The 115,343-nt window shown below is 57.3% G+C and carries 100 protein-coding genes, 9 tRNA genes and 1 other RNA gene (2 of these 110 cut by a window edge); 32 read left to right on the top strand and 78 right to left on the bottom strand.

The genetic code is table 11. From position 1 onward, the window contains the following. Positions 1-1,069, top strand: partial view of an LssY C-terminal domain-containing protein gene (locus ACN08Y_RS06730; RefSeq protein WP_419099556.1) — the 3' portion only. The gene continues 338 nt to the left of window position 1, outside the view; the window shows 1,069 of its 1,407 coding nt (coding positions 339-1,407); its start codon lies off the left edge, out of view; it ends in the stop codon at positions 1,067-1,069. Between the two features lie 64 nt (positions 1,070-1,133). Here the strand turns inward: ACN08Y_RS06730 and ACN08Y_RS06725 are convergent, their stop codons facing one another. The 6 genes from ACN08Y_RS06725 to ACN08Y_RS06700 form a co-directional block, all read right to left on the bottom strand. Beyond that, the gene (locus tag ACN08Y_RS06725; protein ID WP_419099555.1) at positions 1,134-1,766 is read right to left on the bottom strand and encodes a DsbA family oxidoreductase; all 633 of its coding nucleotides are present in this window, start codon (positions 1,764-1,766) and stop codon (positions 1,134-1,136) included. A gap of 97 nt (positions 1,767-1,863) precedes the next feature. After that, entirely contained in the window at positions 1,864-3,150 is a 1,287-nt protein-coding gene (clpX, locus tag ACN08Y_RS06720; protein WP_419099554.1) for an ATP-dependent Clp protease ATP-binding subunit ClpX, read from the bottom strand. Between the two features lie 218 nt (positions 3,151-3,368). Next, positions 3,369-4,046: an ATP-dependent Clp protease proteolytic subunit gene (locus ACN08Y_RS06715; protein ID WP_419099553.1), complete on the bottom strand. Its 678-nt coding sequence runs from the start codon at positions 4,044-4,046 to the stop codon at positions 3,369-3,371. Between the two features lie 33 nt (positions 4,047-4,079). After that, positions 4,080-4,703 carry an ATP-dependent Clp protease proteolytic subunit gene (locus tag ACN08Y_RS06710; RefSeq protein ID WP_419099552.1) on the bottom strand — a complete coding sequence of 208 codons (624 nt, stop codon included), beginning with the start codon at positions 4,701-4,703 and terminating at the stop codon, positions 4,080-4,082. A 246-nt stretch (positions 4,704-4,949) separates the two neighbouring features. Next, entirely contained in the window at positions 4,950-6,248 is a 1,299-nt protein-coding gene (tig, locus tag ACN08Y_RS06705; RefSeq protein ID WP_419112184.1) for a trigger factor, read from the bottom strand. A gap of 116 nt (positions 6,249-6,364) precedes the next feature. Next, a tRNA-Pro gene (locus ACN08Y_RS06700) sits at positions 6,365-6,439 on the bottom strand. A gap of 167 nt (positions 6,440-6,606) precedes the next feature. Between ACN08Y_RS06700 and ACN08Y_RS06695 the strand changes: the two genes are divergently transcribed. Together ACN08Y_RS06695 and ACN08Y_RS06690 are read left to right on the top strand one after the other, a co-directional pair. Continuing rightward, a tRNA-Gly gene (locus ACN08Y_RS06695) sits at positions 6,607-6,677 on the top strand. 5 nt (positions 6,678-6,682) lie between these two features. Next, positions 6,683-6,756 (top strand) — tRNA-Gly (locus tag ACN08Y_RS06690). 77 nt (positions 6,757-6,833) lie between these two features. On the opposite strand, the gene ACN08Y_RS06685 is transcribed toward ACN08Y_RS06690, so the two are convergent. The 3 genes from ACN08Y_RS06685 to ACN08Y_RS06675 form a co-directional block, all read right to left on the bottom strand. After that, positions 6,834-7,559 (bottom strand): HAD family hydrolase, encoded by a 726-nt coding sequence (locus tag ACN08Y_RS06685; protein WP_419099550.1) that lies wholly within the window; start codon positions 7,557-7,559, stop codon positions 6,834-6,836. 257 nt (positions 7,560-7,816) lie between these two features. After that, entirely contained in the window at positions 7,817-8,695 is an 879-nt protein-coding gene (locus ACN08Y_RS06680; protein ID WP_419110338.1) for an Fpg/Nei family DNA glycosylase, read from the bottom strand. Positions 8,696-8,734: 39 nt separating this feature from the next. Continuing rightward, positions 8,735-9,226, bottom strand: a complete 492-nt coding sequence (locus tag ACN08Y_RS06675; protein WP_419099548.1) for a ribose-5-phosphate isomerase — start codon at positions 9,224-9,226, stop codon at positions 8,735-8,737. Positions 9,227-9,440: 214 nt separating this feature from the next. Between ACN08Y_RS06675 and pepN the strand changes: the two genes are divergently transcribed. Both pepN and ACN08Y_RS06665 read left to right on the top strand, forming a co-directional pair. After that, the gene (gene pepN / locus ACN08Y_RS06670) at positions 9,441-11,981 is read left to right on the top strand and encodes an aminopeptidase N (RefSeq protein WP_419112183.1); all 2,541 of its coding nucleotides are present in this window, start codon (positions 9,441-9,443) and stop codon (positions 11,979-11,981) included. 122 nt (positions 11,982-12,103) lie between these two features. Further along, the gene (locus tag ACN08Y_RS06665) at positions 12,104-12,568 is read left to right on the top strand and encodes a globin (protein ID WP_419112182.1); all 465 of its coding nucleotides are present in this window, start codon (positions 12,104-12,106) and stop codon (positions 12,566-12,568) included. Between the two features lie 26 nt (positions 12,569-12,594). On the opposite strand, the gene ACN08Y_RS06660 is transcribed toward ACN08Y_RS06665, so the two are convergent. After that, positions 12,595-13,284, bottom strand: coding sequence for a hypothetical protein (locus tag ACN08Y_RS06660; RefSeq protein WP_419104718.1), 690 nt, complete (start codon positions 13,282-13,284; stop codon positions 12,595-12,597). A 79-nt stretch (positions 13,285-13,363) separates the two neighbouring features. Here ACN08Y_RS06660 and ACN08Y_RS06655 point away from each other — a divergent pair, with 79 nt between their 5' ends. Next, positions 13,364-14,263, top strand: coding sequence for an acyl-CoA thioesterase (locus ACN08Y_RS06655; RefSeq protein WP_419110335.1), 900 nt, complete (start codon positions 13,364-13,366; stop codon positions 14,261-14,263). 132 nt (positions 14,264-14,395) lie between these two features. Here ACN08Y_RS06655 and ettA read toward each other — a convergent pair whose 3' ends face one another. Together ettA and ACN08Y_RS06645 are read right to left on the bottom strand one after the other, a co-directional pair. Next, entirely contained in the window at positions 14,396-16,075 is a 1,680-nt protein-coding gene (gene ettA / locus ACN08Y_RS06650) for an energy-dependent translational throttle protein EttA (RefSeq protein WP_419110334.1), read from the bottom strand. Between the two features lie 146 nt (positions 16,076-16,221). Continuing rightward, entirely contained in the window at positions 16,222-16,704 is a 483-nt protein-coding gene (locus ACN08Y_RS06645; protein WP_419099542.1) for a single-stranded DNA-binding protein, read from the bottom strand. Positions 16,705-17,190: 486 nt separating this feature from the next. Between ACN08Y_RS06645 and ACN08Y_RS06640 the strand changes: the two genes are divergently transcribed. Then, positions 17,191-17,263: transfer RNA gene (locus tag ACN08Y_RS06640), tRNA-Arg, on the top strand. Positions 17,264-17,352: 89 nt separating this feature from the next. Here the strand turns inward: ACN08Y_RS06640 and mptB are convergent. Then, on the bottom strand, positions 17,353-18,927 hold the full coding sequence (gene mptB / locus ACN08Y_RS06635) for a polyprenol phosphomannose-dependent alpha 1,6 mannosyltransferase MptB (protein WP_419112181.1): 1,575 nt from the start codon (positions 18,925-18,927) through the stop codon (positions 17,353-17,355). Positions 18,928-19,060: 133 nt separating this feature from the next. On the opposite strand from mptB, the gene orn reads away from it, so the two are divergent. From orn to def, 3 genes are all read left to right on the top strand, one after another. Next, entirely contained in the window at positions 19,061-19,687 is a 627-nt protein-coding gene (orn, locus tag ACN08Y_RS06630; RefSeq protein ID WP_419112180.1) for an oligoribonuclease, read from the top strand. Positions 19,688-19,857: 170 nt separating this feature from the next. Next, positions 19,858-19,930 (top strand) — tRNA-His (locus ACN08Y_RS06625). Positions 19,931-20,004: 74 nt separating this feature from the next. After that, positions 20,005-20,577 (top strand): peptide deformylase, encoded by a 573-nt coding sequence (gene def, locus ACN08Y_RS06620; RefSeq protein ID WP_419099539.1) that lies wholly within the window; start codon positions 20,005-20,007, stop codon positions 20,575-20,577. Positions 20,578-20,779: 202 nt separating this feature from the next. Here def and rnpB read toward each other — a convergent pair. Continuing rightward, positions 20,780-21,128: RNase P RNA component class A (rnpB, locus tag ACN08Y_RS06615), an RNA gene on the bottom strand. Positions 21,129-21,160: 32 nt separating this feature from the next. Between rnpB and ACN08Y_RS06610 the strand changes: the two genes are divergently transcribed. Continuing rightward, a complete protein-coding gene (locus ACN08Y_RS06610) occupies positions 21,161-21,928 on the top strand; it encodes a YaaA family protein (RefSeq protein WP_419112179.1) in 768 nt (255 codons plus the stop codon). Positions 21,929-22,030: 102 nt separating this feature from the next. Here ACN08Y_RS06610 and ACN08Y_RS06605 read toward each other — a convergent pair whose 3' ends face one another. Continuing rightward, a complete protein-coding gene (locus tag ACN08Y_RS06605; protein WP_419104712.1) occupies positions 22,031-22,930 on the bottom strand; it encodes a Nif3-like dinuclear metal center hexameric protein in 900 nt (299 codons plus the stop codon). A 67-nt stretch (positions 22,931-22,997) separates the two neighbouring features. Between ACN08Y_RS06605 and msrA the strand changes: the two genes are divergently transcribed. The 3 genes from msrA (at position 22,998) to epsC (ending at position 25,309) form a co-directional block, all read left to right on the top strand. Next, entirely contained in the window at positions 22,998-23,522 is a 525-nt protein-coding gene (gene msrA / locus ACN08Y_RS06600; protein WP_419099536.1) for a peptide-methionine (S)-S-oxide reductase MsrA, read from the top strand. Between the two features lie 65 nt (positions 23,523-23,587). Further along, positions 23,588-24,523, top strand: a complete 936-nt coding sequence (cysK, locus tag ACN08Y_RS06595; protein WP_419112178.1) for a cysteine synthase A — start codon at positions 23,588-23,590, stop codon at positions 24,521-24,523. A 201-nt stretch (positions 24,524-24,724) separates the two neighbouring features. Continuing rightward, positions 24,725-25,309, top strand: a complete 585-nt coding sequence (epsC, locus tag ACN08Y_RS06590) for a serine O-acetyltransferase EpsC (protein WP_419099534.1) — start codon at positions 24,725-24,727, stop codon at positions 25,307-25,309. A 159-nt stretch (positions 25,310-25,468) separates the two neighbouring features. Here epsC and gndA read toward each other — a convergent pair whose 3' ends face one another. From gndA to ACN08Y_RS06570, 4 genes are all read right to left on the bottom strand, one after another. Further along, positions 25,469-26,947: an NADP-dependent phosphogluconate dehydrogenase gene (gene gndA, locus ACN08Y_RS06585; protein ID WP_419099533.1), complete on the bottom strand. Its 1,479-nt coding sequence runs from the start codon at positions 26,945-26,947 to the stop codon at positions 25,469-25,471. Positions 26,948-27,057: 110 nt separating this feature from the next. Further along, positions 27,058-27,243 carry a hypothetical protein gene (locus ACN08Y_RS06580; RefSeq protein ID WP_419099532.1) on the bottom strand — a complete coding sequence of 62 codons (186 nt, stop codon included), beginning with the start codon at positions 27,241-27,243 and terminating at the stop codon, positions 27,058-27,060. Positions 27,244-27,360: 117 nt separating this feature from the next. Next, a tRNA-Val gene (locus tag ACN08Y_RS06575) sits at positions 27,361-27,436 on the bottom strand. Between the two features lie 248 nt (positions 27,437-27,684). Next, on the bottom strand, positions 27,685-28,101 hold the full coding sequence (locus ACN08Y_RS06570) for a DUF3052 domain-containing protein (RefSeq protein WP_419112177.1): 417 nt from the start codon (positions 28,099-28,101) through the stop codon (positions 27,685-27,687). Positions 28,102-28,469: 368 nt separating this feature from the next. Here ACN08Y_RS06570 and aceE point away from each other — a divergent pair, with 368 nt between their 5' ends. From aceE to fabF, 5 genes are all read left to right on the top strand, one after another. After that, entirely contained in the window at positions 28,470-31,211 is a 2,742-nt protein-coding gene (aceE, locus tag ACN08Y_RS06565; RefSeq protein WP_419099530.1) for a pyruvate dehydrogenase (acetyl-transferring), homodimeric type, read from the top strand. Between the two features lie 235 nt (positions 31,212-31,446). Continuing rightward, entirely contained in the window at positions 31,447-32,358 is a 912-nt protein-coding gene (locus ACN08Y_RS06560) for an ACP S-malonyltransferase (protein ID WP_419112176.1), read from the top strand. A gap of 20 nt (positions 32,359-32,378) precedes the next feature. Then, positions 32,379-33,404 carry a beta-ketoacyl-ACP synthase III gene (locus ACN08Y_RS06555; RefSeq protein WP_419104707.1) on the top strand — a complete coding sequence of 342 codons (1,026 nt, stop codon included), beginning with the start codon at positions 32,379-32,381 and terminating at the stop codon, positions 33,402-33,404. Positions 33,405-33,642: 238 nt separating this feature from the next. Further along, positions 33,643-33,882, top strand: coding sequence for an acyl carrier protein (locus ACN08Y_RS06550; protein ID WP_419099527.1), 240 nt, complete (start codon positions 33,643-33,645; stop codon positions 33,880-33,882). Between the two features lie 90 nt (positions 33,883-33,972). Then, on the top strand, positions 33,973-35,244 hold the full coding sequence (fabF, locus tag ACN08Y_RS06545) for a beta-ketoacyl-ACP synthase II (RefSeq protein WP_419112175.1): 1,272 nt from the start codon (positions 33,973-33,975) through the stop codon (positions 35,242-35,244). 123 nt (positions 35,245-35,367) lie between these two features. On the opposite strand, the gene ACN08Y_RS06540 is transcribed toward fabF, so the two are convergent. The 24 genes from ACN08Y_RS06540 to ftsY form a co-directional block, all read right to left on the bottom strand. Continuing rightward, on the bottom strand, positions 35,368-35,904 hold the full coding sequence (locus ACN08Y_RS06540; RefSeq protein ID WP_419104705.1) for a DUF3145 family protein: 537 nt from the start codon (positions 35,902-35,904) through the stop codon (positions 35,368-35,370). A gap of 84 nt (positions 35,905-35,988) precedes the next feature. Continuing rightward, the gene (locus ACN08Y_RS06535; RefSeq protein WP_419099524.1) at positions 35,989-37,002 is read right to left on the bottom strand and encodes a tyrosine recombinase XerC; all 1,014 of its coding nucleotides are present in this window, start codon (positions 37,000-37,002) and stop codon (positions 35,989-35,991) included. 42 nt (positions 37,003-37,044) lie between these two features. Then, a complete protein-coding gene (gene dprA, locus ACN08Y_RS06530) occupies positions 37,045-38,304 on the bottom strand; it encodes a DNA-processing protein DprA (RefSeq protein ID WP_419104703.1) in 1,260 nt (419 codons plus the stop codon). After that, on the bottom strand, positions 38,301-39,848 hold the full coding sequence (locus ACN08Y_RS06525) for a YifB family Mg chelatase-like AAA ATPase (protein ID WP_419104702.1): 1,548 nt from the start codon (positions 39,846-39,848) through the stop codon (positions 38,301-38,303). Before ACN08Y_RS06525 ends, dprA begins: the two co-directional genes overlap by 4 nt. Positions 39,849-39,850: 2 nt before the next feature. Then, positions 39,851-40,255: a YraN family protein gene (locus tag ACN08Y_RS06520; protein ID WP_419099521.1), complete on the bottom strand. Its 405-nt coding sequence runs from the start codon at positions 40,253-40,255 to the stop codon at positions 39,851-39,853. Positions 40,256-40,537: 282 nt separating this feature from the next. After that, positions 40,538-40,876, bottom strand: coding sequence for a DUF2469 family protein (locus tag ACN08Y_RS06515; protein ID WP_419099520.1), 339 nt, complete (start codon positions 40,874-40,876; stop codon positions 40,538-40,540). Further along, positions 40,873-41,655 carry a ribonuclease HII gene (locus ACN08Y_RS06510; RefSeq protein WP_419112174.1) on the bottom strand — a complete coding sequence of 261 codons (783 nt, stop codon included), beginning with the start codon at positions 41,653-41,655 and terminating at the stop codon, positions 40,873-40,875. The genes ACN08Y_RS06515 and ACN08Y_RS06510 overlap by 4 nt, the downstream gene beginning before the upstream one ends. A 4-nt stretch (positions 41,656-41,659) precedes the next feature. Next, positions 41,660-42,391 (bottom strand): signal peptidase I, encoded by a 732-nt coding sequence (gene lepB / locus ACN08Y_RS06505; protein ID WP_419104700.1) that lies wholly within the window; start codon positions 42,389-42,391, stop codon positions 41,660-41,662. Between the two features lie 113 nt (positions 42,392-42,504). After that, entirely contained in the window at positions 42,505-43,170 is a 666-nt protein-coding gene (gene lepB / locus ACN08Y_RS06500; RefSeq protein WP_419104699.1) for a signal peptidase I, read from the bottom strand. 24 nt (positions 43,171-43,194) lie between these two features. After that, the gene (rplS, locus tag ACN08Y_RS06495) at positions 43,195-43,542 is read right to left on the bottom strand and encodes a 50S ribosomal protein L19 (protein ID WP_419099516.1); all 348 of its coding nucleotides are present in this window, start codon (positions 43,540-43,542) and stop codon (positions 43,195-43,197) included. A 300-nt stretch (positions 43,543-43,842) separates the two neighbouring features. After that, the gene (trmD, locus tag ACN08Y_RS06490; protein ID WP_419112173.1) at positions 43,843-44,637 is read right to left on the bottom strand and encodes a tRNA (guanosine(37)-N1)-methyltransferase TrmD; all 795 of its coding nucleotides are present in this window, start codon (positions 44,635-44,637) and stop codon (positions 43,843-43,845) included. 3 nt (positions 44,638-44,640) lie between these two features. Then, positions 44,641-45,249: a ribosome maturation factor RimM gene (rimM, locus tag ACN08Y_RS06485; protein WP_419099514.1), complete on the bottom strand. Its 609-nt coding sequence runs from the start codon at positions 45,247-45,249 to the stop codon at positions 44,641-44,643. 144 nt (positions 45,250-45,393) lie between these two features. Then, entirely contained in the window at positions 45,394-45,636 is a 243-nt protein-coding gene (locus ACN08Y_RS06480) for an RNA-binding protein (RefSeq protein WP_419099511.1), read from the bottom strand. A 2-nt stretch (positions 45,637-45,638) separates the two neighbouring features. Next, a complete protein-coding gene (gene rpsP / locus ACN08Y_RS06475) occupies positions 45,639-46,067 on the bottom strand; it encodes a 30S ribosomal protein S16 (RefSeq protein ID WP_419104697.1) in 429 nt (142 codons plus the stop codon). 286 nt (positions 46,068-46,353) lie between these two features. Further along, positions 46,354-47,523 carry an ABC transporter permease gene (locus ACN08Y_RS06470; protein ID WP_419112172.1) on the bottom strand — a complete coding sequence of 390 codons (1,170 nt, stop codon included), beginning with the start codon at positions 47,521-47,523 and terminating at the stop codon, positions 46,354-46,356. Beyond that, complete coding sequence (locus ACN08Y_RS06465; RefSeq protein WP_419110690.1) at positions 47,520-48,425, bottom strand: ABC transporter ATP-binding protein; 906 nt, start codon at positions 48,423-48,425, stop codon at positions 47,520-47,522. The genes ACN08Y_RS06470 and ACN08Y_RS06465 overlap by 4 nt, the downstream gene beginning before the upstream one ends. Positions 48,426-48,570: 145 nt before the next feature. After that, complete coding sequence (locus tag ACN08Y_RS06460; protein WP_419104695.1) at positions 48,571-49,257, bottom strand: response regulator; 687 nt, start codon at positions 49,255-49,257, stop codon at positions 48,571-48,573. A gap of 2 nt (positions 49,258-49,259) precedes the next feature. Continuing rightward, positions 49,260-50,612, bottom strand: a complete 1,353-nt coding sequence (locus ACN08Y_RS06455; protein ID WP_419112171.1) for a sensor histidine kinase — start codon at positions 50,610-50,612, stop codon at positions 49,260-49,262. A 121-nt stretch (positions 50,613-50,733) separates the two neighbouring features. Beyond that, the gene (locus tag ACN08Y_RS06450) at positions 50,734-52,707 is read right to left on the bottom strand and encodes a hypothetical protein (protein ID WP_419112170.1); all 1,974 of its coding nucleotides are present in this window, start codon (positions 52,705-52,707) and stop codon (positions 50,734-50,736) included. A 60-nt stretch (positions 52,708-52,767) separates the two neighbouring features. Then, on the bottom strand, positions 52,768-53,256 hold the full coding sequence (locus ACN08Y_RS06445; RefSeq protein ID WP_419112169.1) for an NUDIX domain-containing protein: 489 nt from the start codon (positions 53,254-53,256) through the stop codon (positions 52,768-52,770). A gap of 226 nt (positions 53,257-53,482) precedes the next feature. Beyond that, positions 53,483-55,051 carry a signal recognition particle protein gene (gene ffh / locus ACN08Y_RS06440; protein WP_419099504.1) on the bottom strand — a complete coding sequence of 523 codons (1,569 nt, stop codon included), beginning with the start codon at positions 55,049-55,051 and terminating at the stop codon, positions 53,483-53,485. A gap of 275 nt (positions 55,052-55,326) precedes the next feature. Continuing rightward, on the bottom strand, positions 55,327-56,154 hold the full coding sequence (locus tag ACN08Y_RS06435; protein ID WP_419112168.1) for an exodeoxyribonuclease III: 828 nt from the start codon (positions 56,152-56,154) through the stop codon (positions 55,327-55,329). Between the two features lie 82 nt (positions 56,155-56,236). Next, positions 56,237-57,619, bottom strand: coding sequence for an aldehyde dehydrogenase family protein (locus ACN08Y_RS06430; RefSeq protein WP_419112167.1), 1,383 nt, complete (start codon positions 57,617-57,619; stop codon positions 56,237-56,239). 221 nt (positions 57,620-57,840) lie between these two features. Beyond that, a complete protein-coding gene (gene ftsY, locus ACN08Y_RS06425; protein WP_419112166.1) occupies positions 57,841-58,962 on the bottom strand; it encodes a signal recognition particle-docking protein FtsY in 1,122 nt (373 codons plus the stop codon). A gap of 114 nt (positions 58,963-59,076) precedes the next feature. On the opposite strand from ftsY, the gene ACN08Y_RS06420 reads away from it, so the two are divergent. After that, positions 59,077-60,441 carry an MFS transporter gene (locus ACN08Y_RS06420; protein ID WP_419112165.1) on the top strand — a complete coding sequence of 455 codons (1,365 nt, stop codon included), beginning with the start codon at positions 59,077-59,079 and terminating at the stop codon, positions 60,439-60,441. 66 nt (positions 60,442-60,507) lie between these two features. On the opposite strand, the gene smc is transcribed toward ACN08Y_RS06420, so the two are convergent. Beyond that, the gene (gene smc / locus ACN08Y_RS06415) at positions 60,508-64,005 is read right to left on the bottom strand and encodes a chromosome segregation protein SMC (RefSeq protein ID WP_419112164.1); all 3,498 of its coding nucleotides are present in this window, start codon (positions 64,003-64,005) and stop codon (positions 60,508-60,510) included. A gap of 203 nt (positions 64,006-64,208) precedes the next feature. Here smc and ACN08Y_RS06410 point away from each other — a divergent pair, with 203 nt between their 5' ends. The 3 genes from ACN08Y_RS06410 to ACN08Y_RS06400 all read left to right on the top strand — a co-directional run bounded on the left by ACN08Y_RS06410 (position 64,209) and on the right by ACN08Y_RS06400 (position 69,118). Next, a complete protein-coding gene (locus ACN08Y_RS06410) occupies positions 64,209-65,240 on the top strand; it encodes a 3-oxoacyl-ACP synthase III (RefSeq protein ID WP_419112163.1) in 1,032 nt (343 codons plus the stop codon). A gap of 105 nt (positions 65,241-65,345) precedes the next feature. Beyond that, the gene (locus tag ACN08Y_RS06405; RefSeq protein WP_419112162.1) at positions 65,346-68,063 is read left to right on the top strand and encodes an alpha/beta fold hydrolase; all 2,718 of its coding nucleotides are present in this window, start codon (positions 65,346-65,348) and stop codon (positions 68,061-68,063) included. Then, positions 68,057-69,118, top strand: a complete 1,062-nt coding sequence (locus tag ACN08Y_RS06400; protein WP_419112161.1) for an NAD-dependent epimerase/dehydratase family protein — start codon at positions 68,057-68,059, stop codon at positions 69,116-69,118. Before ACN08Y_RS06405 ends, ACN08Y_RS06400 begins: the two co-directional genes overlap by 7 nt. 119 nt (positions 69,119-69,237) lie before the next feature. Here the strand turns inward: ACN08Y_RS06400 and mutM are convergent, their stop codons facing one another. Further along, complete coding sequence (mutM, locus tag ACN08Y_RS06395; RefSeq protein WP_419112160.1) at positions 69,238-70,266, bottom strand: bifunctional DNA-formamidopyrimidine glycosylase/DNA-(apurinic or apyrimidinic site) lyase; 1,029 nt, start codon at positions 70,264-70,266, stop codon at positions 69,238-69,240. A 188-nt stretch (positions 70,267-70,454) separates the two neighbouring features. Here mutM and ACN08Y_RS06390 point away from each other — a divergent pair, with 188 nt between their 5' ends. Then, the gene (locus ACN08Y_RS06390; protein WP_419104684.1) at positions 70,455-71,960 is read left to right on the top strand and encodes an amino acid permease; all 1,506 of its coding nucleotides are present in this window, start codon (positions 70,455-70,457) and stop codon (positions 71,958-71,960) included. 135 nt (positions 71,961-72,095) lie between these two features. Here the strand turns inward: ACN08Y_RS06390 and rnc are convergent, their stop codons facing one another. The 4 genes from rnc to coaD form a co-directional block, all read right to left on the bottom strand. Then, positions 72,096-72,788 carry a ribonuclease III gene (rnc, locus tag ACN08Y_RS06385; protein ID WP_419099493.1) on the bottom strand — a complete coding sequence of 231 codons (693 nt, stop codon included), beginning with the start codon at positions 72,786-72,788 and terminating at the stop codon, positions 72,096-72,098. Between the two features lie 12 nt (positions 72,789-72,800). After that, positions 72,801-73,004 (bottom strand): 50S ribosomal protein L32, encoded by a 204-nt coding sequence (gene rpmF, locus ACN08Y_RS06380; protein ID WP_135011069.1) that lies wholly within the window; start codon positions 73,002-73,004, stop codon positions 72,801-72,803. A gap of 32 nt (positions 73,005-73,036) precedes the next feature. Then, positions 73,037-73,519: a YceD family protein gene (locus ACN08Y_RS06375; protein WP_419112159.1), complete on the bottom strand. Its 483-nt coding sequence runs from the start codon at positions 73,517-73,519 to the stop codon at positions 73,037-73,039. 187 nt (positions 73,520-73,706) lie between these two features. Then, complete coding sequence (coaD, locus tag ACN08Y_RS06370; protein WP_419099491.1) at positions 73,707-74,186, bottom strand: pantetheine-phosphate adenylyltransferase; 480 nt, start codon at positions 74,184-74,186, stop codon at positions 73,707-73,709. Between the two features lie 154 nt (positions 74,187-74,340). Between coaD and ACN08Y_RS06365 the strand changes: the two genes are divergently transcribed. Continuing rightward, a complete protein-coding gene (locus ACN08Y_RS06365; protein ID WP_419112158.1) occupies positions 74,341-75,546 on the top strand; it encodes an aminotransferase class I/II-fold pyridoxal phosphate-dependent enzyme in 1,206 nt (401 codons plus the stop codon). Here ACN08Y_RS06365 and ACN08Y_RS06360 read toward each other — a convergent pair whose 3' ends face one another. The 7 genes from ACN08Y_RS06360 to ACN08Y_RS06330 all read right to left on the bottom strand — a co-directional run bounded on the left by ACN08Y_RS06360 (position 75,547) and on the right by ACN08Y_RS06330 (position 83,602). Continuing rightward, the gene (locus ACN08Y_RS06360) at positions 75,547-76,158 is read right to left on the bottom strand and encodes an LURP-one-related/scramblase family protein (RefSeq protein WP_419099489.1); all 612 of its coding nucleotides are present in this window, start codon (positions 76,156-76,158) and stop codon (positions 75,547-75,549) included. Between the two features lie 48 nt (positions 76,159-76,206). Next, positions 76,207-76,800 carry a 16S rRNA (guanine(966)-N(2))-methyltransferase RsmD gene (gene rsmD, locus ACN08Y_RS06355; protein WP_419112157.1) on the bottom strand — a complete coding sequence of 198 codons (594 nt, stop codon included), beginning with the start codon at positions 76,798-76,800 and terminating at the stop codon, positions 76,207-76,209. A 131-nt stretch (positions 76,801-76,931) separates the two neighbouring features. Beyond that, entirely contained in the window at positions 76,932-77,570 is a 639-nt protein-coding gene (locus ACN08Y_RS06350) for a hypothetical protein (RefSeq protein WP_419112156.1), read from the bottom strand. Positions 77,571-77,709: 139 nt separating this feature from the next. Then, positions 77,710-80,445 (bottom strand): ATP-dependent DNA helicase RecG, encoded by a 2,736-nt coding sequence (locus tag ACN08Y_RS06345; RefSeq protein ID WP_419112155.1) that lies wholly within the window; start codon positions 80,443-80,445, stop codon positions 77,710-77,712. Further along, complete coding sequence (locus ACN08Y_RS06340) at positions 80,438-81,424, bottom strand: DAK2 domain-containing protein (RefSeq protein ID WP_419112154.1); 987 nt, start codon at positions 81,422-81,424, stop codon at positions 80,438-80,440. The genes ACN08Y_RS06345 and ACN08Y_RS06340 overlap by 8 nt, the downstream gene beginning before the upstream one ends. Next, positions 81,405-82,409 (bottom strand): thiamine-phosphate kinase, encoded by a 1,005-nt coding sequence (gene thiL / locus ACN08Y_RS06335; protein WP_419112153.1) that lies wholly within the window; start codon positions 82,407-82,409, stop codon positions 81,405-81,407. Before thiL ends, ACN08Y_RS06340 begins: the two co-directional genes overlap by 20 nt. Positions 82,410-82,453: 44 nt before the next feature. Next, a complete protein-coding gene (locus ACN08Y_RS06330; RefSeq protein ID WP_419112152.1) occupies positions 82,454-83,602 on the bottom strand; it encodes a hypothetical protein in 1,149 nt (382 codons plus the stop codon). Between the two features lie 159 nt (positions 83,603-83,761). On the opposite strand from ACN08Y_RS06330, the gene ACN08Y_RS06325 reads away from it, so the two are divergent. After that, the gene (locus ACN08Y_RS06325; protein WP_419112151.1) at positions 83,762-84,289 is read left to right on the top strand and encodes a DUF3515 domain-containing protein; all 528 of its coding nucleotides are present in this window, start codon (positions 83,762-83,764) and stop codon (positions 84,287-84,289) included. 100 nt (positions 84,290-84,389) lie between these two features. Here the strand turns inward: ACN08Y_RS06325 and ACN08Y_RS06320 are convergent, their stop codons facing one another. From ACN08Y_RS06320 to leuC, 6 genes are all read right to left on the bottom strand, one after another. Then, positions 84,390-85,544 (bottom strand): D-alanine--D-alanine ligase family protein, encoded by a 1,155-nt coding sequence (locus ACN08Y_RS06320; protein WP_419112189.1) that lies wholly within the window; start codon positions 85,542-85,544, stop codon positions 84,390-84,392. 16 nt (positions 85,545-85,560) lie between these two features. Further along, complete coding sequence (locus ACN08Y_RS06315) at positions 85,561-86,649, bottom strand: NAD(P)H-dependent glycerol-3-phosphate dehydrogenase (RefSeq protein WP_419112150.1); 1,089 nt, start codon at positions 86,647-86,649, stop codon at positions 85,561-85,563. A 32-nt stretch (positions 86,650-86,681) separates the two neighbouring features. Continuing rightward, a complete protein-coding gene (locus ACN08Y_RS06310) occupies positions 86,682-87,455 on the bottom strand; it encodes a lysophospholipid acyltransferase family protein (RefSeq protein ID WP_419110304.1) in 774 nt (257 codons plus the stop codon). Between the two features lie 2 nt (positions 87,456-87,457). Next, on the bottom strand, positions 87,458-88,780 hold the full coding sequence (gene murA, locus ACN08Y_RS06305; protein ID WP_419110303.1) for a UDP-N-acetylglucosamine 1-carboxyvinyltransferase: 1,323 nt from the start codon (positions 88,778-88,780) through the stop codon (positions 87,458-87,460). A 317-nt stretch (positions 88,781-89,097) separates the two neighbouring features. After that, positions 89,098-89,685, bottom strand: a complete 588-nt coding sequence (leuD, locus tag ACN08Y_RS06300; RefSeq protein WP_419099477.1) for a 3-isopropylmalate dehydratase small subunit — start codon at positions 89,683-89,685, stop codon at positions 89,098-89,100. A gap of 57 nt (positions 89,686-89,742) precedes the next feature. After that, on the bottom strand, positions 89,743-91,164 hold the full coding sequence (leuC, locus tag ACN08Y_RS06295) for a 3-isopropylmalate dehydratase large subunit (RefSeq protein ID WP_419112149.1): 1,422 nt from the start codon (positions 91,162-91,164) through the stop codon (positions 89,743-89,745). A 211-nt stretch (positions 91,165-91,375) separates the two neighbouring features. On the opposite strand from leuC, the gene ACN08Y_RS06290 reads away from it, so the two are divergent. After that, a complete protein-coding gene (locus ACN08Y_RS06290) occupies positions 91,376-92,092 on the top strand; it encodes an IclR family transcriptional regulator (protein ID WP_419099475.1) in 717 nt (238 codons plus the stop codon). Between the two features lie 74 nt (positions 92,093-92,166). Here the strand turns inward: ACN08Y_RS06290 and ACN08Y_RS06285 are convergent, their stop codons facing one another. From ACN08Y_RS06285 to thrC, 14 genes are all read right to left on the bottom strand, one after another. Beyond that, positions 92,167-93,894 (bottom strand): dynamin family protein, encoded by a 1,728-nt coding sequence (locus ACN08Y_RS06285; RefSeq protein WP_419112148.1) that lies wholly within the window; start codon positions 93,892-93,894, stop codon positions 92,167-92,169. Positions 93,895-93,898: 4 nt separating this feature from the next. Then, the gene (locus ACN08Y_RS06280; RefSeq protein ID WP_419112147.1) at positions 93,899-95,698 is read right to left on the bottom strand and encodes a GTPase; all 1,800 of its coding nucleotides are present in this window, start codon (positions 95,696-95,698) and stop codon (positions 93,899-93,901) included. Positions 95,699-95,843: 145 nt separating this feature from the next. Beyond that, a tRNA-Glu gene (locus tag ACN08Y_RS06275) sits at positions 95,844-95,916 on the bottom strand. Positions 95,917-96,095: 179 nt separating this feature from the next. After that, positions 96,096-96,168 (bottom strand) — tRNA-Glu (locus tag ACN08Y_RS06270). Between the two features lie 25 nt (positions 96,169-96,193). Next, positions 96,194-96,265: transfer RNA gene (locus ACN08Y_RS06265), tRNA-Gln, on the bottom strand. A gap of 276 nt (positions 96,266-96,541) precedes the next feature. Next, positions 96,542-98,059 (bottom strand): glutamate--tRNA ligase, encoded by a 1,518-nt coding sequence (gene gltX, locus ACN08Y_RS06260; protein ID WP_419112146.1) that lies wholly within the window; start codon positions 98,057-98,059, stop codon positions 96,542-96,544. 44 nt (positions 98,060-98,103) lie between these two features. Next, positions 98,104-98,880, bottom strand: a complete 777-nt coding sequence (locus tag ACN08Y_RS06255) for a fumarylacetoacetate hydrolase family protein (protein WP_419112145.1) — start codon at positions 98,878-98,880, stop codon at positions 98,104-98,106. 55 nt (positions 98,881-98,935) lie between these two features. Beyond that, positions 98,936-100,297 carry a pentapeptide repeat-containing protein gene (locus ACN08Y_RS06250; protein WP_419112144.1) on the bottom strand — a complete coding sequence of 454 codons (1,362 nt, stop codon included), beginning with the start codon at positions 100,295-100,297 and terminating at the stop codon, positions 98,936-98,938. 98 nt (positions 100,298-100,395) lie between these two features. Further along, a complete protein-coding gene (locus tag ACN08Y_RS06245) occupies positions 100,396-100,668 on the bottom strand; it encodes a type II toxin-antitoxin system RelB/DinJ family antitoxin (RefSeq protein ID WP_419112143.1) in 273 nt (90 codons plus the stop codon). Positions 100,669-101,119: 451 nt separating this feature from the next. Continuing rightward, positions 101,120-102,217: a branched-chain amino acid aminotransferase gene (locus tag ACN08Y_RS06240; protein WP_419112142.1), complete on the bottom strand. Its 1,098-nt coding sequence runs from the start codon at positions 102,215-102,217 to the stop codon at positions 101,120-101,122. Positions 102,218-102,480: 263 nt separating this feature from the next. Beyond that, positions 102,481-103,542, bottom strand: a complete 1,062-nt coding sequence (locus ACN08Y_RS06235; protein WP_419112141.1) for a 3-isopropylmalate dehydrogenase — start codon at positions 103,540-103,542, stop codon at positions 102,481-102,483. Positions 103,543-103,596: 54 nt separating this feature from the next. Next, entirely contained in the window at positions 103,597-104,043 is a 447-nt protein-coding gene (locus ACN08Y_RS06230; protein ID WP_419112140.1) for a hypothetical protein, read from the bottom strand. A 179-nt stretch (positions 104,044-104,222) separates the two neighbouring features. Next, positions 104,223-104,483 (bottom strand): type II toxin-antitoxin system RelB/DinJ family antitoxin, encoded by a 261-nt coding sequence (locus ACN08Y_RS06225; protein WP_419112139.1) that lies wholly within the window; start codon positions 104,481-104,483, stop codon positions 104,223-104,225. A 290-nt stretch (positions 104,484-104,773) separates the two neighbouring features. Beyond that, a complete protein-coding gene (gene thrC / locus ACN08Y_RS06220) occupies positions 104,774-106,201 on the bottom strand; it encodes a threonine synthase (RefSeq protein ID WP_419112138.1) in 1,428 nt (475 codons plus the stop codon). 123 nt (positions 106,202-106,324) lie between these two features. Here thrC and ACN08Y_RS06215 point away from each other — a divergent pair, with 123 nt between their 5' ends. The 4 genes from ACN08Y_RS06215 to ACN08Y_RS06200 all read left to right on the top strand — a co-directional run bounded on the left by ACN08Y_RS06215 (position 106,325) and on the right by ACN08Y_RS06200 (position 111,873). Beyond that, entirely contained in the window at positions 106,325-107,578 is a 1,254-nt protein-coding gene (locus ACN08Y_RS06215) for a sensor histidine kinase (protein ID WP_419112137.1), read from the top strand. A gap of 81 nt (positions 107,579-107,659) precedes the next feature. Next, positions 107,660-108,421, top strand: a complete 762-nt coding sequence (locus tag ACN08Y_RS06210) for a response regulator (protein WP_419112136.1) — start codon at positions 107,660-107,662, stop codon at positions 108,419-108,421. A gap of 118 nt (positions 108,422-108,539) precedes the next feature. Then, positions 108,540-109,292 carry an ABC transporter ATP-binding protein gene (locus ACN08Y_RS06205; protein ID WP_419099461.1) on the top strand — a complete coding sequence of 251 codons (753 nt, stop codon included), beginning with the start codon at positions 108,540-108,542 and terminating at the stop codon, positions 109,290-109,292. Position 109,293: 1 nt separating this feature from the next. After that, entirely contained in the window at positions 109,294-111,873 is a 2,580-nt protein-coding gene (locus ACN08Y_RS06200) for an FtsX-like permease family protein (RefSeq protein WP_419112135.1), read from the top strand. A gap of 146 nt (positions 111,874-112,019) precedes the next feature. Here ACN08Y_RS06200 and ACN08Y_RS06195 read toward each other — a convergent pair whose 3' ends face one another. Continuing rightward, a complete protein-coding gene (locus tag ACN08Y_RS06195) occupies positions 112,020-112,964 on the bottom strand; it encodes a hypothetical protein (RefSeq protein WP_419112134.1) in 945 nt (314 codons plus the stop codon). 115 nt (positions 112,965-113,079) lie between these two features. Between ACN08Y_RS06195 and ACN08Y_RS06190 the strand changes: the two genes are divergently transcribed. Next, on the top strand, positions 113,080-114,150 hold the full coding sequence (locus tag ACN08Y_RS06190) for a hypothetical protein (RefSeq protein ID WP_419112133.1): 1,071 nt from the start codon (positions 113,080-113,082) through the stop codon (positions 114,148-114,150). Positions 114,151-114,240: 90 nt separating this feature from the next. On the opposite strand, the gene metG is transcribed toward ACN08Y_RS06190, so the two are convergent. Beyond that, positions 114,241-115,343, bottom strand: partial view of a methionine--tRNA ligase gene (metG, locus tag ACN08Y_RS06185; protein WP_419112188.1) — the 3' portion only. 439 nt of this gene lie beyond the right edge of the window; the window shows 1,103 of its 1,542 coding nt (coding positions 440-1,542); the start codon falls outside the window, past its right edge — the gene reads right to left on this strand; it ends in the stop codon at positions 114,241-114,243.

Genomic DNA, 115,343 nt, shown 5'->3' with positions numbered 1-115,343 from the left:
TAACATAGGTATCAGAGGGGAAGAAGCAGATATCCACCGCGCCATGACCCAGGCAGGCTGGCATCAGGCAGAGCCTGTCACGTTAGCATCCTCCTGGCGTATTATTCGCAATACTCTCACGAGAACTCCCTACCCCACTGCACCGGTTTCCCCTCTCTATCTCTTTAACCGCAAAGAGGATTTCGCCTACCAGCAAGAGGTTGATGGGTCGCCCCAAAAACGACACCATGTACGTTTCTGGAAGGCCCCTCAGGGGTGGAAGCTGCCCGGCGGTGCCTCAGTTGATTGGCTAGCTGGCGCAACCTTCGATAGGGCCGTCGGACTTTCCCTTTTCACACTCCAAGTCACCCATAAGATTGATGCAGACACTGATAAGGAACGAGATTATGTAGTAGAAACTGTCGCCTACTGCAACCCCCAGACTCAGGTTGAGGTCATCAAGGATTTCTCTACCGGCTACCACTCCCGTAACGGTGGTGGGGATGATATCCTCACCGACGGTAACCTCCCCATCTTGGAACTTGCTCAGCTTCAGCCCTCACCAGCAGAAAACTCAGACCTTAGCCCAGAAAAGCTCAGAGGCCACCGGCCCGCCTGGGAACTGGTCCAAGAAGCACCGCCCAGCGTCTGGGTAGCTGCACTCTTTGTGGGCATTCTGGCGATGTTCCAGTTAGGTATTAACCTCTGGCAAATCTCTCGGGGCGATTTTTTGAGTTTGGAGAATAGCCTAACTGGGGATGAACTAGCCCATATCTCTAATGCTATGACTATAACCCAGTGGACTCTTAGCGGGTTGCTGATCCTCATTACTGTGACTCAGGTCTTCCTCTGTATCCAAGTAATTCGTGGCAGCCAGCGATCACGAAAAATAATCCTGGCACTTCTGAGTCTCTCATTCGTAGGTACAGCGCTCTCGGTCTCGGCTGGATCAGCCGAAGGCGGAAACCTCTATGCCGTCTTTATTATTATGGCAAGCCATGTTTTTGCCATGCTGGAGTTTACTTCTGATGGAGCGGTTAACTACACCTACAATGCCACCGCCAAAAACCAGGCTCGCGCACAAAAGTAGCTAGCAGGCATAAGCAAAGCCCCCGGAGCAGGTTCCCTTCAAGGGACCCTCCGGGGGCTTCACTCTAGTTCTCTGCTCTAGCTGCGAAGATGGGACCCACTGTTCTGGGTCGCTTAATTTCAAAGAAACCGGGGTAAGAGGCTAGTGCTACAGCCCCATCAAAGACCTTAGCGGCTTCTTCACCGGTGGGGGCAGGGCTCATGACCGGACCAAAGAAGGTCACGCCGTTAATGCTGATCAGCGGCACACCGATGTCATCGCCACCGGCGGCTTCGAGGCCCGCACGGGTTGAGTCGCGCATGAACTCATCGTATTCTTCAGTGAAAGCAGCCTGCGCAAGTTCAGAGGGCAGGCCAACAGTTTCCAGAGCCTTAGTAATGGCGTCAGCGTAGAGTTCACCGCCCTTGTTCTGCTGGTGGTGGATCTCCTCCCCCAGGGCCGTGTAGAGCGCATCAACCTCGGCCTGCGAGTACTTCTGAGCGACGGCAGTAACCACACGGGCCGGGCCCCAGGCCGTTTCCATGTGTGCCTGGTAGTCAGCAGGCAGGTCACGCCCCTCATTGAGAACAGACAGAGAGAAGGGATGCCAGGTGACCTCAACATCGCGCAGGCCCTGGACCTCTTTAATCCAACGGGAGGTCATCCAGCACCAGGGGCAGGTGGGGTCAAACCAAAAATCAACTTTGTTCTCAGCCACAGGGGCTCCTTTCAGAGAAAGCTGTGCTTTTGCACCGAAATACTGTCACCAGCAAAACACCCCGCTCCGGGATACTATTCCCGGAGCGGGGCTTTTCTTAAGCGCTCTTCTTTTCCACCGAATTATCAATGACGAGAATCGGGTCTTTATCGCCGGTGACAACATCGGCATCGATAATGACCGCCGATACGTCACTACGGCTGGGTACATCGAACATGACCGGTTGCAGAATAGACTCCATGATGGAACGTAAACCGCGAGCACCGGTGTCGCGTTCAACAGCCTGGCGGGCAATGGCGGCAATGGCGCCGTCCTCAAAAATCAGTTCAACACCGTCAAGGGCGAACATACGTTTGTACTGCTTGACCAGAGCGTTCTTGGGTTCGGTCAGAATCCGTTTGAGGTCGCTCTCGGTCAGCTTACCCAACGTAGCAAGCACTGGCAGGCGGCCAATGAACTCAGGGATCAGACCAAATTTCAGTAGGTCTTCGGGCATGAGCTTAGTGAGGATATCGCTCTCCTTGGCGGCCTGCTCAATCGAGGCACCAAAGCCAATACCCTTGCGGCCTACCCGCCCACCTACTATCTCTTCGATACCGGCAAAAGCGCCGGCCACGATAAAGAGGATATTGGAAGTGTTAATCTTGAGGAATTCCTGCTGAGGGTGCTTACGACCGCCCTGTGGAGGCACCGATGCATCCGTACCCTCAAGGATTTTAAGGAGTGCCTGTTGCACCCCCTCACCCGAAACGTCTCGAGTGATGGAAGGGTTATCTGCCTTACGGGAAATTTTATCGATTTCATCAATGTAGATGATGCCGCGCTGGGCTTTTTGAATGTCCCCATCGGCGGCCTGAATTAGCTTGAGCAGAATGTTCTCAACGTCTTCGCCCACATAACCAGCCTCGGTGAGTGAGGTCGCATCGGCAACCGCAAAAGGCACGTTGAGTTTTTTGGCCAGGGTCTGGGCCAGGTAAGTCTTGCCGGAACCTGTCGGGCCAACCAGCAGAATATTGGACTTAGCAATCTCAACGTCTTCACCGTCAGTAGCCAAAAGCTCCTTAGCCTCAAAAGCTGAGCTTTCTTGCGCCCGAATACGCTTGTAGTGGTTGTAGACCGCTACAGACAGGGCACGCTTAGCGGCCTCCTGCCCAATGACGTACTCCTGGAGGTGGTCAAAGATCTCACGGGGGTTGGGGAGTTCTTCAGCAGACCCTAGACCCTTGACCTCGGTCAGTTCCTCTTCAAGAATCTCGTTGCACAGCTCAATACATTCATCGCAGATGTAGATATTGGGGCCAGCAATCAGCTTACGAACCTGCCGCTGATTCTTGCCACAAAATGAACATTTGGGAAGAGTGGTGCTATCGCCTAGACGAGCCATACCCCTACCTTTCTTTGGGTTCCACTACATAATCTACCCTGAAAAATTAGCCAGCCCAATTGTGTGACGTTTAAGGAAAGATGACGAAACAATGACATCTGTGTTCTCACAGATATCACCCCGACTCGATAATCCATATAAAACGCCGCCATCGGCTCTCTACTCTCGTGGAGCAGAACCAAAGGCGGCGCCAATACCCAACGGTTTGGGGTATCTATCTAGTCGTGCTTCTCAGCAGTGTTGAATGCCGGCTTATTGGCCTTGCGTGACTCAAGCACCTGGTCGACGATGCCGTACTCCAGTGCCGCTTTAGCGGTCAGAATGTTGTCACGTTCAATCGACTTATCGACCTCTTCAAAGGTCTTACCGGCGTGCAGAGCAAGAGTCTGGGCAGTCCACTCACGCATGCGCATTACTTCGTTGGCGTGAATCTCAATGTCTGATGCCTGGCCGCCCTGCTGACCCGACAGCGCAGGCTGGTGAATCAGTACGCGGGCGTTGGGCAGGGCAAGACGCTTACCGGGGGTACCGGCTGCCAGCAAGACAGCGGCGGCTGATGCGGCCTGACCCAGGCAGACAGTCTGAATCTCGGGGCGGATGTACTGCATGGTGTCGTAGATTGCAGTCATCGCGGTGAAGGAGCCACCGGGTGAGTTGATGTAAAGAGTGATGTCACGGTCAGGATCCTGGGACTCAAGAACCAGGAGCTGGGCCATGATGTCATCGGCTGAGGCATCATCGACCTGAACGCCCAAGAAAATGATGCGGTCTTCAAAGAGCTTGGCGTAGGGGTCCTGGCGCTTGTAGCCGTAGGGGGTACGCTCTTCAAAGTTGGGGAGCACGTAGCGGTCGGTGGGCATACCGGCCGGGGCGGTAGATGAGGGGAGGTGAATCATTCGGTTTCTCCTAGAAAGTCTTGCGTGGCCGGTTTACTTGTCGGTGGCGCTGGTGGCCGGGCCAATTTTGTCCAGAATCTTGTCGAAGAAGCCGTAAGCCAGGCCTTCTTCTGCGGTGAACCAGTTATCACGGTCGTTATCGCGCAGGATGGTTTCTACGGTCTGGCCGGTGCGCTCTGCGGTGATTTCGCTCAGTCGCCTCTTCATATCCAAAATGAGCTGGGCCTGGGTGCGAATATCTGATGCGGTACCACCGATACCGCCGGAGGGCTGGTGCATAAGGATACGGGCATTAGGGGTGGCGTAGCGCTTGCCGGGTGCCCCTGCTGTGAGCAGGAACTGCCCCATTGAGGCGGCCATGCCGGTCACAACGGTGACAACGTCGTTGGGGATAAGCTGCATGGTGTCGTAGATAGCCATGCCTGCGGTTACAGAACCACCCGGTGAGTTGATGTAGAGGTAGATATCGGCCTCGGGGTCCTCAGCCGAGAGCAAAAGGAGCTGGGAGCAGATACGGTTGGCGTTGGAATCGCGTACTTCTGACCCCAGCCAGATAATGCGCTCTTTGAGTAGACGGTTATAGATATAGTCGTCCTGGCTCCCCATGGGTGTTTCCATGGCGGGGGCCTGGTGTGCTTCAGGAAGGGTGAAGGACATTGATTCCGCTCCTTGTGTCGGTGGCGGCGGCCGCAGACTGCGGGCACCAAAGAATTGCTTGACATTCAGGTTATCGCTTTTGGGCACTGGCGTGAGCACAAAAGAGCCTCAGTTCGCTGATGGCATGTTAGGGCAAACGGTCTCTTAGCCTGCCCAGCCCAGGGAAGGAGACAGAACAAAGGCCCCACCTAGCCTTAGCTGGGCGGGGCCTTGTACTAAAGCACCAAGGTCGGTGCAGGCTAGTACTTACTGCTGGCCATCATTGTCGTTAAGGAATGATGAGAGGTCAACAGCCTTACCGTCTGCGTCAACAACCTCAGCCTTAGCCAGAACAGCGGCCAGAGCCTTGGAGCGGCGAACTTCGCCAACGATCATGCCGGACTGGCCTGAGCCGTCAAGCATCTGAGCGAACTGGTTGGGGTCCATACCGTACTGCTGGCTCATGGTGATGATGTAGTCGATCAGCTCGGACTGCTCAACAGAAACTTCTTCCTTCTCGGCGATTGCGTCGAGAATGATTTCGTTCTTGAAGGCACGTTCGGTGTTCTCACGAACCTCAGCGCGGTGCTCTTCGTTGTCGTGGTCAGCTTCCTGGCTGGGGGTCTTGAAATGCTGCTCCAGCTGGTCTTCAATAACCTTCTCGGGAACGGGAACTTCTACCAGTTCAACCAGCGAGTCAAGAACCTTATCACGCGCTTCTGCGCCCTGCTCGGCAACCTTGGAGTCAGCGGCCTGCTTCTTCAGGTCTTCCTTGAGCTCTGCAATGGTATCGAATTCGGAGGCCAGCTGAGCGAAGTCGTCGTCTGCCTCGGGCAGTTCGCGTTCCTTAACAGCGGTGACAGAAACCTTGACGGTTGCCTCTTCACCAGCGTGCTCACCACCGGCAAGCTTGGTCACGAAGGTTGCATCTTCACCAGCAGACAGGCCAAGAACAGCTTCGTCCAAGCCCTCCAGCATGGTGCCGGAGCCTACCTGGTAGGACAGGTCGTTGGCAGCGTCAACTTCTTGGCCATCGATTTCAGCGGCGATGTTAATGGTCAGGAAGTCCTGGTCAGCGGCGGGGCGCTCAACAGCCTTGAGGGTACCGAAACGGCCACGCAGGGCATCGAGTGCCTTCTGCTCGTCTTCTTCAGTAACTTCTACGCTTGCAACCTCAACCTTGATGCCTGAGTAGTCAGGCAGTTCAATTTCGGGGCGAACGGTAACCTCTATAAGGAGCTTGAGGTCCGCTTCACGGTTGCCCTCTTCGGGCTTTGCAATGATGTCCAGTTCGGGCTGAGCCAGGGGTGTGAGCTCGTTCTCAGCCAGAGCCTGGGAGTAGTAGCTGTTCAGCGCTTCATTCAGAGCGTTCTCAACAACAAAGTCGAAGCCAGCACGCTGATCAATCAGAGCCTTAGGGGTCTTGCCCTTGCGGAAACCAGGAACTGAAATCTGGTTAGCCAGTGACTTGTAGGTGCGGTCAAGGTAGGTCTTGAACTCAGCGAAGGGAACCTCGACCTCGATTTTTGCGAGGGTCGGGTTGATCTTCTCGACGGCAGTCTTCACGTCCGTTGATCTCCTGATATCTTGAGGGAACCGCAACCCGGAACTAAATATGAGTGCGGCAAACTAATCGTTCTATAGAAAAACCCGCCGTTTCCGGCGGGCCGATCTATTTCACGTCGGGGTGACAGGATTCGAACCTGCGATCTCCTGCTCCCAAAGCAGGCGCGCTAGCCAAGCTACGCCACACCCCGTATTGCACGGAAGGCAACACCTAGTCTAGCGGGAACCCATCGTAAAATCTAACTGGCGACCGCATTACGCCTAGGGCGTGTTGCCGACTTTTCTAGCCTAGCCGATTTGACAAGCCCACCACAAACCGGGTTTACTAGAAATCGTCCACGAGGACGCCACCCCACACGGGGATGTAGCTTAATGGTAAAGCCTCAGTCTTCCAAACTGATTACGCGGGTTCGATTCCCGTCATCCCCTCTCCTGCGGCTGTAGCTCAATGGTAGAGCGCACGCTTCCCAAGCCTGATACGCGGGTTCGATTCCCGTCAGCCGCTCCAAAGAAAAGCGACCACCGGCAGGTGGTCGCTTTTTTCTGCCGTCCATTTTGCAGAGGGTGTTCTACGGTCTCAAGTTTCTAGTAGTGATCGATAAGTTCAGTCAGCGCCCTAACCCGCTCAATTCCGGGCGGAATCTGCTGGTGACGCCTGCTCCTGTTAACCCAAACCGCTCCTAGGCCGGCTCCTACCGGGGCTTGCACATCTGCCAAAAAATTATTGCCCACATGCACAGCAAAAGCCGGGTCGGTTTCAAGAGCGGCGCAGATGAGACGGAAAAAATCTTCTTTTGGCTTGCTGGTACCCAGGAGTTGTGATGTTAGCAGCGGCAGATCTGAAAGGCCTAAAGTATCTAGCTTGGCCTGTTCAACCGCCTGAGACCCGTTAGTTACGGCAACTACTTGAAGATGAGAACTATAAAGGTCGAGGCCACGCATGAAGCCCTCAACATCGTCAAAAGCAACCCAGGCCTGCCGACGGTGGGCCTCAAAACAGCCCAAGAAGCCCTCTGCCCGTTCTTGGGAATGGGCAGTGCCCGTCATGAGGTTAAGCATGCTGGCTATCCGCTGGTAGTAGTGCTGATCAAAGGCCTGCTCCCCTGCCAAATACAGCTGAAAATCTTCCCGCTGAATATCTGACCAGACGCGGTACAAAGCTTGCGACTCAGCAAAATCACCCCGAAAACCATACCTCTGAAGGGCCCGGTAAAACCCTAGAGATGTAGCGGTTTCACTATCAAGCAGGGTGCCCTCAATATCAACCAGCAGTAGTCGAGCTCGCCTCAACAAAGAACTCTTAAGGCTCACGCTACCCTCCCCAGCCTCTACTGCACTTTCCTACAGCATAAGCCTATCCCTGCTTGAGCGCCCTCTAAAAGAGCTCTTTTAGCCAGCTCAAAAGAACCGCGAAGCAACCCTACGCGTTCAACAGCCCACATGCCGACTTTAGGATTCTTCAACCTAATCGATAAATCCAGGGACATTAGGGTCGCCTATCGAGATTATGAGCTGACAGAGCCTACAGAGCACAAAACCCAGTAACTCAAAGAGTTTAGAGGACCTTCTCAACGCTGACAGCCGGGGCACCAATACAGTTTTCGCCCAGCAACTTCTTGCAATGCAATCGTGCTCCCGCACCGTAAACAAGCCTGCCCCTGGTGGTGATAGACGTAATTTGCGTGCTCAGGCCAGGCCTCATATTCAGAAACACCAGGGCGGTCAGCCGGCTCAGTTGTAATAATCCGGCCCACCCTGACACCAATTTCAAGCAGGTGCTTGTTATCGCCCCAGAGAGCCTCAAGTTCAGAGCTACTACATTCTTTTGCGGGGCGGAAAGGATCGATACCGCACCTGAACAGAGATTCAGCCCTAAAAATGTTGCCGACACCAGAGATAACTTTCTGGTCCATCAGGGCAACCCCGATAGGTCGGGAGGTCTTCCTCGCTCGGGCATAAAAGGCCTGCGGGTCAGCATCCGGGTTCAGAGGGTCCGGCCCCAGCTGAGAACGCACGCGGGCCACTTCGTCAGCCGTTAAAACCCGGCAAATGGTGGGTCCGACAAGGTCGGCCCACCCATGCTCAGAAACCAGGCGAGCGCGAGTGGTTGGCCGCGGTGCCGGCGGCTTGGCGCTGAGCTCTTGGGAGTGATCCTCCTGCTCACCAATCTTGCGCGGTGCCCCAATCGACGAGGCACCCGTGAATCGCTCGTCACCGCCAAAGGTAAATGCACCGTAGATACCCAGGTGTACGTTCAGGTAAAGGTCGTTGGAGAACTCTGCAAAGAGGTGTTTACCGTGGGCAAACGACCGGATCAGCCGGTGCCCATGCAGAAGCGCCGCTCCATCGGTGAAACGTCCCTGGGGGCTACTGACGGCAAGTTGCTGGTTGGCAAAAACGTCGGTGAGCTGGCGTGCAAGCCGGTGGATGGAGTGGCCTTCTGGCATGGGTTCCTTCTGAGGTTTTGGTCGCGGGGGTGGGTGATCCTAGTAAGTATCGATGTGTTTGCCGCTGATTGCCCCGGTGGTTTCGTATTCTGCCATTTGACCGATGCGGCGGGCGTGACGTTCTTCCTTGGTCCATTCGGTGCTCAGGAAAACCTTGATGATGTCCAGGGCCTCTTCCTTGCTGTGCTGACGGCCACCTACAGCTACAACCTGGGCATTATTATGTTCACGCGCGAGGGCGGCGGTTTCGTGGTTCCAGGCGAGCGCTGCCCTGATGCCCGCTACCTTATTGGCTGCCATCTGCTCGCCGTTACCGGAGCCGCCCAGAACAATCCCCAGGGAATCTAGCCCTGCCTCACGGTCAGCACGAACGGCAAGCGCAGCATTGATGCAGAAGCTGGGGTAGTCATCGAGGGCGTCGTACTCTGCTGGGCCGTGGTCGACCATCTCGTAGCCAGCTGCGGTGAGTTCCTGGATGAGGTAGTGGCTCAGGTCAAGGCCTGCATGGTCAGTAGCAATGTGGACGCGCACGGTGTCTCCTTAGGTCGTTGGCGGCAGGGGGAAGCTGGAAACCACACTAGATAGTTAGGTGAATCACGGGCTACCACATAGAATTATAGGCGTATGTGCTGCGTGACGACCAACCTGCAGCAGCAGGTTACCCGTGGCTGTTGGCAGGGCAAAGACCGCCCTTCTAGTACTGGAGCTATCCGGCTCTTCCCTTTCTACCACGATAAGGAACCCCATGCCTGGAATGAATTTGACCCGCGCCGAAGCTGAGCAGAGAGCATCTCTTATTCAGCGTGTAGATTCCTACACCATTGATCTTGACCTCACCCGGGGCGAGCGAGTGTTTGGTTCACGCACTGTTGTCCGTTTTGACGCTGTACCCGGGCAAGAGACCTTTATTGACGCGATTACCGATACTGTCCACAGTATTGTTCTCAACGGGGAAAACCTGCCGGTAGATTGCGCTGATGGCCTTCGGATTACTTTGCCCTCACTAGCCCAGAAGAACGAACTGGTGATTGAGGCCGATATGCTCTACACCAACACTGGTGAAGGCCTGCACCGCTTTGTTGACCCGGTAGATGGTGAGGTCTACCTCTACTCGCAGTTTGAGGTTCCGGATTCTCGCAGGGTTTACCCCGTTTTTGAACAGCCCGACCTCAAAGCTGAGTTCGAGTTCAGGGTCAAGGCGCCCGCCCACTGGGTTGTTGTCTCTAACCAGCCCGAGACATCTGTTGACGAGCAGGCAGACATTAAGGTGTGGAACTTCAAGCCCACTCCCCGCATTTCCTCCTACATCACCGCCATTATTGCTGGTCCCTACGCGGGTGTTTCCTCATCACTGACCAACAGCCAAGGCCGAGAGATTAAGCTGGGTTGCTACGCCCGTAAATCACTCATGGAATACCTGGACGCTGACGAGATCTTCCACATCACCCGCCAGGGCTTTGAGTTTTTTGAAGAACAGTTCAAGACTCCCTACCCCTTTGAAAAATATGACCAGCTCTTTGTGCCCGAGTTCAACGCCGGTGCCATGGAGAATGCCGGGGCGGTGACCTTCCTTGAAAGCTACATCTTCCGTTCCAAGGTCACCGAGGCAATTATTGAGCGCCGGGCCATTACCGTCCTGCACGAACTGGCCCACATGTGGTTTGGTGACCTGGTTACCATGAAGTGGTGGAACGACCTGTGGCTCAATGAGTCCTTCGCTGAGTTCATGTCTACCTTGGCTTTGGCCGAAAACACCAGTTTCGCCCCCGAAGCCTGGGCAACTTTCTCCGCGTCGGAAAAGACCTGGGCTTACAACCAGGACCAGCTCTCCTCGACCCACCCCATTGTGGCACCTATCCGCGACCTGCAAGATGTTCAGGTGAACTTTGACGGTATCACCTACGCTAAGGGCGCCTCTGTGCTCCGCCAGCTTGTTGCCTGGGTGGGCCAGGAGAACTTTATGGCCGCCCTCAAGGTCTACTTTGAGAAGCACGCCTACGGCAACACCGTGCTCGATGACCTACTTACCGAGCTTGAAGCAATCTCCGGGCGCGACCTGCGGGCCTGGAGCAAGCTCTGGCTAGAAACTGCCGGGGTCAATACTCTAAGCACCGAAGTTGAAGAAGCAGAGGACGGAACTCTGGCCCGCCTGGCTCTGCGCCAGACTTTTGCAGAGGGCTACGAAACCCTGCGCCCCCACCGCCTCATCCTTGGCTTCTACAGCATGAAAGATGGTGCGCTCACCCGCACCCACCGCCTAGAAATTGACGTTGACGGCGAGCTGACCGAGGTACCCGAGGCCGTCGGGCTGGCCCGCCCCGATCTCATTCTGGTCAATGATGAAGACCTGGCCTACGCCAAGATCCGCTTGGATGAGCGTTCCCGCGCTACCGCCGTAGCCCACCTGGGCGCTATTGATTCTTCAGTTGCTCGCGGGGTTGTCTGGGGCTCCCTCTGGGACACCGCCCGCGACGGCCAAATGCCTGCCCGTCAGTTCGTTGAATTGGTACTTAACAACATCGGGGCAGAAACTAACTCCACCGCTGTCCGTACCCAGCTCACCAACCTGGAAACTACCCTGCGGGCTTACCTCAACCCCGCTCACGCGGAGTCTGTACGCCAGCAGGCTGCAGACCGGCTGTGGGAACTTGCTCAGCAGGCTGAGGCCGGTTCAGATAAGCAATTCCAGCTGGTCGGGGCCTTTGCACGTCTTGCCCACACCGACAGCCAGCTTGACACTCTCGAAGCCCTGATGAGTGGGAACACCCAGCTTGAGGGTCTTGAGATTGATACTGACCTACGGTGGGCCCTGCTCATTTCACTGTCAGCCGGTGGCCGCAGAAGCAAGACAGATATCGATGCTGCTCTGGCAGACGACAACACCGCTACCGGCCAGCAATCAGCGGCCACAGCACGAGCCGCTATCCCCACCGCAGAAGCAAAAGCAGAAACCTGGCGAGCGGTCGTTGAAACCGGTGAACTTTCCAACAACGTCCAGCGCGCGGCTATTCTTGGCTTCTACCGCGGCAACCCGCAGGTCACAGCCCAGTACACCGAACGCTACTTTGAGTCTGTGGAGAAGGTCTGGCGTGAACGCTCCCACGAGGTTTCCACCCAGATTATTACCGGGCTCTTCCCCCGTGTCTACACCCAGCAGGTGCTTGACCGTGCCGAAGACTACCTGGAAACACTGCCTGAGGACGCCGCAGCCCTCAAACGCCAGGTTGCCGAAGGCCGCGACGCTCTAGCACGCGCGCTCAAGGTTCAGGCCGCCGATATGGCCTAAAGCTACAGCACCAAGAAAGGCGGGGTTTTCGCTCAGTGAGAGTGAAGGCCCCGCCTCTTCTATACCTCCCGTCCCTGCCGGTGGTCAGACCGTAGCCAGTGCACGGGAGTAAACTAGAGGGCATGAATCAGTTACCCAACCCCGCTTTCAAACCCATCTCTCTAGCCGACGGCGCAGGTCAAAATCCCCAACCAGAAGGTGACGATATTGACCCCCGCTCTTTCTATTCCCAGGTTGGTGGGCACCCAGTTTTTGAAAAACTCTGCCGGGAGTTCTATTCGCGGGTTGCAGCTGATGAGGAATTTAAAGCCATGTACCCCGAGGCTGATTTAGGCCCCGCCGAAAGACGGCTCAGAATGTTCCTGGAACAGTACTGGGGAGGGCCCAAAACCTACCAGGAAGAACGCGGCCACCCCCGTCTGCGTATGCGACACAACCCCTTCTATATTGGCCCTAAGGAACGGGACACCTGGTTGCGGTATATGCGGGAGGCCATGGACACTCTGGAGCTTGCCCCGCTCTATGATGCCGAGATGTGGGGCTACTTTGAGCGTGCCGCTCACGCTATGCAGAACAGGGATCAGTAGCGCCTGGAAGCATTCTCTCGCCCCCTTTACGGCTTGCTTGACCGCACCAAAACATGCCCTGCACGAGCAGAAATACGGGCCCAATCCCCATTCACCCACACCGGCATTGGCTCGGTAGCTCGCGGAGGCAAAAAGCCCAGCACCTCAAGGGCGAAAGCAGCACCTGCTGGCAGAGGCACCTGAGTATTCGGTGTTTGGACGGGTGAGGACCAGATGCGTGAACGCACTGTTGAAACCACCGCATGGCCGGGGTGAGCTGGCAAGGCTCCGTCCACTGTCTCAATACCGGCCTTAGCGGTCTGACGTGCATCATCGGATAGGTAGAAGCCAGATTTTTCCCACCCGGTAATTGGTGGTGTCCGGCCAGCCCAGCCCGCAGTCACGGCAACCGGTGGAAGCGCCAGTTGCAAGCCCTCCTGCTCAATACGAGCCAGGCGGTCTAGCAGGGCAGCAGCCTCAACCGTTATATCCAGATCAGCCGGTTCAGCCAGTTTGATAGCGCGCAGGCCAAGAACCGTAGGGGTCGTATCTAAAAGATGCTCAGGTTCCAGGGCGCACACAGTTACCCCCAGAATATCCCCGCGAGCCTGCAACCGTACGGCCGCCTTCGGGTCCAGAGACTTAGCCCGCACCAGATAGGTTGTGAGGTCGCGGGCTGTGGATTCATCGGGCAGGTGCACATACGGTCTTGTATGCGCAGATCCTTGGCTAGACATGGGGTGCCTCTTTCAATACAGAATTAATCACTTCATCTTATCCCTCATAACATTAGCCCACTTATGAGAAGGTAGAACCATGAGTCTAGATACACACCAAGAGACGCTCACCCCCACAGGCAAGCTACTTGCTATGCTTGACCTACCTGTAGCTAGTGCCTCTGCACATGAGCAGGTCTTTCAGGCAAGGACCCTGACTAAAGAGTCACCCCGCATCTTCGGCGGGCAGGTTCTCGCCCAAGCCCTGGTTGCTGCGGCACGGACCGTAGAGAGTAAACAGGTACACTCACTCCACGGCTATTTTCTGCGCCCTGGTGATGTCAACGCCAGCCTCGCCTACGGGGTAGAAAACCTCAACGACACACGCTCTTTCGCCAGCAGGCGTGTTCAGGCCTACCAAGGCGGCGCACCTATCTTCTCCTGTATTGCCTCTTTCCAGACAGCAGCCAAGGGGCCGGAGCACTCATCGGAGATACCCACCGACCTGCCAGATCCCGAGTCGCTCCCCACAGCAGCCGACCTACTGGGGCATATCAACCTACCCATCGCCCAAAAGGTGGCGCACGGCAGACCCTTCGATATCCGCCATATCAGCCCAGCGCTCTACCTTGACCCGGACACGAGCGGATCGGCTCAGAATATGGTCTGGTTCAAGACTAAGGAGAGGCTACCGGATAACCCGCTCATTCATCAGGCGGCTATGGCTTATGCCTCTGACTACACACAGATTGAGCCGGTTCTGCGCCGCCACCAGAAATCATGGCTAGAACCGGGCATGAAAGTAGCTTCCTTAGATCACACCATCTGGTTCCATCGGCAGGCTCCTGCGGATGAGTGGCTTCTACTGGTTCAGGACTGCCCCAGCTCTCAGGGCGCACGTGGATTATCGCTGGGTAAAATTTTTACCCGTGATGGCAAGCACATTGCAACGGTAGCCCAAGAAGCGCTCATTCGGCTACCCGAATACCGCACGACCTAAGAGCCCTCTAAACGCAAGAATCCCCCGCACCCCATGAGGTGCGGGGGATTCTTTACAGCCATGACCGGAGCTACCTGCGCCAAACTACCGTCAGGGATAAGAACTTACAGGTTGAGCCGGTCATTGTAAGCCTTAGCGGGTCAGCTTACGGTGGACAAGGCGGTGAGGCTTAGCGGCATCGGGGCCCAGGCGCTCCACCTTGTTCTTCTCGTAGGACTCGAAGTTGCCTTCAAACCAGTACCAGTTATCGGGCTGCTCATCGGTGCCTTCCCAGGCCAAAATATGGGTAGCAACCCTATCTAGGAACCAACGGTCGTGGGAGACCACAACGGCGCAGCCGGGAAACTCTAGCAGAGCGTTTTCCAGCGAGGTCAGGGTCTCAACGTCCAGGTCGTTGGTAGGCTCATCGAGCAGTAAGAGGTTGCCCCCCTGCTTGAGGGTCAGAGCCAGGTTCAGACGGTTGCGCTCACCACCGGAAAGCACACCGGCCTTCTTCTGCTGGTCAGGGCCCTTGAAGCCGAAGGCTGAAACGTAGGCGCGCGAAGGCATTTCAACCTGGCCAACCTGAATGTAATCCAGGCCGTCAGAGACAACCTCCCACAGCGACTTTTCGGGGTCAATGTTTGAACGGTTCTGGTCAACGTAGGAAATCTTGACGGTCTCGCCCACCTTGAGGGTGCCACCGTCCAGGGCTTCGAGACCGACAATAGTCTTGAACAGGGTTGACTTACCCACACCGTTAGGGCCGATAACGCCAACGATACCGTTGCGGGGTAGCGAGAAGGAGAGGCCGTTGATCAGTGAACGGCCGTCAAAACCCTTTTGCAGGTTCTCGGCCTCAATAACCACGTTGCCCAGGCGCGGTCCCGGGGGAATCTGAATTTCCTCAAAGTCAAGCTTACGGGTCTTCTCCGCCTCAGCTGCCATCTCCTCGTAGCGAGCCAGACGGGCCTTTGACTTAGCCTGGCGGCCCTTAGCGTTGGATCGAACCCAATCCAGCTCATCTTCAAGGCGCTTAGCAAGCTTGGCGTCCTTCTTACCCTGAACTTCAAGGCGAGCACGCTTCTTGTCCAGGTAGGTGGAGTAGTTACCCTCGTAGGGGTAGAGGTTGCCGCGGTCTACTTCGGCAATCCATTCAGCCACATGATCGAGGAAGTATCGGTCGTGGGTAATGGCAATAACAGCGCCCTCGTAGGACTGCAGGTGCTGTTCGAGCCAGAGCACCGATTCGGCATCTAGGTGGTTGGTGGGCTCATCGAGCAGGAGCAGGTCGGGCTTCTGAAGCAGGAGCTTACAGAGAGCTACACGGCGGCGTTCACCACCGGAGAGGTGGGTTACGGGCGAATCTCCGGGAGGGCAACGTAGAGCGTCCATTGCCTGCTCAAGCTGGGAGTCAATATCCCAGGCGTTGGCGGCGTCAATGGCTTCCTGGAGTTTGCCCATTTCTTCCATGAGGGAGTCGAAATCGGCATCGGGGTTAGCCATTTCTTCTGAGATTTCGTTGTAACGAACAATCTTCTCGTAGATTTCGCCCACGCCTTCCTGGACGTTACCCAGGACGGTTTTTTCTTCATTGAGCGGGGGCTCCTGCATAAGGATACCCACGGTGTAGCCATCGGAGAGTCGTGCTTCACCGTTGGAGGGGGTGTCAAGACCCGCCATAATTTTCAGGATGGTTGACTTACCGGCACCGTTGGGGCCGACCATACCGATTTTTGCACCGGGGAAGAACGACATTGAAACGTCGTTGAGGATGACTTTATCGCCCACAGTTTTGCGGGCTTTGGTCATGGTGTAGATAAATTCTGCCATGCCTTTAAGCCTACCGGTTTATGTCAAGTTGGTTGGCCCCAAGCGGGCGACCGCCTGAGAAACTTGGTGAGAGTCTTGTACCTCCCCTCTTGTTCAGAGCATGACCGAGAGGGCTACCGCTCTCGAGCCCTCAGTGCCGGCGTGTTCTAGCTGGTGAGGCTGACACTGGCCTCGTCGTTTGCTCTAGCCTCAGTGAGGCCCGTCTGGTCGTCGGCCTGCACCTGCTCATTGAACTTACGGTCGGTATCGTCTATCTCTGGCTTGCGGTCGGTTACCCGGGTAAAGTTTGCCAGCCCAAAGTTGAGGTCATGCCCTATAGAGCTAGCATCAATCTCAATGCTGGTACCTGCCGAGCCATCTGCCCTTTCGAACTGTTTGACCTGCAGGCGGCCGGTGACCAGGACGGGCTGGCCCACATGAAGGCTGCGGGCAGAGTTATGGGCGAGCGCCCTAAAGGCATTGACTGTGTACCAGTTGGTATTGCCTTCTTTCCAGCTCCCCGATGTGGTATCGAACCAGCGGGGTGTGGAAGCGATGCGGAAGTTTGTGACCGGTATCTGCCCACCTGGCAGGAATTTCTGGGTTGGTGCTGTGGCAATAAAGCCTCGAACGGTGACGGTATCGCTCATGATTCCTCCTTGAGTCGGCTCTGTTCTGGTAGCCCCAACCTGCCAGGTAGGGCCTGCTGGAGGCAATAGTGCATAAAGCCTGTGGATACGAAAATTCAGGCTATGAGAGGTAAGTAAAGCTGCACTCGATGAAGATAAGACAGTTTAGGAATATGAGATGTTCACACCTCTACCTCTTGGGCTGCTCTCTCTTTAGGCTGGTGGCAAGCTCAGCAGGAGCTGGGCAGGGTAAGGCATAGAGTGAGTCAGCAGACCTGGAAGGAATACCTGTGAAGCCAGAGGTTTGGTGTGGAGCAGAATAGTTATGGGTAACTATCCCTCATGGGCGCCAGAAGAGATTGCCAGCTATCTCAGCTCCCTAGGGTTTAAAGGCCTTGGGTCGGTAATTACTTGCTCCCTAGCAGAGGTAGCTGGGTACATCAGACGTGCTGATGAACCGCATCAAAGTGACTTTTTCTGGCCCAGGAGCTAATATTGAGTGCGCTAGCCTCAGTAGCTCAGTGGATAGAGCAGGAGCCTTCTAATCTCTTGGTCGGGGGTTCGACTCCCTCCTGGGGCGCTATGCACAATAGCCCCTCACCTCTTGGTGAGGGGCTATTTCTTTGGGCGGACTCTCCGGTTCGAGTTTTTGGGTCTCTCCCCTATTCCTTAGATACTGACCTCGTAGAGGGAAGAGCGCTGGGCTCTTCGCAGGACTCGACGGGTGGCTGGGTCAAAGAAGACCAGCCAGAAAGCGTAAGCCAAACTCAAGACCACGGCAATAAGACGGCCCATGTTTTGGTCGAAATTATCCAGATAGGGCGAGACAGCCAACTGGTCTGAAACCGCATAGATAACGAAGAACATGGTGGTCAAGAAGTAGAAGTCAAGTTGCCAGTCAGTTCGTACACCAGAGACAACAAAGAGTGGGATAAACCACAGCAGGTACCAGGATTGCAGCATCGGTGAGAAAGCCACAACTAGGCCCAGGGCTAAGCCTGCCCTGCGAATCAGGTTCTCGTCTTTACCGCACACCATAGTCAGGACTGCCAGTAACACGCCAGTGAGCTTGCCCAGGTTGAAGAATGTGTCCCGAATACCGTTTGCCAGGGCATTATCACCTGTAATCGACACAATAATCTGGTTAATTTGTAGTCCCAGGAACCCGATGGGAGTGAACCAGATGTACTGCCCACCGGTAGTGGAAAGGGCTGAAACCCAGCCAAAGTTAAGGCCTGTTACCCAGCCCATGAGACCGAGTTGGGCCATTGAAATTGCCAGGGTGAGTGCCCAGAAAACGATGCGGCGTGGCCAGCTTGCCCCACGCCCTGCCCAGAAAAGCCCGATAAAGGGTAGGGTTACCAGGGCAATCGGTTTGACGGCAACGGCAGCAGTCACCAGGGTCACGCCAAGAAGGCAACCCAAGGTATCGCGTCTAGAAGCAGCGTAGTAAACGCCGGCCAGGATCAGTCCGGTCATCAGCGCATCATTATGTGACGAGGTAATAAAAGCTGCGATGAAGAGCGGGTTTGCTACCACCAGCCAGTTGGCGCGAATACCGTTGATACCGTGGAGTTGAGCGAGCTTGGGAACGTAGTAGGCAATCATGGCTACGCCGATGAGTGCAAGGAGCCTAAAGAGATAAAGGGCGGTATCGACTGAATTACCCGACCATTGGGCTACCCATTTCTCAATCACCAGGAATATGGGTCCGTAGGGCGGTGCTGATTCAGACCACATCTGGTCGGCCCCGTATTGGAAGAAGTTATTAACCGAGGAGACTCCATACTCATAGGGGTTGAGGCCTGACGCCATCACCCGCCCCTGGGCAAAGTAAGAAAAAACGTCCCGGCTATAGAGCGGGAAAGCAAAAAGTTGAGGAATGATCCAGCATACCGCTGCACCCGTAGCCCATTTTTTTGCCCTCGAATCCCAGACCATGAGCTTCTGAACCATGCGGAGCCATTCTCGACACAGCATCATGGAACCTACCACCAGCATGGCGATGCAGGTTACCAGACCGGGAGCGGTGTAACGCAGGGGAATAATCCAGTCGACGCGTCGGAAAAGTGAAGCATCGGCAAGCCAACCCACACCAAAGGAGGCGAACATGACCAGGAGCGAACCAATGGTTCCAACGATTAGGGTACGTAGTGGGCTACCCGACACATAGTTAGCTGTCTTGGGGTTATAGCGGTGCACAGGGCGGTTACCGGGTTCGATTTGCGCTGTTCTGGGGCTCATGGTCATCCTAGGCGGGCTGAAGATTACACCTGATTTTACCCGGCTCACGCCTTGAGCGAGTACAGCTTCTGCTGGTGGGCCATATTTCCCGAGTTCGGGCCAGCCTGCACACGGTTTGGGGTAGATTGGAGGTGTGTCTATTTCAAATGAACGAATCGTATGGATTGATTGTGAGATGACGGGCCTTTCCTTAGAGAATGATGCCCTGATTGAGGTTGCAGCCTTGGTGACTGACGGGGACCTGAATATTTTGGGCGACGGTGTTGATGTTGTCATTAAGCCTGAGCCCCGGGCCCTTGAGCAGATGGACGATTTTGTGCGGAATATGCACACCGTGTCGGGTCTGCTCGATGAGCTTGATGGCGGTATGACCATGGCGGAGGCCGAACAGCTGGTTCTGGACTACGTCAAGGCCTGGGTGCCCGAACCGGGTAAGGCTGTTTTGGGCGGTAATTCGGTGGGTACCGATAAGACCTTCCTGGTACGCGATATGCCGGCCCTGGTGGACTACCTGCACTACCGTGTGATTGATGTATCTACCATCAAGGAACTTTCTCGCCGCTGGTTTGAGAAGGCAACCTATAACGCTCCTGCTAAGACAGGGAATCATCGTGCTTTGGGCGATATTCAGGACTCTATCGATGAGCTCCGTTACTACCGCGGTACGGTTTTTGTGGCCGCTCCCGGACCGGATAGTACGACCTGCCAGCGGGTAGCTGAGTCTGTGGCTGAAAGCCGCCAGGAGATCAACCCGGCCTAGCTCTTGTACGGTGGGCTGAGCTTTCTTGGCTGAGACAGTCATTTTCCAACCCTACAGTGAGAACCATCACCTCAATTTGGGGTAGGAAAATTTGCAGGTTCCCCTGGACGCATGTAAGCTAGTATCCGTTGCCAAGACAAGCTGTTGAATCGGTTTGGCTTGAACACATGGTGGTCGTAGCTCAGTTGGCAGAGCGCCTGGTTGTGGTCCAGGAGGTCGCGGGTTCAACCCCCGTCGATCACCCCGAGTGAGAGGGTCGCTACGGTTTGTCCGTAGTGGCCCTTTTCCTTTACCCAGTTTTCCGAGAGGTTGTTCCGATGGCTGTTTTACCTATTGTTGTTCACGGTAACCCTGTTCTGCACCGCCCGGCAGCTCCGGTGACCGTGTTTGATGATGACTTGCGTCAGCTCATTGATGATATGTATGAGACTCAGGAATTATCGAACGGTGTGGGCCTTGCTGCCCCGCAGGTGGGTGTGGGTCTGCGGCTTTTTACCTATAAGTTTGAGAATGAGGATGGTGTGCCTCCCCTTGGTGTGGTGGTGAACCCGGTTCTAACTCTGGGCAAGATTGCTACCACTGACCCTGACCCCGATGAAGAGGTTGAGGGTTGCCTATCTTTCCCCGGTTATTCTTTCCCATTGAAGCGTGCTGAGTGGGTAACTGTTTCTGGTTTTGATGGCCACGGTAATCCCCTAAAGTTTGAGGCGACCGGATGGTTTGCTCGCGTGATGCAGCATGAGACGGATCATTTGGATGGCAAACTGTATGTAAATCGTTTGAACGCTAAGTACAGCAAGAAGTACAAGAAGGTTGTTAAGGCTGAGGGCTGGACCGTTGAGGGTAACTCGTGGGTTCCCGGTGTGGACCCTGACCCTTTCGGCCACTAATTTGGTTTGAGTGTAGGACGCTGGTGCTGGGCACCGGCGTCCTTATGCCTTAAGGGGTCGTGTGGTCTGTAGCGACGGGCCTAGCACCCCGGGTTCTGCCCGGCAAACGGAGCTGTGCCCTGAGCACCAACTGGCTCGGGGCTGACCTTTAAGGGTGTTGGGTCTAGCTACACCGCCCAGTAGGTAGATAGGTAAGTAAGAGAGAACGGGACGCCCGATAAGCCGGGTTCTGTCCCCCATTTCTGGGGTGGCAATCATCCATCTAGGCCCGTCGTTGCCGGCGGGCTCAAGCAGCCTACCCGAGCGCTTCACCGCACTAGTTACTGGCGCGCTCTGTTTGACCTTGCTCCGGGTGGGGTTTACCTAGCTACCGTAGTCACCTGCGGTACTGGTGAGCTTTTACCTCGCCTTTTCACCCTTACCCCGTGGGGGCGGTTTGTTTTCTGTGGCACTGTCCTGCAAGTTGCCTTGAGTCGATGTTATCGACCACCCTGTGCTGTGGAGCCCGGACTTTCCTCGAGGTGTTGCCTCGCGATTGCCTGGGCGTCCCGTTCCGGGTTCCTACTTTACTACAATGGTGGGTATGTTGATTTTGTTTCCACCGTCTGAGGGTAAGTCTGCAGCTGCTGTGGGTGAGCCGGTGTGCCTGGGTGATTTATCGTTTCCGTGTTTGACGGGTGCTCGCGAGGCTGTTGTTGATGAGCTGGTTCGTGTCAGTGCCTTGGAGGAGGCGCCGGAGATATTGAAGGTTGGGGCTTCCCTAGTAGGTGAGGTGGAGCGCAATACCCGTTTGTGGTCTGAGCCTGCGATGGCTGCCGCTCAGGTCTATAGCGGGGTCCTCTTTGAGGCTTTTGGGTACGGGTCGCTATCTGCTGGGGGGCGGGCTCGGGCTGATGAATCGGTGCTAGTGATTTCAGCGGCGTGGGGTGCCGTGCGCCTGGTTGATGCTATTCCTGCTTACCGGCTGTCGATGGGGACCAAGTTGGGTGAGATGGGTGATACCGCTAAGTTCTGGAAGGGTGAGCTGGCTGATGCTCTTGATGAATTTGCGGGCGATCAGCTTATTCTTGATGGGCGGTCAGCGGCCTACGCTAAGGTGTGGTCGCCGCATCCGTCGCGCCACCTGCTGGTGCGGGTGGAGCGGGTGCAGGCTGATGGGGCCCGTAAGGTGGTTTCGCACATGGCCAAGCATTACCGGGGGTTACTGGGCCGCTATGTGGTGGAGCAGGGGCTTACCGGTCTTGAGCAGGCTGAAGAACTTGTTCAAGCTCTCAGCGGCGCCTTTGAGGTGGAGCTTGTTGCTCCTACCTCAAAGAAGGCGGGGACGCTCACCTTGCTGGTCAGGGACTAGCCTTTCTACCCCTAGGGTAAGGCAGGCTCACAGCCCCTCTTGGGTGGGGCTGTGAGCATGTTGTAGTTGGGGGCCTTGGCGGTTTTCTAGCTGCTGGGCGTTCTAGCCGGCGGTGGAGGCAGAACCCGGTGTGTACCCGGTGCTGACGGTGAAGTCCCAGGGGTCGGTGTTCAGGGTTGAGACGTAGGTGCTGATAGCGAAGCCGCGCTGGGCTAGGGCATCACTCAGAAGCCGAGCGGTTTCTTCCATCCAGAGCCATTCACTGGCGTAATGAGAGCAGTCAATGAGTGCGGGTTTACCGCCGTTCAGTAGTGCCTGTTCGCGGGCTTCTGAAGCGGGGTGGTGGCGCAGGTCAGCGGTGATGTAGACATCGGCCCCGCTGTCACGGGCCTGGGCAAAGAGTGAATCACCGGCCCCGGTGCACAGGGCTACCTTCTGCACGCTGGTTTCGGGGTTCCCTGCGATACGGAGGCCACCTGCTGTGGCAGGGAGGAATACTGCAATTTTTTCTGCCAGTTGGGCCAGGGTCAGGGGCTCGGGTAGGTTACCGACTCGACCGATACCTACCCTTCTTTCGGTTCCCGAGATCAATGCGTTTTTTTCATCGGCTAGTATCTGCCGGTCGGTAATCCCCAGGCAGTCCATAAATGCTTCGTTGGTGCCGTGAGGGGCTGAATCGACGTTGGTATGAGCGCCCAAGAGACCGCAGCCAGCTTCGATGAGAGTATGAACGATTTCGCCCTTGTAGTCTGTAGCGGGGAGGAAAGAGGCTCCTTTCAGCAAGAGTGGGTGGTGGGTGATGAGCAGGCCTGCCTGTTCCCGCGCGGCTTCCTGTGCCGTGGCTACGGTTGCATCAACAGCAAAACCTATACGGTCGACGGGGCGATCAGCTCTGCCTAAGACCAGTCCTGCGGCGTCCCAGCCCTCGGCAAGCTGAGGGGGGAACATCTGGTGAAAGGCTTCGACAATATGAGCTAAGGTCGGGGTTAATAGTTCAGTCATAGCCCTTATTCTTCCACGGTGCTCAGCTCACGGGAATAAAGGGGCATTGTGAGCAGTTGAGGAGAGTATGAAAAGTTTTGTTGTAGGCGGCGGGTGCTTCTGGTGCATTGACGCCGTTTTTCGCCAGTTTAAGGGAATTACCGCCAGTATCTGCGGGTACACCGGGGGCACATCCCCTGATCCCACCTACCGGGAGGTCTGTTCAGGGCTAACCGGGCATGTGGAGGTGGTCAAGGTAGAGTTTGATGAGACGGTAATCCCGGAGGAAACCGTTCTCGATATTTTCTTTGCCTCGCACGATCCCACCAGTTGGGACCGTCAGGGGGCCGATGCAGGCAGCCAGTACCGTTCCGCTCTCTTCTATGCCTCTGAAGAGGAGAAGAACCTTTTTCAAGATGCTGTTCGTCGAGCCCAGAACCTGTGGGACTCCCCCATCGTGACCCTTGTCCAGCCGCTAGAAACTTTCTACGAGGCTGAGGACTACCACCAGAATTACTATGCGCTCAACCCTTACCAGGGCTACTGCATGGCCGTGATTAACCCAAAACTTGCTGCGGCAAGGAAAAGTTACGCTAGGTTTCTTAAAGGGTAAAGCTCTTGCGTGTGCTCTCGTAGACTAGGGAGCGAATTCATTGACTTATTTGAAAGGCTTGCCTCATGACTCAGCTTTACAAGAACATCACCGAGGTCGTAGGCCGCACCCCGATTGTGCGTCTGAACCGTCTCGATGCTGACCTGCCGGGGAATGTGGCCGTCAAGCTGGAATTCTATAACCCCGCTAACTCGGTCAAGGATCGTATCGGCGTAGCTATTATTGATGCCGCCGAAAAGGCGGGTGTACTCAAGCCCGGTGGCACCATTGTCGAAGGTACCTCGGGTAACACCGGTATCGCTCTGGCTATGGTCGGTGCCGCACGCGGTTACAAGGTGATTCTGACCATGCCCGAGACCATGAGCAACGAGCGTCGTGTCATGTTGCGTGCCTACGGTGCCGAAATTGTCCTGACCCCCGGCTCAGAGGGTATGCGCGGTGCTGTGGAGAAGGCAAAGGAGATTGTGGCTTCCACAGAGAATGCTATTCTTGCCTCGCAGTTCTCCAACGAGGCTAACCCTGAGATTCACTATAAGACCACCGGCCCCGAGATCTGGGAAGCTACCGAGGGTAAGGTTGATATCTTTGTTGCCGGTGTGGGTACCGGCGGCACTGTCTCAGGTGCTGGAAAGTTCCTCAAGGAGCAGAACCCTAAGGTCAAGGTTGTTGCTGTTGAGCCTAAGGATTCTCCGCTGCTGACTGGGGGTAAGGCTGGCCCCCATAAGATTCAGGGCTTGGGCGCTAACTTTGTTCCCGATACCCTCGACCGTGAGATCTACGATGCAGTTGCTGATGTGACTATCGAAGATGCTGTCAGCACTGCACGGGAGCTGGGCACCAAGGAAGGTATCCTGGGTGGTATCTCCTCCGGTGCGGCTGTTTGGGCTGCTCTTGAAGAGGCGAAGAAGAGCGAAAATTCTGGCAAGCTGATTGTAGCTGTTGTTCCTGACTTTGGTGAACGCTACATTTCAACTCTGCTCTACGAGGATATTCGCGGCTAAGACGAGACTTTTTGCACGGCTACCAGGTGCCCCTTTGCTACGGTTAGGGGGCACCTCTTTTTTGCGCATTACGCCGGGCCCTCCAGGTAGCAGAGAGTCGATCCCAGTTATTTTTTGGGGCCTACCGGAATATGCTGGGCTACCTGAGCGTTAAAGAGTTCAACATGAAAGTGGCATGCGAGTCACAGGAAGGGAAGGCCTATGAGTTTCTGGTCAAGACTGAGAGAAGATCTTGAGACAGTGCGTACCCATGACCCCGCAGCCCGCGGCCACCTGGAAATCCTCATTAACTATTCGGGGATGCACGCTATTTGGGCTCACCGACTTGCCCATAAGCTATGGCAAGGTGAATCGACCAAGAGTTTGGCGCGTACGCTTAGCCAGTTGGCACGGTTTTTGACCGGGGTTGAGATTCACCCGGGCGCAACTATTGGTCGTAGGTTCTTTATAGATCACGGTATGGGCGTGGTGATTGGTGAGACTACGGAAATCGGTGACGATGTCATGCTGTACCACGGTGTGACCCTGGGTGGCCGTTCCTTGGAGAAGGGTAAACGACACCCCACCATTGGTGACCGAGTGACGGTGGGCGCCGGTGCTAAGGTTCTAGGGCCGGTACTAATTGGCCCTGACTCAGCAATCGGCGGTAACTCGGTGGTTGTGCATGACCACCCGGCTGATTCGATTATTACCGGCATTCCGGCGCGCTCACGACCCCGAACCCCCGACGCTAAGAAGCCCCTGGTTGATGCGGTGGAGTATGTAGACCCCACCATGTGGATCTAAATACTAAGAAAGAAGCCCTACCCCGGTAAAGGAGTAGGGCTTCTTGATATTTAGTACCGGTCAAGCTCACCCACTGACCTGCCTGGCCAGCTGATGCGTGGCTGGCCTTTTGGGATCTTGGCCGGCACGGAAGCGCATGAAACCTGCCAAGCGCAAACCCTAGTGGGTGTGGGAGTCCTCGGCGTTAATCTCGCTACGGTCACCACTCCACTCGGTGTGCCACATGCCCTCAGCATCAACGCGACCGTAGGTGTGGGCCCCGAAGAAGTCACGCTGACCCTGAATCAGGGCAGCGGGCAGGCGCTTGCGGCGTAGGCCGTCGTAGTAGCTCAATGAGGATGCAAACACGGGGACGGGAACTCCCTCTGCAGTAGCCTTGGCCACAACGCGGCGCCATGAGGGAACCAGGTCTTCCAGGAGCTTCTTGAAGCCGGGAGCCAGCAGCATGTTGGCAGGGGTTTGGTCCTTATAGGCGTCCATAATGACACCGAGCAGTTCAGCGCGGATGATGCAGCCTGCGCGCCAGAGACCGGCGATAACATCGAGCTTGAGATCCCAGCCGTATTCCTTACTTGCCTTGGTCAGCATGTCGAGGCCCTGGGCGTAGGAGACGAGCTTGGAGGCGAAGAGTGCCTTGCGGACGTCCTCGATAAATTCCTCATCGCCAGCGGCTACCGCGGTGGCCGCAATCAGGCCTGCGGGCAATTCTGCCTGTGCCTGGGTGCGAGCGGCGGGGTTTGATGAAGACAGCGCACGGGCGAAGACTGACTCAGCGATGCCTGAGACGGGTGAGCCGAGGTCGAGTGCGGCCTGAACAGTCCAAAGACCGGTACCTTTCTGGCCTGCTTGGTCTGTGATGACATCAACGAGAGGCTTGCCGGTCTTGGCGTCGACCTGGGCCAGAACCTCAGCGGTGATTTCGATGAGGTAGGAGTTCAGGTCCGTGGTGTTCCAACGCTTAAAGATTTCGGCCTGCTCGGCGGGCTCTACTCCGGCAACGGTGCGGAGCAGGTCGTAGGCTTCGCCGATAACCTGCATGTCTGCGTATTCGATGCCGTTGTGAACCATTTTGACGAAGTGACCGGCGCCGTCGGTGGAAATCCATGCGCAACAGGGGTCGCCGTTGGGTGCCTTGGCGGAAATCTTTTCGAGCAGGGGGCCGAGGGATTCGTAGGCCTTGGCGGAGCCGCCGGGCATGATGGAGGGACCCTTCAGGGCGCCCTCTTCGCCACCTGAGACGCCGATACCGACAAAGTGCAGTCCCTTTTCAGCCAGTGCGCGTTCGCGGCGGATGGTGTCGGGGAAGTGGGAGTTACCGCCGTCGATAATGACGTCGCCTTCATCGAGAAGGGGTACCAGCTGGTCAATGACGGAATCAACGGGACCGCCGGCCTTGACCATGATCAGAATCTGGCGGGGCGACTCCAGGGAGTCAACCAGTTCCTGGAGCGTCTCGGTGCGGATAAAGTCACCTTCTGAACCGTGGGCTTCAAGGAGGGCATCGGTTTTTTCAACAGAGCGGTTGTGGAGGGCAACGGTGTAGCCGTTGCGGGCTAGGTTTCGGGCTAGGTTAGCGCCCATAACAGCCAGGCCGGTTACGCCAATCTGCGCCTTCTGTGCAGTCTTATTTTTAGTCATGTCTTAAAGACTACGCCGGTTACTGTCTTTTGTATTTACAGGCCGACTGAGACAAATAAAACTTTCACATATTGGGAGGGAACGGGCGCACTCCCCCAGCCTCTAATCAGCTAGCTGTTATAGGTGTCCTTAAAGAGGACCCAGACGGCAGCAGCGCCAATTACTAGGGCAACTACAGCGAAGATTGACCAGAGGGTTACGAGAGTGCCTTGCCCTATGAAGAAGAGGGAAATTGCCAACCAGGTGGCTGACAGAAAGACTGCTGTAAAGTTTCTGGGTTTAAAGTTACGATTCATGGCTTTCTTCCGTCACCTAGGGACACGAGGTGTCAGGGCGGCTCATCAGGTGAGTGAGCTTTTAGCCCCTGATAAATCTTAATAAAAGAAAAACCCCGCACAGGGTGCGGGGCTTCTTGGTGGGTCCTACCGGGATCGAACCGATGACATCCACGGTGTAAACGTGGCGCTCTACCAGCTGAGCTAAAGACCCATGTGTCTTCCGCCTTATCTCTCGCGGCGACAGGTAATACTCTACGCAGTCCTAAAGGGCTGTGCAAATCGAAAAGGGGTTCACCTGACCATTTTTAGGTCATTTTTTGCCCATTTTTACCCAAAAACCCCGCATTATACTGCCCTGACATGGGAATATATTCAGGGTAAAAAAATTCCAAAAAATTTTCCAAGCGCTCCCCAGAAAGCCGAAGGGCCCCTTACTAGAGGCCCTTCGATACTCACACTTTACTTGCCCTGGTGGGAAATCAGACGGGTAGCAGTCCATTCCTGAGCCAAGGACTCAGTGGTGGTCACTTTAAGCCCTGCCAAGGGAGCCGCATGCAACACATCTGCCGGAGAAACATAACCTTGACGACCGGATTTAGGTGTCAGCAACCAAATCACACCCCCATCATCAACAGAGGCAAGCACATCCATCAGCCCGTCAACCAGGTCGCCATCATCAGAGCGCCACCACAGAAGAACACCGTCGACAATTTCCTGGTCGTCCTCATCCAGCAACTCAGAACCCAACAAATCTTCTAGAGAGTCTCGAAGATCAAAGTCAACGTCGTCGTCATAACCGAACTCTTGAACCAAGCCGTCTTCGGGCAGGCCCAACATTTCTAGTGTCAGTTTTTGTGCAGCACCAGTGGCACTCACGTGCGTCCTCCAAAATCAAACCGTTAGGGTCCTTAGCTCCCAGGCCCGCATCGTGGAACGGCCCTCAAAGCTATACAACCCTGCTATCAGTACCTACTGAACACTTTTCAGCCCATCAAATCAACAGAACACGACCAAAAACTGCCGGTAAATTTTGCGCTGAACCCAAGCCACCTTAAGTGACGGCTATTTCACACCGGTAAACCAACGTCACCGTGACCTAAAAGGGGATAATTTGTGACAACATAGAAGAGAAGTTGTCTCTGCGACTAAAACTCTTGGCACATGAGACAAGACAAAAGGTTCACCATCGGCAGCACAGTTGCCCCGCGGTGACACAGACCCCTACAACAAAGAGAGGTTGGCTAGTGGGACCCTCAGATACGAACGATCACGTTCTCAGTGCACTGACCAATAGCTTCACTGACATCGACCCCGAAGAGACCAGCGAATGGCTCGAATCGTTTGATGACCTTGTAGAAGCGCACGGCACCGAGCGTGCGCAGTTCATTGTTCGCTCACTCATGCAGCGGGCAGGCCAGAAGTCAATCACCGTCCCCATGGTGACCACCACTGACTACGTCAACACCATTCCTGTAGACCAGGAGCCTGAATACCCCGGTGACGAGCAGATCGAACGTCGCTACCGCGCATTCCTCCGCTGGAACGCAGCCGTCATGGTTCAGCGTGCCCAAAAAGCTACCATCGGCGTGGGCGGGCATATCTCCTCGTATGCCGGTGTTGCAACCCTCTACGAGGTAGGCTTCAACCACTTCTTCCGCGGACGCAACCACCCCGGTGGCGGCGACCAGATCTTCTTCCAGGGCCACTCCTCACCCGGTAACTACGCTCGTGCCTTCCTCGAAGGCCGTATCACCGAAGAGCAACTCGATGGTTTCCGCCAGGAAAAGACCAAGCAGGGCACCCACCTACCCTCCTACCCACACCCCCGGAACCTACCCGACTTCTGGCAGTTCCCCACCGTATCCATGGGTCTTGGCCCCCTCAACGCAATCCACCAGGCACAGTTCAATAAGTACCTGAATAACCGCGGTATCAAGGACACCTCCCAGCAGCATGTCTGGGCTTTCTTGGGTGATGGCGAAATGGATGAGCCCGAGTCGCGTGGCGCTCTCCAGCTTGCCGCTAATGACAAGCTGGACAATCTGACTTTCGTCGTTAACTGCAACCTGCAACGACTGGACGGCCCCGTTCGCGGTAACGGCAAGATCGTTCAGGAACTCGAAGCTTTCTTCCGCGGTGCCGGCTGGAACGTCATCAAGGTTCTCTGGGGCCGTGAGTGGGATGCCCTCCTCGAAAAGGACAAGTCCGGTGAGCTTGTTCGCATCATGAACGAAACCCTGGACGGTGACTACCAGACCTACAAGGCAGAGTCCGGTGGCTTCATTCGTGAGCACTTCTTCGGCCAGACCCCCGAGACCAAGGAACTGGTTGCGGATATGACCGACGACGAGATCTGGGCCATGAAGCGCGGAGCCCACGACTACCAGAAGGTCTACGCCGCCTTCAAGGCCGCCATGGAACACAAGGGCCAGCCAACTGTCATTCTGGCGCAGTCCGTTAAGGGCTACGGTCTGGGTGCTAGCTTCGAAGCTCGCAACGCTACCCACCAGATGAAGAAGCTATCCATGGAGGACCTCAAGCAGTTCCGTGATCATCTGCGTATCCCCATCTCTGACGAAGAGCTGGAGAAGGACCTCTACAACCCGCCTTACTACCACCCCGGTAAGGACTCCGAAGAGTACAAGTACCTCATGGCCCGCCGTGAGGAACTAGGTGGCTTCATCCCCGCTCGTAAGAATGTCCAGCCCGAGATTACCCTGCCCTCCGAGAAGGCCTACAAGGGTGCTTTCAAGGGCACCGGTAAGCAGATGGCCGCTACCACCATGACCTTTGTGCGCCTGCTCAAGGACCTCATGCGTGAGAAGGACTTCGGCCACCGCATCGTCCCCATCATCCCCGATGAGGCACGAACCTTCGGCATGGACTCCTACTTCCCCACCGCTAAGATTTACAACCCCAACGGCCAAAACTACCTGGCTGTTGACCGTGAACTGATGCTGGCCTACAAGGAATCACCCGAGGGCAAGATCATTCACGTAGGTATCAACGAAGCAGGTGGCACCGCCGCTTTCACCGCTGTCGGCACCTCCTACGACACCCACGGCGAACCCATGATTCCCGTCTACATCTTCTACTCGATGTTCGGCTTCCAGCGCACCGGCGATGCCTTCTGGGCAGCCGGTGACCAGCTCAGCCGCGGTTTCATTATGGGTGCAACAGCAGGCCGCACCACCCTGACCGGTGAAGGTCTGCAGCACGCAGACGGCCACTCGCCGATTCTGGCCGGTACCAACCCCGCCGTCATCCACTACGATCCCGCCTTCGGCTACGAAATTGGCCACATCGTCAAGCGCGGTATCGAGCACATGTACGGCACTGGGGACGAAGACCACAACGTCATGTACTACATCACCGTCTACAACGAGCCCATTCAGCACCCCGCTGAACCTGAGAACCTCGATGTTGACGGCCTGCTTGGCGGTATCTACCGTCTACATGAGGCAAAGAACGACGGGCCCCGCGCCCAGATTCTCGCTTCGGGTGTAGCCGTTCCCTGGGCAGAGAAGGCACAGCAGATTCTGGCCGATGACTGGGGCGTTTCCGCCGATGTCTGGTCAGTTACCTCCTGGACCAACCTGCGCCGCGACGGCCTAGAAGCTGAGCGTGAAATCCTTCAGGATCCCACCGCCAGCCCACGCACTCCCTTTGTTGCCAAGCAGCTTGAGGGTGCAACCGGCCCCATCGTGGCCGTGTCTGACTACCAGACCGACCTCATGGACGGTATCCGCCAGTTCGTTCCCAACGAATTCGCAACCCTGGGTACTGACGGCTTCGGCTTCTCCGACACCCGCGCAGGCGCACGTCGCTTCTTCAAGATTGACGCCGAATCCATTGTCGTCCGTACCCTGCAGATGCTGGCAAAGCGAGGCGAAGTACCCGCCGATGCGCCCGCCAAGGCATTCGCCCAGTACGATCTGAACAACATCAACGCCGGTACCTCAGGTACCGCAGGTGGTGATGCCTAAGCAGTAGGGCAATAGCTCTGACTGCCTAGGCCCAGGCAAGCCCCCGAGGGAACTCGGGGGCTTGCCTTTTATCTGCATAGGGTGTAAGTGGCTGTGTGAACTTTATTGGCTTTTGAGAAGATGCAGGTCGAGATGGGGCCTGACCAAGCTTTGGGGAGTAGGATAGTTATTTGAAATTATGTACCGGTAATCTTCAAAGATCCGGTCTCCTTCAAGAACTGAGGCGGTAAATCGCGTGATTGCACTGGTGTGCCCCGGTCAGGGCTCTCAAAAACCCGGCTTCCTATCCCAGTGGCTAGAGCTGGAGGGAGTTCGCGACCACTTAGAGCAGCTCTCAGCGGCAGCAGACCTAGATCTGGTGCACTACGGCACCGAAGCTGACGAAGAAACTATCAAAGACACCGCCATTGCCCAGCCCCTTATCGTTGCCGCTGGCCTTGTGACCGGTAGGCTGGCTCTCACAGCGCTGAAGGGTCAGGACCTCATTCTGGCCGGGCACTCCGTGGGTGAGATTACGGCCTGTACCCTAGCCGGTGTACTCACCGACGAAGAAGCCATGCGCTTTATCAAGGTTCGAGCTACCGGTATGGCCGCCGCGTCAGCTGCTACTCCCACCGGCATGGCCGCTGTTCTAGGCGGCGCCGAAGCAGACGTCCGGGCAGCTATTGAAGCAGCTGGGCTGACAGCAGCAAACTCTAACGGCGGCGGCCAGATTGTTGCCGCTGGCTCCCTTGATAACATTGCGACCTTTGCTCAGAACCCCCCGGCCAAGGCCCGGGTGATTCCCCTCAAGGTGGCCGGCGCTTTCCATACTTCTTACATGGCATCTGCCCAGGAACCCCTGGCTGATTTTGCCGCGACTCTCAGCCCCGCCCAGCCCCAGTTTGAGCTTCTTTCTAACTATGACGGTCAGGCTCTTGCAGGTGGCCAGGAGACCCTGGACTCTTTGGTCGCCCAGGTCACCCGACCCGTCCGCTGGGACCTCTGCATGCAGACTCTCGGTAACCACCAGGTAAGCCGCATCGTTGAAGTCTCTCCCGCTGGCACCTTGATAGGCCTGGCTAAACGAGCCATGCGCGGAACCCCCAGCACTGCGGTAAACACCCCCGCCGACCTTGAAGAACTTACAGAAGCGCTCAGCGCATAGCCCACCCGAAAGGATCTCCCATGCCTACTCTCCAGCAGGTTGAGACCAACCGATACTCCCGTATTCTGGGGTACGGTGCCGCCCGCCCCGACCTCCTGGTCACCAACGACGATATAGCCGGGCCGATCAACTCATCCGATGAATGGATTGTTCAGCGCACCGGCATCAAGACCCGCCACCGTGCCTCAGAAAAGATTTCGGTTGCCGACCTAGCTATTGGTGCCGCTCAGGACGCGCTAGAAGCCTCAGGCCTTGCCGGGGAAGAGCTGGATGCTGTCATCATCTCCACCATCTCCCACCCCTACGCCACTCCTTCCTTGGCTACTATCGTGGCCGATGCAGTTGGGTCAAAAGCGCCAGCCTACGACATCTCAGCCGCCTGTGCAGGCTTCTGCTACGGTATTGCCCAGGCTGATGCGCTAGTACGCTCAGGCCTAGCGAATAAAGTACTGGTCATCGGTGTTGAGAAGCTCTCAGACTTCATCGATAACACCGAACGATCCATCTCCTTCCTGCTCGGTGATGGTGCTGGTGCCGCAGTGGTAGGAGCATCGGATACTCCCGGTATCGGCCCCACCATCTGGGGTAGCGACGGCGAGCGTTGGGGTGCAGTGGGCATGACCCACTCCATGCTCGATATCCGCAACCGCGATTTTATAGCCAACCCCGTGCAGGAGGGCGAAAAGATTTGGCCCACCCTGCGTCAGGACGGCCAGGCTGTCTTCCGCTGGGCCGTCTGGGAAATGGCCAAGGTTGCTCAAAAGGCACTGGAGGCCGCAGGTATTACCGCAGATGATCTGGGTGCGCTCATCACCCACCAAGCCAACATGCGCATCATCGATCAGATGGTCAAGACCCTCAAACTACCTGAGACTGTTGAGGTTGCCCGCGATATTGAATGCGCCGGGAACACTTCCGCCGCGTCGGTTCCCCTTGCCGCCCACCAGCTTCTGCAAGAGAACCCCCAACTGTCCGGCACCTTTGCCCTACAAATCGGTTTCGGCGCGGGCCTAGCCTTCGCAGCCCAGGTCGTCGTCCTTCCCTAGCTCCTATCGGCAGGGTACCGCCAAAAACGGCGCTCAAGCTGCCGCAATATTTTGAAAAATGTTAGATTTATTTCAAAATTTTAGTGGCGTCACACCGTCTCTTTGCGCGGGCTAGAAGCTACACTCATTGTTGAGGCTTAAGCGGGACTCCCGTGGCCAGCCACCACCCTTGCCCTAAGGCTTGGTGCGTAAAGTCAAAAGCGGCCTATAGGGCCGTCATCTCTCAAAAGGAGCCATCATGGCAGATCAGAACGAAATCCTTGCAGGTCTTGCAGAGATCGTCAACGAAGAAACCGGCGTTGAGGTAGAGGACGTCCAGATGGATAAGTCCTTCACCGATGACCTGGATATCGACTCCATCTCAATGATGACCATCGTTGTCAACGCTGAAGAGAAGTTCAGCGTCACCATCCCCGACGAAGAGGTTAAGAACCTCAAGACCGTAGGCGATGCCGTCAACTTCATTGCCAACGCCTAAAAAGCGTCGTTAGGTTGGGCCCGGTTTTATGCCGCGCCCAACCTCCTTTTTATTATTTTCACCCTTAGTTCGTCTTCAAAGGATTCAAACATGACTCGTAAAGTTGTGGTGACCGGTCTCGGTGCTACTACCCCCATTGGTGGGGACGTCCCAACGACCTGGGAGAAGGCCCTTGCCGGTGTTTCTGGTATCAGCACCATTGAAGAAGACTGGGTTGAAAAGTACGAGCTCCCCGTTTCTATTGCTGGTCGAGTCGCAGTTTCCGCTCTTGATTCGGGCCGTCTGACCAAGGTCGAAGCCAAGCGCCTTGACCCCTCAGGCCAGCTCGCTCTGGTCGCGGCCCGTGAAGCCTGGCAGGATGCAGGCTTCAGTGGCCCCGACGCTGAAGCAGCTAAGGAGTGCGACCCGCTGCGGACCGCGGTTGCCTTCGGCACCGGTATCGGCGGCGTATGGACCCTCCTTGATGCCTGGGACACCCTGCGCGAAAAGGGGCCCCGCCGTATGCTCCCCATGACCGTGCCCATGCTGATGCCCAACTCTAACGCCGCCGCAGTTTCTATGAACCTCAAGGCTCGCGGCTCAGCACAGACCGTGGTATCTGCTTGTGCCTCATCGACCGAAGCACTTGAAATCGGCCTCATGCTGATTCGTTCGGGTAAGGCTGATGTTGTGATCGCTGGTGGTTCAGAAGCCGCTATCCACCCCATGACCATTGGCGCCTTTGCCAAGATGCAGGCCCTGTCTACTCGCAACGACGACCCCCAGGGCGCTTCACGCCCCTACGATACCGACCGTGACGGCTTTGTCATGGGTGAAGGCGGCGCCGCCCTGATCCTGGAATCTGAAGAGCACGCGCTGGCTCGCGGTGCCCGTATCTACGCTGAACTTGCCGGTACCGGTGTATCAGCCGATGCCTACCACATCACCGCGCCCGACCCCGCAGCTCTCGGTGCTAGCCGTGCTCTCCAGGAAGCGCTAACCGACGGCGGCATCAGCCCCGAACAGGTTGTTCACGTCAACGCACACGCGACCTCCACCCCCGTGGGCGATATTCCCGAGTCCCTGGCTCTACGCGAAGTCCTTGGCGATCACACCGATCAGGTCGCTGTCTCTGCCACCAAATCCATGACCGGGCACCTGCTCGGTGGTGCTGGCGCCCTTGAGGCAGTGCTGACCGTCCTTGCTCTTCATCACCGCAAAGCCCCCTGCACCATCAATCTGCAGAACAAGGATCCCCAGATTGAGCTCGATATCGTTACCGAAGCACGTAACCTACCTGCAGGCGAGATCGTTGCTCTTTCCAACTCCTTCGGCTTTGGCGGCCACAACGCCGTAGCCGCTTTCCGCAGCGTTGAAAACTAACTAAACCCTAGGGTTCAATAACCAGGGGCGGTCTTCTCAACTAGGGGAAGACCGCCCCTGTGCATCTTCAAAACGCCCTTACCTGCATACTGACATCTGTGTGTGAGAAAAGTCAGATGGTTTTTAGCCTTCGCTCCTAATATGAGCGATATTGATGGTCTTCTTGCTATAACGAAGTGGCTCAAGCTCCTCGTCCCAGGCTTGGCCCAGTGCGAGCGCAAACTGGTCGTAGAGGGCCTTATAGTCACCGGCGGCTTGCTCAAAGGCGTAGCGGATTCTGTCTTCAGTCACGGTAAAGTTGCCCTGCGCGTCAACGGGCTGTGTACAGAGGCCCAGTGAGGGCGTATGCATGATGCGTAAGGCGCTACTGGTGGCGGTGGGCCGTTCGGTGATCTCAAAGTGGGTATCTGAAAATTGGCGGAGGGCTGAAGCCAGCTGGGCGGCTGTGCCTGCTGGGCCGGTCCAGGTAAGTTCGGTGCGCTGGTAACCGGGGCGGGCAGGTTGGGCTTCCCAGCTCAGCTTGAGGGAGGCTTTGAGGGTGTTTTCGATGCTCCACCGGATATGGCTGGTCAGGGCGGCGGGGACGGCATGTAACAGCACGAACCCGCCGGTGAGGGCGGGGCGTTCAAATAATCCTTGAGTCTCTGTTGCTGAAAACATGCTTTTTCTATCCTATATCGTGGCTGATGGCTATCAGAAAGCGAGGGTGCAAAAGGTGCAGGTAAGAATGGTGGGGTTCTCTTGTTAGGCTCTGGGGTGGGCACGCGAATAGACCTGCGCTAACCGGTCTACGGACACGTGGGTATAGACCTGGGTGGTTGCCAGGGAGCTGTGTCCAAGGAACTCTTGGACTGCTCTGATGTCTGCGCCCCCGTCGACCATGTGGGTAGCGGCGGTATGGCGGAAGATGTGGGCACCACTGGCATCAGTATTATCGAGGGTTTCTAGCAAGCGGGTTAGGTCGGCTCTGATTTGCCGGGCATTTGCTCGTTTGCCCTTGGGGCCTATGAAGAGCGCGTACTGAGGCTCTGGTTGAGTGTGGGGGTACTCCGTGCTAGCTTGCGGTAGCCACTGGGGCCTACCCTGGGCAACCCAGAGGGAGAGAGCTTTCATAGCCTGAGGACCGAACGGCACTACCCGTTCTTTGTTGCCTTTGCCGATGACCCTCAGGGTTCTGCCCTGCCGGTCGATGCTGGTTAGATCGAGCCCGGTGAGCTCTGAGATGCGGATACCTGTTGCGTAGAGGACTTCCACGGCCGCGTTCAGGCGCAGGAGCCGGGGGTTGAGCGGGTCTAGCCCCAGCGCACGGTGCAGGGTCTGGGTCAGGCTTTCCATATGGTGAGCTGAGAGCACCGTGGGAAGGTAGCTGGTTTTCTTGGGGGTGGAGAGCTTAAGCGCCGGGTTGGTTGCTATCAGTTCTTCCTCTTCTGCCCAGAGAAAGAAACTGCGAATACTTGAGGTTCTGCGTGCCATCGACGATCTGGCCGCCTGCTTCTGGTGGTGGGTTGCCAGCCAGCCACGGAGCAATTCCAGGGTGATATGTGAGAGGTGGGTTGTTCCGTGCCTCCTGGCATAATCAAAAAAATCCCGGAGATCTGCCAGGTAGGCCCTCATGGTTTCGGGTGACCGGTGCAATTCATAGGTCAGGTAGCGCTCATAGGCTTCAAGGGCCCTGACGTATTCTCGATCTTCGTCGATAGCGGCTGCACCGATTTTGAGGGTGGTGGGCAGCTGATGGCTCTCGTAGCTTGGGCCCATCTACTCCCCCTCTTTTCTTACCTGGATATGACGACCATAGGTTCACCCCATTTTAGCCCCTAAGTGCTTGTGCCCTTGCTCAAACTTTTTGCGCCAGCCATTTCCCTGACTCTGAGCTAGCCCTAACCGTTCCATCTGGGTCAGCGCTAGCATGACAGACCGGGCTGGGATTCCGCTTTCAGCACCGATAGCGTCCACAGGGCGGTAGCTACTGACCGGGAGCACGTCCCAGACCCTGCCTTGGATCTCCGTTAGGCTGTCTATTAGCGCCTTCCGGGCATCGACAGATTCGCTCAACAGACTTGCCTGTTCAGGGGCTTCTAAATTCAACCTACCTCTTTCGAGGTGTGTGGCATCGGTGATGAGCTGGGCTAGCCCATCGCGGATCAGCCGGTGGCAGCCCTCAGAGCTCGGGGAAAAGATAGGCCCGGGTACCGCGTAGACCGGCCTGCCCAGCTCTAGAGCGTGGTGGGCGGTGTTGAGGGCTCCGCTGCGCCAGCGGGCTTCTACGACCACGGTGCAGTAGGCAAGGGCCGCAATGAGCCGGTTCCTTTGCAAAAAACGGTAACGCGTGGGGTTCTGGCCCAGAGGGACTTCCCCCAGAATCAGTCCACGGTCGATGATGTTTTCGAGCAGACTGGCGTTTTGACGCGGGTAGAGCCGGTCCAGCCCACCTGCCATGAGGGCAACCGTAGGAAGTTCCGACGCGCCGGTGCTCAAGGCGACCCGGTGAGCTAGAGCGTCAACCCCAAATGCGCCCCCGGATACGATGGTCTTACCCGCTGCGGCTGAGTCACCGGTTAGGTGTGAGGTTGCAGAGTTACCGTAGGAGCTGACATCCCTGGAGCCTACGATGGCCTGGCTGGTAGCAAGGTTGAGATGCTTGAGCAAGGCTCTATCGCCTCTGCCCCACAGCCCAAAGGGCATACGTTCGGCAAGGTCATTGAGGGCCACCGGCCAGTCAGGGTCTTCGGGCACACAGAGCCAGGCCCCGCAGGCCTTTGCCCAGGTCATATCCTGCTCTACCCTAATCCCACCCCGTCGGGCCTGCCAGCGTTCCATACGGGCTTGCACAAGACCACGGAGCGAGGCAAAGAGCTGGGGGTCCTCCCGGCCAGCTTGCGCCAGCTCTTCCTGCAGGTAGCTGGCCGTCAGCTCCCTGCGCCCGGTCAAGAAATCGGCTGTCAGGAGCGGCCCGCAGAGGGCGATCAGGGCGGTAGTTGCTGTATCTTCGGGGTCGCTGATCCGCATGATTTCCGCTCTTGCGCGGCGGATATTTTCGAGGTCCTGGTGCTCAGTCATGATGCGCCGCCTTCCATACCAAGATTGCGAAAATACAGGGCCAGGTCCAGATGGTCCTGGGTGGGGCTAGTGCTCCCGTCAAGATCGGCCAGGGTCCAGGCGGTTCGGAGTACCCGATCATAACCGCGAGCGGTGAGCGTCCCCCGGTCAATGGACCGGGATAGCTCCGCGGTGAGAGCCGCAGAGAGCTTAAGCGGCCCGCGCAGAATCTTTCCGTTCGTCTCAGCATTGGTGCTCAACCCGTAGGGAGCAAGCCGCTCAGCCTGAGCCGCCCGTGCCTGTGTCACTCTGTCCCGAACCTTTGCAGAACTCTCATAAGTGCCGCTGGCCGCCAGATCAGCGGCCGTCACCTTAGGGACGGTAATACGCACGTCAAGACGATCAAGTAAGGGGCCAGAGAGCCTACCGAAGTATGCCCTCCGTTCCCTGCTGGTACAGGTGCAGTCCAGCCCCCGCCCCACGTTGTTACCGCAGGGGCAGGGGTTAGCCGCCATTACCAGCTGAAAACGTGCCGGGTAGCGAGCAGAAGCTGCAGCGCGGTCGATGACAATCTCCCCGCTCTCCAGCGGCTGGCGGAGCGAGTCAAGAACTGTCCGCTTGAACTCAGGTGCCTCGTCCAGGAAGAGGACCCCGCGGTGGGCCTTAGAGACACAGCCGGGACGGGGAATGCCAGCACCACCACCCAGAATTGCGGGAGCGCTGGCGCTGTGGTGGGGCGCTTCGAAGGGAGGAAGGGTCATCAACGAACTCCGAGCCGCCCCACCCGAGCACAGCGAATGAATTGCCGTTACCTCCATAGCATCTTGGGGACCCAGCGGCGGCAGAATACCGGTCAGCCGCTCAGCAAGCATGGTTTTACCTGAGCCAGGAGGCCCATTCAGGAGCAGATGGTGCCCACCCGCAGCAGCAATTTCTAGTGCCAGCCGGCCTTCGGCTTGACCAGCAACATCTGCCAGGTCAGGCGGTAGAGCCTTGGTTTCTTGTTCATTCTCTCGCACGGGTCTGGTCAGCTGAGGCCGTTTGAGACTTTCAGGCTTCTTAGCACCCAGCTCCACAAAGATATCGGCCAGGCAGCTGTAGCCGTAAACCTCAGCCCCCGCAACCAGCGCCGCCTCCTGCTGGTTACCGGCAGGAACCACAACCTTGGGGTACCCCGCATCGACAGCGGCCTTAACCGCAGGCAAAATACCGGGTATCTCCCGCAGGCTCCCGTCCAGACCTACCTCCCCCAGGTAGACAGTCTGCCCAGACGGCTTCAGCTCCCCTACAGCTTGCAGGGCAGCTACCAGCATGGCAACGTCAAAGGCAGATCCCCGCTTAGGCAGGGTCGCCGGAGTGAGATTGACGGTGAGCTTCTGCGGCGGCAGGGCAAGCCCGGAATTCTTAGCCGCAGAACGTACCCTGTCCTTAGCCTCATTCAAAGAATTATCGGGGAGACCCAGCAGTACAAAGCCAGGAAGCGCAGCGGACACATCAGCCTCTACCTCAACCAGGTGGCCTGTTACCCCGACCAGTGCTATTGAGAACGTCCGAGCAAAAGCCACAGCTACAGCACCGCCTTAACATGCTCAAAAGTGAAGTCCTCGGCTGTGCCGCACACCGCAACAGCATCAATACGCAGGGAACGGTAATCACCGGTATGCTCCGAACACCAGGCATAAGCAAGCTGACGGAGCCGGTTGCCTTTCTCACGGGTAATAGCTTCTAGCGGGTGGCCGTATCCGCTCCCTGACCGCGTTTTAACCTCAATAAAAACCAGATCCATGTCGGGATCAACCATGACCAAATCGATCTCCCCCACCGGTGAGCTCCCTAGGTTGCCAGACGGTGGCCGCCAATTCCGTTCCACCAGGCTATAGCCATTAAGTTCCAATACAAGCAGCGCAAGGTCTTCACCCCAGCGCCCTACCCTAGTGTGGTTGGCAATACTGGACTGGGTTCTCAAGCTCATAGCCAGGCCTTTCTCATGTGAGGGTCAGGTACCCTCAGCATGGCCTAGCAGACCCCCACTACCTCGCCCCAAGTAACGCTGTGCATGACTCAAACCGCCCTAGATGCACAAATACAGAGGTAAGCCAGCTACCAAAAGGTGAAAGAATGACGGCCTATTTCCTCGCAGACCTCTCGGGTGCTCACACCCGAGAGTCAATCACCCCACCAGCAGTAGGTAGCGCGGGTAGGGCAAAGCCCCGGTGGGAACTCACTCACCGGGGCCATGAGAACAAGACAGGCACTACCCTAAATCGGGGTCCAAATCAGTCAAATGAGGTACAACCAGTTCCTCCGCAGCCGCCCGCTCCTCAACGTTGATATCACGCACAGAGTAGACCCTCACATTCTTCACAAACCGGGAAGAACGGAAGACATCCCAGACCCACACGTCCTGAAGCTCCACCTCAAAATAGATAGCTCCGTCTGCGGTTCGCGGTCTTACCTGCACCTGGTTAGCCAGGTAAAAACGACGGTCGGTTTCCACTATGTAGGTAAAGAGCTCAGCGACATTCTTGTACTCTTCGTAGAGGGCAAGCTGGGCACCTGATTCGTAGCTCTCTAAATCTTCGTTACTGCTCATCGATCCTCCTTCTCTCGTTCAAGCAATGCGGCTTTCACCTGATCTGCTGTTGCTGGGAGCGACCAGCTCAGGCGGTGGACCGGTGTAGGGCCGGCCTCCTTAATCCTGGCCCGGTGAGTGGTAGAACCATAGCCCTTATTCTTGGCCCATCCAAAGCCCGGATAAGTACGGTCAAGCTCTACCATGAGCCCGTCGCGTTGGACCTTGGCTACCACTGAGGCGGCAGCAATGGAGGCACACCGCAGGTCTCCCTTAACTTCCATCTGGACCGGCCCGAACCAACCGTTCTGGGTACCCGGAACAGCTTTCCAAGCTTCTGCAACAAGGTCAGTGTAGAGTGCCTGGACTGGGTCAAGCTCAGCAAAAAGGTCATTCTGCGGGTCTGCCAACCAGTTATATTTGCCATCCAACAAGATAGCATCGGGGTAAGCCCCAGCGGCAGCTACCTGGGCAAGCGCTCGCTGACCTGCTAAGCGCAAGGCTGTGGTAATGCCCAGGGCGTCAATCTCCGCCGGTGATGCATGACCGACAGCGGTTACAGCCCACTGCTGAATCTCGGGGAGCATAGCCAAGCGTTTTTTCTCGCTCAGCGCCTTGGAATCAACCAGTCCCTCAACCTTCAGCTGGGCACCGGCCTTAATGACAGCTACCCCCACCGTCACCGGCCCAGCCAGCGGTCCACGGCCTACCTCATCCATACCGGCTAGCAGGGTAAAGCCCCGCGCAAACAGCGAGGACTCTACCGAAAGGTCAGCAACTGGCCTTGTTTTACCTACCAACTGGCTACTCGCTATCGGGGACCTGCGAAAAGACGTCATCGGCACCATTGATGAAAGTAAAGTTGGACAGCGGCCAAGCTACCACGAATACCTCACCAACCACCTCAGCATCGTTGATGAACTCTGTACCGGTCTCAATGTGGTAGCGGGAATCAGCCGAATTGGAACGGTTATCGCCCATGACGAAGTAGGAGCGTTCGGGGACAATGACGTCAAAGGCGACCTCGGTCGGTTTGACACCGGGCTTGAGGTAGGTTTCGTCAATCTTGACACCGTTGACAAAAATACGCCCGTCTGGGGTACCCACAACGTGATCCCCACCGACACCGATAACGCGTTTCACAAGGTAGTTGGATGAGCTGTCTGGCATCACGCCCACAAAGGCTAGGGCATCGCGCACAGGGTTTGAGTTAGAAGAGGCAGGCATCCACCCCTGGGCGTCTTTGAAGACCACGATATCGCCGCGCTCAGCCTCACCGAACAGTTCACCGGCCACATTCACAAAGACTCGGTCGTTAATCTGGAGAGTGTCCTCCATAGAGCTGGAGGGGATGAAGAACCCTCGTACCACAAAGGTTTTGAGCAAGAAAGCGATGAGGACCGCGTACAGAATAATCAGGGCGTACTCTTTGAGAGCGCTGTTTTCGCGGCGGCGTTTACCGCCTTTAGGTTTCTTCACCTTTGCGGTCTCGCGGTCGCTAGTCTCATCAATGTTTGCTGAGTTCTGCTGCTCCATGAGCATGCACCCTTCTGCTGAAAACGTCTTTACTGGTTTAGTTTAGTTGCTGATTCTGCAAGGACGGTGGAGGCCTTGGCCCAGCCCGGTTTGGGTAGGGGCCCTTGGTCACCTTAGTCAGGTGTGGTGCTACTTGGCCCTATTTTGTTCAAAGGCCAGACGGTATAGACGGGGGACCCAATCACCTTGTCCACCCTAACCATGCCACCTCCAGGTGCCCCCAAAAGCGCCCGTGAGTCAGCTGAGTTAGATCTGTTATCTCCCATAAGCCAGATTCTGCCCTCTGGAACCTGCACGCTAAAGGACACATCACTAGCACTCTCCCCCTGGGGCAGGTAGGGTTCCTCAAGCCGCTGGCCGTTCACCAAAAGGTAGCCCTCTGAATCGCAACATTCAACGGTGTCACCGCCCACCCCAATCACCCGCTTGATGTAAACCGTATCTGAACCCACCAATCCTAGCCACTGCCCAGCCGTTCCCAGCGGATCCCGAACCCAGGGACTACCGGATTGGTAGGGGGAAAAAGAACCGGTGCCGTCAAAAACGACTACGCTACCGCGCTCGATATGGCCGGACTGCTTGGAAACAATCAGCCGGTCCCCGGGCTCATAGGTCGGTTCCATGGAGGCAGAAGGAATGTAGTACACGTCATAAAAGAAAGACCGAATAACCAGGAGCACCGCCAAGGCAAGGAGCGAGGCAGTAGCAACAAGGCGCCAGCCCCGTAAAAAGGGTTGGCGCCTTGCCTCACTGGATTCGGCGGTGAGGCCGCTATCCATTGATAAAGGTGAAACCTAGTCGGTTTAGGCTTCGCGCTTCTCGCGGATACGAGCAGCCTTACCGTGGCGGTCACGCATGTAGTAGAGCTTGGCGCGACGGACGTCACCGCGGCTAACAACCTCAATCTTTTCGATGACGGGAGAGTGTACGGGGAAGGTACGCTCTACGCCAACACCGAAGGAAACCTTACGAACGGTGAAGGTTTCGCGGATGCCGCCACCCTGGCGACCAACAACGAAGCCCTTGAAGACCTGGACACGGCTGCGGTTACCTTCAACGATGTTGACGTGTACGTTGAGGGTGTCGCCGGGGCCGAACTCGGGGATGTCGGTGCGAAGTGACTTGTTGTCAATGAAGTCAAGAGTCTGCATTGAATTTCTCCGTGAATATCTCTGCCGCAGGTCAAACATATTCCTGATAAATCGTAGGCAGTGTCTGAGGACGCCGGGGCGCCAGACCGATGCTGTCTGCGAGTAGATTGTTTCACCCTCACCCGCTCTGGGGGCTTGGGTGGCTCATACTGTTAGCGGTCGCTCTTCCCCCTGCGGCAGGGGCGTGCCCAGTATGAACACAAAAAATAATTATCTCACAGGAAATTAGCTCTGGCCAAGTATGCTGGCGGGAAAGATTGCTGACCTTGTGTGAGTTTAATTGCTTGGCTCTGGGGCTCCTTATGCAAGGGCCGCTTGCTCGGCGGCTTTCTTGGCGGCATGCAGTTCTTGCAGGAGCTTACGGTCCTTCTTGTCCCAGCCCTCTTGGGGGTAGGCCTTTATCATGTCGTAGCGTCGCTCAAAGGTGCGGATAATCTGCTCATCGCGCCGCCAGCGGGCGATGGCCCCGTGGTTGCCAGATAGCAGAATAGCGGGAACCTGCTGGTCCCGCCAGGTAGCCGGTTTGGTGTAGACCGGGTATTCAAGCAAGCCGCCTGTGTGGGATTCTTCGTCCAGGGACTCGGGGTTGCCCATAGCACCGGGTATCAGGCGGGTAATAGCCTCAATCATGACCATGACCGCGACCTCTCCCCCATAGAGAACATAGTCACCAATGGATACCGGCATGACTCTAAAGCTTTGCTGGGCCCAGTTGAGTACCCGCTCGTCGATGCCCTCGTAGCGGGCGGGCGCAAAGACAATGTGTTGCTCTTCTTCGGCCAGCTGGTAGGCCAGTTGCTGGGTGAGGACCTGCCCGGCCGGGGAAGGAACGATCAGTAGCGGCTGGGAGTCGCCAGCAAGCGGGGAGTTAGCTAGGGCTTGGTCCAGGGCCAGGCCCCAGGGTTCGGGTTTCATGACCATGCCTGCTCCCCCGCCGTAGGGGGTGTCGTCCACGGTCTTGTGCCGGTCGGTGGCGTAGTCGCGCAGGTTGGTGAGGTTTAGCTCAACTTTGCCGGTCTCTTGGGCTTTGCCCAGCAGGGAAAGTTCCAGGGGCGCAAGGTACTCGGGGAAGATAGTAATGACATCAAAGCGCATGGGTTATGCGTCCTGCTCGTTTTCGCTCTCTTCGGTCTTGCTGTTGAGTTCCAGTAAGCCGGCGGGCGGGTCGATAATGACGTACCCCTCTTCAATATCAATAGCTGGAATAAGCTCTTCGACGAAGGGAATCATGACCTCGGAGCCGTCCGCGGTGTTTTTAAGGAGCATGATGTCCTGGGTGGGCATGGTCTGCAGGCCCACGACTAGGGCGATGGGTTCTTGGGGTAGGTAGCCGTCCTCGCTGATGTCAGAGGCCAGGTAGACCGGCAGATCCAGGAGTTGGTGCTCGTAGTAGCCTTCGCTATCGTCTTCTGCCGCTTCGGTGGTGGAGTCGAAGCTGAGGCGGGTGTCGCGTAGGAGTTCGGCCTGGTTGCGGTTTGTGATTTCTTGGAAGGCTACGACCAGGATTTTTTTGTTCCAGCGGGAGTTTTTGACAGTCAGGCTGCCTGCCGGTGCCAGGGCACCGGCAGGAGTTGCAGGGTTATGGTTTTCGATCTCGAGGACGGAGCCGGGGGCGAAGCGTTCTTGGGGGGAATCGGTGAAGAGCTGGACGGTGACTTCGCCGCGAATGCCGTGGGGTTTGCCGATTCGGGCTACCTGGACCTGCATGGGTGGCTCCTTGAGGGGTTGGGGATGAGGGGTGTTCTTGTTCTTACACTCTACCGGTAGCGCAATGGTGCGGGCACAAAACGCACCGGGGCAGGCAAAAGCCCCGCGCCGGTTTCCCGGAGCGGGGCTTCTTCAAGTATTCAGTTAGCGTCGTCGATCGGTCTCGATGACATCTACCCTAAGGCGGTCACCATCATTAATGGCGTTGACCACGGTGCGGATGCTCCTGGCGGTTCGGCCAGAACGGCCAATCACGCGACCCAGATCATCGGGGTGGACGCTGACTTCCAGAGTTTCACCGCGCCGACCGGTCTTAGCCCGAACCTTCACGTCCTCTGGGTTATCGACGATACCCCGAACCAGGTGTTCGAGAGCGTCAGCCAACATGATTACTCTGCTGCTTCCTCAGAAGCGGCTTCTTCAGTAGCCTCTTCAGCGGGAGCTTCCTCAGCCTTGTCCTCACCCTTGGGGGTGATAGCCTCGGGCAGGATGACCGAGCCCTTCTCGGGAACAACGAACTCAGGCTTAGCGTCAACAGGCTTGACCTGGTTTTCAGCCTTTTCGCCCTTGGCAGCAGCCAGGTCGCCGGTTAGCTTCAGCAGAGCAGCTACCTGCTCGGTGGGCTGGGCGCCAACTGACAGCCAGTACTGGGCACGCTCTGAGTTGATTTCGATGCGTGAGGGGTTCTCGGTCGGGTGGTAAATACCGATTTCCTCGATAGCCTTACCGTCACGCTTGGTGCGTGAGTCAGCTACTACAACACGGTAGCGGGGATCGCGGATTTTACCGAAACGCTTGAGACGAATTTTAACAGCCACTGTAGTGGTTTCTCCTGTTTTCTATCAGTGTTCGAAGAACTGGTCCTGGCTCGTGGGGCGGGCCTGACCAAGCTCCTCTGCGGACACAACCTCCCCCGGATGAGAGGGGCCGGGGAAAATCGAGTACCCGTCAAGTATGCCAGCTTGTTCCCGCTTAAGCTAGGCTTTAGCCACCTAAAAGCGGTGTGTTGTGTCTAATGAGTATGAGGCTGTGCCCGCCGACTGGCTCGGCTCTGGCGGTCAGGGGAGGTCGGCAGGCTCAGCCGCGAGAGTGCAGGGAGCAGGTTTACTTTTTGACTGCCTGCCTCCAGCTGACCGAGCTACCGCCGCGCATGATATTGGAGTGATAGATTCGGGCACCCAGGCGGGTCAACAGGGCTGCCGCCAGCAGGGTAAGGCCCAATGCGGCCAGTGGCTCCCACAGGGCCACTTCTTCCGTCAGTAGACGGCGGGGCATAGCGATGGAAGACAGCACCGGCACAAAGGATACTATTTTCAGGATGGTACCCGAAGCATAAACTCCGCCAAAGAGGGCGGCTAACAAAACCATAGTGACGGGGCTAGCCAGGTTGGCTATATCTTCGGTACGGGCCGCCATAGCCCCCACAGCCGCCCAGATAGTTGCAATAGCAGTGAAGCCGGCAATATAGAAGACAGCAAACCAGCCTGCCGAAGGTAGGATCCAGCCAAACTCAGCGGCAGCTCCGGTAACCTGTAAACCGATCAGGGCAACGATTGCGTAAGCAGCAACCTGCAGGATAGCCAGGATCAAATTGCCCACTACCTTGCCTGCTAGCACCTGCCTTAGGGGGACGGCGGTAGCGATGATTTCTACGATGCGATTCTGTTTTTCTTCCACAACGCTATTAGCGATGGCAACACCGAAAAGCGCCGTACTCATATAAAAGAGCATGGCAAAGACAAGAGCCACCAGGAAGGCTAGGGCGGTGTTATCGTTACCGGAGATAGAGCTACTCGTCACCTTAGTTCCAGCACTGAGGGCCTCTAGGTCTATGCCCTGGGCTGCTGCGTTTTGGGCGGTGACGGTGGAGGTAATGGCCTCGCTCATATCGTTGAACAGGCTCTTATCGGGCTCGCTGTCAAAAACCAGCTCCCAGCCACTATCGGTGGGTGCTAGATAGGCATCAGCATCGCCGTCTTTGACCAGGGCGCGGGCGGCATCGGCATCGGCTACTTGGGTAGCGGTGAAGCTGGTGTCTTGGTCACTGGTGGCATCAGCTACGGTGACGAAGGAGCTGGCTCGGCTGTCAGTGGTGGCTAGGGTGTATTCTTTGCCGCCGGAGTTGAGGAAGTAGGGAATAAGGATACTCGCTAGCACGATTAATACTGTGAAAATAGTACTACCGACAAAGCTCTTGTTTTTGAGCTTGACCATGACCTCCCGTGTGGCCACAATCTGCCAGGCGTTTTTGGGCTGATTAATCGTAGTGCTCATTGCTGGGTTACCTTCCGGTAGATATCGCCAAGAGTGGGTAGCTGACGGGAGAATTCGTGCATGTCGTGTTCGATGCCCTGGCGGAGGAGGGCGGTGCGAGTGGCATGCAGGTCGGCGCCGGGTTCGATTTCTAGGATGGCTTGGGTTCCGGCAACGTCCAGGACCTTGAGGCCGGGGAATTCACGCAACCAGGCGGCATCTTGGCCGCCCTTGTAGATGAACCGAGGTACACCGGCCTGACGGAGGTCTTTGGCTTTGCCTGCGGCAGGGATACTGCCCTGGTGCAGGATAACCACGGAGTCGCAGAGGCGTTCGACCAAATCAAGCTGGTGGGAGGAGAAGAGAACGGGGACACCCTGTCGCATGAGCGAGCGGAGCATAGCGACCATGGTATCGACGGCTTGAGGATCTAGGCCAGAGAAGGGCTCGTCCAGGATCAGGGCGCTGGGGTTATGCAGGATCGAGGCTACAATCTGGACTCGTTGCTGGTTGCCCAGGGAAAGGGCTTCGAGCTTGTCGTTGAGTCGCTCCCCCAGCCCCAGTTCGCTTAGGTGCTCAGCGGCAAGGCTTTTGGCGCTGCTTGCGCTCATTCCGCGGAGCTGGCCCAGGTAGGTAAGCTGGGCCAGGATGGGCTGTTTGGGGTAGAGGCCGCGTTCTTCGGGCATGTAGCCAAAGCTGGCACGGTCGGCGGCGGTAATCTCTCGACCCCGGTAGCGGATTGAACCTGCGGTGGGTTCGAGCAGGCCCATGATCATACGCATAGTGGTGGTTTTACCTGCACCGTTAGCGCCAAGGAATCCAGTCATGCTCCCGGGTTCTACGGTAAAGCTCACCTGATCAACAACGGTCTTGGTGCCGTAGGTCTTGGTCAGACCTTGCACCTCAATTCTGTTAGCTTGCATCACGGTCTTTCTCCTGGGGAGGTAGGGCTAGCTGCTGTGCTTGCCCCAGTATGTGGTTTTGTTTCTATCTATCACTCTAGGTTTGGGTCAGCATAAAGAACTCCCCCGGGAGGGGGAACCTCTCGGGGGAGTTGTGTGGGGTGGATCAGCTGACCAGCCCTACGCGGTGGGCAAAGATAACCGCCCCGACTCTGTCCCTGCTGTGGGTCTTAGCCAAGATGTTAGAGACATGGGTTTTGACAGTAGCGGCTCCTAGGAACAGGCTTGAGGCTATCTCGGCGTTGGTCATGCCCCCTGCCAGCAGTTCGAGGGTCTCTTTCTCGCGCGGGGTCAGAGAGCTCAGAGCAAAGGCGTCCTCAGGGCTCAGCTCAGGCCCGCTCCCCTGCTTGTTTTCCTTCCCCCGGGAGGTGGATTGCACGAACCGGGCGATGAGTGGCAGGGTCATCTCGGGTGAGAGCAGGGCCAGGCCGCTGGCTACCTTACGGATAGCATCGACCAGGTCATCGGCATCGGATGTTTTGAGCAGGAAGCCACTGGCTCCGGCTTCGAGAGCCGCAAAGAGGTAGTCCTCCCGATCAAAGGTGGTCAGGATCAGGACGGCGGTTTCGGGGTAATCTTGGCGGATACGCGCGGTGGCTTCGATACCGTCCATGACCGGCATCTGAACGTCCATCAGAATGACATCAGGCCGAGTCTGCCCGGTTAGGGCTATCGCGTCCTGTCCGTTACCCGCTTGGCCAACGACCTCCATATCCTCTTCCATAGAGAGAATCAGCGAGAAGCCGCTCCGAACCAGTTCTTGGTCATCGGCCAGAAGAACTCGAATGCTCATGGTTACTTTTCTTCCTGGTAGTCTTCAAAACGGACGGGGAACCGAACGAGTACCCTCCAGCCCTCGGCTCCTGTGCGAGGGCCAATCTGGGCGCTACCGCCGAGAGCGGCGGCTCTTTCCCTGATGCCCTGAAGTCCGTACCCAGCCCTTGGCCTAGCCTGGCTGTTTTCTGTCAAAGTACCGTCATCGGTGACTTCAAGCTCCGCCCAGGTCTTCTCCCCTTGACCGCCGGTACGCAGAGCCAGGATCACCGACCGAGCCGATGAATGTTTACGAACGTTTGTTAGGGCCTCCTGGGCCATACGGTAGATGGAGAGCTGGGTGCCCTGGTGGAGGCCCTCTATTTTTTCCAGGCTCTGGGTATCTACCTGTATCACAGTTTCAATGCCACTTTCTTGCATACTGTGGGCCAGGGCCGGAATATCAGCTACTTGGGGTTCCTTGGCAGTACTACCGGGATCAGCCTCTGACTCTCTCAAAATCCGAATGAGGTTCTTCATCTCTGCCACCGATGAACGGGCCAGCTTTTCAATATTCCGTAGTGGTACTGTAGCTAGCTCAGGTTTTTTCCTGAGGGCTCGGTCTGCCGCAGCAGCCTGAACTCCTATGGACGAGACATGATGGCCCACCGAGTCGTGAAGCTCCCGGGCTATGCGCAACCTGTCCTTATGAACTGCATCCTGGGCTATCTGAACGGCCTGAGCCTCAAGCTGGTCGGCCTGCTGGGTCAGAATATGACGCTGATAGGCCTCCTTCCAGGCAGTACGCCCCAGGGCACCAGCCAGGCCGAAGTAAGAGATATTGACTAAGGTCATTACTATATAAGAGGCTGTAGGGCGACTAAAGAGCCCCCCGCTGTAGTTCTCAATCCCAAAGAGGTTAAAAGCAGAACCCAAGGTCAGCCAGATAGCGATAATCCACAGAAAAACTGAAAGGCAGACTAGGGCGTAAGCAATCCACAGCATAGCCCGGTTTTTAGCCCAAGCCACTGCTGTGTAAAGCACAGTAAAGTAGCATAACTGAGAGCTGAGTGTAGAGACTGCAAGCTGGGAAAAGCTACTCATACCGAAAAATATGGCGGTAGCTACCAGCAGGGTTGCTATGGGGTAACGCCGCCGGGTCATCAGCGGCAGGGTCAAGGCGGCAACAACATAATAGCTCTTGACCGTTTGCTCTGGGTCACTGCTGTAGAGCCCACTGCTGTGTAAGCCGGCATTGTAGAGCAGGCTGATAGCTAAAATAAGGACCCAGGCCCAGATATCGCGCCGCAGGCTAGCCCTTGGCGGGGTGGGTCGCTCCCAGTCAGGATCGATACGGTTCCAGGTGCTCATGGTAGGCAGGGAAAGTCTTTTCACCCGCCCACCCTATCAAGCCTGCTAGCCCTTCAAACTCCCCCATCCGGGGGATATGTGACCCAGTTCTAGGTGCCCTTAGAAGAAGTGAACTAGACACCAGGCCACAAACCCCGGTCTGGTTTTATTCGGACCTAGGCCCAAGATACTTCTGGCCAGCCCTCCTAGCTTTTGCCCCCAGGCCTGTAAAGGCTCTGCGGCTCAAAGTTTTCAGACTCTTGAAGTCAAGCGGATGAGGATTCTTCTGCTCAGCTTCTTCTTTCTGAGCTTGTAGCTCATCAAGAATTGAGGTAGGCGGCGCATGCCCCTGCTCCGCAGCAGGGGGGTGGACCTGGTGAAGCCAGCTATAAGCACGAGCAAGGACCAGCTCTGCGGCTCCGCTTGCCCCCAGCGCCGCTGCGCTAACAGCGGCAGCGCGGGCAGGCTGGCCCTTGAGAAGACGGCGGGTAGCCCACACAGCCAGCAGGCCGGAAGCACCCAATTGAGCAAAGCCATCTGCTGCCGCTAGCCAGGGCCGCTGAATCAGCTCACGGGACACAGCGCTGAGCCTATCAGTACCGTTGGGGTAGGCAGTGACGCTCTCCTTGAGCCGGTCCAGGCCGCTCATCTGCGGGCTAAACTCCCGATAGCCTACAAAGTCGGCAAGGAGCACGGAGCCATCGATAACTTTAAGGAGTTCATCAGGCAGTTCCAGCGCGTGCAGGGCAGATTCTAAACCTTCGGCGCTGGCACCGTCCATGACATAGTTGGTCAGCCGTCTGCTCGCCTGCTCATCCAGGCCGTAGAGCCAGATGAGCTGGTCCAGGTTATCGCCGGTCACGATGTCCTGGTGCGGGTTGGGTAGGCGCCCCGGCAGGGACCAGAGCATGTCTCCAAGGGGGCTTTCAAAGGGCAAGCTCACGGCACCGCGTTTGGCTATGCCCGACCAGCTAAAGGTCAGGACTGCCCCCAGGTGAGCATTATCAGGTGCCCCCAGGGCGCGGTTGACCCAGTCGGTCACGGACCCTTCAGCAGGCCCCTGGGCACTCTGAGAGGGTAAAACAAAGCTGAGGTTGTGGGCAAAGAATGTTTTTTCGGCAACGATAGTCGGTACGTTCATGGTCTGTATCAGACGGCTTAGGGTCAGGCTGTCTGCCTGGAGCAGCGACCAGCCCTTATCAGCAGGGGCCGCTTGAACCTCACCGGCTATAATCTCGGGGCGCATATAGCCGGGCAGGCCACTCATGGGCAGCTCTACCAAAGCGGCACACCGGCCAGCAGGGTCAAGGTCGAGCCGATCAAGCCCCTCAGAAAAATTGGCGGTGTGTAGGAAATCGCTACCATCGAGCACCCACTGAACACGCCCAGCGGGGAAGCTGGCGGCTAGTTGATCCACAAAGGTCTTCAGGGCAACCCCCGCGAACAGTTCACCCTCTTCGTTGGTCTGTACAGTGCCCAGCGCTCCCCCAGCTTGGCTCTGCTCGCACAGAATGTAGAGCTGAGCGCGGCCACCCTGCATCTCATAGACGGTGGCTTCGGAGCGTGCGGCTAGGAAAGCTGGAAGGTCAAGGGCAAAATCCCAGTGGGAGTCAGCCTCAAAAGGGGCAGATTCACTCTCTGTGAGAACAACCCGGCCCTCTTGGGCTGAATCCGTTTCGGGAGCTTGGCTAGTCTCTTCGGTTTCTGCCTCAGCCTGCACCTGCGAGGAGCTATTGCTCTGAGTGCCCTCGTCCACAATGCGCTGAATCAGCTCATCAAATTTCTGGGGGTCTGCCACCAGCTCGTCCACCATCCGCAGGTCTTCAACGCTCATAGGCTCAGTATGCCCCCCTGCGGCCTGCACGTTCACAGTGGCCTGATACTGGATCAAGTCGATGATATTCGCTAGCTGTTCACGCACCTGGCGCTTGATTTCTTCTTCCGAAACAGCCCGACTCTCCTTGCTACCCGGTTCGGTGCTATCGGCCTGGTCCGGGGTAAGGGCAAGGGCTGCCGGCCAGTCCTTGGGATCATCAACAACCGATAATCTCATACGAACCCACACGGTGCCAGCTTCCACCTGTTCGCCATTAGCAGGGGGCAAGGGATTGTGCTCGGGTTCGTCCAGGGGGAATGTCATAAAGCCTTTTCCTTGAAAGATGAGCGCCCCTTATCAGAGGGGTCAGGGCGGTAGGTGGTTCTAGCGGGCGGTGCTTGAAAACTCGTAGACAACACCGGTGTCTAAAGCCCGGTAGGCTTGGCGAAGGCGGTGGGCGTGGCGGGCACCAAAATAGCGGTCCAGGTCCTCCGGCGCAACCCACTCATAGCCCACCAGTTCTTCTTCTTGCAGGGTGATTTCGGCACCCTCAGGCACTACCCCTGCATCGTAAATGTAGTAGGTTGAGTCGCCCCAGATACCCATCGCTAAGCCGTGAAAGATCACCAGAAGGCGGCCAGGTTCTAAGTCCAAGCCCACTTCTTCAGCGACCTCGCGGAAGCAGCCCTCCTGAGGTGCTTCACCAGCTTCAACCGTTCCACCGGGCACAGTCCAGCCGTCCTTGTAGTTGGGCTTAACTGCCAGCATGCGTCCCTGAGTATCACGAATCAGAGCACCGGCGGCCAGACGTCGGGTAGGCAATGTAGCGATAAAGGCTTTGAGCTCATCTTCAGGCAGGTAAGAATCAAGCATGTCAGTCTTCCCTCGGTTCATAAATACAGTGCTGTGCCCAGCGTGCAGGCCTACACCCAAATAGGTGTCACTACCCAATGTACATCTGTCACAGGGCACTCAACAGCAGGGTGTCCCCTTGCACTCTCTCAGCAGAATAGGAGCACTAGAAGATAAGAAGCGGGCGGGCCAGTCACTAGGACCGCCCCGCCCGCTCACCAATCCCGGGCTGTCACCTAATCACGCCCTACTTAAGGAATTTCTCGAAGCCCTTAGGCAGGTTCATCTCGGACATATCAAAGTCCTGCTTCTGCTGGCCAAAGGCTGAGCCTGCCGCGCTCTGCTTCTGAGCGGCGGCCTGTTCCTGGGCGGCACGCTTGGCGGGATTACCGGAACGAGCCTTAGACTTCTTGCCCTTACCCTTACCCTTGCGGGCAGCGCCACCAGCGGCGGCCATACCCGGCATCTGCATGCCACCGGGCATACCGGCCATATTGCCACTGGCCAGCTTCTTCATCATCTTCTGAGCCTGGGCGAAACGCTCCATGAGCAGGTTCACCTCGGTCACGCTCACACCGGCACCCTTCGCGATACGGGCACGGCGCGAACCGTTAATAATCTTGGGAGCGACACGCTCGTGCGGGGTCATTGACCTGACGATTGCCTCAACCCGGTCAATTTCCTTCTCGTCAAAGTTCTCCAGCTGCTGGCGAATCTGAGCCGCACCGGGCATCATCATCAGCAGTTTCTTCATGGAGCCCATCTTGCGAATCTGCTGCATCTGAGCGAGGAAGTCCTCAAAGGTGAAGTCTTCCTGGTCCACGAACTTCTTGGCCATGCGGTCAGCTTCGGCCTTGTCCCAGGTCTGCTCAGCCTGCTCAATCAGGGTGAGCACATCGCCCATGTCCAAGATACGGCTGGCCATACGGTCGGGGTGGAACTGCTCAAAGTCGCTGACGTTCTCACCGGTTGAAGCGAACATAATCGGCTTGCCGGTCACCGAAGCAACGGAGAGGGCAGCACCACCGCGGGCATCGCCATCGAGTTTGGAGAGGACAACGCCGGTAAAGTCCACGCCCTCGTTGAAGGCGTTGGCGGTGTTCACGGCATCCTGACCAATCATGGCGTCAATGACGAAGAGAACTTCGTGGGGCTCGATGGCATCGCGGATATTGCGGGCCTGTGCCATCAGCTCGGCATCAAGGCCCAAACGACCTGCGGTATCGACAATGACAACGTCGTGGAGCTTGGCGCGGGCCTCAGCCACACCGTCACGGGCCACCTGAACGGGGTCGCCGGTGGGAGCGTCAAATTCACTGGTGACACCGGGGTGCGGTGCGTAGACGGGAACGCCAGCGCGTTCACCAACTACCTTGAGCTGGTTGACGGCGTTGGGGCGCTGAAGGTCAGAAGCAACCAGCATGGGGGTGTGCCCCTGCTTCTTGAGCCAGTGCGAGAGCTTACCGGCCAGGGTGGTCTTGCCGGCACCCTGCAAACCAGCCAGCATGATGATAGTCGGGCCGGTCTTGGCCATGTTAATGCGGCGGGTCTGCCCGCCCAGGATATTGACCAGCTCTTCGTTAACGATCTTGACGATCTGCTGGCTGGGGTTGAGAGCTTCAGAGACCTCCGCGCCCAGGGCGCGTTCTTTGACGTGGGCGGTGAACTCACGCACTACGGGGACGGCGACATCGGCATCCAGCAGGGCACGGCGGATTTCGCGTACTGTGGCGTCGATGTCCGCTTCGGTGAGCTTGCCTTTACCGCGTAGGTTTTTGAAGGTTGCTGTCAGACGATCTGAGAGTGAATTGAACACGAGCCTTAGAACCGCTTTCGTATGCCGGTAGAAATCTTCTGGGATTCGCTACCCTACCCCTTGGTGTGGGCGCGGGTGTGCGCGAACCTATCAACTATCTAGGATAACGCATATTGAGCAACCGTGCCCGACGGTGGTCGGGGGGGTATACCTAGGGTAAAGACTGGGCGACCTATTAAAACCCGGCCCCCCAGAGCCGTCCTGGGCATCAGGCTTGATGCCCAGGACCCCTCACAAAGGGCGGTTATGCCCCGAGTGGAGCCATAACCTAAAACCTAGAGCTCAATTTCTAGCAGAATCGGAGTGTGATCCTGGCGGGGGCCTGAATCAACCGTCTCAGACTTGGTGACCTTATCAGCCACGCGGTCACTGACCAGCCAGTAGTCAATACGCCAACCGGTGTTGTTAATCTTGGATGTTTTAGAGCGCTGAGCCCACCAGGTGTAGGCACCGGTCACGTCGCCGTGCAGGTGGCGGAAGGTATCGGTAAACCCACGTGAAAGTAGGTGGGTGAAGCCCTCGCGTTCCTCATCGGTAAAGCCGGGTGAGCGGCGGTTGGACTTAGGGTTAGCCAGGTCAATTTCGGTGTGGGCAACATTGAAGTCACCGGTCGCTAGGACCGGCTTGCTGGCGTCCAGGGTTGCCAGATAGTCAGCATAAAGACGATCCCAGACCTGACGGTCCTCCAGGCGACGCAAACCCTCGGAGGCGTTGGGGGTGTAGACCTGGGTGATGTAGCAGTCCTCGAATTCGAGGGTGATCATACGCCCCTCAAAATCCATGGTGGTCGGCGCGTCAAGGCGGGGGTAGGTGACAACCGGTTCCAGTTCGGGGCGGTAGAGGAACATGGTCCCGGCGTAGCCCTTGCGGGCAGGCTCATCGGAGGACACCCAGGCCACCTTGTAGCCCGGGAAGTAGCCATCAAGCACCTCCAAATGTTTTTTGGTGGGGCCCTTGACCGAGAGCTTGGTTTCTTGAATAGCCAGCACGTCCGGAGCCAGCTCTGAAAGAGTGGCAAAAACATGGCGGGACAGCTGGGCACGGGGTGATGCGCTGGTAAGAGCCGCATTAAGGGAATCAACATTCCAGGAAACTAGTTTCATATCTACCAGTCTAACGGCCACCCTGCTAGGGTCCCCACCAGCCACCATAGGCTATCGGCTCACTGTGTTGCTTTTCCGTCAGCTAAATGATTCTGCCCAGAAGTTTCCCTTTGAGGCCGGTGTAGGGCGGGTAAATCAAGCGCAGGGTATCCGGGGTGAGAGGCTTTATGAACACAGTTTTTTCGTGGCTAAAAATTTCCACGCTTTTTTCGCCATGATAGGCCCCCATGCCGGACTCACCTACCCCGCCGAACTGCCAGTTGTGCGGTGAGAGGTGAACCAGACCTGCGCCAAAGACCAGGCCACCGCTGGAGGTCTCTGCTACCAGCCGCTGTTGGTTCTGGGGCTGAACAAAGCCGTAGAGGGCCAGGGGTTTGTCGCGCTCATTGATAAAGTCGATGGCTTCGTCCAGGCTAGCCACGGTCACAATAGGCAGCAGCGGCCCAAAGATTTCCTGGGTCATCACCGGGGCTTTGAGCGAGGCTGGTTTGAGCAAGGTCGGTTCAATGTATTTCTCTGCGGCATCGGTGCGACCGCCCTGCAGAATCTCACCGTCATCCAGGTATCCACTGACCCGCTGAAAATGGCGGTCGTTGACCATGCGGCCGTAGTCCGGTGACTGCTGGGGGTTTTGGCCGAACATTTCGGTAATAGCTGCCTGCAGCTCCGGGACTAGGTCTTTTTCAACCCCGTCAATAGCCAGCAGGTAGTCAGGAGCTACACAGGTTTGACCGGCGTTGATGAACTTGGCCCAGACGATACGCCGGGCGGCAGTTGCCAGGTCGATACCTGGCTCTACAAGGGTTGGGGATTTACCACCCAGTTCCAAGGTGATGGGGGTCAGATGCTCGGCTGCGGCTCGTGCCACCACACGCCCCACCTGACCGTTGCCGGTATAAAAAATGTGATCATAGCGCTGGGCCAGAACTTGGGTGGTTTCTTCTACCCCACCCTCAATGACCCTTACCGCCTGAGAGTCCAGGTAGTTAGGAACCAACCGCGCAATCAGAGAAGAAACGGTAGGGGTGAGTTCACTGGGTTTGAGCACCACGGTATTCCCCGCGGCCAAGGCACCCACCAGGGGCACTAGCAGGAGCTGAACCGGGTAGTTCCAGGGAGCAATAATCAGTACCGTACCAAGAGGTTCACGCACGGTAGCTGCCTTGCCGGGGGCCAAGGTCAGGGGCAGCGGCAGGCGGCGGGGCGCTGTCCATCGCGCCAGGTTCTTGAGGCTGTGATCAATAGCATCCAGCGTGATACCAATTTCGGTCATCTGAGCCTCAGTAGCCGACTTGTGCAGGTCAGCGTATAGAGCATCTAGAAGCTCCCGGGTGTTCTCTGCTACCAGAGCGCGGAGGGCCTCAAGCTGTTCCTGCCGCCAAATGCGCGGCTTGGTGGCTCCGCTTGCAAAGTACTCGCGCAAGCTCCTTACTGTCGGTTCAATCATGCTGATATCTGCTGCCATGTTTCTCTCTTTCATCGGGCCGGCTATTGTCGGTTATCTCTGCTATCTCGCCTTGGCGCTCCACACTCTAGCAGGTAGGCAGGTAGTCCTCTCGCAGCTGGCTTTGGTGTTGTCTCTCTCCCCCCCTCCCACACACAAGACATAAACGGGCAGAGAAAACCCGCGTACCCTCCCCCACAGCTGCTTGTAAGGAAAATACGCGGGTTCAAAGCTCATACTGCTTAGTCGAGCAGGGCGTCCACGAAAGCACCGGGCTCAAAAGGAGCCAGGTCATCCGGGCCTTCGCCCAGGCCAATCAGCTTGACCGGCACGCCCAGTTCTTCCTGGATAGCCACCACAATGCCGCCCTTAGCGGAACCGTCCAGCTTGGTCAGCACGATACCGGTAATCTGCACAACCTCGGAGAAGACTTTGGCCTGAATCATGCCGTTCTGGCCGGTTGTAGCATCAATAACCAGGAGCACCTCGGTCACGGGGGCCTCTTTCTGGACCACACGCTTAATCTTGCCCAGCTGATCCATCAGGCCGGCCTTATTCTGCAGGCGGCCAGCCGTGTCAATCATGACCGTATCTACACCACGAGCTTTGCCCTGACGGATAGCCTCAAAAGCAACGGAGGCAGGGTCAGCACCGTCTTTTTCTGAGCGCACGGTATCAACACCTACCCTGTCGCCCCAGGTTTGAAGCTGGTCGGCAGCGGCGGCACGGAAGGTGTCGGCAGCGCCCAGAAGCAGGTTCTTGTCCTCAGCAACCACCACACGAGCCAGCTTGCCAACGGTCGTAGTCTTACCCACACCGTTCACGCCCACCACAAGCACCAGGCCGGGGTTACCGTCAACACCCTCAAGGTTGAGGGAACGATCGGTGTCCTCCCCCACGATTTTCAGGAGCTCTTCACGGAGCATCTGCTTAACATGGGCGGGGTTCTCGGTACCCTCAACACGCACACGCTCTTGGAGGGCCTCCACCAGGCGGGTAGAAGGCTCAGAACCCAGATCAGCCAAGAGAAGGGTTTCTTCAACTTCGTCCCAGACCTCCTGGTCAATCTTGTCGCGGGACAGCAGAGCCAGCAGACCCTTACCCAGTAGGTTATTGGACTTGGACAGGCGGGCGCGCAAACGCACCAGACGGCCCTGAGCAGAAGCAGGCTTCTCAATCGAGGTGACCGGTTCACCGGAGTCGGTGACCGGGGTATCGTCGGCGTCGCGGGTCGTCCCATAGCCACCTTTAGGTGCCTTAGGACCGCGCAAGAGGACGGCTAGAACACCGCCCAGGATGAGAAGACCCAGCAGAATATAGACAATCAGAGTTAAAGAATCATTCACACCTCTAGCTTGCCACATTCTGCACCGCTATACAGCCCCCGCACCCACCGGTAGAATGCAGTTCTGCATATTATAGCGCTCAGAGGTGTGAGCTATAATACCTTGAGAAAATCTAAGACTGGCGAAAGCAAGATGAGCAAACATATCCCCACCCCCTCCATGGACACCGGAGCCATCCCGGTCATTCCAGAATCAATCCGTCGAAGTGTTCACATCCAAGGCTCCCCTCACCCAGCACAAGAAAACACCAAAGTACCCACCCAAATCAAAGTACTCATCGCTGCCTCCTTTCTCATCGCGCTAGGATACGGACTTGTAGCACCCGTCCTCCCCGGCTTCGCACGCTCCTTCGATGTGGGAGCTATGGCGGCAACCTTCGTAGTCTCAGCTTTCGCCCTCTCCCGCCTTCTCTTCGCCCCGGTCTCCGGCAAACTCATTACAGCATTCGGGGAACGACGCATCTACTCCACCGGCCTGATCATTGTAGGGCTAGGATCCATCGGTGCAGGGCTATCTATCAACTACCCCATGCTCATCGCTTCTCGTATCATCGGGGGCACAGGCTCGGTTATGTTCACCGTAGCCGCCATGGGAATCCTGGTGCGCAACTCACCACCCTCCATCCGGGGTAAAGTCTCCGGCTACTACGCCACCTCCTTCCTGCTAGGCAACATCCTAGGCCCAGTCCTAGGAGCTGCAGCCTCCGCCCTGGGCATGCGAGTCCCTTTCTTCGTCTACGCCGGCATGCTCCTGTGCGCCTCACTCATCGTCATGACCCAGCTTAAAGACCAAGCACCACAAACCCACCTCAACACCCAGGGCATACCCGTAGCAAAGCCCGAACTCACCCTCAAAGAAGCCCTCAAGTTCAGCAACTACCGCTCAGCCCTGTTCACCAACCTCACCGTAGGCTGGAGCATCTTTGGACTCCAATCAACAGTTGTACCGCTGGCGGCAGTAGCCCTACTGGCCAGCCTCCACGGCTCAGAGGCAGGCTATGACCCTGCCACCGCAGGTGCCCGCCTGGCCGGTTTCACCCTGGCCACCTACGCAACCGGCAACGCGCTCATGCAAATCTACTCAGGCAAGCTCGGTGATAGAATCGGTCGCCGCCCCATGATCTTCTCAGGCCTCCTCTTGGCCGGCATCGTCACAATCCTCTTTGGAACCATTACCGCACCGTCGGCCTTCGTTGCCTCCGCAATCCTGCTCGGTATCGCTGCAGCGCTTCTGAGTCCCTCCCTCCAAGCGGCAATCTCCGATATCGTAGGCAACAAACGCTCAGGTGGCCAACCCCTGGCCTACTTCCAGATGGTCTCTGACATCGGCCTGATTGTAGGTCCGCTCTTCGCTGGCTTCATCATCGATGCCTGGGGCTTCTTCCCCGCCTTTGCTGTTGCCGGTGCACTCCTGCTGATCGCCGCCATTGGCTGGATACCGGGAATCAAACCCAAGTTCCCCGCAGATCTTGCCGACAAAGGCTACACAGGCCGCTAAGACTGCAGACACGAGCGCCGGGCTGAGATTTTCAGCCCGGCGCTCGCCCCCTTTAACCTGCTCTGCCTACACCTCAGATGATTGGCTGTAATCTGCAAGCCTCTGCGAAATAACAGCCGAAACGCCATTGCGCATCGATACCCCGTAGAGTGTATCGGCCTGCGCCATAGTGCGCTGGTGGTGGGTAATCATCAGTAGCTGCGACCGTTCCCGCAGCTGCCCCAGCACCTCAAGAAGACGGCCCAGGTTTCGATCATCGAGAGCCGCTTCTACCTCATCAAGCACATAGAAGGGAGCCGGGCGGGCCATGAAAACCGCTAGCAACAAGGCCAGTGAGGCTAAGGTCCGCTCGCCACCAGAGAGAAGCGATAGCCTGGTTACTTTTTTACCAGCTGGCTTGACCTGAATCTCCAGGCCGCTGTTCTGACGGTCAGCGGGGTCACTGAGCACCAGCTCCCCCTGACCACCGGGAAAGAGCGTGGCAAAGATAGGCCCAAATTGTTCTTGGACATCTGCTAAAGCTGAGTCAAAAGAGGTCACAATGTAGTCGTTGACCTCCTTCATGACCGCACGCACATCGGTGCGACTAGCTTTAATGTCAGATATTTGCTGGCGCAGATAGCCAAACCGTTGTTCCAGAGCCTGATATTCCTCCAGCGCTAGCGGGTTGGTAACACCCAGGCGGGCTAGCTCAGCTTCTGCCTGGGCCAGAGCTTTCTCAGTCTCAGCACGATCGGCGGCCACCCCGCTACGGCTTGCAATCAGCTCATCCAGGCTCAGCCCTAACTCATCACGGACACGGTTCTCCAAACCCTCCCAGCGCGTCTCACAGCGAGCCCGCTGGGCGGCGGCCTCTGCCTGGAGCGTCAGCGCAGCAGCCAGTGATTTCTGCCCGCTGGCTAGTTTCTCCCGGGTATCGATGAGACCTTCTGCCAGGGTAAGGGCCTGGGACCGTGTGCTTTCATGGCCTTTCTCTGCCTCTTTCAGTAGCCCGGCTAGCTGACAAGCAAGAGCCTGAGCCGCCAGGTTTAGACGGGTAGCTTGGCGACGAGCAGCTTGTTCCTGGGCATGGCGGCCTTGCCGATTCAGTTCGGCCGTTTCAAGGGCGTTCAGAGCTTCTTGGGCTTGGAGTGAGCGAGCATGGGCGGCCTGTGCGTTCTCCCGATCGCGCTCCAGACCGGTACGGGCCTGAGCAAGTCGTTCAGTAGCTTGCTGAACGGTGCTAGCGGCTTCTTGCGCCCTCTCCAGCAGATCAGCAAGGTTGGGGTGAGGTGGGTTCTTCCGGGCACGCTCAAGCTCATCTGTTGCCGTAGCCAGTTGTGCTGCAGCCTCTTTAAGCGCTTCATCTGCTCGGTGTGCCGCATCGGTGAGCCTGCGCTTTTCAGCCTGGGCACTGGTACAGGCCCCGGTCAGACCAGCCAGGTCAGTTCGAGCTGTGGTGACCCGCGCAGACAGGGCTCCAACCTTTCGGGCCGCCTGCTTCTCCTGCTCCTGGGCAAGAGTCAGCCCCTGCTGATTTTGGGCAAGGGCGAGGCGAGCTTCTTCGCATTCCTTTTCGATATCTTTCATATGCGACTGAGCCGCAATCAGCTGGGCGTGAGCGTCAAAGCTCGTCTCGACCTCTTGGGGGTAAAGGACAGAGACAGATGTGACCAATAGGCCGTCTGCTGTCGCCACGGTGATGTCCGGGAAGTCTTTGACTGCTTCCTGCGCCTGGACAAGGTTCTCACAGAGATAAACCCGGCCCAGGAGAATGTTGAGGGCATCTGTTAGCGCGGCGGGGGCAGATAGGGCCTGCCGCAAAGCCATAAAACCCTTATCTTCAAGTTCAGGTATAGATAGTTCCTTCTGTCCAGAAGGGTTCTGCATGCCTTCGGGCCGGAATACCTGCGAAACCAGGTGGGGCTGATTCCTCCCTTTCTCATCAGCAAAAACACGGGCATAGGGACCAATGACAGCTGCTACAGCCTTCTGCCACTGAGGCTTAACCTCAAGTAAAGATACAAGCTCCTGCGCACCTGCGCTCAGGGCTTTTTCGCGCTCCCCAGCTGGCTCGGTGGATGACTCGTGATCCTGTGACCAGGCCGCTTCGAGTGCCTGGTAGCGAGCCTGAGCAGACCGCAGAGCCAGCTCGGTCTCTTGCAGCTTGACCCGGCTCTTCTCCTGGGCATCCGCCGCGGCTTGACGTCCGCAACGGGATTGTTTCTCGTAGAGGAGAGCCTGCTCGTACTCTGCTACAAGCGCTTGGACCGTGGCACGGGCGGCTTCAACAGAAGCGCTCACCTGCGCCTGGTTGCTCTCAAATTCTTGGTATTCATCCTTGCGGCGGGCTGCTTCAGCCTGAGCTTTTTCAAAGGAGGTCCGCGCCGCTGCAAGTGCGGTGGTCAGCTGCGAAAGCAGTTCCCGGTGTTCAGCAACCTCACTCCTAGCCTGCTCTAGCTCTTGATTGAGCTGACGGTGATCCTTTTCAGCAAGCCGCGAGATGTCTTCCAGGCCTTTAAGCTCTTTTTCCGCCTGAAGCACCCGTTCCTTAGCCAGGCGGGCGGCTTCTTCTTCCTGGCCTGCACCCAGCCGGGCAGTTTCAAGGTGCGCCAGGGCATCAGCATAATCGTCCTGCTGATTCGCCTGTTTTATACGCTCTGAGGCAACCCGCTCAATCGTCTGGACCCGGGCAGCAAGAGCCTTAAGGGTAGCGACTTCTTGCATGCTTTCTTCCAGGCTGGCTTTGAGGGCGGCTTCATGTGCCGTAAGGTCAGCCAGGTCTTGGGTGAAAACCAAGTTCTTTGCTTCGGAGCGAGCGCGGGCTACAGCCGCCTGTTCGGCTGCTTCGGTGTGTTCCGCTATCTCCGTTTTTAGATGGGCACCATCCAGCGCCAACAGATCACCCTTCAGTGCCCGCACACGAGCGGCAACGTCAGAGGCAATACGAGCCGCTTCAGCCTGCTCGCGCCTTCCTTCGAGCTGGTCAGAAAGTTCAGCAGCCAAATCTTCCAGCCGCTCAAGATTACCTTTAATGTCGTCGAGTTTAGCTGCGGTCTTTGCCTGGCGACGGCGGTGCTTGACCAGGCCAGCAGCCTGCTCAATCAGCTCCCGTCGGTCCTGGGCGGTGCCGTGCAGGATTTTATCGACCTGCCCCTGCCCCACCAGGGTGTAGGGGTCTTTGCCCACGCCGGTATCGGCAAGAAGCTCCTGAACATCGGTCAGACGAGCGGGCTGGCCGTTGATTTCGTACTCTGACCCGCCAGCGGAAAACATGGTGCGAGTGATGCGAATCTCTGAGTGAGGGAGCGGTAAGGAACCGTCAGAATTATCAATAACCAGCTCAACCTTGGCCCGACCCAGCGCCCCGCGTTCGCCGCCACCGGCAAAGATGACGTCCTTCATGGCAGCTCCGCGCAACTGCTTAGCGCCTTGGGCACCCATGACCCAGGCCAGGGCGTCCGCCACGTTGGACTTGCCCGACCCGTTGGGCCCAACAATCACGTTCAGGCCCGGTTCAAACTCAAAAACGGTGGCCGAAGCGAAGGATTTGAAGCCGCGGACGGTCAAAGATTTCAGGTACATTCGAGGCCATTCGGTTGTTCTCTTGGGACAAATTCTCAGGTTTCAACTTTACAACAGCAGCTCCTGGCTACTGTTCGGTGTGAGAGGAACCAGCCCCGCCAATGGGGCGCATGCAAGCGAGCGGGGCATAATATGGTAACGGTGCGCTTTGCAATGAATATTAGCGCCCGCCCCTGTCCCCACTCCGAGGCTAGAAGAGTAGATTGACCGCTAATTCAGATATACGCCACCAGAACGCTTCGATTCTGTCTGTCACCCGTGTACTGCCTCCCGAGGTAGTCACCAGTTCCTACTTCGATGAGCAGCTTGCCGCCACCTATAAGCGGCTCAAGATGCCCAAGGGCCTGCTCGAACGCCTGGCCGGCATTAGTGAACGTCGTTCGTGGGGTAAGGGCATGACCTTTGAGGACGGCGCTGTTGCCGCCGCCGAGCAGGCTATGGCCCAGGCCGGTATCGCCAAGGAACAGATTGGTCTCATCATCAATACCTCGGTAACCCGTGATAACTTTGAGCCTGCCGTTGCCGTGGGCATCCATGACCGTCTGGATTTGCCCCGCCAGGCCCTTAATTTTGATATCACCAATGCCTGCCTAGGCTTTGTCAATGGCATCACCGTTGCCGCAACCATGATTGATGCCGGGGCTATTGATTATGCTCTTATTGTGGACGGTGAGGATCCTTCGCCCTGGCATGCTACTGCACTTCGTCAGCTCAACCGCCCTGATTCCACACGCGACGATGTTCTTGCCCAGTTCGCTACACTCACCCTAGGGTCGGGTGCGGCCGCAGCAGTCATCGGTCGTTCCGACTTACACCCCAAGGGGCACAAGATTGTTGGCTCTGTCTCCCGCTCCGGAACCGAACACCGCAACCTCTGCATCGGCGGCGAGGCTGACCAGGGTATGAGCACCAATGCCGCCGGTCTGCTCAAGCACGGCCTACAGCTGGTCGCTGAGGCCTGGGAAGAAGCCCACCAGAACGGCTGGGACTGGACCGATATGCGCTCCTATGTAACGCATCAGATTTCTAACGCTCATACCAACGCAATTATTGAGGCGGTGGGCATTGACCGCAAGCGGATTCCGCTGACCTTCCCCGTCTGGGGCAATGTTGCGGCGGCGGCTCTACCTATGACCCTGGCCGAGGACAGCACCAACTACTCCCCCGGCGACCGTATTCTGTGCATGGGCGTTGGCTCCGGCCTGAATACTGCCCTCATGGAAATTATCTGGTAATAAACCTTTGGGCCCCGGCTCTTTCTGCCAGCAGAAAGAGCCGGGGCACTGCCTTCTAAAGGGTGCATTGCACCGTCCCGCGTTTTAGCCTGACGAGAGAAATACATGAAGAATCTACAGCTCACCCCGACTCCCGCCCAGTGGCCAGGTGTTGACAGCGACTGGTCCCAGACCATCACGGTAGCCTCCACAGCGCCGGTTGAGAGCACCGGGTCTAGCCGCACCTGGCATTATCTGGATAACGGGCCCCAGCTGGCTGCCGCGGGGCGGGAACCTGTCGGTACGGTATTGGCTGTCCATGGTAACCCCACCTGGTCCTACCTGTGGCGTTCGGTCTTAGCGGCAGCTAACCAGGCTGAACGCCCTTGGCGGGTGGTGGCTGTTGATCAGCTCGATATGGGCTACTCGGAGCGTACCGGTCTCAAACGCGCCCTCATCGATAGGGTAGCTGACCTGGGAGACTTCACAGCAGCACTGGGTCTCGATAGCACCGACCGCCCTCTTCTTACCCTGGCCCATGACTGGGGTGGCCTGGTATCACTCGGCTGGGCACTGCGGCACCGCGATATTCTCTCGGGCATTATGCTCACCAACACCGCTGTCTTCCACGACTCGGCAGAAAAGATTCCGCTTGCTCTGCAAGCCGCTCTGAACCCCGCTCTTCATTCCTGGGCTACAGCAAAATCTTCCGCCTTTATTGACGTCACTCTGGGTCTTGCGCAAAAGCCGCTGGGCGAGGCTGTCAAACAGGCCTACAAACTCCCTTATACCACCAGTGAGCTTAGGGCAGGTGTCCGTAATTTTGTAGCGGATATTCCCGCTACCCCGGCAGCAAGCAGCTACCGGCAGATGATTGAAATCGCAGAAGGTATAAGGGAACTGGACCTTCCAGCTCTCATGCTCTGGGGTACTAAGGACCCGGTCTTCCAGCGCCGCTACATGGCCGATCTTGCCACCCGGCTACCTCATGCTGATATCCACCGTTTTGAACAGGCCAGCCACCTGGTCGCAGAAGACGAAGACATTGCCAGCCCTATTCTTAACTGGCTGACTGAGCACTTTGTCACCGGCATCACCCAGCGTGAGCGCCACCTTGCAGCCCGCCAGGAGCAAGCCCCCGCTTTGGGCGAATACCGCCCGATGATTGCGGAGTTGACCGCCCGGGCCAAGGATCATTCACTGGCCGTTGTCGATATGAACCCCAAGGGTGACGGCACCCAGGTTGCGGCTCAACTGACCTGGGCGGAGCTGGCAGCTGAGGTTGATCGGGTCGCTGATGGCCTGTACCAGTTGGGTGTGCGCCGGGGGCATCGAGTCAATCTGCTGGTTCCTCCGGGTATTAGACTCACTACGCTCATCTATGCCTGCCTCAAGCTGGGAGCGGTCATTGTGGTGGCCGATACCGGGTTAGGCGCAAAGGGGCTTACCCGCGCTCTGAAGGGTGCCCGCCCCGACTGGCTGGTGGGTGTTCCCGCTGCCCTCACCGCCGCCCGTTCTCTGGGCTGGCCCGGCCAGCGCATTGCTGCCACGGCTTTGCCCAAGGCGGCCACTAAGGCTCTGGGCCTTGTGGGTTCCGTTGAGGATTTCACAAAATCTGGAACCGCTGACGTTGAGCTCCCCGACCCCGATAGCGACGCGGCAGTTCTTTACACCTCCGGCTCCACCGGCCCCGCTAAGGGTGTGGTTTATACCCACCGTCAGCTGGCCGGTATGCGCGATACCATTTCATCGACCTATGGTTTGAAGGCTGGTAGCGGCCTGGTTGCCGGCTTTGCCCCCTTCGCCTTGCTTGGCCCCGCTCTGGGCGCAACCAGCGTGACTCCCGCTATGGACGTCACCAGGCCCAAGACCTTGACTGCGCGGGCGCTAGCTTCGGCAACAGCCGCTATCGACGCCACCACCATTTTTGCCTCCCCTGCGGCTCTGATGAACATCATTGATACCTTTGATGCCCTTGATGAGAACCAGCGGGCCGCTCTGGCTAAGGTCACTACCCTGCTTTCAGCAGGGGCACCAGTAACGACTCCCCTCTTGACCAAGCTGCAGACCATTTTGCCTGCGGCTTCTTTGCACACTCCTTACGGTATGACTGAAGCCCTACCCGCCACCGATGTTTCATTCGATGAGATTAAAGAGGCTGAGCAGGACGCCCGTGACGGCATGCGCGGCGCAGGCGGCGGCGTTTGCGTGGGCAAGGCTGTTGATGGCGCTTTCGTTCAGATCGCCCCCTTACTGGCCGATGGTACTGCCGGTGCAGAGACAAGGAAGGAGCCCGGTATTACCGGCGAGATTCTGTTGGCGGCCCCTCACGTTAAAGACCGTTATGACACCCTCTGGGTGACCGAGCAGGTTTCAACTTCGACACCTGGCTGGCACCGTACCGGCGATGTGGGGCACTTCGATGCGGCTGGCCGCCTCTGGGTGGAGGGCCGCCTAGCCCACGTGTTGGTGACCTCCCAGGGTGTACTGACCCCTGTTGCTCTGGAACAGGCTGCTGAGGGTGATGCCGAGGTGCGCCGCGCTGCCGCTGTAGCCATTGGTCCCGCTGGTACTGGCACGGTTGTGCTGGTTGCTGAGGTCGGTCCCAGGTTCCGGGGTAAGAGGACCGTTCAGGGCCCTGCCCCAGTTGATTTGGCTGCTCGGGTACGGGAGCGTGTCCTGGCTGAAACAGGCGTGGAGGTATCGGCTGTCCTCATTGTGGATGAGCACCCCACCGATGTTCGCCACAACTCAAAGATTGACCGCCCTGTGGTTGCTCAGTGGGCTGAGAAGGTCCTCACTGGTAAGCGGGCTCGCCTAGGAAAGGGTGTTATCGCATGGTAGTCTCCCTGCGTTCTTTAGATCCCAAGGTCTGTCTGCCGGAGCTCGGTGAGACCGTTCTGGTTACCGGTGCCTCTGGGTTGCTGGGCCGCGAGGTTGTCTTTGCCCTCCTGCGGGCTGGCTACTCAGTCCGGGCCTTTCAGCGCGGGGACGCCCAGCTTGAAGAGGTTTTACCCCAACACCTGCGGGGCCGTTTTTGGCAGGTGCGGGGTTCGCTCACTGACCCCGGCGCTGTTGAGCAGGCCTTGACCGGCGTGGATGGGGTGGTCCATCTGGCCGCCAAGGTTTCTGTGGTGGGCCAATGGGAGGACTACCGCCAGGTCAATGTGGAGGGTAGCCGCACACTCCTTGAAACTGCTCAGACTCTGGGGGTCAGTAAGTTCCTGCATACCTCATCGCCTTCTGCAGCTCATACGGGTTCGTCGATTGTAGGTGAGGGCAACCCTCCTGCCTCTCCCAACCATGCCCGGGGTAACTATGCCCGCTCTAAGGCTGAGTCTGAGCTACTGGCCCTTTCCTATAACTCGGACCGTTTCTGGGTGGGTGTTCTGCGCCCGCACCTGGTCTGGGGTCCGGGTGATACCCAGCTGGTTGAGCGTGTTTTGGAGCGTGCCGCCGCTGGCCGTCTCCCCCTGCTCAATCGTGGCTCGGCGATGATTGACACGCTCTATATCGACAACGCCGCTGACGCTTTTGTGCGCGGCTATCAGCGTCTTGAGGCTATCCGGGGTATTCCTCTGGTGGTTACGAACGGCCAGCCCCGCCCGGTGGCGGAGGTTATTGCAGGCATGTGTGCCGCGTGCGGGGTAAAACCGCCTGCTTATTCGGTGCCTGCCCCGGTGGCTTACGGGGCGGGTTTGGTCATGGAGAAGCTCTGGAAGGTTTTTGCTCCCGGTGAGATTCCGCCGCTGACTTCTTTCTTGGCTGAACAGCTTTCTACTGCCCACTGGTTTGATCAGGGAACTACTCGTAGCTTGTTGGGCTGGGAGCCCGAGGTGAGCTTGGAGCAGGGTTACCAGGCTTTGGGCCGTTTTTATGGGGACCGGTTTAGTAGCTAAACCGGGTCTTTATCCCTGAACCCCGCGGGGCCTCCGTTGACAGTGCGGATGGAGTGCCCGGGTGCGAGCGCGCGAGCACACCAGAGGGCAGGTAATCGGTGCCCGCCACCTTCAGGCACTTATCGCTGAACCCCGCGGGGCTTCCGTTGACAATACGGGCACCGGTAGGAGCTCCTACCCCCAAAAGGTTCACGTACCATCAGCGAGGTGCGACCCGCTTCCAGGCAACGGCAGCAGGGGTGCCCTGCCTGACCGTAGGCCTTGAGGGAACGGTCAAAGTAGCCTGATTCGCCGTTGACGTTCACATAGAGAGCGTCGAAGCTGGTGCCTCCTTGGGTGAGGGCATCGTTCATGACCTCTTGGCAGGCTTTGACGAGTTCCCGGGTGGCTTGCGGTGTGATTGTCCGCGCTGGCTTGGCGTAGTGGAGTTTTGCCCGCCAGAGGGCTTCGTCGGCGTAGATGTTTCCCACCCCGGAGATGGCTGACTGGTCAAGGAGTAGTTTCTTAATGCCGGTTGATGTGGCCAGCATACGGCGGCGAAAGTCTGCGCTATCAAAGTGGGGGTCGAGCGGGTCACGGGCGATGTGGGCTACAGCCTCAGGAATGAGAGGCAGGCCCAGGACGCTCATGGAGGCTCCTGGGAGTGGTTGCCCCTGTGTTCCTGTGACCGCTTGTAGGGGGCTGAGGAACATGCCACCGAAGATTCTCTGGTCTACGAAGCGCATATCGAGAGGGCTGGTGTGCCCGCTTTCATCTGTGGCATCTTCGAGTTTCAGCACGATTTTCTGGTGTTTTTCGGCGGGCATGGGCCCCTCTTTGAGCAGGACTTGGCCGCTCATACCCAGGTGAATGACTAGGGCGAAGTCTTCAAGGAGCCTGGTGTCTGCGGGATCTGCCACGGAGTTCAGGCTGGCAGCTTGCTGGGCGTGGATGTGGGGCTGGGCGTGGAAGAGGACCCACAGGTATTTGCCACGCCGGGCGATATCGGCTATTCGCAGGCCGGTGAGCCGGGCGCAAAAATCTGGAGTGCCTTCGGTGTGTCGACGGATGGACCGGCTATCGGCTACGGTGACAGCGCCCACTCTTGCCCCTACACAGTGGGCAGCAAGCCCCCGTCGAACAACCTCAACTTCGGGTAACTCAGGCATACTACTTGACCTCTCTTTAGTGTCGTCCCCTAAAATTATGCCCTCTTTACCTCGCTCTTTAGACAGGAGCCTTGCAGAATAGAGTCTAGGCTATTGCGCAGAGAGCAGCCGAGTCTGAACACTACCCTGCCTTGTACCCTGGGTGTGGGTATACCAGCCAGCACAAACTGCTAACCTCAAGGATTATTATGTCTCATCAACCACTGCCCTCCGCTAGGGGCGCGACACAGTCTTATGCCCATGAGCAAGAGGGTTTTAAACAGGGGCTCAAACCCCGCCAAATCCAGATGATAGCAATGGGTGGATCCATTGGTACCGGCCTCTTTCTGGGCGCCGGTGGTCGGTTGCATGATGCCGGTCCCTCCCTAATTTTCCTGTACGCTATCGCCGGTTTCTTCGGCTACCTGATCCTGCGTCAGCTAGGTGAGCTAGTGGCCTACCGTCCTTCCTCCGGCTCCTTCGTGAGCTACACTCGTGAGTTCTACGGTGAGAAGTGGGCTTTCTTTGTGGGCTGGATGTACTGGTTCTCCTGGGCTGCTACGGCCATTGTCGATGCCACTGCTATCGCCATTTATTTCCGTTGGTTCGGTCAGTACCTCCCCTCCATTAATGATGTTCCCCAGTGGGTTGTTGCCTTTGTCGTCATCGTTCTGGTGGTTTCCATGAACCTAATTTCAGTCAAAATTTTTGGTGAGCTGGAGTTCTGGTTTGCTCTAGTAAAAGTCTGTTCGCTCCTAATTTTTATGGTGGTTGGTATCCTCTTCCTTATTTTTGGTACTCCCACGGGTGCCCCGGTGGGTATTACCTTAATAAGCGAATCTGGGTTCTTTCCCAACGGTCTAATGGCTGCTTTGATTGTTTCTCAGGGCGTTATTTTTGCTTACTCAGGTATTGAGCTGGTGGGTACAGCTTCGGGAGAGATTAAGGATCCCCGCCAAGCTATCCCCAAGGCTATCAATACTGTAATTTGGCGTATTGCCCTCTTCTATGTGGGCTCGGTTCTCTTGCTTTCGCTTTTGCTCCCCTACGATGCCTACAGCGCCGATGAGTCGCCCTTTGTGACCTTCTTCGGTTCAATCGGGGTGGATTACGCCGCACCCATTATGCAGCTTGTGGTGATTACTGCGGCAGCTTCTTCACTGAATGCTGGACTCTACTCCACCGGTCGTATTACACATTCTATGGCTATCAACGGCTCAGCACCCAAGTTCACCGGTGTAATGAACACCTCGGGTGTGCCTGTGGGCGGTATTTTGTTGACCGGTGCAGTAGCTCTGTTGGGTGTCATCATCAACTACTGGAAGCCTTCCGATGCCTTTGAAATTGTCCTGAATATCTCGGCAATTTGCATTGTGATTGGCTGGATGGCTATCACCCTGCCTCACCTGCGTTTCGTCGCCCTGGCACATAGGGGTGAGCGTACCCGCCCGGACTTCCGTGCTCCCCTGGCTCCCTTTACCAACTGGTTGACCATGTTCTTCCTGGTGGGTGTACTCGTACTCATTGCCTACGACTATCCCATCGGCACCTACTCGCTTGAGGCGATGGCTCTGGTCATTCCTCTGCTGGTCCTTGGCTGGTTCATGGTTCGTACCAGGGTTAAGCAGCTGGCTCAGGAACGTCTGGCAGAATCCACAGCCAAGACGACCTCCATCAGCATTGTGACCCGAGAAGACGAAATCGGCCTGCCCTAACGATTCATGGGGCGGTTGCCAGGCTGTGAGCGGCCAGCCTGCTTAGCTCAGGGTTGGGTAAGGCTCCGCTTAAAGTCAGAGGGCGGGGGAAGCAGAGGTAATCTCTGCTTCCCCCGCCCTCTGGCATAGGGGACTTTACTTACTGTCGCCGTAGACCCTGTAGTAGGCTTCTTCGGCGGCCATTCGTTCAGCTTCTTTCTTGCTGGTCCCTCGCCCAGTACCCATGAGGTTATCTGCCAGCAGTAGCTGGGCTGTGTACCGGCGGGCATGGTCAGGGCCAGTGCCCTCCACGCGGTAGACCGGCTCCCCCAGCGAGTTCGCCGCGGCGTACTCCTGGATTTCGGTCTTCCAGTCACGACCAATGTTGAGGGTTTTACGATCATCCAGCAGGTGCGCTGTATGAGCTAAGACCAGCTCGTGAGCTTTTGCGGGGCCGTAGGCCATGTAGACGGCACCGAAAACAGCTTCCATGGTGTCTGCAAGGATTGAGTCCTTGTCCGCTCCACCGGTCTTTTTCTCGCCCTTGCCTAGTAGGATGCAGGGGCCCAGTTTGAGGTTGCGCGCCAGCATCGCCAGGGTCCGGGTTGAAACGACCACATGGTGGCGTTTAACGAGTTCACCCTCGGCCAGGTCCGGGAACCTCTTGTAGAGTTCAGAGGCAACGGCCAGTGAAAGAACCGAGTCGCCCAAAAATTCTAGGCGCTCGTTATGGGGCACGTTACCGTTCTCAAAAGAATAAGAACGGTGCGTCATAGCAAGCTGAAACGTCTCGGTATCGAGTGTGATACCGAGACGTTTCATAAACTCTTGTGATGCAGAGTTAGTCATACAAACGCTAACTTACGCGTCAGCTACCTTGCGGCCCTTGTACTCGTAGAAGAGTTCGTTGCCGGCTGAGTCAGTTACAAGCTTTGCCTGGTGGGGCAGGGAGTAGGTAACGCGACCGTTTTCAACGGTCTTGACCAGCTGAGGTACGGACGCCTTCCACTGGGAACGGCGTGCGCGGGTGTTAGCACGGGACATTTTCCGCTTGGGAACAGCCACAGCTATCTCTTTTCTCTTGTCGCTTTATAAGTTTATTTTTCGTCTGCATTGAGCAACGCAGAAAGCGCGTTCCACCGGGGGTCGATGACCTCGTGGTGGTGCTCAGGGTCGTCCTCAAGGCGTGTGCCACATTCGGAACACAGGCCCTGGCAGGAGTCACTGCAAACAGGCTGGAACGGCAGTTGAAGAATCACTGCGTCCCGCAGTGCCGGTTCGAGATCAATTTCATCGTTCTCTACGGCATACTGCTCATCTACTTCATCTTCGGGGCCACCTTCTGGTGCCTTCTCGAAAACAAAAAGCTCTTGAACATCGGCTGTAACTTCAAAGCCAACCGGGTCTAGGCAGAGACTGCACTCACCGCTAACGGTAACGCATGCAGTTCCAGTAACCAAGATACCATCTGAAACGGATTCCAGGCGAACATTGAGGTCAATGTCGCTTCCTTCTTCCGCTTCAATGAGAGCGTTGCCAAAGTCGCTTGGCGCTGGCAGAACTTCTTCAAGGGTCTCCATGGCACCCGGGCGATGAGCTAGATCCCTTACAGAGATCATCAGGGGCGATGAATCTTTTCGTGAAATGACGAACTCCCTATCAAATGTTTTAAACCAAGTACCCAGTTTAGAGCTAGGTCAGCCTTGAAGCAAGTAGGGCTAGCTCACTCTTCTACCTGGTTGACCCCAAGCGGGCTTCTGCATGAGCCTAGCCTGGCAACTCTTGCAGGGCTCGCTGGGTGGCACGCGGTACGAAGGATGAAACATCACCACCTAGCCCGGAAACCTCTTTAATCATGGTCGAAGAGAGGTGGTTGTATTTGGGGTCACCCGCTATAAAGGCTGTTTCGACACCAGCAATATGCCGATTCATAGAGGCCATAGGAGCCTCATATTCAAAGTCAGCGGTATTGCGTAACCCCTTGACAATCAGTGAAGAGCCCTGCTCTCGCACAAACTCAGCAAGGAGCTTACCCTCGGGCAAGATAACCGCAGACACACCGGCGAAGAGCCCAAAGGTTTCCTCCACCATCGCCACCCGCTCTTCAAGGCTGAAGCGGTATTGTTTGGAGGAGTTGTGGGAAACAGCCACCAACACGTTGCCGTAGATTTTGGCGGCTCGGGTAATAATTTCGACGTGACCATTATGGATAGGGTCAAAAGACCCCGGGCAGACAACAGTTTGCATATGTCAAGGCTACAGTACGGCATGGTCTATGACATACAGTGTCACAGTACCCCGGGTATCCTGGCTTAGCTTGTATTCTGTTGAGGAGACAATCCACTGGGAACCGTCGGGCTTTTAGCTAGGCTTTCCCGACTCTTTCAAGCGGGAGGCCAGCATGAGCAAGCCCTACGAGCGTGTAGGAGCGGCAACCGGGCTGCTAGGAGCTGACGGCAGCCAGCGCTCCACTATCTTTGAGGAAATGTCGGCCCTAGCCCAAGCCCACGGCGCTATTAATCTAGGGCAGGGTTTCCCCGATACTGACGGCCCCCAAGCCATGTTAGAAGCCGCTACTGAGGCAATAGCGCGCGGTGCCAACCAGTACGCCACCATTGCAGGTAACCCTGCTCTTCGGGGAGCCATCGCAGAACACCAGCATCGTTTTTACGGCCTTGAGCTGGACCCCGATACTCAGGTGACGGTCTGTGCGGGAGCATCCGAAGGTCTATCTGCAACCCTAGCAGCTCTGGTGCAGCCAGGTGATGAAGTCATCCTCTTTGAGCCCTACTATGACCTTTACCCTGCGGCGGCAGCGCTGGCTGGAGCCACCATCCGTACCGTACCCCTGGTGCCACCCACTTTTGAACCCGATCTTGAAGCACTCCAGGCGGCTTTCTCTGCCCGCACTGCGCTCATTGTGGTCAACGATCCTCACAACCCCACAGGCATGGTCTTCTCTCAGGAAGCCAAAGAAAAAATTGTCGAGCTAGCCCAGCGATTCAATGCGGTGATCCTAGCTGATGAGGTCTACGAGCATCTGACCTACGGGGCACCCTACTCCCCCATCCAGGCCCTGCCCGGTGCCGCCGAACGGACTATCGCTGTCTCGGCCATTTCTAAAACGCATTCGGCCACGGGCTGGCGTATTGGCTGGATGACCGGCCCTGCCCATCTGATGTCCGCTCTACGAATGGTCAAAGGCTATTTCACGCACAGTGCTGCCGCTCCCCTACAGGAAGCGGCAGCCGTAGGCCTTGCCTCAGGTGATGACTTCTACCTGGGCCTTAAAGAACGCTACGCCCACCAGCTCAGGGTGCTAGTTGAAGGTCTAGCTGATAGCCCCTGGCAGATTATCGAGCCTGCGGGTACTTTCTTCGCTGTGGCTGATGTTGCTCGGGTACTGGCCCAAAAGGGCTTTACAACCGCTCAAGAGCTTTGCCAGGAACTACCCCAAGCCTCAGGAGTCACCCTTATTCCGCTCACTGCCTTTACCACCGAGGGCTACCGATCCCAGGTTGAAGGTTACGTTCGTTTTGCTTTCTGCAAGAAACCTGAAGTACTGGCAACAGCGACCAGCCGTATCCTGGCATACAGTGCGGGCTAACTACTTACTATCCTTGGCACGAATCAGGTCAAGAGCCACCAGAGCACCAATAATGGCAAGCCTGACCTCAGCAGGAGCAACCGGGTCAAGATGCACGCCGTAGCGGCTCTTACCTCGAATGGCTGAGGTCAGACCGCCCCACTGCCTGCTAACCTGAGCCGCAACGGTGCTACCGGCCATAATATTGAAGCTGTATTCAAGCAGGTTGCCTTCAAGGTTAAGGGTGAGCTGGGGCAGTTCAATGCTCAACCGTTTGGTCAAGAACGAAAAGTGCTTCTGTATGTGAGCGAAGAAGCTACCGTCGGGCTTATACAACTCGTAGCGATCCAGACCCAGGTCAAAGGGGTCACGGATGGTCAGAAGAGGCTGACCACGGTCATCGACCAGGTCGAAGGAGCGATTACCTTTCAAAAAATTGACAGCTAGCGAGCCGGTGGTGTGCACTCGGCCCAAAACCATCCCACGCTCGTCTTCAAGAGCAAAATCGTTGCTGAGGAAACTTCGGGTCTGCTGAATCACCAAAGAGTTTTCAGTCAGAAGCCGGGGCACTCCTGTTGACGGCGGCGGCTCATAGGGTGGGGGTTGCTGGGGTTGTTTGTGCTCTTGGGTCATACCTTTACCCTATCAAGGCCACCCCCTAGCAGGTTATGAAGAGAGGTTTTATGCGGAAGTGCTAAGCACAGGTTCAGCATAGAAGAGTTGAGTCTCCCCGTATTTCTTCTCAGCGAACCGTTCCAGGCCGGTCCCCCAGGAAGGTTCACCAGTGCGGGTAGAACGCTCGACCACTACAACAGCGCCCTGCGCCAGGTAGTCTGACAATAGTTCTAGCAGCTCTTCCAGCTCGGCGTTCGTGACAGAGTATGGAGGGTCAATGAAGACCAGGTCCCAGGGCGCACCGCTATAGCTGGATAAGTAGGTTTTGACCTGCATACGGTGGATTCTGCTGGTGCTTGTTGTTAAGCCGGCGCTGGTCGCACTCTGAGCAAGAGCCCGGGCGTTCTTCTCGATAACGGCTATTGCCTTGGGGTAGTGATCCACAAAATCTACATGGGCCGCACCGCGCGAAAGCGCCTCGCACCCCAGCGCGCCGGAGCCAGCGAAAAGGTCGAGTACACGAACGTCGGCCAGCATGTTGTAGCTCTCCAGGCGGGAGAACAGCGCTTCTTTGACCCGGTCTGTTGTGGGGCGGGTCTTATCGCCGGGCACGTTTGCCAGGCGCAGGCCTCCGGCCAAACCAGAAATGATGCGGCTCATGGTCCCCCTGATCATCGTGATAGTTACCTAACTACTTTACCGGGAAAATCAAAAGCCCGTGGTGAGGGCTGATAGCTCTGCAAGATCAAGGGCATGAGCACTTACCATGGGCATAAACCTTAGCCAGCTCCCTAGTCTTTAACCTGATTGGCCAAATCTGCAGTAGCTCGGACGATGTATTGGTAGTGGGTGTCCATCAGCCCTGGATCATCGGTAAAAATGGTTGAGGAAGTCTTTAAGGTGCCACCCTCTACCACGGGGAAGTAACAGCTGATGGTACGTGAGACTTTCGTATCAGTGAAGATGCCACAGATGCCGTTACCCACTTTAACCTGTTCTTGAAGGTTTTTGGTCATGATCTCGAAGTCATCGGTGGGGCGATACATCACCGCAAAAGTAAAAGGGTTCTGCCTCTCAAAATACTCGTAGTCAGAAATAGAGCCACTGGTTGGATCCTCGCGGGTTGAGTCGAGGGTATAGATACCCAACTTTTCTGGGCGAATAGTTTTTGCCTTTGCCTGTGAAACGGTCATGTCTACAGGAATTGAGGCTGGATCAAGCCCTGTGTTCTTACTGGCTGTCGAATCAGCTTCGGAACCTTCAGACATTGACGCGGTCGGTGAGGCTGAAGCCTGCACAGACTCACTGGTCGGAGTCTCGGCAGCCGACGCGCTGGGCTCACCGGTTTTGGTTGCTTCGGTGGATGAGCCGCAGGCTGATAAAGCCAGGGCCAGGGTAGCGCAAGCTGTAGTAATTTTCAGTGTTTTCATCTGACCATCATAGGCACATCCCGGGTAAGCACTCCAGGACAAACAGCAAAAGTGAAGCGAGTATGTACAGTGGCCAAAAATAAGGACAATTTCTACTCTGCCCAAAATTTCATGGCCCAAGAACTCCGCTTCCCAAAGTCTAGCCCCGCCCCAGGAAGGCTTCACGGTCAGCGTCCAAGGCTCGGTCAATGGTACGAGCCAAGTCGGGATGCAAAGCAAGAGTCGGATCCCTCTCAATCACGGCAAAGGCATCTTGCCTAGCCCGCTCAATCAGCTTGGCATCGGTGAGAGCACGCAAGAGTTTTAGGGTGGATTTCTTACCCGACTGAGCGGCCCCCAAAATATCGCCCTCTCGGCGCTGCTCAAGGTCCACCCGTGAGAGCTCGAACCCGTCGGTAGTGGAGGCAACCGCATCCAGGCGCTCCCGGGAGACACCGTCCGCAGGTTGTTTTGTCACCAGCAGGCAGGTTCCGGGGAGCTGGCCTCGGCCAATGCGACCGCGAAGCTGATGCAGACCCGAAATGCCAAAACGGTCAGCGTCCATAATGATCATGAGGGTCGCGTTGGGCACGTTCACGCCCACCTCGATAACGGTGGTGGAAACGAGCAAGTCTAGCTGGCCATCAGAAAACTCGGTCATGACCCGGTTTTTCTCGGCGGTATCCATACGCCCGTGCAGGCCGGCGATACGAACACCGGCAAGTGCGGGTTCCCCCTCAAGGTCTTCCAAGACCGACTCGACCGATGCTAGCGCTCCACCGCGAGCGCTCTCGGTGCTGGCAGTAGCAGAGCCAAAGAGGGTTTCACCGGTTTCAGTTTCTGCTGAGCTGTCGCCCCCGCCAATTTTGGGCACCACTACATAGACTTGGTGGCCGGCATCAATTTCTTCGCGGGCGCGAGACCAGATTCTTTGGGCCCAAGTAGGGTGCTCGGCCAGGGGCACGACGTGTGTACTTATTTTTTGGCGACCCGCGGGGAGCTGGTCAAGTACCGAGGTATCGAGGTCGCCAAAGACGGTCATAGCCACGGTTCGAGGTATGGGGGTTGCGGTCATGACCAGGCGGTGAGGTAGCGCCCCTCCGGGGCCGCGCAGGGCATCACGCTGTTCGACACCGAAGCGGTGCTGTTCGTCTACCACGACCAGGCCCAGATCAGCGAACTGCACGGCATCGGCCAGCAGAGCATGGGTGCCAATCACGATGTCGGCAGAACCTGATGTTATGGCTAGCAGGGCCTCTTTTTTGGCTTTTGTTTTGAGTGAGGCGGTCAGCAGAACCACCCGGACGGTGCCTTTATCTGCCGGGGCTTCATGCGCGGATTTAGCGGCGGCTGGATCGAATGGGCGGGTATCGAGAAGATCACCCAGAATCTGGCAAACCGACCGGTAGTGCTGTTCGGCCAGCACTTCTGTAGGCGCTAGCATAGCGGCCTGGGCGCCATTGTCAGCAACTTGCAGCATAGCCCGCAAGGCTACCACTGTCTTGCCTGAGCCCACATCCCCCTGAAGCAGGCGGTTCATGGGGCTGGAACTAGCCAGGTCGTCCCTGATTTCAGCGCCTACCGTTTCTTGCCCCTCGGTGAGCTTGTAAGGCAGTAGGCCCGTCAGCGCATCGGCTAGGCCACCGGGAACAAAGGGGCGGGCAAGGGTGTGGTGGGCAGCACGAGCCGCACGGATACGTGCCAAGGCCGCTTGTAGCACAAAGGCTTCGCGGTAGCGCAGGGAGTGGTGGGCCGCCCGCCAGGTTTGCTCGGTATCGGGTGTGTGCACAGCCCGGTAGGTCCAGGCCAGAGAGGGAATTTTACGGCTTTTGCGCACGGTGAAAGGGACCGGGTCTTCCAGCTCTTTGAGAGATAGGCGCTCCAAGAGGGCTTCCAGCGCAGCGGCTACCCTATCGGTAGGGTATTTGGGGGTTGCCTTATAGACCGGAATGGGGGCATTAGCCCGTGCTTTGGCACGCTCGATAGCTTCGGCGCTGGCCCCCGGAGCCATGCCCGAAGCACGGTCGGCTATCACGGCGTAGTGGGGGTTGGTAAGCGTCAGCTCACCACGGTAGGTACCCACCTTGCCCGAGAACATGACCTGGTCTCCCTCGTGAATTTCCCGGGCCGCCGTCCAGGCATTGAAGAAACTAAGGGTCATGGTGTCGCTGTTACCCACCATGGCGTAGGAGCCAGGAGCATAGCTGTTGAAGACAGCACCGAGCTTAAAACCATGACCGGCCTCATAGTCGCTTCTTGGGCTACCGGCCATAGCACCGGCTGATCCTTGAAGCCGAGGGTTACTGTAGCCGGGCTGATAGGCAGCCGGGGCACCAGCCCCCCGATAGGCATTGGGGTTGGGTCGCAAGGATTCTATGGCGGGACTTGGAGGCTGATCGGTTAGTTGATCGGTGATAGTAATTTCGGTAATGGAACCGCGGCGGGAGGCCATCTGCCGGGTGGTTACTTTCAGTACCCGGGCAACAATCGTGGCTTCGCTCCCCTCAACCAGCGATGAGAATGGGGTGAGTTCCCCGCGCGGCAGGTATTTGCGCGGGTAGTATTCGAGCGCTTGGCCCACCGTTTCAAGACCCAGGTGCCTCGCAAGTGCCTTAGCGGTGCTCGCACCCAGATAGTTTTTGAGGGGGGCGTTCTCTAACCGGTCTTCACTGGCGTAGGTTTCGATAACCTCCCCTACTTTGGGGTCTAGCTCTTTAACTGTGCGGCGGCGGGTAGAGACGCTGTTCTTAGTCTTCCGAGCGGTTTTTTGTGTGCCTGCTGATCCGGTGCCAGTTTTCTGAGCGCCATTTTTGCGGCTTGCGTTTTTTGTGGAAGTCCGGCGAGGTGCTGGGACTTTTTCGGGCAGGTCAAAGAGCCCCTGTCCGGGTTCAGTCATGCGAACACCCCGCTAATGCAGGTTCGCTGTCACCAGGAGCCAGGTTACTGATGCGCACGTTGAGTGGTTCACCAGCGGCTTCAAGCACTGTGAGGGCATCCGCTGCGGTGGGTGTATGCACATGAATAGCCCAAAGAGCTTCATTACCGGCCTCTACCTGGGCTATTGACACAGAATCACCCACAGCGTCAAGGGCACTACGAAGCTGACTGGCTTCGAGTACAGGCAAATAGATATCGCACATGACCTCTACGGCTGAGTCAGATTTCTTGGAGCGCTGTGAGAAGGGAGGGAGGGCATTAGGCCAAGAAGGCGCGGGGCTCTCTTCCAAAAGATCTGCGTAGGTCTTAGTAGGTGCAGAGCCGTTCAGCTCAGTAGCCAGCGCTACCAGAACTAGCAAAAAACCAAGGGCACCGGAATCTACCCAACCGTTGCGGGCGTGAGAGGCCTGAGCAGTTTCCCGCACAGCAGTCTCAGCGCCCTGCAAGAGCTGTGAGGTGTAGCCGAGCCAGTCATCAGCGGGGGGAACCTGCCCAATGGCCTGCATAACCGTCAGCATGGTTCCCTCAGCGGGCTGGCTCAGGGCCGAGCGAGCGTCACGAACGGCACGCTTGAAAGCACTGGCTAGAAGCGCGGGGGTTAGAGCTGAATTTTCCTCAGGTATACCGGTGGTAACAGCTTCAAGTTCGCCCACCGGCCCCAGCTCCCTCGCCAAACCTAAGAGCCACACCGCAAGCAGAGTACCCGAATTCCCGCGGGCACCCCGCAAGGCGGCACGAGCCGCCAGGGCGAGAGTCGGATCATCGGCCATACCAGCGCTATCAGCAGCCCGCCCCAGGGTGGCGCTCAAGTTAGAACCCGTATCGGCATCAGCTACAGGAAAGACATTGATGCGGTTCAAAAGTGCACGGTGCTCGACTAGCTGGGTACGTCCTCCTAGCAACCAGCTCAGCCACCAGTTAGCGGGAACCTGCCTCAAAATGATCCCATCCTTTCGCTGTATAGGGGTGCCCATCGACTGTTACACCGGTACCTGGGCTCACCGTCCCAATTCTAGTAAACCCGGCTGGTATCTGCTCAGGTGGGCTGGTACCCAGCAGGGCATGGTTTTCGCCGCCTGTCAGAACCCAGCCTAAAGCCAGGTCAGAAGCTTTCTGGCCCTCAGCCCCCGCGAGGAGAAGAGCAGGTTCCCTCAGCTCAAGTAGCCAGGGAGCCAAAGAAGCTGTGTCGATGTCAAAGGCGCAAGCCGATGCCTGAGCCAGTCGCCCGCCATCACGCACAAGACCATCCGATACATCCATAAGAGACGTAAGATTTTCGGCGCCTTGGATACCAGCGGCCAGCGGGCTGACCGGGCGTTGCTGGGCTTCGATACAGGCCTCGATTTGGGGGGAAAGGGTTTCGGGCAACTCCGAGTTTTCAAGTAAGGCCAGCCCCGCGGCGGCGGTACCCAGCGCTCCGGCCAGAACAATAGCGTCCCCAGCTTGAGCACCGCTGCGGGTCACAGGCTTTTGAACCAGGCCAAGGGCTGTAACCGTGACTGAAATCTCGGTACCGGAGCCCACATCTCCCCCTGAAATGGAGCAGGTCTCTGCACCCTGTGCGGTGCAAGAGTCCACCAGGCCTCGGGCGAAATCTTTGACCCAGGCGAGAGGGGTAGAGGGCGGAAGGGTTAGTGAAACAAGCAGGGTAACCGGACGCGCTCCCATAGCCGCAATATCTGCAAGGTTCTGCGTTGCGGCCTTCCAGCCAACCTCATAGCCCCCGCTGGTTCTACCGCTAGGCCAGGAGAGACGAAAATCCTGGTTCTGCGTCTGAGTATCGGTACTCATGACGGTCAGTCCACCGCTCAGGTCAAGTACAGCGGAGTCATCGCCTGGCCCCAGAACCAGGCTTCTTGCACCCGGGGTCAGCCTCTGGGCCTTGGCGTTATGTTCCTGGATGGTAGGGAGGAATGTGGCCAAGAGCTGTCCCTCACTCACAGAAGAAACAAGAGTCATGGTAAAAGTTATGCCTTTGGGCTTCGGTTGCGCCACACAAAGTTGAAGACAACCAGCGCAAGACCGGCCACCGCCACACCGCTGAAGATAAGAAGGGGGCGCGCACCGGTCACAATCGATATACCGCGCTGGAATACGTTCGACCCGCCGGTTGGTTCAAACTGGTATCCCTGAGCTTCAGCCCCAATCACACCTGCGGCCTGGTTAGAGTTGTTGGCGGTATCACCGAAATCGTTCTGGTCGCTCGCGTTGAGGAAGCCTTCAACCCAGTCAGGTGTACCGCTGTAGTTCTGCTGCGGGGCGCTCGTCAACCCGAGTACCGAACTGCCAACCGGCGACCGGTTCACTTTGCTGGTATCAGCATCCATTGTGGCGGGAGGCTCAGCCCCGAGCACTTGCAGGCTCGGTGCTGGTGCTAGCCTATCGGTGCTGGCTTGAACGGGCACCGGGGCCTGCTGAGTAGTAGCCAGCCGGTTGGAGGGGGTCATAGGTTCCTGGCTTTGTACGGGCGCAGGGTTGACCGGCTCAGCCGGAACAGGAACTGGTTGCGGTTGCACAGGCTCTGGGCTTGGAAGGGGTGCAGGCTCAACCGGTGGTAAGGGAGTAACCGGGGTTGGTTCAGGATCAGTAGGGGGTACCGGGTTCTCTGTTGGAGTAGGCACCGGGTTCTCTGTTGGAGTAGGCACCGGCTCCACAGAAGGAGCAGGTTCCGTGGGGGTGGGTACAGGTTCCGTGGGGGTGGGTACAGGTTCCGTGGGTGAAACCGGGTCTTCTGTCGGAGTGGAAACCGGATCTTCCGGAGGTAGCGGTTCCTCTGTTGGAGTAGGCACCGGCTGCACAGAAGGAGCAGGTTCCGTGGGGGTGGGTACAGGTTCCGTGGGCGAAACGGGGTCTTCTGTCGGAGTGGGAACCGGATCTTCCCGCGGGACCGGGGCATCGGACGGAAGGGGTTCAAGGGTCGGTTCAACCGCTGCACTAGGGGTGGGCTCCGGGTTGGTGGGAAGTACTTCTTGGACTTGCGCAGAAGTCGCTAGCATTGGCAGCATCTCTGCTGGAAGCGCCATTGCCTGGCTACCCTCATCGTGCAGCTGTACCGGCAACAGAGCAAGCGAAGCCACCGAACATGCAACAAGCACTGTCTTTTTGCTGATGTTCATTCTTTGGCTCCTTGGGGGTTCCTCCCCCGGTGATCACGGGCTCTACTGGTCCGATAGTGTTCAATTCATCAACCACCACACTACCCAATCACTGGCAAATCAGCCACCGTTTCAAGCCGTCAGGTGGGGCTCAAGTAGCGAAAGTTATACAATGGGCAGGTGAGCATAGACCATCAAAAGATTCTTCCTCTCCTTGTCCTAACTGCCAGCATCACCGCCTGCGGACCGAACGCGGTTAATCTTCAGCCCGCACCCGATGCCACCAATCCTGCCTGCGCCAAAGCTATGGTTGCCATGCCCAAAACCCTAAGCGGTTTAGACCAACGGGAAACGACAGCGCAGGCGACAACAGCCTGGGGTGAACCCACGGCAATTGTTCTTAAATGCGGTGTAGAGCTCCCCACCGCCCCGGTCTCAGACCCCTGCCAGTCGGTCAATGGTGTTGATTGGATTGTGAAACCCACCGATAAGGAACAGGCCCAATCATCAGAGCAAACCGCAACGGGAACATGGTATGCAGAAACCTTTGGCCGAGAACCTGCAATCCAGGTAACTTTTGAAGCCGACCGGGTTTCCTCATCAACCGTATTGGCAGAGCTGGCCTCTGCGGTGGAGCAACTCCCCCAGAAGAAGCAGTGCACCAATGTGGAGGATACGCTCACCGATGTTCAGGGTGGGGTCGGCTAAATATCCCTTCCAGCCCGAATATTAGAATGTCCCCGGTGTCTCTGCCATGAGAGACCGGGGACATTGATAATTAGCCGATAAGGGTCCAGCTCGGCTAGCTCTAACGCAGGCCCAGCGGGCGTTCCATGGCCAAGGAAATCAGTTGATCGATTAGGTCGCTATAGGCAATACCGGTATTTTCCCACATGGTTTTATACATGGAAATGGGGGTAAAGCCGGGCATAGTGTTGACCTCGTTGATCACCAGGCGGCCGTCCTCAGTGTAGAAGAAATCAGCGCGGCACAGGCCCTCACCGTCAACAGCTAGGAAAGCCTCAATAGCTAGCTTGCGCATACGCTCCGAAACTTCAGCGGGTAAGTCCGCCGGGCATCGAGTCTCGGCAGAGGTCTTCGAAACGTACTTAGCCTCAAAGTCATAGAAATCGTGTTCACGGTCAACCACCACGATCTCACCGGGGTAGGAAGCGCGGGGTAGCTCAGAGTGGTGGCCATCGAGCACCGCGCACTCAATCTCGCGGCCCACAATCCCGGTCTCAATCACAAGCTTTGGGTCGTGCTTCTGCGCCTCGGCAATTGCGGCATCAAGCTGGTCAGCAGAATCAACCTTAGTGATGCCAAAGGAAGACCCGGCACGGGCAGGCTTAACAAAGACAGGATAACCCAGCTGGCTGATTCGCTCACGGGCACCGGCCTGGTCAAGGACCCACTGGCGGTGGGTGACAACTTCGTAGGGGCCAACTTCAAGACCTGCCGCCTCAAAGGCAACCTTCATGAGATGCTTATCCATGCCTACCGCTGATGACGCGACACCACAGCCAACATATCGCAAGTCCGCCATTTCGAGCAGACCCTGAACTGTGCCATCTTCGCCAAAGGGGCCGTGTAAGAGAGGAAAGACAACATCAATCGCGGGGCCAAGCTCCACCCGGGTTTCATCGGTGGAATCAATCAGACGCAGGCGGTTATCGCCACCACCCAGAGGCAGGAAGACCTGTTTGCCCTCGGCGGGAAAATCAGCCAGCGCGCTCGCTTCGGTTAAACGGGTCAGGGTTTCTTCATCGGTCAGGTACCAGCGGCCGTCACGGGTAATACCGATAGTCACCACGGTGTATTTATCGTGGTCGATAGCCCCCAGTACACCGCGTGCGGTAATCAAAGAAATTGAGTGCTCGGAGGAACGCCCACCGCAGAGTAGAGCAACGGTGGGTTTAGTGCTGGTTGTGGTCATAGCGTCCTTTGATGGGGGCGGGGAGATTCTGTTCTCAACCCACTTACTTGGTAGGTTCGATATCTTCTGATTTGAGAGAGCGCCCTAGAAGCGCGGGGGCAAGTTCTTCAACTGATATTGTACGGTTGAGGACCGCTACTACAGCTTCTGTAATGGGCATTTCTACCCCTACTTTTCGCGCGAGTTCTGCCACAACGGGGGCAGATTTGATGGACTCTGCGGTCTGGGTCATTACGGTGTAAAGCTCATCGGGAGCGATTCCTTCAGCTAGCAGACGACCGGCAGTGTGATTTCGGGAAAGCGGGGACGAGCAGGTAGCAATCAGATCGCCCATGCCAGCAAGCCCGCTCATGGTTTCCAGTTTGCCTCCCAGAGCCAGGGCAAGACGGGTTGTTTCGGCCAGCCCACGGGTCATCACTGAGGCCTTGGAATTATCGCCGTACTGTTTGCCTTCGCACATACCAACGCAGAGGGCAATCACGTTCTTGACCAGCCCACCAATCTCAACCCCCACAATGTCGGTGTTGGTGTAGGGCCTAAAGTAGCCTGCCGCGCAAACTGAAGCGACGGTGCGTGCGCTTGCCTCGGTTGTTGCGGCAACAACGCTGGTGGTAGGTTGCTCCACAATAATTTCTTTGGCTAGGTTAGGGCCTGAGAGCACAGTAACGCGGTGGGGTACGCTTTCGATTTCTTGGGGAGAAGCGCCGGTTGCAACCAGGTGCCCTTGGAGAGAATCGACAATAACCTCGCTCATGCGCAGGCCGGTTCCCATTTCAAGGCCCTTAGCTAGTGAGACGAGCAGGGCATCGGGTGCCAGTAGCGGAGCTACAGTTTCAAGCTGAGACCGCAGGACCTGAGCAGGGATAGCTAACACCACGATCTGGGCACCGGTAAGAGCCTGAGCAAGGTCCGAGGTCATCGTGAGATTTTCCGGCAGAAGGGTACCGGGGAAGTAGGCCTCGTTAATGCGGGTCTTAGACATCTTGTCCATGGTTTGCGGGTTACGCCCCCACAGACTTATTTTCCGGTTGCTACCGGTTGCCCGCGCGGCATCGGCAAGGACCTTGGCAAAGGCTGTGCCCCAGCTTCCTGCGCCTAAAACAGCGACTTGGTGGATATCGGAGGTGCTCATTGTGGGGTCCCTTTCCGGTCGGGTGTCTGGGCCTACTGCTCCGGTGATTGACGGACGTTCAAAACTGAATTCCAGCGCCCTTCGGGGGCCTTTTCTCCTCTAATATCCTCAAGCAGGTCAGTAATCCGGTCAAGCATGCGGTTAGTGACAGCGGTCAGTTGGCTATGACTATAGTGGGTACCTGGTTCACGGTCTTCAAGCAGATCGCTCCAGTCGATGGGGTCCCCCACAACAATACTGACTTTTTTACGGGGGAAGCCAAAGCGGGGCTTACCGTACTGCGGCAAGAAGTCCTGGTCACCCCAATGGGCAATCGGGTAGACGGGTGCACCTGTGGCTAAAGCCAGACGGGCAGCACCGGATTTACCGGTCATGGGCCAGAGTTCAGGGTCCTTGGTCAAGGTGCCTTCGGGGAAAATCAGCACCGCTCCCCCGGAGCTCAGCACAGCTTGAGCCACCTCCAGTGACTTAGCTGCTTGTGCTGAGCCTCGGGTAACGGGGATGTGAGCGCACTGACGCATGAGCCAGCCGAGGAGCGGCACACGGAAGAGAGAGTCTTTTGCCAAGAAGCGCGGCAGTACCCCCCGCATGAAGAGCGGGTAGGCAACGGTGATGGGGTCAATCTCGGTGACATGGTTTGCCACCACAATAAACCCGCCGTCGGCAGGAAGCTTTTCCATGCCAATCATCTCGGGCCGCATCGGCAGATTGTAGAGAGGCCTGAGCAGGTGCCCTGCGGCTCGGTAGACTGCATCCCCCCGCTTGCTTGGCTTAATCTCTTTCGGCCATGCGCTGTGCTTACTCATGACTAGGCAGTAACCTCGAAGTCAGCTCCCAGGGCGGTGAGCTTATCTACAAAGTGCTCATAGCCACGGGAAATAACCGTAACGCCGGTGACGTTAGATGTACCCTCAGCAGTCAGCGCCGCGATCACGTGGGAGAAACCACCGCGCAGGTCGGGCACGTTAATATCTGTACCACGCAGGGGTGTCTTGCCGGTAATGACAGCTGAGTGCTTGAAGTTCTGGTGGCCAAAACGGCAGGGGGTGGGGCCTAAACAGTCCTTGTGGAGCTGGATAGTAGCGCCCATGCGGACCAGGGCATCGGTGAAACCGAAGCGGTTCTCGTAGACAGTCTCGTGGACCAGGCTCACGCCTTTAGCCTGGGTCATGGCAACAACAAGTGGCTGCTGCCAGTCGGTCATAAAGCCGGGGTGTACGTTGGTTTCAACGAATAAGGGATTCAGGTCCTCGCCCTGGTGGAAGAAGCGGATGCCTTCGTCACTAATGTCCAGGCCGCCACCAAGCTTGCGGTAGACGTTGATGAACGTTGACAGGTCCTTCTGGTTAGCGTTGCGCACGAATATATCGCCGCCTGTTGCCAGTGCTGCAGAGGCCCAGGAGGCTGATTCGTTGCGGTCAGGCATAGCTACGTGGTTAAAGCCGGTGAGCTCATCTACACCTTCGATGATGATCTGGCGGTCGGTCTCAACAGTGATGATTGCGCCCATCTTCTGAAGGATTGCAATCAGATCCATGATTTCTGGCTCAATAGCCGCGCCGGTTAGTTCGGTCTTGCCCTTGGCGCGGGTTGCTGCCAGAAGAACCTGCTCGGTAGCACCCACAGAGGGGTATTCCAGGGGAATCTGAGCGCCCTGTAGACCGCCAGCGGGAGCCTTCATGGAGATACCGGTGGGCAGTTTCTCAATCTTGGCGCCGAACTTTTCAAGCACACGCAGGTGGTAGTTGATGGGGCGGTCGCCAATCTTACAGCCACCCAGGTCAGGAATGAAAGCCTCACCGATGGTGTGCAGCAGAGGACCGCAGAGCAGGATTGGAATACGGGAGTCACCGGCGTGAACTTCGATGTCGGTATGGTTGGCGACAGAGACCTTGGTGGGGTCCATGCGGAGCTCGCCTGCCTCCACATCGTAGTCCACAGAAACGCCGTGGAGTTCTACTAGGTCGGTGACGACCTTGACATCCTTAATTTCGGGGACGTTGCGCAACACCGAAGGGGTTGAACCCAAGAGAGCGGCAACCATAGCCTTGGGGACCAGGTTCTTGGCACCACGGACGTTAACCTCGCCCTTGAGAGGGGTGCCACCTTCAATACGCAGTGCGCTGACCATGTATATCCAATCGTAAATTTTCTGTCTTCCGAGTAGTCTACTCGGCTCGCCCCTTTTAACCTGAAGCGTTGCATGGATAAATCTGTGGTGCCCGCCTAGGCGACCGACACCTTCACAGCATTATTTCACGCATCAAGCAAAAATTGGTGAATAAAACCTTGCCTAACAACTTTACCTCAGAGTTCAGAGTAGGGCCTACTGGGGGCAGTGTTCTCCACCATAATGGTGCACCAGCGCCCCCCTTTAAAGGGCCCAGGGCACCTACCTATTTTCTGCCGGCTCCCTGGTCTGATGTGGCCTTATACTGATTCCTTGCTTTACTGAGTGCGCGGTAACCAGGCGGGGCGGTTAGCCTCGTAGGCTGTAATAGCTTCTTCATGTTGCAGGGTTAGCCCGATGTCATCGAGGCCTTCCATGAGGCGCCAGCGGACGTAGTCGTCAATCTGGAAAGGAACGGTCAAGGCACCGACGGTGACGGTTTTCTCTTCCAGGTCCACCGTCACTTCAGTACCGGGCTCGGTCTCAAGCTGCTTCCAGATCAGCTCAATGTTGTCCTGATCAACCTGAGCAGCCACCAAACCCTGCTTGCCCGAGTTACCCCGGAAGATGTCAGCAAAACGAGCCGAGATAACAACGCGAAAGCCGTAATCCTTCAAAGCCCAGACGGCGTGCTCTCGTGATGATCCGGTACCGAAGTCGGGGCCGGCAACCAGCACGGAACCCTGCTTGTAGGGTTGCCGGTTGAGAACAAAGTTCTCATCCTTGCGCCAGCCCGCAAAGAGGGCATCGTCAAAGCCGGTCTTGGTGACGCGCTTGAGATAGACGGCGGGGATAATTTGGTCGGTATCGACGTTGGAGGCCCTCAGGGGCACGCCAATTCCGGTGTGCTTTTTAATCGGTTCCATGAAAAATCCGTTTCTACCCGGCTATCCGGGTACTCAAATTCGATGACTTATTCCGCTCTAGAGGTCAGCGGGAGCTGAGAGAGTACCGCGGATAGCGGTAGCGGCAGCAACCAGGGGTGAGACCAGGTGGGTGCGCCCGCCCTTGCCCTGGCGGCCTTCAAAGTTACGGTTAGAGGTTGAGGCGCAACGCTCCCCCGATGCCAGCTGGTCCGGGTTCATGCCCAGGCACATAGAACAACCGGCAAAGCGCCAGTCTGCGCCAAAATCCTTGAAAATCTGGTCCAGGCCCTCAGCTTCTGCCTGGGTGCGAACCCTGTGGGAACCGGGGACAACCATCATGCGAACACCCTCTGCCATGGTCTTGCCCTTGAGGATTTCGGCGGCGGCACGCAGGTCCTCGATGCGGGAGTTGGTGCAGGAACCCAGGAAGACGACATCAACGGGGATCTCTTTCATGGGGGTACCAGCGGTCAGGCCCATATATTCCAGGGCGCGAGCGGCGGCCTTCTGCTCGTTCTCATCGGCAAAGTCTTCGGGGAAGGGAACAGCCTGGGACAAGGGGACACCCTGGCCGGGGTTGGTGCCCCAGGTGACAAAAGGCTCTAGCTCATCTGCGTTGATGAAAACCTCATGATCAAAGGTTGCACCCTCGTCGGTGGGCAGGGTCTTCCAGTATTCAAGGGCGGCATCCCAGTCGGTACCGGTAGGTGCGTGGGGGCGGCCTTTAACGTATTCAAAGGTCGTCTCATCGGGTGCAACCATACCGGCGCGGGCACCTGCCTCGATGGACATGTTGCAGATGGTCATGCGCCCCTCCATAGAGAGGGAGCGGATGGCGGAGCCCCGGTATTCCAGCACGTAGCCCTGGCCACCACCGGTACCGATTTCGGCAATAACAGCCAGGATAATGTCCTTAGCGGTCACACCGGGCTTGAGGGTACCCTCTACGTTAATAGCCATGGTCTTGAAAGGAGCCAGGGGCAGGGTCTGGGTTGCCATGACGTGCTCAACCTCGGAGGTGCCGATACCAAACGCCAAGGCACCGAAAGCACCGTGGGTTGAGGTGTGTGAGTCACCGCAGACAACGGTCATACCGGGCATAGTCAGGCCCAGTTGGGGGCCAACCACGTGAACGATACCCTGTTCTTGATCACCGAGTGAATGGATACGTACACCGAATTCTTTAGCGTTCTTACGCAGGGTCTCAATCTGGGTGCGTGAGGTGAGATCTGCAATCGTCGAGAAAATATTCTCAGTGGGGGTGTTGTGGTCCTCGGTTGCAATGGTCAGGTCCAGGCGACGCAGTGGACGCCCCTCAAGACGCAACCCCTCGAAAGCCTGAGGTGAGGTTACTTCGTGAACCAGGTGCAGATCGATGTAGAGCAAGTCGGGCTTACCGTCTGTACCGGGCACTACGGTGTGCGCCTCCCAGACTTTTTCAGCCAATGTACGCGGGGTATGGTCGGTGCTACCAGCCATCAAGTCCTCCAAAAATTATTGTGATGCGTTAATAAGTGTGACGGCACCGCACTCATCTTTCCAATAAACGAACTTGCATATCAGAATATGAGAAGTCAAAATTAAAGTACTCAGACACAATCCATATACCCATTATCTTTCACCCCCGAAAGATCGCATCACACATAATCACTGGGCCAACGCACCGGCCCATCTGCGAAAGTTGCCCACTATGCAAGAGAAGCCTAGCTCCGGCGTCGGCGTACTTGATAAAGCCGCGCACATTCTTGACTGCCTTGAAGCTGGCCCCGCCACCCTTTCCCAGCTTGTTGAAGCTACCGGTCTGGCTCGCCCCACCGCCCACCGTCTAGCTGTTGCCCTCACACACCACAGGCTGGTAGCCCGCGATGTTCAGGGCCGGTTTATGTTGGGGCCCCGTCTCAGTGAACTCTCAAGTGCCGCTGGCGAAGATCGTTTGATTGCCGCCGCTGGCCCCGTCCTCAACAACCTGCGTAATGCTACGGGTGAATCTTCACAAATTTTCCGTCGGCAGGGTGATTGGCGGGTCTGCGTAGCCTCCGCTGAACGGCCCATCGGCCTGCGCGACACCATTCCGGTGGGCACCCAGCTCTCTATGAAGGCAGGTTCAGCCGCCCAGGTACTCACTGCCTGGGAGGATCACGCCCGCCTGGTCGAGGGCCTGCACAGTGCTCGTTTTTCTGCCACCATGCTGGCAACTGTCCGCCGCAGGGGCTGGGCGCAGTCCGTGGGTGAGCGCGAGCGCGGTACCGCCTCAGTCTCCGCACCGGTTCGCTCCCCCTCCGGCAAGGTGATTGCCGCCGTCTCTATCTCCGGCCCGATTGAGCGCCTGAGCCGCCAACCCGGCCGCCTGCACGCTGAGGTGGTATGTGAAGCGGCTGCTGCACTATCAGAAGCCTTACGGAGCTAGCCTTCTGCTCTCAGACCAAGAAAGAGCCCCGGTACCCTTGTGGGTACCGGGGCTTCTTCTGTGAGACCGTAAAGTTACTTACCGGCCTGGGCCAGTGCCTTGCGGTAGTTGGCAAGTCGATCCAGTTCCTCTTGAACGGGTTCAAGGACACAGCGTGAGGCTACGTCACTCATATTTTCTTCAAGCTGACGGCGAATACCCTTGGCGTACATACGATAGCCAACAGTAGCTATGGCTCGACCCAGCGTAGCTACCAGAATACCGGCCAAGAGGCCCGTAACCACCAGGAGGGTGGGCACAGGTAGCGGGAAGCCCTCAACCGTGGGCGGGTCTGGTAGCACAAGCTGGAAGTAGCTTGCGGCGGCGAGCGCGGTCAACCAGAGCAGGCCAAGCAGAGCTGCTGCTAACCCTACCCACTGCAAGATGTTGAGCAGGTGCCACCACCAGCGTTTTTTGGTTGCCTCGTAGTGGACGCTGGCGGCCGCCCGTTCAATTTCGCGGGGTAGGTGTTCTTCGTAAGTTCGGGCGGCTGACCGGATGGAGTGGCTCCAGGGTTCTGCCAGGCCCTCCGATGCCTGACCTGCAAAGGTGCGCAGGCTGGTGCTCAGCGCCGCCTTCTGGGGCGTACCGAGCGGAGGCAGTGAGGACTTGCTGATGGGTGCCCCATCGTGTTCTTTGTGCAGGCCCAGGCGTTTGAGGGGGTCCCGTTTAATCTTGAGGACCCACCGGGTGGCGATCCAGCCGGTTTTCTCGGCGGCGTGGAGCTTATATGAATCGGAGGCCGCTTTGACCAAGCCTTCAGCGCCGGAGGCCCGGTAGAAGCCCTCTTCAAGCTGGGTCATAGCGGGGGCGGTGATGCCTGCCGGTTCCCCCTGCCCGTCCTGGGTAGCAAGTTCTGAGCGAACCCCGGCCAGGTCTGCCTCGATACGGGCCACAGCGGCATTTTTGGCGACAGCGACCTGCCCCAAGATCTCCCGCAGACGTGGAATGTTATGGCCGGTGCGGGCTGAAACACCCAGGGGGTCAGCCAGCAGGGTGCTGGTTAGCCCGTCCTTGGCCAGAAGCAGTTTGAGGGAGTCCAGCACGGCAGGCAGTTCAGCCTCATCCAGGCGATCTACCTGGTTGAGCACAGCCAAGGTTACAGCGCCGTGGGCGGCTAGGGGCTGGATGAAGTCCTGGTGAATCACGGCGTCAGCGTATTTCTGGGGGTCCATGACCCAGACCAGAACGTCCACGCACTGCGCCATTTTCTCCACGATTTTGCGGTTGGAGGCCTCCACCGAGTCGAAGTCGGGCAGGTCAAGCAGGACTAGACCACCGGTGGCTTCTTCTGTTTTACCGGCACCCACCGATGTACGGATTTTGTTCCACATGCCCACGGTAACCGGCACATCGGCCCGGTTGAGGGCTTCTGCCGCTTGGGCAGGGTCCTCGTCCATGTAGGTTCGGTTGCTTACGCCCAGCCAGTCCAGGAGGGGTTCAACGCCCTCTTTACCCCAGACGGCGGCCTGGGCGGTCGATGTGGTGGGCCGGCGGGCGGCGGACTTGGCGATCTCTTTGCCAACCACCGCATTAAACAGGGTTGATTTACCGGAACCGGTAGCCCCGAAGAAACCAATCACGGTGTGTTCTGCTGAGAGTTCGCGGCGAGTAGCAACCCGCTCCAGGACCAGGCGGCCCTTTGCCAGGATTTCGGGGTCTAGGCGGCCTTGGCCTAAGTCGAGGGCGGTGGTGAGGGCATCCACGGTGGTGGCCAGTGCTGTGGTGGCAGGCTCTGCCTTGCTGGTAGAAGTTGGTGTCACGGTTTTAGCTCTCGGTGGTTGTTTCAGAAGCGGCAGGTAGCTGAACACTGGCCGCTAGCTGGGTGCTTGCGGTGTTCAAGGTGGTGGCAACAGCTTCTAGGTCGCTGGCAGTGGGGCGGGCCTGGTCCTCGCTCCCCTGCCCGGTAACAGATTCAAGGCGGTCGATAAAGCGGGCCTGCTGGGTTTCAAGTAGCTCGCCAATGCGCTCTTCGAGCCGGGTGCGGGCACCGGTTGCCATGCGGCGCACAGCGTCCTCACCAAAGATAGCTTCAAGGAGCTTTTGGCCAATCACACCGGAGCCACCGGCAATACCGACTTCAACGCCGGTCAGTCCACCGGTCATTGAGAAGACCGCGACCATCAAAATCACGGCCGTTACGTTCACGCCCAGGGACATGAAGCGGGCCTTTTGGCGTTTGCCTGCACCCTCGGCAGAGATGATGTCCATGACATCTTGTTGCCAGGCACGGATGCTTTCGGCCACGTCTTCGGAGAAGCTATCGTCCAGCTTGGCGAGGTCCTCCCCAGCCAGCAGCGCACGGCCTGCACGGTCTTCGAGCCAGCGGCGCTGGACGGTTTCGGCGGCAGTAGCTGCCTCTTCCATAATGACCGAGTGCAGGCTGACTTCAAGGGCCTGTTCTACCTCAACAGCCTGTGTGGGCGGGGTTCCCCTGAAAAAGCCTGCGATACGGTCGCGCACCTTGCCCACGGTTGTTTCTACCTGGCGGAAGAATTCTCCGGTACCCACAAAGTCTTGCCAGCGCCCCAGTACTTCGCCTCGGAGCATCTGGCCGTCCTGCGTGCTTTCGTTCAGGTTGGTCAGGGCGCGTGCGAAAGCGCTGGTAGCGTCGGCCCGCAGACGGTTTTCTGCGGCTTGTTGGTCTTGCGCGGCCTGAGCTAGACCGCTTGCCTGGCGGGCTACAGAACGCACAGCCCCCTCCAGAGTACGGCGGGCGATATCACCACGGGCATCGGTGTCGGCGCCCAGTGAACGTAACCAGAAAATCAAGGGGAGCAGGGCCACGCTAGGAAGCAGGCCGCGCTCATCACGTTCCTGCTCGGTCACAGAGTGAATCAGGGCAGGGGTGATACCGGCTTCGGCCAGCATTCGGCTCAGATCTGCTTCGATCTCGTCCTCGCTGCCCTCGGGCACACGGTTGAGTACCACGGCAATGGTGATATCTCGGGTAGCCGCCTGTCGCAGGATCTCCCAGGGCAGGGCATCTGCGTAGCGGTTAGCGGTGGTGACAAAGAGCCAGAGGTCAGCGGCTCGTAGCAGTTGCTGGGCAAGACGACGGTTCTCCTCGCTCACCGAGTCAAAGTCGGGGGCATCAATCAGTGCAATGCCCTTGGGCAGGGAATCGACCGGGACGGTCACCAGCTCGTCTTGGCCGCTGTGGGGGTTGGCCCCCGGTAGGGCCTGGCCGGGTTCAACCGGAAGGCGTACCAGATGCGGAAGAATCCGCTCAGGGGTAAAGGCAGCGACGTCCTCGGGCCTATAGAGCAGCACGGGCTGGCGGGTAGTGGGGCGGATAGCCCCGGAACGGGTCACAGGCTCACCGATGAGCGTGTTAACCAGGGTTGATTTGCCGGCTCCAGTGGAGCCACCAACGACCAGGGTCAGGGGCGCATCCAGGGTGGAGAGCTTAGGCAAGATGTAGTCGTCGAGCTGGGTGACTGCGGTTTTGGCTTCTTGCTGAGCTTGTTCAGCCGATCCTGTGTTCAGCGGGAAAGAAGCCGCCGCGAGGGTGTTGCGGGCTTCTCGCACGGAGGCCAGGGTATTAAGAATAGTTTGGTTGTACACACTCCCTATTCTGGCATGTTCCTAGCGCCGGAGCTGCCCTATCAGTGGAACTGTCGCCACCTATCTTGCCGCTGGTGCCTGCCGGTCAGCACAGGGTACAAAAAATTCCCCCACCTAAACTTTAGGTGGAGGAATCTTTAGCCTGTGACCCCAACCGGATTTGAACCGGTGTTGCCGCCGTGAGAGGGCGGAGTACTAGGCCGCTATACGATGGGGCCCTTGCTCTCAAAAAAGAGCTGCTACCTTTGTGGCAACAGATAAAACTATATAGGCCACCCCGCTAGTACGCAACTTGAGATACTGTAGTTTCAGCCACAGCGGGACCTTAGCACACAGCCAACAGCGGGAACAAAAAAATTCCCCCACCTAAACATTAGGTGGAGGAATCTTTAGCCTGTGACCCCAACCGGATTTGAACCGGTGTTGCCGCCGTGAGAGGGCGGAGTACTAGGCCGCTATACGATGGGGCCGTAACATCTTGAAACAAGATGTTCGCTGGGATACCAGGACTCGAACCTAGAATGACGGTACCAGAAACCGTAGTGTTGCCAATTACACCATATCCCATTATCATTGCTTAGCTGATTTCCCTGGGGAATTCATCGCCGCAACGAGTTATAACTTTATACGACCCCCAAGGGGCGTGCAACTTGAAAAGGGTAGACCTACATCACAAGGCCTTCTTTCAGGGCGCACAGAATCCCAAAGTTCCCCGGTTTTTCGCGGTTTTTGGGGCCAAAAATTCCCTTCAAAAAATTTTTTGGGGGTGCCCCAAAAAGCTAAAGAACCTGCCCCTCCCCAGAGCTGGGGTCAGGCAGGTTCTTGGTTTAGAGTATCGCCGGCTTAGGCGGCAAGCTCCTGGTGCAGTTTCTTGAGGCGAGCCAGCGAGGACTCCTTCCCTAGAATCTCCATGGACTCAAAGAGCGGAGGTGAGATGCGGGCACCGCTGACAGCGGTACGCACGGGGCCAAAAGCCAGGCGAGGCTTAATCTCTAGGCCCTCCACGATGGCGCTACGCAGGGCTTCCTCAATAGCCTGGGCAGTGAAGGTCTCCAGGGGTTCAAGAGCTGTGAGAGCGGCTTGGAGCACAGCGGGTGCTGACTCTTTGAGCTGCTTGGCGGCGTCCTCAGCGACCTCAATCTCTTGGTCCTTTGTGAAGAGGAAGCCCAGCAGTCCGGCGGTCTCCCCCAGCAACTGCATACGCTCCTGAACCAGCGGGGCGGCTTGGGTCAGGGTAGCCTGCTCGCGCTCAGTCAGCTCCTCAAAGCTCTTGGCGGTGACCAGGCCGTCCTTGTGCAGGAAGGGAACCAGGCGGTTGCGGAAGTCCTCTGCCTCAAGCAGGCGAATGTGGGTGCCGTTGATAGCTTCTGCCTTTTTGAGATCAAAGCGGGCAGGGTTAGCCAGCACGTCCTTGACATCAAAGTGCTCAACCATGGTGTCCATGCTGAAGATATCTTCGTCATGGGACAGGGACCAGCCCAGCAGGGACAGGTAGTTAAGCAGGCCCTCCTTAATGAAGCCAGCATCGAGCAGGTTGTAGAGGCTGGACTCGGGGTCGCGCTTGGAGAGCTTCTTGTTACCTTGGCCCATGACGTAGGGCAGGTGGCCGAACTCAGGGATGAAGCTGGTAACACCCACGGCAACCAGCGCCCGGTAGAGGGCGATCTGGCGGGGGGTGGAGGACAGCAGATCTTCGCCGCGCAAAACGTGGGTGATACCCATGAGGGCATCGTCTACGGGGTTGACCAGGGTGTAGAGGGGGCGACCGTTAGCGCGCACCACAACGAAGTCGGGAACGGAACCGGCCTTGAAGGTGATTTCGCCGCGCACCAGGTCCTTGAAGGTGATGTCTTCATCGGGCATGCGCAGGCGCAAAACGGGGGTGCGGCCCTCGGCACGGTAGGCGGCCTTCTGCTCTTCGGTCAGGTCGCGGTCAAAGTTGTCGTAGCCCAGCTTGGGGTCTTCGCCCTTGGCGCGGTGGCGCTCCTCAACCTCTTCGGGGGTGGAAAAATCTTCGTAAACGAAGCCGCCGGCCTTGAGCTTGTCAATAATCTGGGCGTAGATGTCCATGCGCTGTGACTGGCGGTAGGGTTCGTGGGGGCCGCCTACACCTACACCCTCGTCCCAGTGAATACCCAGCCACTGCAGGGATTCGAGAACCTGGTTGAAGGACTCTTCGGAGTCACGAGCGGCGTCGGTGTCTTCAATACGGAAGATGAGCTTGCCGCCGGTGTGCTTGGCGTAGGCCCAGTTGAAGAGGGCAGTGCGGACCATGCCCACGTGGGGGGTGCCGGTGGGTGAGGGGCAGAAACGCACGCGGGTTTCGCTGGGGTCTGACAGCTTGAGGGCGTAATCAGTCATGGGTGGGGTCACATCTCTTTCGTTGTGGGTTCTAGGAAAAGTTTTTAGTCGGCGCGGACGGTGTTGATCAGGGAGCCAATGCCTTCAACTTCGATCTCCACCTGGTTGCCTGCAGTCAGGCGGCCTACTCCTGCGGGGGTGCCGGTGAGGATGACGTCACCGGGTAGCAGGGTGAAGTATTCGCTGGCGGCGGCTACGAGCTCGGCTACGGAGAAAACCATGTCGGCGGTAGTGCCGTCCTGTTTAAGGTCGCCGTCCACCCAGGTCTGAATGGCTAGGTCGTCGGTGTCCAGGTCGGTTTCGATCCAGGGCCCGATCGGGCAGGAGCCGTCAAAGCCCTTGGCGCGGGCCCACTGTACATCGGTGTTCTGGGCGTCGCGGGCGGTCAGGTCGTTGGCTACGGTGTAGCCGTAGATGACCTCGGGTACGCGCTCTAGCGGCACGGACTTGGCGATACGGCCGATGACAACGGCCAGTTCACCCTCGTAGGACACGTCGGAGGACCAGTCGGGCAGGGCGATAGGATCGCCGGGGCCGATCACGGAGGTGTTGGGTTTGAAGAAGAACTGCGGGCTGGTGGGGGTTTGGTTGCCCAGCTCGCTGGCGTGGTCGCGCCAGTTGCGGGCGGCTCCAATGACTTTGGAGCGGGGAATGATGGGGGCCAGCAGGCGGACGTCCGCCAGGTCGTACTTCTTATCGGTGGGGTTGACCCCGGTGTAGAAAGGGTCACCGGTCAGCACGGTGAGGGTTTCGGAGCCGGGCTCACCCTCAACTAGGCCAAAGTGAAGGTTATCGTCTACGGTAAATCGAGCAATGCGCATGGCTACTAGCCTACCGGACTTGCCAAGGCTAGGTGTGGCCTAGGCAAGTGTCTGGTTACTGCTGGTCGTCTTTGTGGTATTCTTCGTGGGCCTGGATGATGGCATCGGCCAGGGCCTGGTCGAAGTCTTTAGCATTGAGCAACTCATCTCCAGAGGGAAGATATTTGGCTTTTCTGAGCTGGTTGATGACTTTTTCCCTATTCTTTTGATCTTGGATGTCATCATCGGCACCGAGGAAAGAAGCGTTCTCTAGGTAGAAAAATCGCAGGTCTGCGCCCCGCAAATCAGCACCCTCCAGGTTTGCGCCCTGCAAACGAGCACCCCACAGCTTTGCGCCCTGCAAATTAGCCTCCCGCAGGTATGCGCCCTGCAAATTAGCCTCCCGCAGGTCTGCGCCCTGCAAATCAGCGTACGATAGGTATGCGCCCCGCAAATCAGCAAGCCACAGGTATACGCCCTTCAAATCAGCGAACCACAGGTATGCGCCCCGCAAATCAGCCTCCCGCAGGTCTGCGCCCTGCAAATCAGCTCGCTGCAAATGAACATGCTGCAAGTGTGCAGCAGCGAGACTTCTACCGGCAAAAGAGAGCTTGCCTAGGTCCAAATAGCTAAGATCAAATACACTCTTCTGCTCTGCTCTGCCAGAATCTTTGCTTGCGCTGACTTCCTCAAAATCACCGGTAGTTTCTGGGAAGATATCCCGGATGATTGAGTTAAGAGTTCTTACCTCTTGTTCTTTTCTATGACAAATGATCGTCCCACCTTCCTTGCGGGGGACACCAAATAAGATTTTGAGGATATTTCTTTGCTGGCTATTTTTCTGTTTTCTCACGATTTCCGATGAAGCCGCCAGGGTTTCCCAATCCTGGTAGAGGGCCGCTAACTGGAAATAGCTTGCTGACTGTTGGTTCTCACTTTTGCTGTAACGGCGGGACAAAATCTCATGCAGACGGTCATTGAGCGACTTAATAATTTCAGCATCCTGCTTATTCTGTTCCCGCTGGGCGCGTTCGTCCTCAATCTCCCGCTGATGTTCGAGCTGTCGCCTCAGGTTCTCCTGCTGGGCAAGCCTGTTTTCCTCGCCCGTCTGGTAACTGACAGCAACAGACACCACAACACCCACCGCAGCAATCAAAGCCGCAAAAGCGGTGGCAAGGCCCTGCCGGGCATCCACCCAATCACCGTTATAGGTAGAAAGAGTTAACACCAAAGTAGCCAACGCAGAGACCACAAAAAGAGCCGGAAGAACCGCCACCACAATACGGAACAACCTATTGGAACCGCTGTTTACGGTATTCTTTCGCCGCAGGAACCAGGCTATTGCCCCTGCGATTACACCGCCCGCCACAGCAAAACCCACGTCCCACAGACCCAGGGCGCTACCGAGCGTCAGGTTCGGGTAATCACGCTGAGACACAAGCCCAGCACCTAGCCATCCATAAATAAACGCCCCAAGAGCCCATGCACCAACGAGCAGACGCGATTCGGAAGACCGCGCTGGTTTACTTTGCATCATCATGAGTCAAGGGCTTCACGCAACTCAGCAACTGACTCGTATGTTTCAGCGCCTGCATCGTGCAGAAGCCTACGGCCCTCCTCAATCGCCTCAACAGTTTCGGCATGAGGGGTATTAGCTGTGACCTCAAATGGAATGCGTCGCTCCCTAACACTCTGACGTAAAAACATATTTACTGCGGTTGAAAGATTGAGACCAAGTTCTGCAAAAAGCTCCTCTGCTTCGCCTTTCACCGCTGAGTCGGTACGAACACTAATGGTTGATGTAGCCATAATCCCTCCCTGCGTACGTTGTATAGCTTCTGTATTACATAGCCTATATGTTGTCACCCGTCATCAGCAATATTCTTTGTACCAACCCTTGACGGGTTTCTGCACCCGCCCATAAACTGGCTCTCGGAATCACTGTCTACAGAATGCCTATCGGTGGATTTTTCAGCAGCTCTCTAGCCCAGGCTGAAACCACTCTGCCCGCACCCGGCACCGGTTTTCTGCGCCCCCGTCACCGCCACCCTAGCCAGTGCGCCCTCTAAGTGGTCAGCCATGACGAATATTTCTGCCAACAGCTGGACCTCACCCGGACCTTGGATTTGCCCTAAAACTGCTTAAAGATAGATGCCCGCCTCCCCTGCACTAGCAGGAAAGGCGGGCACAGTTCTTAAGCTGAGCCTTTCTGGTACAGCAGCGACCGGAGCTGAGCTACAGGCTCAAGGCCCAGTGATTCTTAGACCAGCTTGATGTTCCAGCCCAAGCGATCCTCAACCTTGCCGGTCTGAATACCGACTAGTTCTTGACGCAGGCTCATGGTCACGGGCCCGCCCTCAGCACCGGAGGCTGAGGGGACCTCAAAATCAGCGGCCTTGAGCTTACCCACGGGAGTAATCACAGCGGCGGTACCGCAGGCAAAGACCTCGGTAATCTCACCGCTGGCTACGCCCTGGCGCCATTCAGACAGAGTAATTTTGCGCTCTTCAAGGGTGTATCCCCTGTCCTGGGCCAGCTTGATGATGGATTTGCGGGTAACACCGCGCAAAATAGTGCCGGTTAGCTCAGGGGTGGCAATACGCCCGTCCTTGAAGACAAAGAAGACGTTCATGCCACCCAGTTCCTCAATGGCATCATCGCGGTTGGGGTCCTTGAAAATGACCTGCTTACAGCCCTGGGCTTCGCCTTCCAACTGGGCGGCAAGTGAGGCGGCGTAGTTGCCGCCGCACTTGGCTTCGCCGGTACCGCCCACACCGGCGCGGGCGTAGGTGGTAGATAGCCAAATATCAACGGGCTTGGGCGTGCCAAAGTAGTTACCGGCGGGTGAGGCGATCACATAGAAGGAAACTTCGCGGGCAGGTCGGATCCCTAGGAAAGCCTCGGTGGCGATCATGAAGGGGCGCAGGTAGAGGGATTCCCCTTCGCCGGAGGGCACCCAGTCAGCGTCGATGGTAACCAACTGGCGGATTGCCTCCAGGAACAGTTCCTCGGGCAGATGGGGCAGAACCAGTCGGTCTGCCGACTTGTTCAGCCGGGCGGCGTTCTCCTGGGGGCGGAAGGTGGTGATGGAGCCGTCAGCCTGGCGGTAGGCCTTGATGCCCTCAAAAATTTCCTGCCCGTAGTGGAAGACACTGGCCGCCGGGTCAAGGCTGACAGGCCCGTAGGGCAACACCTGGGCCTTGGACCATTCACCGCCGTCGGTGTGGCTGCCTTTCCAGTCGATACGGACCATGTGGTCGGTAAAATGGTTGCCGAAACCGGGGTCGGCAAGTATTTCTGCCCTGCGCTCAGCGCTGGCGGGGTTGGGGTTGCGGGTAATAGAAAATTCCAGGGTCATGTTCGTCCTTCAATCACAGTGTATGGGACTGTAGCTTGTCAAAATGTTAAGCCCGGGTAAGCAAGGCTGTGCGCCAGCTGGCTCGGGTCTGGCGTTTTAGGGGGTGCTAGTGCACAGCCTTGCTGGCCAGGGGCGGGCTCCTGAGCTTTTGGCTTGGTGTGTGCCCTTATCTTCCTTTTCCTTATGAGAATACATCAGCTCTGTGGTTTCTGTGCTCTACCTAACGTGGGTCCCCGCCGGTGAGACGGAAGGGACCAAGGAGCTTAGGCATCCAGGGCGGCCAGAATTGCGGAACCGATCTCGTCAGTACCGCGGGTTGCACCGGGGTTGGCGGCTAGGTCTGCTTCTACGGCGCGGTCAATGCGGGCGGCGGTGTCCTCGTAGCCCAGGTGACGCAGGAGCATGGCGGCGGCCAGGATGCTTGCCGTGGGGTTAGCCTTGTTGAGCCCTGCGATGTCGGGGGCGGAGCCGTGGACCGGCTCGAACATGGAGGGGAAGGTGCGGTCAGCGTTGATGTTGCCGCAGGCTGCGTAGCCGATGCCGCCGCTAATAGCGCCTGCCTGGTCGGTCAGAATGTCGCCAAAGAGGTTGTCGGTGACGATGACATCGAACCGTGCCGGGTCGGTGGTTAGGAAGATGGTGGCCGCGTCAATGTGCAGGTAGTCGGTGGTGACCTGCGGGTATTGGGTGGCTACCTGGTTGAAGATGCGGGTATAGAGGGCCCCTGCGTTGACCAGGACGTTGGTCTTGTGGATCAGGGTCAGCTTCTTCTTGTCGCGGGTATTAGCCAGCTCAAAAGCGTAGCGGATTAGGCGCTCGATACCGTGAGCGGTGTTGAGCGATACTTCAGTGGCGATTTCTTCGGGGGTTCCGGCGCGCAGGACACCGCCGTTACCTGCGTAGGGGCCTTCGGTGCCTTCACGCACAACCACAAAGTCGATTTGGCCGGGGTTAGCTAGCGGGGAGACTGCACCGGGGTAGAGGCGTGAGGGGCGCAGGTTGATGTAGTGGTCAAAGGAGAAGCGTAGGTTGAGCAGGATTTCACGCTCAATCAGGCCGCTGGGCACTTGGGTGGAGCGGGGGTCTGCGCCGACGGCACCAAAGAGGATGGCGTCGTGGGTTGCTAGTTTTGCTTTGGTCTCTTCTGAGAGGGTTTCGCCGGTTGCTAGCCAGTGATCAGCACCCAGGGGGTACTCGGTGGCGGTGACAGCAATCTGGTCAAGTTCGGCGGCGCGGGTCAGGACGCGCTGGGCTTGGGCTACTACTTCGGGGCCGATGCCGTCGCCGGGAATTACTGCCAGGTTGATGGAGGGAGTTTCAGTCATGTTCTTAAGGCTAGTCCTGCACAGTGCGCTTTGCCCATATTTTGGCTTTGGGTTTCATATATTGGCCGGCTGGCCTGCTCCTGTGGGAACCTCTGCACCTTTACCCGGTGCTGCTGCTAAGAAGACGAGTTCTTCCGGGCGGGGTAGGCAGACGGGGTTTTGACCGATGGGTGCTATTTCAAGTTCGGTCAGGTACTGCCCCACTAGATGGGCCAGAAGCAGGGCGGATCCGTCCTGGGTGGTTGCGGTTAAGACAGTGCGGGGTGCCGGTGTTTCAGGCGGGCTAGCTAGCAAGGTGGCTTCTGAGTCTGCCGGGTAGTGCAGGGTAAGGGTGATGCAGGTGGAGCAATCGCAGCTCTGTTTGGCCTGTGCTGTGTTCAGCCTGCGGATTAGCCCTTGCCGTTCCTGTGCGCTGGGCTTGTGGCTTTCTGCGTCAAGCGGCAGACCCTGAGTGATGAGCGCGGCCAGTAGGTTTTTCTGCTCGTCGGTGAGTGCCTCCATACGGCAAATCCTAACAGGGCCTGTTTTCTTCTGACAGGCTTTACACCCGGGTAATTTTAACTAGAACAAATCGTCATGGCTACCGGTGCCAGTAAGTACGAGCACCAAGCTTTTCTGCCTTGTCATGCTTTTTGAGGAGGGCCTTAACATCGGGCTTGAATTGAGGGGTTCGGGTGATACTAGGAAGCATGGGTCAAATCTGCCGTCAGCTCATCAAAGGTTATGAACTTCTCCCCCAGCCCATTTTCTGCTTCGTAGCGTACGCGAGCGCTGGCAGGGTTTTCGCGACGCGGGGTAAACGGTATTCCGTTATCCACGAGCGCCTGGCGAAGAAACATATTCAGGGCTGTACTCATGTCGAGGCCAAGTTCACTGAAGAGCCGCATAGCCTCTTCTTTGGTTTCGCGGTCTGTACGGAACGAGATAGTAGTTGTAGACATTTGCCCTCCAGCAGTTAATACATATTCATTACAATGTCGCTACAACTGCATGCTGTCCGGTCGCCCCTCTGAACTCAATCCACCCGCGCGGTATTAAACACAGGGGGGGGGAACCGTTCGGTTCCCCGCCACTGCGTTGAGACTTGATGCCTTAGCTGGCCTGGCCTTAGCTTTCAGGGCCGAGGGCAAGCGGGCAAAGCTGTGACTGCCAACTGGCTCGGGTCTGGCGTTCAGGGAGGTTGGCAGGCACAGCTTTGCCCAATCTCCCCACAAGCCCCTTGCCCATAGTCTTAGACGTTGCGCTCAATCAGAGCTTTAACAGCCTCTACATCATTGGGTAGGTCAATTAGGTGGCGGTCGGCCTCCATGATGCCCGCGAAGCGCTCAGGGATAGCGGGCTCGGAGCCGGTTGCTTCCTTGATGGTTTCCGCGAACTTGACCGGTAGCGCGGTCTCCATGCAGATAATGGGAGTTTCGACCCTATCGGCCCAGTCGCGGGCAACCTTCACACCATCGGCTGTGTGAGGGTCAAGCAGGACGTTCAGCCGCTCATGGGCATCACGAATCGTAGCCACCCGGTCAGCGTGGGTGGAGCGGCCCGATGCGAAGCCGAACTTATCTGCGGCATCGGTGAAGGCTGGGTCCCCTGCCAGGGTAAAACCGCCCTCTTTGACCTGTCGGCCGAAGAGGTCGCCCACCCGCTCGGCGTCGCGGTCGAGCAGGTCGTAGATGAAGCGCTCGAAGTTGGAAGCGCGCGAGATATCCATGGAGGGGCTGGAGGTCTCTAAGGTATTAGCCGAGGAACGGACACGGTAGTTGCCGGTGCGGAAGAATTCATCGAGGACGTCGTTCTCGTTGGTTGCCACGATCAGGCGGTCAATGGGCAGGCCCATCTGGCGGGCGATATGGCCGGCGCAGATGTCACCGAAGTTGCCGGTGGGTACGCAGAAGGAGATCTTCTGGTCGTTGGTTTCGGTGGAGCGGATCCAGCAGGAAACGTAGTAAACGATCTGGGCCATGAGGCGGGCCCAGTTGATGGAGTTTACGGCACCGATGCGTTTTTCGGCCTTGAAGCTGGCATCGGAGGAGATAGCTTTGACGATATCCTGGCAGTCGTCGAATACGCCCTCGAGGGCGATGTTGAAGATGTTGGCATCGTCTAGGCCGAACATTTGGGCTTGTTGGAAGGGGGTCATGCGCCCGGCGGGGGTCAGCATGAAGACCTTAATGCCGGTGCGGCCGCGCATGGCGTATTCGGCGGATGAGCCGGTGTCGCCAGAGGTTGCGCCTACAATGTTCAGGTCTTGGTCGCGGCGAGCTAGTTCGTATTCGAAGAGTTCGCCCAGTAGTTGCATGGCCATGTCTTTGAAGGCGGCGGTGGGGCCTTCTGAAAGGTGTCCGATGAGGATACCGGGTTCCAGCTCGGTGACTGGCACGATCTCTGGGGAGGCGAATTTGGGGTAGGAGTAGGCGCGGGCGGTAATGGCCTTGAGGTCTTCTAGGGGGATGTCATCAATGTAGAGGGCCAGGATTTGGGCGGCGAGCCCCTGGTAGCCTTCGGTAGCGAGGACGGCCCGCCAGCGGGTGAGGGTGGCATCGTTGATCTGGGGGTAGGAGACGGGGAGGTAGAGGCCACCGTCGGGGGCTAGGCCTCCCAGGAGGATGTCGGTGAAGTGGGCTGGGGTGCGGGTGGTGTCGCGAGTGGAGATGTACTGCATGACTATAAGGTTACCTTTTCTGGTGGGGGTAGGCCGGTAGGCGCTTCATACTGGGGTATGAACTTGGGCCTGGTGCAGGGTGGGTGCTGGGTTCTGGGTGCGGGCGCAACCTAAACTGGTGGGGTGGAGAGCTTTCTATTTGAACCGGCTGTTTTGGCTCGGCGTAAGCGCTGGGTGAACGGTATTTTTGTTGCCTTGTGCCAGTTGTTTACGGTTGGTTTTACCGGTATTGCGGGCCTCAACGATAATCTCTGGTGGCTCTATATGCTCCTTTGGGCAGTGGTGACCGGCAGTCTCTATTTCCGCTATAGCAGGCCAAAGACCGTGACTGTTTTAGTCCTTGTGGGCTTGCTGGTTACTGTTGTTTTGCCCTTCCCGGCTCTTGATATGTGGTGGTCGGCTCCGCTGGCGGTCTATCACTGGGCCAGGTACGGCGAGCGCCGGGTGCGTATAGTAACTATTGTTCTTTTTTTGGTGGCTTCAGTGGTGGCTGGGGCTAGTGCGGGTTTTCAGCTTGCTTCTGTCTATAGCTGGAGCACCGTTGAGCTTTTGGTTCTTTCTCTGGTTATTTTCTTCTTTTGTGCCGCCTTGTGCACGATTGCCTGGTTTCTGGGTGATACTAGGCGCTTGCGGGATAACCGGCAGAGGTCGCTGGTTGAGCGTAACCGGCAGTTGGTGCATGAGCGGGAGCAGGAGCGGGTTATGGCGGCCCTGGATGAGCGTGCGCGTATTGCCAGGGAGATGCACGATATTGTGGCTCATTCTCTTTCGGTCATTATTACGCAGGCGGACGGGGCACGGTATGTGGCTCAAGCCCGTCAGCAGGCGGAGCTAGAGTCTTCCGCCCGAGGCGGTGAGCTGGTCGAGCCGGTGGAGATTGCCGCCTTAGGGACTATTTCTGAGACGGCTCGTTCTTCTTTGCAGCAGATGCGTTCCCTGCTGGGAGTTTTGCGGACGGATGAGGGCGCCGCTTTTCAGCCTCTACCGGCTTTGCACAATGTGCCGCAGCTGGTGGATCAGATGCAGGAGCTGGGTTTTAATGCAAGGCTGGTGTGGGAGTGCGAGGGAGTTGAGGAGAAGCTGCCGCAGGGGGCTGAGCTGACGGTCTACCGTATTGTGCAGGAGGCTCTGACCAATGTGCGTAAGCATAGCCCCACGACCCCGCTGGTGACGGTGACGGTTCGTGAGGGTAAGCGTTCCTTAGATATTGATGTGGTCAATGCGCCCCAGGTTCAGGCTTCGGAGCCTTTGGCCGGTGCCCGCCGTGGTTTGCTGGGTATGCGGGAACGAGTTGATATGTATAGGGGTAGCTTGCATTACGGGCGCCTGGCGGACGGCTCGTTTAGGGTCTTTGCGCAGATTCCGTTTGCTCCCTAAGAGCGCTGGCTGTCTTTTTGGCCGGGGCAGGCCAGCTGTTAAGAGAGAAGTTGTTGAGGTCGAGAGGATTGAGAAGAGACGATGAGCGGAAAGATTAGGGTCATGCTGGTTGATGATCAGCAGTTGGTGCGCTCTGGCCTTGCCATGTTGGTTGGTTCCCAGCATGATTTGACGGTGGTAGGTCAGGCATCGAATGGCCAGGAAGCTGTGGAGCTTACCCGGCAGTTGGCGGGGCAGGGTTCTGTACCCCATGTGGTGCTCATGGATGTGCGTATGCCGGTCATGGATGGTATCGAGGCGACCGGGGCAATTATTGCGGGCTACCCCTCCGTTCGTATCGTTATGCTGACAACTTTTGATATTGATGACTATGTCTACGCGGCGGTCCAGCGCGGGGCCAGTGGCTTCTTGCTTAAGGACGCGCCTGCTGAGCAGCTCTTGGAGGCTATCCGTACTATCTACCGGGGGGATGCCGTCATTGCACCAAGTGCTACGAAGCGTCTCTTGGAGCAGATGATTATCCCCCAGCTAGCGCAGGATGCCCCATCCGGTCAGGGCGCGGGCCAGGCCGTGGGGTTTGCTGGCTTACCCGCGGAGCGGCAGGCTGGCTCCTCTGCTCAGTCCAGCGGTAAACACCAGCAGGAAATAGCCAGCTTGACTGCCCGCGAGTTCGAGATTTTCATGCTCATGGCCCGGGGCCTCAGCAACGCTGAAATCACCTCAGAGCTTTTTGTGTCGGAGGCAACCGTCAAGACGCATGTCTCCCATATTCTGGCCAAGTTGGGCGCCCGCGACCGTGTGCAGGTCGTCATTATGGCCTATGAGGCAGGCCTCCTGCCCTAGGCTACTTGTCGGTCGTTCCAGGCCGGGAACAGGTATCTCATACCCGGGTATGAGGTCCTTCCCAGGTTTCACTCCCAGGCCTGATGTACCCAGGTAGATCTCTTGCCAGACTGGAACTATGAATACACACCACACATTTCCCGTTGCGGTAGGCGCACGCAACCTCAGCAAAACTTACGGAAGCGGTACTTCGTCCGTGCGCGCCCTCGATCAGGTCAGCATCGACTTTGAACGCGGCAAGTTCACGGCCATTATGGGCCCCTCAGGTTCTGGCAAGTCCACTCTGCTCCACGTCCTTGCCACCCTCGATACCCCAGACCCCGGGACTGATTCTTCTTTGCAGGTACGGGGTGTCGAACTGCTGGGCCTCAAAGATTCCGTGCTAGCAGAGTTCCGGGCCAAGAATATCGGCTTTATCTTCCAGGCCTACAATCTGGTCCCCACACTGACCGCAGGCCAGAACATTGATCTGCCCCTGGGTCTTGCCAAGATGAAGGTTGATAATATTTGGCGTGATGAGCTGGTACGGGTTCTGGGCCTGACGGACCGGCTTAAGCATGCCCCGGCTGAGCTATCGGGTGGCCAGCAGCAGCGAGTAGCCATTGCCAGAGCGCTTCTACCCCGCCCCGCCGTCATTTTTGCCGATGAGCCAACCGGGTCATTGGACTCAGTTTCTAGTGCCGAGGTTTTAGATCTGCTACAGCAGGCTGCCCGCGCTCAGGGGCAGACCATTCTCATGGTCACCCACGACCCGGTAGCGGCCTCTTATGCTGACCGGGTAGTACTGCTGCGCGACGGCAAATTGGCCGGTGTGCTTGAATCCCCCACCCGCGAGTCAGTGCTTGCGGCGCTTTCTGGGTTGGGTGAATAGCATGGCAACCACATTGGGCACCGTTGCCCGCTCTAACTTGGGTAAGCACAGGCTGCGCTTTGCGCTGACCTCTATCGGTATTGCTATCTCGGCTTTCTTCCTCTCAGCGGTTCTTATCAGCAACCTGTCGCTCATGACTAGCTTGCGTGAGTCAGCCGCCCAGTTCTATGGGAACTCGGATCTGGTCTTGGAGGACCCTGATCACAGCCAGTTTGTTATAGAAAGTCCCCCCTACTTGAGTCAGCAGGCTGCCCAGCAGGTTCAGGCTAGTTCCCTGGTCAAATCCAGTTGGGGTGTAGCAACAGCTGATGATGTCATGTATTTAGCTGGCTCGGGGGCCCAAGAACCAAGTTTCTTGGTCAAACGCACTGATTTAGCGACCGATGATTCTGTTCTCTCTCTCACCCTTCAAGAGGGTGATCTCCCCAGCACCAGCAGTCAGGTCCTCATACCCTCCTCCCTTGCTCAAAACTCCGATCTGAGAGTTGGGCAGACGGTACGGATGACTGACTACGCCCTACCCGTTGACTTTCAGGGATTACCCCCAACCAGTGACTTCAAAATCAGCGGTATCTACGCACAAAAAGCTGCTACGGGACCTATGAATAATATGGTCTTCACCGGCGGTAGCTTGACCGCAGACTACACCAAGTCACTTGAAGCTGACCCCAGTAGCGGCTACAGCATGATGATGGTCAAGTTAGCACCGGGGGTTTCAGTCCATGATTTCAAGCAGCAGCTCACATCAGCAGGGCTTGAGGTGGCGGTCTCTACTGTAGAGGAACAAATCCAAAAGGATGTAGATGACTTCACCGGGGGGATCTCACAGGTCACCGCCGTTGTTCTGGGCTTCGGCCTGCTATCCCTCCTCATGTCCAGTTTTGTGATAGCTAATACCTACCGGGTCTACGCGGCCTCGCGTACCCGCGAACTGGCTCTGCTCCGTACTCTGGGTGCCACCCGTTTTGCTCTGGTGCGGATGCTCCTACTGGAGGCCTTCATGCTGGGTGTGCTTTCTGCTCTAGCGGGTATCGTCACGGCCTATGGCCTGGCGTTCCTTATATCCACTTTTATGACCGGGGGCTACATGATCGATTTCTCCCCCGTCCCAGCCCTCATCTCCCTCTTTATCTGTGGGACTGTTGCCGTCCTTAGCGCTTTGGCACCAGCCTGGTCAATGCGCAAGATTTCGCCCATCACAGCCATCCAGAGCGTACCTGAGCCCCGGACAAGGAGCGTCCTTAAAAAGGTCTGGTTCTGGCTGCTGGTGCTCCTCCTTGTAGCCCTGGTAGCTGTGGGTATCTTCTGGGCTCAGAGTTCTCCCTTAGAGCCAGGGTATGTGCTGGCCACGGTTGCCCTGGCAACCCTCCTTGTCCTGGTTTTCCCTTTCTTCCTATCCCCCCTGCTCGCTGTGACGAGCAGGTTCTGCCAGCCATTTACTACCGCCGGTATGGCCCATAGTAATATCCGGCAGGCTAAGGGCCAGACCGTAGCTAGCGGCCGGATGCTCTTTATCTGCGCAGCCTTTCTAGCTGCTCTCATGACCGGTTTCACTACCCTGAAGGTTTCCGTCCTTGAGGATATTGAGCGGTCCTACCCTTTCCCTGCTTCGGGCTTTGTGAGTGCTCAGAGCTGGGAGGCTGGCACCCGCTTGGAGCAAGAAGTTCAGGCTTTTGGCGGGGTAGATGCGGCGACTGTGGCAATCCCCCAGGGCTCCTTGGAGAATAAGCTCTACCAGGATGCCAACAGAGTGAGCGTATATTCTCTCGATGCTTCTCAGCTAGATCGCTTAGCTCCCTATGATTTCCCGCACCCCTTGGCCGATGACCAGCTCCTCATCAATGCCTCAAGCGCTGAATCACTCGGTCTCGTAGAGGGTAGCAAAATTAGGGTTGCTGGAACCCACAAGAGCCAGGAACTGACTGTTGTTTATACGGATACTGATTTGTTTGGACCTGTCATGACCCGGGTAACAGGTCAGAGAATAAGCGGTTCAGAGCTTCTGGCTACCTCGCCTTCCCCCGACTCACCCGCCCTGATTCTTGGCTTTGACCCCTCGCTCAGTAGCGATCAGCAGTTGGCGGCCTTGAAGGGCCTTGAGAGCCAGGTGGGGCTTGCCCAGGGTAGCCTCTACGGAAGCCTGACCATGGGTAGAGATATTGAGTTGGGTCTAAACATAGGCCTCTACGTTGCCCTGGGGCTACTGGGGGCAACCCTGGCTATTACTCTGATTGGTATAGCCAATACCCAGATTCTGAGCGCCTACCAGCGGCGCCGCCCCTACGCCCTGTTGAGGGTTGCGGGTATGAGCAAGAAACAGTTGAGGGCCATGATTTCCTTCGAGACGACCCTGGTGGCTTTGCTGTCCATACTGTTGGGTATTGGGGCTGGTTATGCTTGTGCGATCTTGCTCTTGCAGGTGTATGCCACCAATGGTTTTAGCATGAACTACTCTGTTCATGGCTGGGACCTGCTCCTGATTCTGATCGGCGGGGTCGCTCTGACCTGGCTCACTAGCCTGATACCAGCCCTGCGGGCTTCGCGTCTCTCACCGGTCGTCAGCCTGCAAGAGACCCCCTAAAGCTGGTAGGCACACTACTAGTTCATATTGGGCCAAGAAATTCGGTGCTCTGCCCACCTCTACGAGCTTTGGGCCAGTATGAGCTGGGCACGGCACCGATGAGCACCAGGAGGCTAGCAGGAGGGTGGGAAAGGCTGTCCGCGTCCCTAGGATGCTGTGGCTGTTGGCTCAGCTGAGGCGCTAGCACTCTCAGAGGGTGTGGGCAGGGTGACCGGTGAGGTGTTCTTGGGGTCGGCCTTATCCGCTTCCACCCGCTCCTGGGAGGTAGCGTGGATGGCTTCAAGCTCATCCTTGAACTGCTTGAGCCGTTTGTAAACGGACTCGTAGTAAGAATTTTTGAGCTCAGAAACGGAGGAATCAAAAGAATGTCTTTCACGACAGGAAATATCGGCCTCCAGCATCTTCTTAGCATCCGCCTGGCCTACCAGGCTAGCCTGGTAAGAGGCCAGGTCGGTACTCTTTACCTGGCCAAAGCCAGCATCGGACATACAGCTAGCCCACTGCCTCTGCAACTCAACGTACTTCTCGTCCGAGCGCAGGCTATCGGCGATAGCCGAGCCAAACTGGGGAGCCAAGAGGGCGGCCTTAATACCGTTTTCAACCGACCCATAGAGGTACTCATAGCTCTGAGCCATACAGCCGTCAGCTTTCAGCTCCCCACTGGAATAATCCATGAAGCTCACGCTCAAGGTACTATCGCCCTTGCCCAGGTAGGCATCAAGACCAGCCTGGTCAAAGCTGGCAGTTGCTCGGTCGCTCTGGGCGGGCAAAGGCCCGTACCCGTTAGCTTTCAACTCATCAGTAGTGCGCCCGGTATAGACAGCGTGGTCCAGGCTATGCACCGCAACCGGCTCCAGGTATTTACCCCCGGCTTGAGCTACACAGCGCTCAACAAAAGCACGGCGAGCCTTTTCTGCACCCTCAGGGGGATACATCAAACTCTCAAGAGCGGTAATGTGCTCCGGGTTTGCTTGTTCAGGCTCAAGCTCCTGAAAATTTTGGGGCTGGGGCTTACACCCAGTCAGGGCCACAACAAGCAAAAGGGCCAGGCTCGTACCAGCCTTAACACCGTGGGCAGTAAGTAATGACACGCAAGCCTCCCTAGCTAATCATCATCCATTCTAACTACTATAAATAGTCGGGCATCACCACAACTTCCCGTGATGACACGACGGACTCGTCACAGAAAGTAGCAACCGCACCACCATGACACCTGAAACACAGCCAGGAGTTCGCACCAGCCGCCGCGACCTCGTCCGTTTTGCAACCCTCACGGGCGTTGCAACTGTAGCCACAGCAGCTGCAGGGGGCTTGGCTGGTCAGCAGGCGGCTCAGGCAGCCGATGCCAACTCTACTGTCTTCCCCGCAGAATACATTTACCCCACTGTTTCTGGCCCTTCCTTAGCCATCTGGGGCAGTTCATCCGTAGAAGGAGCTTACGCCGATCAAGGTGTTCCTGCCGGAGTCAAAGCAACCCTACCTGAGCTTCTTTCAAGCTATCTCTCCGTGCCGGTTCTCGGTTTTGGGCGAGGAGGGGACACCTCTTCCCTGATTACTGCACGGCGGGGTGTATCAGCTAATCGATATAAATTAGTTTTCCCGGATGACATGATTCCAGCTTCAGGCACAGTGCCCGTTACCTTGGCCTCGGATGCCAATGTTTCTTGGGGCTCTTCTACACAGGTCCCAGGCTACGTTGGCGACGTCCCCGGCCTATTGTTAGCTGGGGAAACCGAAAACAGCTTATTCTTTACCAGAACAGTTCCCGGCGAAGAAATTTATGCGCCCTCCGATACAGCTGCAGCCTGGCTTTACTCCTACCAGGAGATGATTAGCCGCGCTTGCTACCATGTGCTTCAAATCGGTCGCAACAATCTGGCTGAAACCTCCCGTATACAGGAAGATACCCAGCGGGCTTTTGATATGGCCCCCACCCGCTCGATTGTTCTGGGGCACTTCCGCGCCCAAAAGGATTCAAATACATCAGATCGGGCTAAGCAGGTCGAAACCTACAACGCCTGGGCAGCTAAAACCTTCGGGGATAGATTCATGAACCCCGAGACCTTTCTCCGTGAAACCACCCAGGAAAGCTGGCTCCGCTACGGTGCGCTGGCAGGGTCCGGGATCTGGTCATCCGATAAGGACCGCGCCGCCTACAAGGAGGGGAAGATTCCCCCCAGCTTCTATGCCACCGACGGCTTCCACCTCAATGGCTGGGGCTATGTCGCTATCGCACAACAGATTTATTACCGGGTGACCCAACTGGGCTGGTTCTAAAGATTCTTACCTCGGATAGCTTCAGGCCCGCTCCCCTCACCTTGGGGGCGGGCCTGAGCTCTATCTGCTATTCTTACCGGTGGCTACGGGTTAGGCTTCCTTGGGTTCCTCATAACGCGGGAAAATCGGAGCAGGCGCGGGCAAAACAGTACCAGCGACCAGGGCCCGGTCAAGGTCCCTAAAGCTACGGTTTTCCGGTGCCACAGCCAGTAGATCTAGGAGCTTACCCATAGAGGTAGGCATGACCGGCTGGGTGAGGGTTGCCACAATGCGTAGAACCTCAGCAGTCACGTACAGAACGGTGTTCATACGTTCCGGGTCGGTCTTGCGGAGCTTCCAGGGTTCCTGGGCCGTGAAGTAACGGTTAGCTTCACCGACAACCTGCCAGATACGTTCTAGGGCACGGTGGAAGGCCTGAGCATCAAAGTCAGCCCGGACCTGCTCCAGCAGAGCACCTGCGGCCTCAAGCATAGCGGTATCCTCCGCAGTAAACTGCCCGGGCTGGGGAACAGTGCCCTCACAGTTCTTAGCAACCATAGACAGTGAGCGCTGGGCCAGGTTACCCAGGTCATTGGCCAGGTCGGAGTTAATACGGTTCTTGATAGCCTCGGCTGAGTAGGAGCCGTCCTGACCGAAAGAAACATCGCGGAGCAGGAAGAAGCGGAGCTGATCCAGGCCAAAGCCTGCTACCAGGTCTGCGGGGTCCAGGGTGTTGCCGATGGACTTTGACATCTTTTCGCCGTCCACCAGCAAGAAGCCGTGGCCAAAGACCTTCTGGGGTAGTTCCAGCCCAGCGGACCAGAGGAAGGCAGGCCAGTAGATAGCATGGAAACGGGTGATGTCCTTTCCGATCAGGTGCATATCAGCAGGCCAGTATGTGGTGAAGAGTTCGCTGTCGGTATCGGGGTAGCCCACACCTGTCAGGTAGTTGGTCAGCGCATCGACCCACACGTACATGACGTGCTTGTCGTTGCCGGGTACAGGTACGCCCCAGTCAAAGGTTGTGCGGGAGATGGAGAGGTCGTTGAGGCCACCCTTAATAAAAGAGGCCAGCTCGTTACGGCGGGTTTCGGGGTAGACGTAGCCCTCGGTTTCATACAGGTCAAGCAGGCGGTCGGCGTACTTTGAGAGGCGGAAGAAGTAGGATTCTTCTTCGGTCCATTCCACCTCTGTATCGGTAGCAATCGCATAGC

Source organism: Rothia sp. P5764, assembly GCF_048512965.1.
Classification (GTDB): Bacteria; Actinomycetota; Actinomycetes; order Actinomycetales; family Micrococcaceae; genus Rothia.
This window is presented reverse-complemented; position numbering and strand designations above follow the sequence as displayed.

What these genes read in the sequence shown, in the direction of transcription:
- clpX (WP_419099554.1), bottom strand. Translation starts at nt 3,150, where the DNA reads ATGGCTCGTCTAGGCGATAGCACCACTCTTCCCAAATGTTCATTTTGT.
- ACN08Y_RS06715 (WP_419099553.1), bottom strand. Translation starts at nt 4,046, where the DNA reads ATGATTCACCTCCCCTCATCTACCGCCCCGGCCGGTATGCCCACCGAC.
- ACN08Y_RS06710 (WP_419099552.1), bottom strand. Translation starts at nt 4,703, where the DNA reads ATGTCCTTCACCCTTCCTGAAGCACACCAGGCCCCCGCCATGGAAACA.
- ACN08Y_RS06680 (WP_419110338.1), bottom strand. Translation starts at nt 8,695, where the DNA reads ATGCCAGAAGGCCACTCCATCCACCGGCTTGCACGCCAGCTCACCGAC.
- pepN (WP_419112183.1), top strand. Translation starts at nt 9,441, where the DNA reads ATGCCTGGAATGAATTTGACCCGCGCCGAAGCTGAGCAGAGAGCATCT.
- ACN08Y_RS06665 (WP_419112182.1), top strand. Translation starts at nt 12,104, where the DNA reads ATGAATCAGTTACCCAACCCCGCTTTCAAACCCATCTCTCTAGCCGAC.
- ACN08Y_RS06660 (WP_419104718.1), bottom strand. Translation starts at nt 13,284, where the DNA reads ATGTCTAGCCAAGGATCTGCGCATACAAGACCGTATGTGCACCTGCCC.
- ACN08Y_RS06655 (WP_419110335.1), top strand. Translation starts at nt 13,364, where the DNA reads ATGAGTCTAGATACACACCAAGAGACGCTCACCCCCACAGGCAAGCTA.
- ettA (WP_419110334.1), bottom strand. Translation starts at nt 16,075, where the DNA reads ATGGCAGAATTTATCTACACCATGACCAAAGCCCGCAAAACTGTGGGC.
- ACN08Y_RS06645 (WP_419099542.1), bottom strand. Translation starts at nt 16,704, where the DNA reads ATGAGCGATACCGTCACCGTTCGAGGCTTTATTGCCACAGCACCAACC.
- mptB (WP_419112181.1), bottom strand. Translation starts at nt 18,927, where the DNA reads ATGAGCCCCAGAACAGCGCAAATCGAACCCGGTAACCGCCCTGTGCAC.
- def (WP_419099539.1), top strand. Translation starts at nt 20,005, where the DNA reads ATGGCTGTTTTACCTATTGTTGTTCACGGTAACCCTGTTCTGCACCGC.
- ACN08Y_RS06610 (WP_419112179.1), top strand. Translation starts at nt 21,161, where the DNA reads ATGTTGATTTTGTTTCCACCGTCTGAGGGTAAGTCTGCAGCTGCTGTG.
- ACN08Y_RS06605 (WP_419104712.1), bottom strand. Translation starts at nt 22,930, where the DNA reads ATGACTGAACTATTAACCCCGACCTTAGCTCATATTGTCGAAGCCTTT.
- msrA (WP_419099536.1), top strand. Translation starts at nt 22,998, where the DNA reads ATGAAAAGTTTTGTTGTAGGCGGCGGGTGCTTCTGGTGCATTGACGCC.
- cysK (WP_419112178.1), top strand. Translation starts at nt 23,588, where the DNA reads ATGACTCAGCTTTACAAGAACATCACCGAGGTCGTAGGCCGCACCCCG.
- epsC (WP_419099534.1), top strand. Translation starts at nt 24,725, where the DNA reads ATGAGTTTCTGGTCAAGACTGAGAGAAGATCTTGAGACAGTGCGTACC.
- gndA (WP_419099533.1), bottom strand. Translation starts at nt 26,947, where the DNA reads ATGACTAAAAATAAGACTGCACAGAAGGCGCAGATTGGCGTAACCGGC.
- ACN08Y_RS06580 (WP_419099532.1), bottom strand. Translation starts at nt 27,243, where the DNA reads ATGAATCGTAACTTTAAACCCAGAAACTTTACAGCAGTCTTTCTGTCA.
- ACN08Y_RS06555 (WP_419104707.1), top strand. Translation starts at nt 32,379, where the DNA reads ATGCCTACTCTCCAGCAGGTTGAGACCAACCGATACTCCCGTATTCTG.
- ACN08Y_RS06550 (WP_419099527.1), top strand. Translation starts at nt 33,643, where the DNA reads ATGGCAGATCAGAACGAAATCCTTGCAGGTCTTGCAGAGATCGTCAAC.
- fabF (WP_419112175.1), top strand. Translation starts at nt 33,973, where the DNA reads ATGACTCGTAAAGTTGTGGTGACCGGTCTCGGTGCTACTACCCCCATT.
- ACN08Y_RS06540 (WP_419104705.1), bottom strand. Translation starts at nt 35,904, where the DNA reads ATGTTTTCAGCAACAGAGACTCAAGGATTATTTGAACGCCCCGCCCTC.
- ACN08Y_RS06535 (WP_419099524.1), bottom strand. Translation starts at nt 37,002, where the DNA reads ATGGGCCCAAGCTACGAGAGCCATCAGCTGCCCACCACCCTCAAAATC.
- dprA (WP_419104703.1), bottom strand. Translation starts at nt 38,304, where the DNA reads ATGACTGAGCACCAGGACCTCGAAAATATCCGCCGCGCAAGAGCGGAA.
- ACN08Y_RS06520 (WP_419099521.1), bottom strand. Translation starts at nt 40,255, where the DNA reads ATGAGCTTGAGAACCCAGTCCAGTATTGCCAACCACACTAGGGTAGGG.
- ACN08Y_RS06515 (WP_419099520.1), bottom strand. Translation starts at nt 40,876, where the DNA reads ATGAGCAGTAACGAAGATTTAGAGAGCTACGAATCAGGTGCCCAGCTT.
- lepB (WP_419104700.1), bottom strand. Translation starts at nt 42,391, where the DNA reads ATGGAGCAGCAGAACTCAGCAAACATTGATGAGACTAGCGACCGCGAG.
- lepB (WP_419104699.1), bottom strand. Translation starts at nt 43,170, where the DNA reads ATGGATAGCGGCCTCACCGCCGAATCCAGTGAGGCAAGGCGCCAACCC.
- rplS (WP_419099516.1), bottom strand. Translation starts at nt 43,542, where the DNA reads ATGCAGACTCTTGACTTCATTGACAACAAGTCACTTCGCACCGACATC.
- trmD (WP_419112173.1), bottom strand. Translation starts at nt 44,637, where the DNA reads ATGCGCTTTGATGTCATTACTATCTTCCCCGAGTACCTTGCGCCCCTG.
- rimM (WP_419099514.1), bottom strand. Translation starts at nt 45,249, where the DNA reads ATGCAGGTCCAGGTAGCCCGAATCGGCAAACCCCACGGCATTCGCGGC.
- ACN08Y_RS06480 (WP_419099511.1), bottom strand. Translation starts at nt 45,636, where the DNA reads ATGTTGGCTGACGCTCTCGAACACCTGGTTCGGGGTATCGTCGATAAC.
- ACN08Y_RS06470 (WP_419112172.1), bottom strand. Translation starts at nt 47,523, where the DNA reads ATGAGCACTACGATTAATCAGCCCAAAAACGCCTGGCAGATTGTGGCC.
- ACN08Y_RS06465 (WP_419110690.1), bottom strand. Translation starts at nt 48,425, where the DNA reads ATGCAAGCTAACAGAATTGAGGTGCAAGGTCTGACCAAGACCTACGGC.
- ACN08Y_RS06460 (WP_419104695.1), bottom strand. Translation starts at nt 49,257, where the DNA reads ATGAGCATTCGAGTTCTTCTGGCCGATGACCAAGAACTGGTTCGGAGC.
- ACN08Y_RS06450 (WP_419112170.1), bottom strand. Translation starts at nt 52,707, where the DNA reads ATGACATTCCCCCTGGACGAACCCGAGCACAATCCCTTGCCCCCTGCT.
- ACN08Y_RS06445 (WP_419112169.1), bottom strand. Translation starts at nt 53,256, where the DNA reads ATGCTTGATTCTTACCTGCCTGAAGATGAGCTCAAAGCCTTTATCGCT.
- ACN08Y_RS06435 (WP_419112168.1), bottom strand. Translation starts at nt 56,154, where the DNA reads ATGAAACTAGTTTCCTGGAATGTTGATTCCCTTAATGCGGCTCTTACC.
- ACN08Y_RS06430 (WP_419112167.1), bottom strand. Translation starts at nt 57,619, where the DNA reads ATGGCAGCAGATATCAGCATGATTGAACCGACAGTAAGGAGCTTGCGC.
- ftsY (WP_419112166.1), bottom strand. Translation starts at nt 58,962, where the DNA reads ATGTGGCAAGCTAGAGGTGTGAATGATTCTTTAACTCTGATTGTCTAT.
- ACN08Y_RS06420 (WP_419112165.1), top strand. Translation starts at nt 59,077, where the DNA reads ATGAGCAAACATATCCCCACCCCCTCCATGGACACCGGAGCCATCCCG.
- smc (WP_419112164.1), bottom strand. Translation starts at nt 64,005, where the DNA reads ATGTACCTGAAATCTTTGACCGTCCGCGGCTTCAAATCCTTCGCTTCG.
- ACN08Y_RS06405 (WP_419112162.1), top strand. Translation starts at nt 65,346, where the DNA reads ATGAAGAATCTACAGCTCACCCCGACTCCCGCCCAGTGGCCAGGTGTT.
- ACN08Y_RS06400 (WP_419112161.1), top strand. Translation starts at nt 68,057, where the DNA reads ATGGTAGTCTCCCTGCGTTCTTTAGATCCCAAGGTCTGTCTGCCGGAG.
- mutM (WP_419112160.1), bottom strand. Translation starts at nt 70,266, where the DNA reads ATGCCTGAGTTACCCGAAGTTGAGGTTGTTCGACGGGGGCTTGCTGCC.
- ACN08Y_RS06390 (WP_419104684.1), top strand. Translation starts at nt 70,455, where the DNA reads ATGTCTCATCAACCACTGCCCTCCGCTAGGGGCGCGACACAGTCTTAT.
- rnc (WP_419099493.1), bottom strand. Translation starts at nt 72,788, where the DNA reads ATGACTAACTCTGCATCACAAGAGTTTATGAAACGTCTCGGTATCACA.
- ACN08Y_RS06375 (WP_419112159.1), bottom strand. Translation starts at nt 73,519, where the DNA reads ATGGAGACCCTTGAAGAAGTTCTGCCAGCGCCAAGCGACTTTGGCAAC.
- coaD (WP_419099491.1), bottom strand. Translation starts at nt 74,186, where the DNA reads ATGCAAACTGTTGTCTGCCCGGGGTCTTTTGACCCTATCCATAATGGT.
- ACN08Y_RS06365 (WP_419112158.1), top strand. Translation starts at nt 74,341, where the DNA reads ATGAGCAAGCCCTACGAGCGTGTAGGAGCGGCAACCGGGCTGCTAGGA.
- ACN08Y_RS06360 (WP_419099489.1), bottom strand. Translation starts at nt 76,158, where the DNA reads ATGACCCAAGAGCACAAACAACCCCAGCAACCCCCACCCTATGAGCCG.
- rsmD (WP_419112157.1), bottom strand. Translation starts at nt 76,800, where the DNA reads ATGAGCCGCATCATTTCTGGTTTGGCCGGAGGCCTGCGCCTGGCAAAC.
- ACN08Y_RS06350 (WP_419112156.1), bottom strand. Translation starts at nt 77,570, where the DNA reads ATGAAAACACTGAAAATTACTACAGCTTGCGCTACCCTGGCCCTGGCT.
- ACN08Y_RS06345 (WP_419112155.1), bottom strand. Translation starts at nt 80,445, where the DNA reads ATGACTGAACCCGGACAGGGGCTCTTTGACCTGCCCGAAAAAGTCCCA.
- ACN08Y_RS06330 (WP_419112152.1), bottom strand. Translation starts at nt 83,602, where the DNA reads ATGAACATCAGCAAAAAGACAGTGCTTGTTGCATGTTCGGTGGCTTCG.
- ACN08Y_RS06315 (WP_419112150.1), bottom strand. Translation starts at nt 86,649, where the DNA reads ATGAGCACCTCCGATATCCACCAAGTCGCTGTTTTAGGCGCAGGAAGC.
- ACN08Y_RS06310 (WP_419110304.1), bottom strand. Translation starts at nt 87,455, where the DNA reads ATGAGTAAGCACAGCGCATGGCCGAAAGAGATTAAGCCAAGCAAGCGG.
- murA (WP_419110303.1), bottom strand. Translation starts at nt 88,780, where the DNA reads ATGGTCAGCGCACTGCGTATTGAAGGTGGCACCCCTCTCAAGGGCGAG.
- leuD (WP_419099477.1), bottom strand. Translation starts at nt 89,685, where the DNA reads ATGGAACCGATTAAAAAGCACACCGGAATTGGCGTGCCCCTGAGGGCC.
- leuC (WP_419112149.1), bottom strand. Translation starts at nt 91,164, where the DNA reads ATGGCTGGTAGCACCGACCATACCCCGCGTACATTGGCTGAAAAAGTC.
- ACN08Y_RS06290 (WP_419099475.1), top strand. Translation starts at nt 91,376, where the DNA reads ATGCAAGAGAAGCCTAGCTCCGGCGTCGGCGTACTTGATAAAGCCGCG.
- gltX (WP_419112146.1), bottom strand. Translation starts at nt 98,059, where the DNA reads ATGACTGATTACGCCCTCAAGCTGTCAGACCCCAGCGAAACCCGCGTG.
- ACN08Y_RS06255 (WP_419112145.1), bottom strand. Translation starts at nt 98,880, where the DNA reads ATGCGCATTGCTCGATTTACCGTAGACGATAACCTTCACTTTGGCCTA.
- ACN08Y_RS06245 (WP_419112143.1), bottom strand. Translation starts at nt 100,668, where the DNA reads ATGGCTACATCAACCATTAGTGTTCGTACCGACTCAGCGGTGAAAGGC.
- ACN08Y_RS06240 (WP_419112142.1), bottom strand. Translation starts at nt 102,217, where the DNA reads ATGACCCTGGAATTTTCTATTACCCGCAACCCCAACCCCGCCAGCGCT.
- ACN08Y_RS06235 (WP_419112141.1), bottom strand. Translation starts at nt 103,542, where the DNA reads ATGACTGAAACTCCCTCCATCAACCTGGCAGTAATTCCCGGCGACGGC.
- ACN08Y_RS06230 (WP_419112140.1), bottom strand. Translation starts at nt 104,043, where the DNA reads ATGGAGGCACTCACCGACGAGCAGAAAAACCTACTGGCCGCGCTCATC.
- ACN08Y_RS06225 (WP_419112139.1), bottom strand. Translation starts at nt 104,483, where the DNA reads ATGTCTACAACTACTATCTCGTTCCGTACAGACCGCGAAACCAAAGAA.
- thrC (WP_419112138.1), bottom strand. Translation starts at nt 106,201, where the DNA reads ATGCAGTACATCTCCACTCGCGACACCACCCGCACCCCAGCCCACTTC.
- ACN08Y_RS06210 (WP_419112136.1), top strand. Translation starts at nt 107,660, where the DNA reads ATGAGCGGAAAGATTAGGGTCATGCTGGTTGATGATCAGCAGTTGGTG.
- ACN08Y_RS06205 (WP_419099461.1), top strand. Translation starts at nt 108,540, where the DNA reads ATGAATACACACCACACATTTCCCGTTGCGGTAGGCGCACGCAACCTC.
- ACN08Y_RS06200 (WP_419112135.1), top strand. Translation starts at nt 109,294, where the DNA reads ATGGCAACCACATTGGGCACCGTTGCCCGCTCTAACTTGGGTAAGCAC.
- ACN08Y_RS06190 (WP_419112133.1), top strand. Translation starts at nt 113,080, where the DNA reads ATGACACCTGAAACACAGCCAGGAGTTCGCACCAGCCGCCGCGACCTC.